The following is a 115343-nucleotide window of genomic DNA, read 5'->3' on the forward strand; positions in this document are numbered from 1 at the left end:
GAGATTTTTTACAGGGCGGCGCTTTTTGCGGCATGACGAAGGGGGCGAGCGTCGTGGCGTTGATGAATGCCGTAGGCTATGACGCTGTCGCTTTGGGAAACCACGAGTTCGACTATAAAATTCCGCGGCTTCTGGAAGTGGCGGGTTCTTTGAATGCCCCCGTGGTTTGCTCCAATTTTGAACGGGAAAATTTGCCGGTGTTTTCTCCCTCGGTTTTAAAACGGGTCGGCGATAAAACCGTTGCGTTTGTCGGAGTGCTCACTCCTCATACCGAGTTCGCGGAATCCTATGCTTTTCATGATACGCTGCTCCGCAAATTTTATCGGGTTCCCGCAAAAGGGTTGGCGCAAAAAGTGCAGTCGGCGGTGGATGCGGCAAGGCGGGACGGTGCTGACTATGTCCTTCTGCTTTCGCATTTGGGAATGGAACCGCCGACGACTTCTGTCGATTTGATTCGGAATACGACAGGCATCCATGCCGTTCTGGATGGGCATTCCCATTCCGTTATCCGGGAACGCTTTGTACAAAACAAGACGGACGACAGCGTTCTCCTTTCGCAGACGGGCTCGCATTTTAAAAATGTCGGGCTGCTGGATATTTCCCCGGAGGGGATTTTCCGTTCTCGCTTGTTGCCGCTGGACAGTGTGAAATCTGCCAGTGAAAAAGTGTCGGCGGTTTACGACAGCATTTTGGCGGACGCTTCGCGGCGATGGGAAGGAAAAATTGCTTACTCTGATTTTGCTTTGATGATTGAAGATTCGGGCGGCGATCGTGCCGTGCGGAATGCCGAAACGAATCTGGGCGATTTTGTTGCCGATGCCATGCGCTTTGCTACGGGGGCGCAGATCGCTCTTGTGAACGGCGGCGCTATCCGGAAGTCCATTCCGGCGGGAAGCGTTCGTTATCGAGATGTTTTGGATGCGATGCCGTTTGAAAACGAGATGCTTTTGATCCGGGCACGCGGCGGGGAAATCCTGGGCGCTATTCGGGAAGGGCTTTCAAAATGGCCTGCGGAATTTGGCGGCTTTTTGCAAGTGTCGGGCCTGCGAATTTTCCTTTCGGTGGGGGATTCGCTTCGTCTGGAAAGAGTGGAGGTGGAGCAGGACGGAGCTTTTGTTGCCTTGGATTCTGCGGCGTTCTATACGGTGGGGCTTTCTTCGTATGTCGCCTATGCCGGGGAGGAAATCGTCTCGTTTCGCCAAAGCGAAAGGATGCCTTGTCGGATTTTGACGGACACCGAAGCCATGGAACGTTTTATGGAAAATCTCGGAGGAAAAATACCGGACGTTTATCGCGCGCCACAAGGGCGGATTCTTTTTCAGAGGATGCGCTGAAAATTTTGCCTGCCGTCGAGAGGATTGGGATTTGATTCTCTTCTTTTTTCTAAATTAAAACACAAAATTCAAAAAGGAAATTTTATGCGTGATCAATTTGAAAGCCCGCTCATCAAGCGTTATTCCAGCAAGGAAATGAGTTATATCTTCAGCCCGCAGTACAAGTTCCAGACTTGGCGCAAACTGTGGATTTTTCTTGCCGAATCCGAAATGGAACTGGGACTTCCGATTACGCAGGAACAGGTGGACGAATTGAAAGCCCATGCGACGGACATCAACTTCGATGTGGCGGAAGCCGAAGAAAAACGCCGCCGCCACGATGTGATGAGCCACGTTTACGCTTACGGCGTGCAATGCCCGAAGGCTAAAGGAATCATTCATCTGGGGGCGACTTCCGCTTTTGTGGGCGACAATACCGATTTGATCCAGATGCAGCAGGCGATGATTCTGGTGCGGAAGCGGCTTTGCCGCGTGATGGACAAGCTCTCCAAATTCGCCATGGAATACAAGGACATGCCCCAACTCGGTGCAACGCATTTTCAGGCGGCGCAGCTCACGACCGTCGGCAAGCGCGCTTGCCTTTGGCTTCAGGACATGCTGATAGATTTGGAAGAATTGAATTTCCTCATCGAAGTGCTTCCGTTCCGCGGTGTCAAGGGAACGACGGGAACGCAGGCCAGCTTTATGGATCTCTTCAACGGCGACGAAGAAAAAATCATGGAACTGGATCGCCGTGTCACAGCCAAGGCGGGATTCAAGCGCGTTCTTACCATCACCGGGCAGACTTACACCCGCAAGTGGGACAATCGCGTGAATCAGACCCTCTGCTCCATCGCCCAGTCGCTGCACAAGTTCGCTACCGATATGCGCCTCATGCAGGGCAACAAAGAAGTGGAAGAACCCTTTGAAAAAACGCAGATCGGCTCGTCGGCTATGGCTTACAAGCGCAATCCCATGCGTTCCGAAAGAATCTGTTCCTTGGCCCGTTTTGTCATGGCGCAGGTGAACAGCACCGCATTCACCCAGGCGACGCAATGGTTCGAACGTACTCTGGACGACAGCGCCAACAAGCGTCTGGCCATTCCCGAAGCATTCCTTGCCATGGATGCCATGCTGATTATCGCGGAAAATGTCACGAATGGGCTTGTGGTTTATCCGAAGGTGATTGAAAAACGCATCATGGCGGAACTTCCCTTTATGGCTACAGAAAACATCATTATGGAAGGAGTTAAAAATGGCGGCGACCGTCAGGAACTCCATGAAGAAATCCGCGTGATGTCTATGGAAGCGGGCAAAGTGGTCAAGGAACAGGGCAAGGACAACGACCTTTTGGAACGCGTACTGAAAAATGAAAAATTCCAGAAGCTCGGCATTACGGAAGAAAAGCTGAAAGAAATTCTCGACTTGAAGAAGTTCGTGGGGCGCGCTCCCGGTCAGGTGAAGAAATTCGTTTCGGAAGAAGTCCGCCCGGCGATTGATGCCGTTCCGAATTGGGACAACTTGGATGCCGGTGAATTAAAAGTCTAGGCAACCTCTAAAAATTATTTTGGCAACCGTGCTTCGACTTGTTCGACAAGCAGGTGCTGAAGCTGTTGATGCTCACCAACCGGCACGATGCCACGAGCCGTTTTTTGCCCGGGATGATGAATGGCATGATGCCAAAACGGACTTTGGGAACATTCCAAAGCGCATAAACGGATTGAATTACAATTTATGATGGGGGCATATCTTCGTCATTCCGAAGCGGGTTCGTTGAAAGTTAGGAGAGGAAAGTTGGAAACATAGGAGAAACGGCTCTCTGAAAAAACTTTCTGTAAACAGGCGGATTTTCGTCGCTAACGCGACTTAGGTTTGTAGTTTAACTTGCGTATAAATATACTCTAAAGGGGTCATAAAGTCAAGCCTTTTTCGAGGCCTGTTGTTCAGTTTATCCTGTATCCAGCGAACTTTCCGGGGAGAGATTCCCTTGAACGACTCCTTCTTGGGAAGATATTGGCGTATTAGACCGTTCATGTTCTCGTTGGCACCGCGCTCCCAGGAGTGGTACGGGTTCGCAAAGTAGTAATCCGCCTTCATAGCTTTCGCTATTTCTGCGTGACAGGCGAACTCCTTCCCGTTGTCCGAAGTGATTGTGAGAATCTTGACTTCGAACGTTTTCTCAAAGTCCTTCAGCGCCCTCACAAGCGTTCTCTTCAGGTCTTTCGCGTTCTTCGTCGGAAGATACCTTATCAGGCTGTAATTCGTCATCCTGTCGTTGATCGTGAGCAGGTTCGCGTCATGGTCCGCGCTGTTTATCAGGTCTATCTCGATGTCGCCTACGCGTGATTTCTCGTCCACGATTGCCGGACGTTCCTCGATGGGCACGCGGCCTACAATCTGGCCTCTCTTGTCCTTCTTCTCCCCGCGCTTACGGTATGGTTTCTTGCCGTGCCGCAAGTGCTTCTTCAGGTCCTCGTCCTTGTTCACATGCCTGTATATCGTGGCGACGCTAGGGACACCCATCCCATCGAGTTTCGCGCGTCCGTTCACCTGTTCGGGAGAGTAGTCTTCCTTGATTTTCCCGTCCACGATTTTCCAGTCGTCCTCGTCGTAGTCGTAATGCAGGTGACTTGTCGCGGCAAGGAGGTCTGCCCGTTCCTGCGACTTGACCGGGTCGTAATGCTGGCGGCCGCCGCCCCTGTTTAGTTCCCTGTAGATTGTGGATTTGTGGACCTTCAGCTGCAAGGCTATGTTTTTCGGGGGGATCTTTGCCGCATTGAGCGCTCGTATTTCGTATCTTTGTGCTTGGTTGAGACTCACCGCCATGTCCTTTTTTGGTAGAATCGGCAAGGTAGAAAAGTTTCGGCCAGGTTCCCCAGGGGCTAGCCCTAGGGAACTTTTTTTCTTCCCGATTCAACCTATATCAGTCGCATTGACGGTGAAAATTCGCGACACTTTAAAACAAAACGGCTTTTTCCTACATTTGGCGGCACCTATGCCAAAGCTGCCTCATTATTCTCCAGAACTTTTTAAGCAACTCCGAAAGGGTTACACCAAGCAGAATTTTACCAAAGACCTGATGTCCGGCTTGATTGTCGGCATTTTGGCTTTGCCTTTGGCGATTGCGTTTGCGATTGCGTCAGGAGTGGGACCGGAAAAGGGACTTTACACGGCGATTATCGCTGGTTTTGCCATTTCGTTTTTTGGCGGAAGCCGTTTTCAGATAGGCGGGCCGACAGGGGCGTTCATCGTTATCGTCTATGGCATCGTGGCGCAGTATGGTTATGACGGTCTGGCGACAGCGACTTTGATGGCGGGAGTGTTCCTGGTGATTTTCGGGCTGGCGAAACTCGGGGGCATCATCAAGTTCATTCCTTTTCCGGTGACGGTCGGTTTTACGGCGGGAATCGCTATCATTATCGCTCTGGGCCAGGTGCCGAATTTTTTGGGGTTGCAGTTTTTGTCCGGCGTGAAGGAACCTGCGGACGCTCTCGGAAAAATCGTCCTTTATGCGAAGTCTTTGGAAACGACGAATTTGTATGCGGTGGTTGTCGGCCTGTTTTCCCTTGGAATCTGCATCTTTTTTCCCAAGCTGACGACAAAAGTTCCGGGGTCGCTTATTGCGATTATCGGCGCTACCGCTTTGGTGAAAATTTTGGGTTGGGATGCTGAAGAATACGGCGTTATGACAATCGGTTCCAAAAATTCCATCCCGACGGGTTTTCCGACGCCGCACTTGCCCAATATCAGTTTGGAAATGATGCGGCAGGTGTTCCAGCCGGCGCTCACCATCGCGATCCTCGGAGCGATCGAATCCCTGCTTTCTGCAGTTGTCGCCGACGGCATGACGGGCACCCGCCATCGTTCCAATACGGAGCTGGTCGGTCAGGGAATTGCCAATGTCCTTTCTCCGATTTTTGGAGGCATTCCGGCGACGGGGGCGATTGCCCGAACGGCGACCAATATCCGCAATGGTGCGATAAGCCCGATTTCGGGGCTTGTCCATGCGGTGATTCTCCTTTTGATTATGCTGATTTTTGGCAAATACGCCGAGATGATTCCGATGGCGGCTCTGGCGGCGGTGCTTTTTCAGGTGGCGTTCAATATGTGCGGCTACAAAAACTTTTTCAAATTGCTGAAAGGCGCGCCGAAAAGCGACGTGTCGGTGCTTCTCGTGACTTTCGTACTCACCGTGGTGATGGATTTGACGATTGCGATTGAAGTCGGCGTGTTGCTGGCGGCTATTCTCTTTATTCGCCGGATGTCCGATGTCGCGGAAGTGGCATGCGTTACGGAAGATTTGAGTCAGGACGACGAAGAGCTTGCCGACCCGAATAATATCGCAAGCCGTCATGTTCCGCATGGCGTTGCCGTTTTTGAAATCATGGGTTCGCTTTTCTTTGGCGCGGTGGAAAAATTCAAGACCGCTCTCGATATGACGAACAGCCATCCGGACATTTTGATTCTCCGGATGCGCCAGGTCCCCTCCATCGATGCTGCCGGTGAGCAGATGATCGAGGGCTTGCTCGCCAAGTGCCGAGAACAGGGAACGCGCCTGTTGCTTTCGGGTGTGCATTCCCAGCCGATTGTCGCCCTTTCCAAGTCGGGGCTTCTCAAGGAAATCGGGGAACAGAATGTGCTCGCCAATATCGATGCGGCACTCAACCGCGCCCGGGAACTTTTGGGCCTTCCGATTGTCGTTGCTGAACCGACCGTGCCTAGCGTCGAATGGGAACGTCATGTGCAGCAGCCCTGGATCCCCGAAAACGCCAACGCGAAAATTGCGGAAGAAACGACGGAAGTGATAGCCGAAACCGTGTCCGAAGTGAAAATTGCCGAAATTCCCAAGGCGGAGAGCGAAAAGAAGGATTCCTTCCGGATGATGATGCGCAAGATTTTCCCGTGGTATGGGAAAAAGTAGTCGAGAATTTTCGAGGCTTGAACTTCAAAAATTCGCTTTTGCCGACTTTCGCTGGGGAAATTATATACATCTTCTATCAAATACGCTCAATTATTTTTTTTAACGAGGTATTTTCTTTCACAGGGTGAACTCGGTTATCAGTTATTAGTTTTCAGTTGTCAGTTTCAACTCCCAACTCCCAACTTTTAACCGGTCCCTGAGCCTGTCGAAGGGCAAGCAAATCGGGTAGAATTTTATCTATAAGTCCCTTTTGAATGAACAACACGCAGATCATTCAAACAAATAAAAACCCCGAAAGTGAAATCCAGCTTTCGGGGTTTGTTTTTTTTACGAAGATACTAGCGGAATTTTTCGGCGGCTGCGGCAATCGAAAGCAATTCCGTTTCGGCATAAGGCTTGCCAATCCATTGGATGTTCACCGGCAAGTTTTCCGCTTGCCCGCAGGGAACGGAAATTCCGGGAAGCCCGGCAAGGTTCAAACTGACCGTGTAAATATCGGAAAGGTACATCGCCATCGGGTCGCTTTCGCCTTCGCCACGCTTGAGCGGAAGGCCGGGCATCACCGGGGAAGCGATGACGTCGCAATTTTCAAAGGCGCGCGTGAAGTCGTTGGAAATCAGGCGGCGGACTTTTTGCGCTTGTACATAATAGGCGTCGAAAAAGCCGGAACTCAAGACGTAGGAACCCAGCATGATGCGGCGTTGCACTTCTTTGCCGAACGCTTCGCTGCGGGACATGGCGTAAAGGTCGTAGAGATTTTTGGCTTCTTTGCTGCGGTAGGTGTAGCGCACACCGTCAAAGCGGGAAAGATTGCTCGACGCTTCGGCGGTGGCAATGATGTAGTAGCTGGCCACGGCGTAGCTGATGTTCGGCATGGAGATTTCTTTTAGGACGGCTCCTTCCGATTCCGCTTTTTTCAGAACGTTTTCGATGGCGGCTTTGCAGCCGGAGTCCAGGCCTTCGGCAAAGTATTCCTTGGGAACGCCGATGACTTTTCCCTTCAGGCTTTCCCCGATTTTTTGTCCGAAATTTTCGGCGGGGCGCGGGCTGGTCGTGTTGTCGTGCGCATCCTGTCCACAGATCGCGGAAAGAACGGTGGCGGCATCCTGCACGTTTGTGGAAAGCGGACCGATTTGATCGAGGCTCGAAGCGTAGGCGATAAGGCCGTAACGGGATACGCGACCGTAAGTCGGTTTTAGACCGACGATGCCGGTGCAGGCAGCAGGCTGGCGAATGGATCCGCCGGTATCGCTTCCGAGGGCGACAGGAACTGTTCCCGTCGCGACGGCGACAGCAGAACCGCCCGACGAGCCACCCGGAACGCGGGTTTTATCGACGGGGTTTTCCACGGCTCCAAAAAAGGAGGATTCGTTGGAGGAACCCATGGCAAATTCGTCCATGTTCGTTTTGCCGACGATGATGGCACCTTGGGATTCGAGCTTTTGAACGGCAGTCGCCGTGTAGGGCGAAACGAAGTTCTCCAAAATTTTGGAGGCTGCCGTGGTGCGCGTTCCTTCGAGGCAAAGATTGTCTTTGATGGCGACAGGGATGCCGTCGAGTTCTCCGAGAAGCTTTCCCTGTTTCCGGCGCTCGTCGCTTTCTTTGGCTTTGGCGAGGGCGCGCTCTGCCAAAACGGAAATGTAGGCGTTCAGCCCTTTGCTCTTTTCGATTTCGCCAAGGGATTCTTCGGCGAGTTTTTCCGCCGTGGTTTTTCCGCTTTCGAGTGCGGCTTTCAATTCTTGGATCGTTTTCATTAGCGTTCTCCGGACCATTTCATAATGTAAAGGCCAACCACGAGGCCGACCAGACTCATCACGTTCAATTTGAGAGCCAGACCAAAGGAAATCTTAATCATGTAAAGGTCTAGCACAAAGGGCTTCATCGTGTTTCCGTCCCCGGTATTGAACGCCCAGAAGGGCTTCACAAAGAAATTGTGTACGATATTGTTGTAGCCGCCGGCATTCATCAGTTCGCCGAGTTTTCCAAAAACGAACCCGAAGCATTCGCCCAGAACGCCGCCGATGATAAGGCCGAGAATTACAAAGAGAAGAAGTCTTCCAAAGCTAGAATTGCGAGTCATAGGATTCCTGAAGTTTATCGGAAATATAGTAAAAATCGCTTATAGGCTTTTTGTTTTCTATATTGGGGGCCGGGGTGCCCGCGTCCGCGGGCTGAGATTATACCCTTGGAACTTGGTTCGTCATGGAACAAAAGGATTTTATATGGCAGAAGCGTCTCCCTTTTTCAACCCGTTTCCTCAGTCTCAACGCATTTACGTTTCTGGAAAAATGTATCCCGACATCAAGGTGGGAATGCGGGAAATCCGCTTGGACGATCCGAAATGTCCTGTGCTTCCGGTTTACGATACGAGCGGTCCCTACGGCGACCCCGCTAAAAAAATCGATCTCGAAAAAGGCATTGAAAAATTGCGCGCTCCCTGGATTGCGGAACGCCTGCAAAAAGACGGTCGCCACAAGACGCAAATGGAATATGCGAAAGAGGGGATCATCACCCGGGAAATGGAGTATGTCGCCATCCGTGAAAATCAAAAGATGGATGAAATTTTCGGCGGAACGGGAACGGAAATTACTCCGGAATTTGTGCGCAGCGAAGTCGCTTCGGGCAGGGCTATCATCCCGAGCAACGTGAATCACCCGGAATGCGAACCGATGATTATCGGACGGCATTTTCTAACGAAAATCAATTCGAATATCGGCAATTCCGCTGTGGCGTCTTCCATTGAAAAGGAAGTGGAGAAGATGGTCTGGTCGGTGCATTGGGGCGCCGATACGGTGATGGACCTTTCGACGGGAAAGGACATCCACGCCACGCGCGAGTGGATTTTGCGGAACAGTCCGGTTCCTATTGGAACGGTTCCGATGTATCAGGCTCTGGAAAAAGTGAACGGCGTTGCAGACGACCTGACTTGGGAAGTTTTCCGCGATACCTTGATTGAACAGGCGGAACAGGGCGTCGATTATTTTACGATTCATGCGGGGCTTCTTTTGAAATTCGTGCCGCTGGCTTTGAAGCGGACGGCGGGCATTGTGAGCCGCGGCGGTTCCATTATCGCCCGCTGGTGCATGACGCACAATCAGGAAAGTTTCCTCTACACGCATTTTGAAGAAATCTGCGACATCTTGGCAAAATATGACGTGTGCGTTTCTTTGGGCGACGGCTTGCGCCCGGGTGCCATTGCCGATGCGAACGATGCCGCGCAGTTTGCGGAATTGGACACGCTGGGTGAATTGACGGAAATCGCCTGGAAAAAAGGCGTGCAGGTGATTATCGAAGGCCCGGGCCATGTTCCCATGCAGAAAATTCGCGAGAACATGGAACGCCAGGAGGAAAAATGTCATCAGGCTCCCTTCTATACGCTGGGGCCTCTTACGACGGACATCGCTCCGGGTTACGACCACATCACTTCGGCAATCGGGGCGGCGATGATCGGCTGGTTCGGAACGGCGATGCTCTGCTATGTGACACCCAAGGAACATTTGGGACTTCCGGACAGGGACGATGTGCGCGAAGGCGTGGTGACGTACAAATTGGCGGCTCATGCGGCGGATTTGGCGAAGGGGCATTTTGCCGCGCATTTCCGGGATGATGCTCTGTCTCGTGCACGCTTCGATTTTCGCTGGAAGGACCAGTTCGCTTTGTCTTTGGATCCGGAACGCGCCATGGAATTTCATGACGAAACCTTGCCGGGGAATGGGGCGAAAGAATCGCATTTCTGCTCGATGTGCGGACCGAAATTCTGCTCCATGCGTATTTCCAAAGACATCCTGCAATTTGTAAAAACAGGAAAATTAGATATGGAGAAGTAAAATGCAGTATATTCTCTTCACTAGTGCAGAGAGTTTTGTCGACGAAGTCGATTTAATTGAAAAAATCTTCGCTAATGATGTAGACTATCTGTATGTGCAGAAACCATATATGAACGACCGTCTGCTTGAACGGTTCCTTCTTTCGATTCCAGAAGAAATCCGAATGAAGACGTTTCTTTGCGGCTCACCGAGTATGGCTCAGGAATTCAGCCTCGCCGGATTCCATCAGCCGATGGAATGGTTCGTTCAGAATGGTGGAGCCGCGCTGAGAGCTTCGGGACTTTTAAGTGTCGAAGTGGAATATTTGCGGGATTTGGAAAAGCTTTCCCCGGAATTGCGTTCCAAAATTTTCCAGGTGGTAGTGAAGAATAAACCGGAAAGGGTTCCGGAAAATGTCTTTGTCGCTTGCGATGCCACAGAGCTATCGGATGATGAACCTAACAGGGCGATTGTCTCGGGAATCTGGGAATTCGCCGACTCGGTTTCCGCTTGGAGGCGCTTATGTCTAAAATGACCTATGCCATGACAATCGCAGGCTTCGATGGAAGTGGCGGCGCAGGGATCTTGGCCGATATCAAAACGATGCGGGATTTTGGAGTGTACGGCTGTTCTGTTTGTACCGCTTTGACGGTGCAAAACGAACTGTCTTTTGCGGCCCCGGGATTTCTCCCATGGGAACGCATCCGTGTGCAACTCGATAAGCTTCGGGAAGTGCGCGAATACAAGTTCATCAAAATCGGACTTGTGCAAGATGCGGAAATGCTCCAGAAAATTGTTGAATGGATACGCCAGAATAATTCCGATGCGTTTGTCATTTGGGATCCGATCATGGGAGCGACGACCGGTTTCCGCTTTTTCGCCGATGATGATGCGGACAGGTTCTTACCGGTATTTTCGCAGCTCGATTTGATTACGCCGAACCAGTATGAGTACGCCTATCTGGGCTTGGGTGTCGCTGACAGCCGCAAGGAACTTCTGGTTGGAAAAAAGACCTCCATTCTGCTGAAGGGAGGTCATGCGGAAGGGGAAGATTCCACCGATACGCTTTGGCACGAAGGAAAGATTTTCAAATTCACTTCGAAGCGTTTTGTCGGAGTCGATAAGCACGGCTCGGGCTGTACGCTTTCGTCGGCGATCCTCGCCAATGTGGCGCTTGGAAAGTCCTTGCCGGAATCTTGCCAGGCTGCCAAACTTTATATCGAAAAGTTTTTGGCAGGCGGGGAAGGCCGAGTCGGCTGGGTCGACTAAAGCCTAGTTGTTATCGTCTTCAAGTTGATCCTTGATCGAGTTGAAGATCGGATCCCAGAGAGATGGACCGCCTTGTTTCGGATACACATAGGTGAGTTCTTGGGTGTTCATCCAGGCTTTGAGCTTGGTCACCTTGATCACGCATGAAGATTCGTCTCCCGAAACGCTTACCCAGAATTTGATGTACTGGTTGTTTTCCATGTTGCGTTTCTGGTCATCGCGTTGGGTGTAACTTGCGACCGTGTACTTTTCGGTGACCATCTTTCCGTTTTCCGGATCATCTTTGGCAAGGGCAACCTTGTTGTCGGCGAAGGTCTTCTTGGTGGCTTCGTAGCAGGCAGCGGAAGAATATTCGAACGAACGGGTCATGTATTCGTCGTAGAGAGTCGGATCGTCGAGCATTTTCTTGGGCTGCATCATGGCACAACCGCTGAAGAAGGTTGCCGTCGCGAGAGCGAATCCGAGAAAGGCTTTCTTTTTCATTTTTGTCTCCGGGAATTGGGTGTTTTTTTTGAAAATGTACGAAAAAAAACGGCTTTGTCAACAAAAAACTTATGATAAGTGCCGCTTTTCGAAGAAAAACAAAAATCCCGTGGAATTTTCCACGGGAATCTTTTTTTTCCGTCGTTGCGGACGTTTTGCCCGCTGCGAGGATTTTTAGATTTTTTGAATTACAGGTCTACGACTTCAGTCCAGCCGAACGGATCCGGAGCTTCACCGAACTGGATTGCGGTGTACTTCGTAAAGAGTTCCGTGCAGACCGGACCCGGATTCACGCCGTCGCCGTAGGTAAACGTCTTGTTCGCAACGGGGTCCACGATTTTCTTGATCGGAGTGATGACCGCGGCGGTGCCGCATTCGGCGGTTTCGCTGAACTCGGCGAGCTCTTCAAAAGGAACCTGCCGGCGTTCCACCTTGTATCCAAGATGTTCGGCTAGCTGTTGCAGGCTCTTGTTGGTAATCGAAGGCAGAATCGACTCGGACTTTGGCGTGACATAAGTGTTGCCTTTAATGCCAAAGAAGTTTGCCGGTCCGCATTCGTCGATGTATTTCTTTTCCTTCGCGTCCAAATAGATGGTGCTGGAGTATCCCAGTTTTTTGGCTTCGGCAAGGGAGAGCAGGCTTGCCGCATAGTTGCCGCCGACTTTGACGGTGCCCGTTCCCTGGGGAGCGGCGCGGTCGTAGTTCCGGCTGATCATCATATCGACAGGCTTGAATCCATCCTTGAAGTAGGGACCTACCGGAGTCACGAACATCAGAAGCAGGTATTCGTCCGAGGGCTTCACGCCGACTTCCGGGCTCATGCCGATGAGCAAAGGACGAATGTAAAGAGTGGCACCAAATCCGTAGGGGGGAACAAAACGCTTGTTCGCTTTGACCACGGTATGCACCATTTCGCGGAACAGTTCAACGGGGGGCACGGCCATCAGAACCCGGTTTGCCGTATTCTGAATCCGCTTGGCATTTTCTTCTACCCGGAAAATGCGGACTTTGCCGTCTTTGCCTGTGTAAGCCTTCAGTCCTTCAAAACCTTCTTGGCCATAATGCAAGCAAGTTGCGGCCATGTGAATGCTGATGTCTTTGGAAGAGGAAACTTCGATTTTTCCCCACTGTCCGTTCCGGTAGTAGCAGCGGACATTGTAGTCGGTATCGTAGTAACCGAATGGGAGCGTCTTCCAATCAACTGTATTCAAATCGACTTGCATAATTTGCGACCTTTTGTTTTAGCGTCACCTTGACGCCGAAAGAAAAATACACATTTTATGGGAAATTGGCACGATGCAATATGAATTGCGGCGGGATGCGACAAGAATCATTTCTTTCGCTGTGGATTTTTTATCCATGCAAACTGGCTGCGGATGATGTCGCCGGACTTTGGAGGAGAATATCTTTTGGCAAAAGACGATTTTAGAAGTCGCCAAAAGAGGATTGGAAAATGAAATTGGATTTTTCGTCGGGATTTTTGTCCGCTGTATGCACCATTTTGGGGGCCGTTTCGTTTTTGACGGCTGCTCCGGACCCGAATTTTCATATCTATATCGCATACGGACAGTCCAATATGGCGGGTGCGGGGGAAATTCGGAAAGGCATCGACGATGTAGAGCATCCCCGCTATAAGATGTATGCGACAACGGCCTGCACCCAGCTTGGTCGTCCGAATGTCGGCGCGCTGTATCCGGCGATTCCCCCGATGTTCCATTGCGGCGAAGGGCTTTCCATCGCGGACTGGTTTGGCCGGTATATGGCGGACAGTCTTCCCGGGGTGACTGTTGCGGTAATTCCTGTGGCGGTGGGAGGCACAAAAATCGAGCTTTTTGACAAGGACAAATATGCGGAGTATCTGGCGGGAGAAGCGTCCTGGCTTGTCAACTGGGCAAAGGATTATGGTACCGATGGCAACGCCCATGCGCGAATTGTCGAAGTCGCTCAAGAAGCGATGAAAGAGGGGGTGATCAAGGGGTTTATTTTTCACCAGGGCGAATCGGGCGCGATGTCCGGAAATGACTGGCAAAGCGAGGTCAAGAAAACTCGCGACGATATTTTGAATGCGCTGAATTTAAGTGCCGACACGGTTCCGTTTCTTGCCGGTGAAATGGAAGATTCCGATGCGGGCGGTTGCTGTTATGGTTTTGCGCTGAACCAGGTGGGAAATTTGCCGAATATCATGGAGAATACCTATGTCGTCAAATCGACCGGATTAAAGGGAAACGGCAAGGATTCGTATCATTTCAGCAGCGAATCTTACCAGGAATTCGGATTGCGCTATGCGCAGAAAATGCTGGAGGTGATGCACAAAACGACGGTGGTCGTGCCGCAGGAACCTTTTGGCGGAAAAAGGGTGACGCTCCCCGGAAGAATCGAAGCGGAAAATTACGATTTGGGCGGGCAAAACAAGGCCTACTACGATTCGGATTTGAAAAATGAAGGCGGCAAATATCGCGATGACGGCGTGGATATTGATACGATTCCCGCAGGAGGGTATGCGGTCGGGTACACGAGAAAGGGCGAGTGGTTGAAGTATTCCGTCGAAGCTCCTTTGGCGGGCGATTTTGAAGTCTCAGTCCATGTGGCGACGGGCAGCACGGCTGCGGGCATTGCCGTCTTTGTCGATGAAAGGATTTTGGGCGATAGCGTTCCAGTGGAAAAAACGGGCGAGGACTGGTCTTCGTATCAAATGGTTTCCGTCGGAAAATTAACGCTACCGGCGGGAAATCACGAAATCAAATTGCTCGTCACCGGGGATTATGTGAACATCGACTACTTGGATTTTTCGCTCTGTGTGGATTCGACGACGGCCATTCGAAGCGGGCGTCAAATTCATGAACAGGCAAAGGATAAAAGGCTCCGCTTTGACGGGCAGAAAGTCTATCTTCAAAAGAACGGGAAGAAGTTCGACTTGCTGGGCATTCAAATCAAGTAGCTAGGAAATCTCCGAATGAAAAAAATCTTATGCTTCGTTGCCGTTTGTGCGGCTTCTGTTTTGGCGGCTACGGTTTCTAATCCGATTATCTGGTCGGATGTGCCGGATGTATCGACTGTGCGAGTCGGCGATTCCTATTATATGGTGAGCACGACCATGCATCTTTCTCCGGGAGTCCCCGTGATGAAGTCCTCGGATTTGGCCTCTTGGCGGACGGTTGGGTATGCCTACCAGACTCTTGCCGACAATGACAATCAGAATTTGAACAATGGCAAGAATGCTTATGGAAAGGGCTCTTGGGCCAGTTCCATTCGTTTTCATAACGGCTATTTTTATGTGCTGACTCCGTCCTATACGACGGGAAAAACGCATTTGTACAAAACGGCTGACGTGGAATCGGGAACGTGGAGCGAAGTGCAATTGCCCTTTTATCACGACCCGTCGCTTTTCTTTGACGACGATGGTTCCGTTTTTGTTTTTTACGGTTCCGGGGAAATCAGCTATGTGGAGCTGAACGCCGATGCGAGCGGCGTTAAAGTCGGCGGGCGGAGCGGCAAACTGCAAGGGACAAATGTTAATGCGGTCGTAGGAACGGATCAATTTATCGTCCGGCAGGAAGGAGCGCAGATTTTCAAGGTAAACGGGGAATATTTCCTGTTTACCATTTCTTGGCCCAGTGGAAATTGCCGTACGGAAATCGTTTATCGTTCCAAAAATCTTTTGGGCGAATACAGCGGCAGAATTTTTTTGCAGGACAACGGCGTTGCGCAAGGAGGAATTTTTGATACTCCCGAGGGAAATTGGTATGCGATGCTTTTTCGGGATTCGGGACCGGTGGGGCGCATTCCTTTTTTGGTGCCTATGAAATGGCAGGATGGTTGGCCTGTTGCCGAGAACGGGAAAGCCCCGGCGACGCTCACATTGCCTGCGGAGCCTTTGCCCGGTTATGGCATGGTCACTTCGGATGATTTTGAAAGCGAAACGCTGGCGCTGGAATGGCAATGGAATCACAATCCCAACAGTTCGCATTGGTCCCTAACGCAAAATCCGGGCAATCTGCGCTTGACTACGGGACGGCTGGATTCAAGTCTATATACGGCGAAAAATACTTTGACTATGCGCTCATTTGGGCCGAAGTGTTCCGGGCGAATCGCTTTGAATGGCGAGGGAATGGAAAACGGAGATGTGGCGGGGCTTGTCGCTTTGCAGGATTCGATGGGCTACGTGGGCATTCGGAAAAACGCGGGAACTTACAGCGTTGTTATGTATCGGGGAATGCGGGAAGTGCAGAGCGTTCCTCTGTCGGGGAACTCTGCCTATTTGCGCATCGATTTGGACTTGCCGCTGGGCAGCGGAACGGCAACTTTCTATTACAGTGAAAACGGCGAAGATTGGAAGCCCATCGGGGAAAAAATCAATTTGGCCTATACTCTTGGCATGTTTATGGGCTATCGATTTGGGCTTTTCCATTATGCGACGCAAAAAGCGGGCGGCCATTCGGATTTCGACTGGTTTAAAATAGGGAAAAATGAAATCGACGAAATTTATCTTCCGTCGTTGCGGGATATTCCGCGTGCGCCTTATGGCGGTTTGCCTGCGAGTATCCCGGGAAAAATCGAGGCTGAAAATTACGATGTCGGCAATGCGGGCGAAGCTTATTGGGACACGGACCATCGAAATGAAGGCGGCGCTTATCGTCAAGATGGCGTGGATATTGTGACGCTGGATTCCGGGTTTGCCGTCGGCTATACGCTGGCGGGGGAGTGGATGGAATGGACGGTGAATGTGTTGGAAAGTTCGGTTTATGATTTGCAGATCGTCGCTGCGGCTGGTGGAGAATCGGGCAGTGTGCAATTTTTCTTGGATGGTGCGCCTTTGACGGATACGATTCCCATTTTGCAGACGGCAGAAAATTCTTGGGACGTTTATAAAAAATTTTCAGCGGGTTCGGTTGAACTTCCGGCGGGCGAGCACATTCTCCGGCTTTGGATCACGGGCGCTTATGTAAACGTGGACTGGTTCCAGTTTGCCGTTGCCGAAGAGCCGGACGCGATTGCCCTGTCGCCGGCTTCGCTCCAAAATCGCGCCTTTCCGAAAAATGCGAAAGTCCGAGTTTTTAGCTTGACGGGCAAGTATCTTGGCGAAGTTCATCTGAATGGCGTCTCCGCTTCCGAAGCTCTGCGTTCGGCGGGCTTTGCTCCGGGGCATTACCTGCTGCGTTAGAGTTATCAGTTGTCAGTTGTTGGTGAGCCTGCCGAACCATGGTTAGTGAGCTTCGACAATCGGTCCCTGAGCCTCGGTTAGTGAGCTTGTCGAACTAGTCGAAGGGCACTCGCCGCTAGCCGTTGATCGCTAGTCGCTATCCACTGAATGCTAGTCACTAAAATCACCAAAGCAATTTTCAGAGGAGGCCTTTAATCCCCTCTAAAGAATGGGTGGGCATAGTGCTGGGGACATTTAAAATTCTATATTCTCCGTGAATTTTAAAAGGAATTGAAATGAAAGTCTCTTTGAATTGGCTCCGCCGTCATGTAGAACTTCCCGAAAGTGCCGAAGAAGTCGCTAAAGCTCTCACCGCAGTCGGTTTGGAAGTGGAAGGGATGGAAGAATCCGCCAAGCCTTATGAAAAACTGGTGGTGGCAAAGGTTCTGACCTGTGAACCGCATCCGGATAGCGATCATCTTCATATTACGACTGTGGACGATGGCAAGGAAACTCTGCAAGTTGTTTGCGGAGCGCCGAATGTGGCTGCCGGACAGACGGTGGTGCTGGCTCCTATCGGCGCGGAACTCCCGCTTCCCGATGGCAAGTCTCTCAAAATGAAAAAGTCGAAAATCCGGGGAGTGGAAAGTTTCGGGATGATTTGCGCTGAAGACGAAATCGGACTTTCTGACGACCACGGCGGCATTCTGGTTTTGGACGACTCCATTCCCGCGGGCACTCCGTTTGTTTCGCTCGGCCTGTATGATTCGACTTATGAATTGAATGTGACGCCGAACCGTCCGGATGCGCTTTCCCATCGTGGCGTTGCCCGGGAACTCGCCGCCAAATTCGGGCGCAAGCTTAAGCCGCTTTCTTTCCAACTGCAAGAAGATTCTTCCGAGGAAACTTCTTCCGTTATCCGCTTGACCGTGGAACCGGGTGCCGGCTGCTCTCGTTATGTCGGTCGCGTCATTGAAAACGTAAAGGTGGGGCCTTCGCCCAAGTGGCTTTCTCGCCTGTTGAAATCGGTGGGCATGGCCAGCGTGAACAATGTCGTCGATGTGACGAATTTTGTGCTGATGGATATCGGGCAACCGCTGCACAGTTTCGACATATCCAAGCTTTCCGGCGCAGAAGTCGTCGTGCGCAAGGCGAAAGCGGGCGAGCGGATCCAGACTCTCGACCACAAGGAGCACGAGCTCTCCACTTCGGATTTGGTCATTTGCGATGGCGACAAGCCGTCGTGCGTTGCCGGTGTGATGGGCGGCGTGGAAAGCGAGATTACGGAATCGACGACGAAGGTCTTTTTGGAAAGTGCCTGGTTCAACCCCGCCGTTGTCCGCAAACAGGCGCACCGCCTTTGCACAAGCACGGATTCCAGTTACCGTTTTGAGCGGGGAATCGACTATTCCATGCAGCGCGATGCCGACGATTACGCTTGCGCTCTGATTCAGGAAGTCGCTGGCGGCAAAGTTCTCAAGGGCGTCGTGGAATATACGGGTGCGGACCACCAGCAGAAACCGGGAGTGGTGCATCTTCGGGCGTCGCGTGTCGCCAAGGTATTGGGCATCGAGCTTTCGGAAGAGGAAATCGTCCGGTATCTGACGGGCATCGAACTGAAGCATCTGGGACAGATGGATTTTGAAATTCCGCCGTTCCGCCCGGATTTGGAACGGGAAGTGGACTTGATAGAAGATATCGCTCGCCTTGTCGGCTTTGACAACATCCCTTACGATGTTCCCGCTTTTAAAATCAAGCCGAACGATTTGCCGAAAGAAGAAGTCTTGGGTCGCCGGATTCGTTATGCGCTCTCGGCTTTGGGACTTCACGAATGTATTTCTTTGCGCTTTACCAGTGCCCTCAATACGGCAAAGGTCTTTGGCGAACCGAATGATGCGGATCTGCGCAGCAAACCGGCAAAGCTTTTGAATGCGCTCTCGGATGAACTCGGCTGCGTACCGACTTCGCTGATCCCGATTTTGCTGAAGTCCGTCGCTGAAAATGAAAAGAACCGTCCGGGTTCCATTCGCCTGTTTGAAAACGGCAAGGCGCAATTCCAGAATGCGGAACGCCAGAATGAACGGGATCCGGGCTTTACCGAAAAGCAGGTTCTTTGCGCCGTGATTGCCGGGCATTATAAAATGGAAGCTTTGGACGACAAGCCTCGGAAAGTGGAGTTCGCCGACATCAAGGGCATTGCCGTTTCCCTTTTCAAACGCTTGGGCATTGCCGCGGAAATCCGTCCGGCGGAAAAACCGGAACTGTTCTTGCATCCGGGAAAGCAGGCGGTTATTGCTTGCGGAAACGAAATTTTCGGCTCTATCGGCGTCGTGCATCCGGCGGTGCTTCAGGCTTTTGACATCAGTTACGAAACCGCCCTTTTTGAAGTGGATTTGGAAAAGGTCTTGAAGGCTGCCGAAAAGAAGACCGTGTTCAAGCCGTTCAGCCGCCAGACTTTTATGATTCGCGACGTGTCGCTGATGGTTCCGGAACGGATGACCAATGAATCGCTTCTGCAAAAGCTGAATGCGTTCAAGGTGAAAAACTTGGCAAAGATTGAATTGAAGAGCGTCTATCAGGGCGTCGGCGTGCAGCCGGGGCAAAAGAACATGGTTTATACGTTCATATACCAGTCGATGACCGAAACGCTGACGGACGAAACGGTGAACAAGGCGCACGACAAGCTGCGTGAAAAGTTGGCTCAGGACAGCGAAATCATTTTGCGTTAAAAAGGTTGGACTATGGCTTATATCGCAATGGCTCGTAAGTGGCGTCCGAAATCGTTCAACGATCTGGTCGGTCAGGAACACATCGCAAAAACGATTGAAAACGCCATCGTCGGCGGACGCCTGCATCACGCTTTTCTGTTTACGGGAACGCGCGGCGTCGGCAAGACGACATCGGCGCGAATTTTGGCGCGGACGCTGAACTGCACAGGCGGAAACCCGCTGGTGCCTTGCGGCAAATGCAAAAGCTGTCTGGATATTGAAAGCGGCCAACCGATGGATGTCATTGAAATCGATGCGGCGTCGAATACGGGCGTGGACAATATCCGCGACCTTTTGGAACAGACGCAATATACGCCGATGATTGGCAAATACAAAGTCTTTGTCATCGACGAAGTGCACATGCTTTCAAAGGGAGCTTTCAACGCCCTGTTGAAAACATTGGAAGAGCCGCCTCCGCACGTCATCTTTATTTTTGCGACGACAGAAGTGAATAAGGTCCCGCAGACCATCCTCTCTCGTGTGCAGCGGTTTGATTTCAAACGCCTGACCACCAAGCAGATTATGGGACGCCTGCATTATATCTGCGAGCAGGAAGGCATTACGACCGATTTGGAAGCTCTGGAGATGATCGCGGAAAAAGCGGACGGTTCCATGCGGGACGCTCTGACGTTTTTTGATCAGGCTTATGCGTTCACCGGGAACGACATGAACGCCGAAGCTGTGCGCTCCGTGTTGGGAATTCCCCCGAACGAATTGTACTTCTCGCTGTTGGAATCCATTGAAAAACATGACGTGAAGGGAACTTTTTCCGTGGTGGACAAGGCCTTGGAAACGGGAGTGGAATTTGCGCCGCTCCTGGAGGGCTTTGCCAAGTTTGTTCGCAACCGGTTGTATGTTCAGGTCGGCGGCATTACCGCGGAATCGCTGAATATCTCGGATGCGCTTTTTGAAAAACTGAAAAATTGCGCGCCTTCTCTGGGCAATGGCGATTTGCTGCGCATCGCAAGGATTCTCACGGATTTGCAGGGGAATATCCGGCGGAGCGCGAACCCGAGATTGCTGGTCGAGTCCGCTTTTGCCCGGATGGCTTATCTGGACAGGGTCGTGGATTTGAAACAGGCTTTGGCCGCCATAAACAACCCCGCTTTTCAGGGTTCAAAAAAAAAATGAATTGAACGTGCCGGAAACCGCTCCGGTCGCTTTTGATGCGCCGCTTCCCGAGCCAGTTCCTTTGGATTCGCCCTTTGCCATCGATTTCGGCGCTCCTGTTCTGGATTCGAGTCCTTCTTTGCCTTCGGCAAAACCGCAGGAATATTCTTCGCCGATGGAACCCGTTGATGTTCCTCCGCTTTCAACGGCGGGCATGGATGTCTTTGCGGATGATGACGGGGGATTCGAAATGGACGATTCCATGGATTTGGATCGCTTGGGAGGAACGGGCGGGGCGTCTCGGCAATTCACGCGTTACAACGTCTGCAATTTTTGGCAGGAACTCGTTCACGGCATCTCTTCGAATGGCAGCGGTTTTCTTGCCGTGTGTCTGAATGGGACGACGCTTGTGCACGGAGACTTTCAGGACAATCCTTTCCGTTTGACCGTACTTTTCCCGGCGGCGTTCAGTTGGGGCTACACCCAGATGATGACTTTGGAAGAATATCGCCAAAAGCTGGAAAATTTTCTGGAAGATCGCTTGCAGACAAAGGTCGTTGTTTCTTACGAATTGCAGGAACCGAAACCGGGGGAAGAAATTTCTACGGTGCCCTTGAGCCCTTGGGAATCCGACGTGAAACTGGAACCGGTTCTTGCTGAATTTGCGCAAAAATTTGTGGCGGAGCTGGTGACAACGCGAAGCCTGCCGCGAACGGTGGAAGAGCCCGTGGAATGCGGCGACTCTTGCGCGGCGGAACAGGAATAAATTTTTTTTTCAAAAAAAGGAAGGACACATTATGAATATGCAGAAAATGTTGAAGGACTTGCAGAAAATGCAGTCGAAAATGATTCGCGCACAAAGCGAACTCCAGACGCAGAGCTTTGAAGCGGAAGCGGGTGGCGGCATGGTGAAAGTGGTGATGAATGGGCAGGGAATCATGACGTCCATCAAAATCCACCCGGACGCTGTGGACAAAGACGACGTGGAAGCCCTTGAGGATTTGGTGATGGCGGCGGTCAATTCGGCGACCAAGAAAAAGGATGAAACGTCCAAAGCCAGCATGGATGAATTGACTTCGGGGCTTAAAATTCCGGGCTTGATGTAAGCCGGATGAATGAAAAACGCTATGCCAAATTTGGCATAGCGTCAAACCGAATTTTTGATGAAAGCGACTTCGCTAGTATGCGCCGTCGCTTTTAAAAATCGCCTTGAACGTTTTGGCGATCAGTTGGATGTCGGTGCCGAAGTTCCCGTGGCGCACATACTTGTTGTCCAGGCGCATCCATTCTTCAAAGCCGATGTCGCTGCGCCCGCTGACCTGCCAGAAGCACGTCAGGCCCGGCGTTACGGAAAGCCGCATCTTGTGCCAGGGAAGGTATTCCTTAACTTCGGAAGGAAGCGGCGGGCGGGGACCCACAACGGACATGTCGCCAGCCAAGATGTTGAAAAGCTGCGGCAGTTCGTCCAGGCTGAATTTGCGGAGAATGCGTCCCATCGGGTAAATCCGGGGGTCGTTTTTCATTTTGAACGTCGGGCCGCTGGACTCGTTGAATTTTTCCAGTTCTTTTTTGAAAAAGGAACTGTTTTTGTTTTCGCTCAAGAAGAAAGGTGCCTGTGAAAACGCATAGACGTTGTCAGTTTTTATGAAAAGCAACAAAATGTGAAGGTAATTAAAAAAACAGATTATATTTATGAGTGGATGAAAGTAGGAATGTTGCGTTTTATCTTGTTTTTGATGGCGAGTACGGTATGCATTGCTTGGTGCCGTATGGTTCCTGTCCAATTGTTGAGTGAAAGGCATCAAACGGAATGGAATTGGGTTGAATATCGTCTAACGTTAAGAAATATTTCGTCAAACGCTATATTTAACCCTGAAATTCGATATTATGCGGAAAATTCAAATATACAGTATTGTAAAAATAACTCGGAAAATGAAAATTGTACATCTGTAAATTGGGGAGAAATCCCTATGGATACGATGCTTTATGCAACAGTAGATTATTCAACATGGTTGTATCCTGTAACGGCAATGGTAAGCTCTATTGGAAGGCATACTTTGATTAAATTAAAGATCAATGCCATTTTGTATGCGAAAGGCTCAATCCATATAAATTTCCGTATTTATAAAAAAGATTGGGGGGCTTGGAACTCGGAAAATGATTGGAGTTTTCAAAAAAATGAGCACATTGTAGAACCTAATTATTTCTTTACGGTTTATGATGTTGGGCATAATCTGCTCTGGGGTAATGACCCTTTGACGGGGGAAAGCAATGCGGATGTAGAACTATGGAATGACCGAAACGGCAATTATGCGATAATGCCCTATGACGGAAATTCTTCCGAAATACAAAAGGCGGGGCGTTTCTGGATGATAAAAGATATGCCGCTGAACAAAAAAGAAGCCTTTTTATTAAGGCAAGCGGGAGTTGTTAAGCTTTTGGCCGCAGCAAAGGGCGAAAAATCCTTAATTCTTTTGAAGTCAAATTTCGATATAAGAAAAAAATTAATCGATTCGCTTGTATACGGCTTCTACAACTCATTCGGTGTGGATGATTCGACCGCCTTGAATATCCAATATAGATCATATGATTGGACGGAATGGCGTCAAGAATGTGATTCACTGGGGCAATGTCGCTGGGTTTCGGTTGAGCGGTCAACGGTATTTGCAAAAACCCATTGTTGGGATGACGTTGCTTTGGAAAATTGTCGGAATATTGTGGAATCTTGCGGAGGGGAAAATGCCGCTATTGATAATTATATCATCATTTCGGAAAATACAAAAAATTCTCTTGCTTGTTTGCAAGTGAACCGCGACGTTCAATCTATCGATATAGTTCATCGGGAATTTGTCGATAATAATATTGGGCGAAAATCCGTGAATATTGAATCTTTACAACAGAGTAATTGGAATGTGGATTTTTCAGGATTCAACGACAGCGTAACTTCTTTATGGCTGGCGAATAAAAAATATACGGGAGAAAATATTGTCGTAGGGGTTTATGATACGGGAATTTATTATGATCATGATGGATTAAATGAATGGATAAATGGTGTGAAAACACCTAGAAATGCTTTTCCGGAAGAAAAGCAGCTTGAAAATGGAAAATATGGAACGCAGGCTTATCATGCTACCCATGTGGCTGGCATTATTGGGGGGAATGGAAAAGGTTCTCCTGGGCATAAGTATAGAGGAATTGCTCCCAAAGTAAAATTTTATTCGCAAGGTATGACAACTTTTAACCAAAGAGGGCATGTTGTTAACCATTCTCATACCGGAACGTATAAGGAACAAGGAACGGAGAAAAATATTTTTAATAACTGGAAAGATGATTCGGTTGATTCTAGGCCAAAAACATTTGTGGCTAGTGCAGGTAATTTTGCAGAGGGCCACTACGATGAAGTGCATGCAAAAGTGGATTCGAACGGATATGGCTTGGGATTCCATTCGATTGGGTTTGATACAAAAAATGGAATTGTTGTTGGAAATTATGCAAGCCGTACCGGAATTCCCAATACGACGTCAAGTTTGGGTCCTACATGGGACGGACGTATAAAGCCAGATATAATGGCTCCTGGTAGTGGGTTGCAAGTATTCTATTCTCAGAATTCTCCTTTTGTCGCCTATCTCGACTATTTGAAAATAACTCATAAAAATGAATCGACTCCCTATATAAATCTTTACTTTGGCGAAAATGAAAATATTCTTAATACGCAGGCTGAATTTGCGACTACATCGATTGAATCGGTTCGTGATGAAAATGCAACGCATGGTCGTGCGTTAAAATGGATAAATGCGGGATTCATCCCCGCTTCCAATTACATCAATTGGCCTTACCAAACATTCGCCTCTACTCCATTCCATGTTCAACAGGGAGATACTTTTGAAGTGCGTATGCGATTGTCCGAGAAAACCAGGCAAATATATTCAAATGCAATCAAAGGGAAAATTTATCTTGCCAGTGCTGATGATTTTTACAGTCTTCCGATGTCGTATATTGCACAATCTTATGAAAAGGATATTTCGGGAGTTAATGATGAATACTTTGAAATTTCGTTTATATGGGATCATGAAAGTATTGTTTCCAAGTTTTTCCGATTAGATTTTGATTTGATGGATATAGGCATTGTGTCCAGTGTGCCTTGCGATGAAAAAAATGGGGGAACTTGTTATGATGAGTCTTCGGGAACGTCCATGTCGGCTCCCTATGTCAGCGGAATAGTTGCGTTGATGAATCAAGCTTATATGGATAAGACGGGTGATGAAACTTATTCCCATTCCTTGCGTAATTCCACTTCTAAGGCGATTCTTATCCACACGGCAGATGATATGGTTGATGAGATTGGCTTTGGTCGTTCGATTGCGCATGATGTTTTTGCTACAACTGGGCAGAAAATGCCTGTGGTTTATGGGAAGGGACCGGATTTTGTTACCGGTTGGGGTAAAGTTAATGCGGAAAAGGCTTTAAAAATGTTTGATTCTTATGATTCTTATAAAATGGAGTTTAGAAAATTTCAGGAATTTGAAATTGAGGATGCCATAGAAAAAAGATGGGTCTTAAATGTAAATAAGCATATAGAGCGTTTGAGGGTAACATTGACCTGGGACGATGCTCCTGGAACTCAAAAAAAATGTTTTGAAAAAAAACTACAAAATGATTTGGATTTGTATTTGATTTCTCCTGGCGGAAAATATTATTTTCCATGGAGATTAAAGCCGTTGTCAATCGAAACTATAGATGGAAAGCCTCTTGATGAAAATTGTTCAAATGGGCTTGAAAAAATTTCACTTTCCGAATTGTCGCAAACCGCTTTTAATGACTGCGGAGATGGCAAGAGTTTAAATCCGATATGTTTTGACCATTTGAATAACGTTGAAGTGATAGATGTTGATTTGCCTGAACGGGGAATGTGGATTGTTGCCGTTAGGGCAAAAGTCCAAGAAGGAAATAGCGAAGATGGATTTTCTCAAGTCGCGTCTATTGTTAGTGATTTGCCGCTAGAAAATGCGGAAGGACAGATTGGCTGCGAACTGCTGCATCCATATCGTCCGCAAAGTTCTTTAAGGTGCAGTTATACGCTTGGAAATAATTTGGCGAATTATGTCACTTTTTCCGAGCAAACCTATGTCGGATTGGGAGATTACATTTTATTGCAAGATGAAAATGAAAACATTATAGGAAAGTATCGATGGAACCAGTTGGCCGGAAAGAGATTGAAGATAAATTCTGCTAAATTATACGTTACATTGGAAAGCGATAATGACTCAAATGTGGGCTATGGATTTAGCATAAGTAAAATCGAGAAAATTCCTTATTCGATGTTGTTTGGAATTCACTAAAAGGAGGATTGAAATATGAAGAAGATGATATTCATCGTTGCTTTTCTGTGCGGAATCGTTTGCGCAGAAGAATCCTGTTACACTTCGACAGAAAGTGGACATCCCCAGATATGTGATATGCAGGGATATGTTTGCAAATTAGGGGTGGATATTGGCGCTCAATATAACGCTATGTTTTTTTATTTGGGGACGGATTCAAGTTGCTCTAATTTGTTTAAATCCTCCAAATTCACAACAACTATTATGCTGAATTATATTGATGAAAATGGGGTGGAACATACTGTTTCAAAGGAGAGTCCGGCTACAAAATTTTTCCTTGTGAATGACGATAATTTTGCTGGACCGCTTTCGATGACTGTTGCAGGTTCTTTTGCGTTATCCGCATATAATGGTTCAGGACGGGTGCACGTTATATACAGGAAAGTTGGCGATATTGAACATGGTGGCGTTCGAATCTTGAGCATTTCGTATATAAAGTGAGGAAGGCTTATGCGAAATTTTATTCCGTTATGTCAAAAATTCATGATGCTACTGGGCTTTGGTGTCCTATTGAATGCTTGCGGTAACGATGGCCCTTCCTACTACTCTTCTGATGAAACTTTTTCGTCTGAAACGGAAACAGGCTCATCATCCTCTGTCGGCATTTCCTCCAGTACACCAGTTGTCGTTTCCTGTTCGTCCAGCTCGTCGGAAGAACTCTATTCGAGCTCTATGGATATTGAAATATCGAGTTCGTCGGAGATATCGTCCTCGTCAAGTTATGTGCAGAAAAGCAAGGTGCTGAAAGACAGCAGCATCTACTATCCGGAAGAAAATCGCTTGCTTGACTTGCGAGACAGCCAAGAATACAGGACAGTTGTCATCGGGGCGCAGACATGGATGGCGGAAAATTTGAATTACGCCTACCTTGAGCCTGGCTATGATCAAGACTCTACCAGTTTTTGCTATAACAACGATTCTGAAAAATGTAAAAAATTTGGCAGATTGTATATGTTTAGCGCAGCGGTGGATGGTGTTGGAATTTTTGATGGCAAAATCAAAGGATGCTCTTACAGTAGTGATTCGTGTGAGTATCAAGAATCTCTTCGTGGAATTTGTCCTTTAGGCTTTCATTTGCCAAGTAAGCTGGAAGTTGAGGATTTAGTCGAATTTGTCGGAGGTCTTGAGCAAGCGGGCAAAGCCTTAAAATCAACATCAGGATGGCTTGATATTGGTTGTAATGATCCAGCCTCTAGCAGTATTCCCGAATCCTTTGATTGTTCGGATGATTATGGCTTTTGTGTAAAACCTTCAGGATATATATGTCGATTTTATGCAGTAGCCATTGGGCGCGCTTCTGGAAATGAGAGTGTTGCGAATTACTCCGCTTGCGAATATGGTTCGGCATACTTTTGGACATCGTCCGCACCATGTTCGTCCGCAACATGTTCGTCCGCAAGGTGCAAGAGTCATCCCTATTTATTTTTCTTTTATGCGGGGAATGATTACATGAGTCAAGAAATTGCGGGTCGCATTGGGGATGAAGCCTATTCCATTCGTTGCATCAAAGATTAGTCTTGCGGCTATTTTCAAAAATTGGCAGCAAGGCGCGACGCATCGTGCCGCGGATCTTTTAAGGTTGTCTTAGATTTTGGCAAAGCTTTGGCATTTAGGTTTTCGGAAGCGTGCGGAAAGACCGGGAGAAGTCGGTTGCCAGAATCTCGGTTGTAAAAGGATGATGTCCTTAAATTCTAGCCACTAGCTGCTGATCGCTTTCCACTGTTCCATCGAACTGGCGATGTTCGATATCGCTAGATTTTTTCTTACCGAAGTTTTTGCTTTGGTGCGGCTAGTATGCGCCGTCGCTTTTAAAAATCGCCTTGAACGTTTTGGCGATCAGTTGGATGTCGGTGCCGAAGTTTCCATGGCGCACATACTTGTTGTCCAGGCGCATCCATTCTTCAAAGCCGATGTCGCTGCGCCCGCTGACCTGCCAGAAGCACGTCAGGCCCGGCGTTACGGAAAGCCGCATCTTGTGCCAGGGAAGGTATTCCTTGACTTCGGACGGAAGCGGCGGGCGGGGGCCCACAACGGACATGTCGCCAGCCAAGATGTTGAAAAGCTGCGGCAGTTCGTCCAGGCTGAATTTGCGGAGAATGCGTCCCATCGGGTAAATCCGGGGGTCGTTTTTCATTTTGAACGTCGGGCCGCTGGACTCGTTGAATTTTTCCAGTTCTTTTTTGCGTTCCTCGGCATCGATATACATGCTGCGGAATTTATACATGGTGAACAGATTGCCGTTTTTGCCGACTCGGGTCTGTTTAAAAATCACCGGGCCTTTCGGGTCGCTGATTTTCACGATGGCGGCGCACGCCAGCAGGAGCGGGGAAAGGAGGACTATGGCGCAAAGGGACGAAAAAAAGTCGAAAGTCCGCTTGAGCGCAATCTTGACCCGTTCCATATTCCGATTGGTCTGGTTTAAAATATCGGAATAGAAAAGCCTCTTCAGCGAGAAGAATCCGTTGTTCCGCTTGTTGGTGAGCGCAATGGAATGGTCCAACTCCTGATCGAGCTTTTCGGGAAGCCCCGTGTAAATGCTGACTTGAAAAACGGGCTGCTTGAGCTTTTTGCGCAGGACGGAAATGAGTCCCGCTTTTTTGATGTTGATGAGCATTTTTCGGCGCAGGCGTTCCAGCGTGTGCAGGTTGGAGTCGATAAGGATGACGCCGAGTCCGTCCGGATTGTTCAGATAGCCGATGACGTCGGTGAATTTGGTTTCCGTAAGGACCGTCAAGACGGCGATTTTCCAGGCTTGGACAAATGAAGAGTCGAATTTGCTGAATCCGACCAAATCGAATTGCCGAGTGACGATTTTAAAATACAGAAAGGGATGCTGGTTCCGGTTCGTGCGCAAAAATTCTTCGCGCAGGCGAGCTTTGAAGAAGTGGGCGGGGAACACCACATTCCCGATATCTTTTGGAGAAAGCAGCTCCTCCGGCTTGGATTGTGTAAAATCGTAATTCACATAACAAATATAATTTATGATTTTCTAAATTTTAGGCGGAAAAATTTAAATGGAGATGCTTATGCGCATAGGACTCATTGGCACTGGAACTATTGGTGGCGGTGTCGTTGAAATTATCGAATCGAAAGCTTCGCAGTACCGCGAAAAATTGAACGTGAATTTGGAACTCGCTTGCATCTGTGCCAAGAGCGACGAGGAAGTGGCGCCATACAAGGCCAAGGGCTACACGACGACGACCGATGCGATGCAGATGATTGCCGACCCGTCTATCGATGTGATTATCGAACTCGCCGGCGGCTATGAAATGCCCCGCAAGTGGATTCTGGCGGCTTTGGAAAACAAGAAGCACGTGGTGACGGCGAATAAGGCGATGATTGCCAAATACGGCCATGAAATTTTCCCGCTCGCCGAGAAGAACGGCAGCCATGTCCTGTTTGAAGCGGCGGTCGGCGGCGGAATCCCGATTATTCGCAGCATTCAGGAAGGTTTTGTCGGCAGTGAAGTGGAGCACTTGAGCTGCATTATCAATGGAACGTGCAATTACATCCTTTCCCGCATGGGCGAAAGCGGACTTTCCTTTGAAAGCGCTTTGCAGGAAGCGCAGGAGAACGGTTTTGCCGAACGCAATCCGACATTTGACATCGAAGGAATTGATTCGGCGCACAAAACGGCGATTCTCGCAAGTCTTTGCAGCGGCAAATATGTGGATTTTGAAAAAATCCATGTGACGGGCGTTTCCAAGATAACGGCGGAAGACATTTTGAACGCCAAGGAACTCGGCTATAAAATCAAGTTGCTCGGTATTTATGGCCGGGGTGCGGACGGCTCTGTCGATGCTCGGGTGCATCCGTGCCTTGTACCGAACGACCATCTTTTGGCAAGCGTCGATGGCGTATTGAATGCTGTCTATTTGCAGTGCGACAATTTGGGGCAGACTTTGCAGACGGGGGCCGGCGCGGGTCGTTTGCCGACTGCCAGTGCGGTCGTTGCCGATTTGGTGTCGCTCGCTCGTTCGACGGATGTCGGTTCTCGCAAGCCGCTCCCGATGGGCTGGTTCACCAAGGAAAATCCGGCGACGCTCATCCCGGTGGATGAAACCTATTCCCGCTATTATTTGCGCTTTACGACCAAGGATTCCTGCGGCGTTTTGGCAAGCATCACGGGCATTTTCAGCCAGAACAACATCTCGATTGAATCCATCATCCAGAAAGACGTGAAAGATCCGGGCAAAGTGAGCATTGTCGTGGTTTCGGAACGCTGCAAGGAAAGCAAAATTCTGGCGGCGCTCGAGGCTATCGATTCGCTGTCTTCCATTGCGGAAAAAAGCCAGATGATTCGCTTTTTGAAATAAGGCCGCCATGCTTCGGGGAAATAAACTCGAATTCGTATTGCACCTTTTAGGTGACGCCCTGGCGGTTTACCTGTGCTTTGTCGCCGCCTTCTGGGTGCAGTTTCACAGCGGCTGGGTGGTCGATAAATTTGATCCGTCCAAAATGCTGTCGGAATATACCCGGGTGGGATTCGCATCCGCTTTCGGATGGCTTTCCCTGTTTGCGCTGACCGGGCTTTACCGCTCCTGGCTGTTGCTTTCCCGGACGTTGCAGGTCTTGTATGTCGCTCGGACAGCTTTTATTGGAACGGTGGCGATTCTTCTGGGGCTGTTCGGCTTTGAATTCATCGGTCGGCTGACGCGGGGCGCGCCCCTTTGGGGAAATTATACTTACGGCTCCCGCTTTTGGTGGATTCTGCTGTATGGCGTAGTGATTTTCTTCGGAGTGGCCTGCATCCGTATGGGAATCGCTTTGTTCTTGCGAATCCTTTTGCGGAAAGGCTTTGGCGCGAATCGCTTGCTGGTTTTGGGCGCAACGGAAGCCGGGAAAAAAATCGCCAAAGCGTTTGCCAAGTCTCCCGAACGCGGACAAAAAGTCCTGGGATTTTTGGATGAGCATTTTCAGGTGATGCCCCACGAATTTGCCGGATTTCCCGTTCTCGGCAAATATGCCGATTTGTCAAGCATTGTCAAAAAATGTAAAATCTCGGGCATCGTCATTTCGCACGACAGCTCGTCTTTGCAAGAGGTCACCCGGGTGCTCGCCTGGGTGCGGGATTTGCCTTTGCATATTTATGTGATTCCCGGACTTTACAACGTCATTAGCGGGCATTATAAGACGAATCTTGTGCACGGCTTTGAATTGCAGGAGCTTTTTGCCTTTACCATGCCTCCTTGGCAAGTGCAGATAAAACGTCTGATGGACATTGTCATCGCGGCGCTGCTTTTGCTTTTGACCCTGCCCATTATGCTTGTTGCCGCGATAGCCGTCAAACTGGATTCCAAGGGACCCGTCTTCTATTCGCAAGAGCGTGTCGGGCTTTACGGAAAGCGGTTCATGGTGCGCAAATTCCGGACGATGCGGACGGACGCCGAAAAGAACGGGGCGCAGTGGGCGACAAAAAATGACCCGCGCATCACCCGGGTCGGTCGGCTTTTGCGCAAGATGCGCATTGACGAATTGCCGCAGCTTTTGTGCGTGCTCAAAGGCGATATGAGCATGGTGGGACCTCGCCCGGAGCGGGCTGTTTTCATTGAAAAATTGCGGGAACAGATCCCGTTCTACATTGGACGCTTGAAAATGAAGCCGGGGCTTACGGGCTGGGCGCAGGTGCGCTATCATTACGACACGAGCATTGAAGATGTGCAAAAGAAGCTGGAATACGATATGTATTACTACGAAAATATGTCGCTGCTTCTCGACTTGCAAATCCTGTTCCGAACGATTTATGTTGTGCTCACCGGCAAAGGGGCGCAATAGCATGAGCGAAAAAAAATCCTTTTTAAAAGGAAAGGAACCTGTCACTTTCTTGGATTTGTTTGCGGGAGCAGGTGGAATTAGCGAAGGCTTTTTGCAATCCTATACGGATGAAAAATACTTTGATTTTGTTCTAGCGAGTGATATTAATTCTAATTGTGAATTGACTCATAAAGTTCGTTACAATGAAGTTCTCGGATTGAATACGGAATTCCTTTGCGAAGACATCATGTCGGATTCTTTTTTGAAAAATTTGAAAAAGAAAATTGGAGGTAAGCAGATAGATGTTATCACTGGTGGTCCCAGTTGCCAATCCTTTAGCCTTTCTGGAAGACGTCGAAAATACGACAAACGAGACAACTTGTTTGAGCACTATCTGAAAGTCATTCGTGAGATTCGTCCCAAATATTTCGTGATGGAGAACGTGAAGGGGATCCTTACCAAAGATAATGGTAAGTTTAAAGAAGAAATCATGCGACAAATCTTGTCGATAATTGATTCAAAGAAAATAAATTTGCTTTACGATTATCTTGATAAAATGCTTTGTCGTGCAGCATCTCCTTTCGAGAGAAAGTGTATTTTGGCGAAAATACATTTAGAAGTAGATGAAAGTCCGGACATTGAAAATTTAGCAGGAAATTTCTTTGTTCCCATAGAGGAGATGTTCAAACGACTGACACGGGGAATCGATTATCAAATCAGCAAATCCAGTCGAGACATTGCCACCATAAGGCATGGAATACAGTTTTTGAAACATATAAATGAACGTCAAAAATTAAAAGCATCTGTCATTCAAGAAAAAACCTTGTGCGATATGGACAACGACTGTTTTGTGGATTCCATGAATTCTTTTATCGCCGTCATTGAAGATGATTTTATCATAGATAAAATTATAGAAGCAATGAAAAAATTAAAAGAATTTGAAAAGCAGACATCAGAGGTTTCTTCGTTTATTTCGATGCTTTATTTGTATGCTATGAGCCTGGATGAATGTTTTGCCTTTATCCGTGATTACGCTTGTCAAGACAAATCGGAAAAGGAGTATGACGACATTTTAAATAAAGTGCGGCTTTATAGAATCCATAAGCCCATTGTCGTACAGGCTGCAAATTATGGAGTCCCGCAAAATCGGGAGCGAGTTCTTTTTATCGGATGCAGAAATGACCAACAACTGATAACCGAAATTCCACCTACTGTCTCCAAAGAGGAACGAGTCACCGTTTACGAGGCTTTGTGGGATTTGGATTTTATTGGAAATGGAGAAACCAAAACAGATTATCTGCCTGTTAAGAAAAATCCAAAATTAGATAAACTGCTTTTGGAAAGAACTGTCTCGGGATGCAAAAACGAAAAAGGCGAAAAAAAGCTTTATGCTGAATGGTCTAAAGAAGGGCGTTTAGGTCATCGTTTTGTTTTCGATAGAAAACCATTTTATGTAAAAAGTGAAGGGGATTTGGAAAATCCAAAATCTTTTCAGGAACAAGAATTGTTTAACCACCAAACCAGCTTGCAAAATGAAGAAGTCCAAAAGAGGCTAAAAATCATTGCAAAACATCAGGGTTATACAGATGCTTGCAAAGAAGAATTGAAGAAGAAAAATCTGGAAACCAATAAAAGAAATTACACGCTTTTGAATCCTGAATCTCAAAGCCCTACCGTCGTTACCATGTCCGATGACTTTGTGCATTATTCCAGACATCGTGCAATGACTGTTCGGGAAATGGCTCGACTCCAATCTTTTGATGACTCGTTTGTTTTTCAAGGGAAACGTCAAACAGGTGGCACAAAGCGTAAATCCGAAATTCCCCAATACACATTGGTGGGAAACGCAGTGCCACCGCTTATGGCTAAAGCAATTGGGAACAAAATTTTAGAAATGATTCAGTAAAGGAATGAAAATGATTCACATGCGTTCTTTTAATGAATTTGAAAAGAGAAATATTGAATATTTGGTGAATCTTAATGTTGATTTTACGCAGGTGCAAGTTACGGCAACAGGACTCCACAAATCCATCTTAGATGCAACTGCCCCTATGAGAACTTATTTGCGAGAACATCGTATTCATGATTATGGGTTGCAAAAAAAAGGACAGGATTTTAAGGTTTCTAAACCTACAGTGATCCATACTGGAATCAAAGCCATCGAAACAAGAACATCTTTTTATCGTCCAGAGACAAAAGAGGGAGACCCAAGACTGTGGATTTATAAATTAAAGGATTTTTCTGAGCCAAATGATATTTATGCTATAATTGCACAATCGCCAAATCAATTGCATGTTGTTGATTTAACGAAAATAGATATTCAAAAATTTTGCGAAACAAGTGAAGTAAATCCTTTACAAGAGCTGGTATTCGGTCTGTCGGAAATTAGGGATTCTATTTCCATTGAATTGTTGCATAAACTTTTTAAATTTAGAAATGAATGGATTGATACTGATTTGAGTGCGGATACGGCCATCGGTCGAAAAATTGAATCCTTACTCGGCATATCAATGAACGCGTCTCAATTGCCCGATTACAAAGGAATTGAATTAAAAAGTTTTCGCGACGCAAGGCCTAATATCAAAAAGAATCTTTTTTGTAAAGTTCCAGATTGGGATATCAGTAAACTAAAGAGTGCTGCTGAGATCGTTGAAAAATATGGCTATAATTCAAACGGAATAAAATCATATCGAAATACACTTTATAGTAAATATCCTAATTCACAAAATTTACGTTTAAATGTAAACTACTTGGACGCTCTTTTAGAAATTGAAGAAGATGAAATTCTAGGAAATGATTTTAAGAAAATTTCCGATGTAGCTGTCTGGCGACTTCAAACTCTTCATCAACAATTATTGACGAAACATCATGAAACTTTTTGGATAGAAGTGAATTCAAGAAAAATTGAAAATGGAAAAGAACAATTTATGCTCAACAAGATTGAACATACAAGAAATCCAATAGTTTCTCAATTTGATATTCTGTTAGAGCAAAGTTTGATTACCGTTGATCTTTTGCTTGGTAGGCCGAAAAAAGATTCTTTAGGCCTTATTAAAAAAGGAGGAGATTCCGTGATTTTCAAAATCAAGAAAAATGCCACCTCCTTATTATTTCCAGAAAGCAGAATCTACAATTTTTTAACCACAACTCTTAACTCGGAACAAAACTTATGTATGGTGACAATTCAAAACCGGTTTTCCCCACAGAAGATGCGCTCACGATGATTCGCTTGGCGCTTGCCGAAGACGTGCATTCGGGAGATGTGACAAGCCTCTGGACCATTCCTGCAGAGCAAAAGGAACACGCGCGCCTGATAGCCAAGGAAGACGGCGTGATTGCGGGACTTCCGGTTATCGAACTCGTTTTTAAAGAGCTGAAGGCCGATGTGCAGGTGACGTTCCACCATCAGGATGGGGACTTTGTCCAAAAAGGCGACTTGATTGCGGAACTCGACGGCGGTACGCGTGATTTGCTCACCGGCGAACGGACTTTGCTCAATTTTATCCAGCAGCTTTCCGGAGTGGCGACGGTTGCACACCGCTTTCAGGAAGTGCTCAAGGTCGGCAAGACGAAGGTCCTCGATACGCGTAAAACGATTCCGGGATTCCGCACGATGCAGAAGTATGCAGTTCGCGTCGGCGGAGGCAGCAATCATCGCATGGGGCTTTTCGACATGGTTCTGGTGAAGGACAACCACATTGCGGCGTGTGGCGGCGTGCTGGAAGCGTTGGAAGTGGTCAAAAAGAACAATGTGCAGAATCTGATGGTCGAAATGGAAGTCGAAAATCTCGAAGACCTGAAAAAACTTTTGCACAAGGGCGTCGATGTGATTATGCTCGACAATATGTCGAACGAAATGATGGCGGCAGCGCTTCGGATCATCCGGGAAAGCGGCGACAAGGTTTTGGTCGAAGGTTCGGGCAACATGACTCTAGAGCGCGCAAAAGAAATCGCGACTCTCGGGCTGGATTTTATTTCGGTCGGCGCTTTAACGCACAGCGTCAAGGCTCTGGATATTTCCATGCGGATTTAGGCTGGCGAAATTGATGAAAAAGCAGGCAGAAGTTTTCACCTTTGTCGTCGATGTGGGCAATACGCACACGGTTCTGGCGATTTACGCAGGCGAAAAAATTGTGGACCATTGGCGCCTTACCACCCGCAAAGAAACGACGAGCGACGAGGTGATGAATCGTGTCGGCGGGCTTATCCGATTTTCACAAATCAACACCGAAGAAATTTCCTATGTGGGGCTTTCGACGGTGGTTCCTGTGCTCGAACGCCCGTGGATCAAGGCTTTGCAAAAGCTCTTGAAAAAGCCCGTTCAGGTGGTGAGTTCCAAAAATTGTCTGGATTGCCCGATAGCTTATGCGAATCCGGCTTCTTTGGGGGCGGATCGCCTGTGCAATGTCATCGCTTTGAAAAATCGGGGCTTGCAAAATGCGATTGTGATCGACATGGGAACGGCGACGACATTCGATGTCCTGTATCAAGGAGGCTTCGCTGGCGGTCTCATTATCCCGGGAATTAGCGCGAGCATGGATGTGCTGACCGAGAAGGCGGCGCGTTTGACGCCGGTAAGCATTGAATGGCCGGCGCGCGTTGTGGCAAATAATACGGACGATGCGATTCGAGCTGGGCTTCTTTTTGGATTTATCGCCGAATTGGAAGCGCTGGTTTTTAAAATCAAATCGGAACTAGGCAAAGAGGATATGCCCGTTTTTGCAACGGGAGGCTGGGGGCGCATGATTCTGGGGCATACGAAGATTATCGACACTTACGATCCCTATCTGACGGTGGACGGCGTGCGTCTGGTGGCGATTTGGGGAAATCGGGCAGAAAAAATAGACCGGGACAGCGACGAAGTCTGACCGTCTCCTCTAAAAATTCATCTTGCGAAAAAATCTAAGGCTGCAAAGTTGCCGAGTTTCGTATTGCGGCTGGCGATGAAGGAAAGTGAGAGATCAGCGGTTAGCGGCGAGTGGTTTGTGAAAAGCGGCAAGGATGTCACGACCCGTTTTTTGCCTGGGACGGCAAATGGCACGATGCCAAAACGGGATTTGGGAACATTCCAAAGCGCATGAGTTCGTGATGATTCCACGAATCCGAGGGGAAAATGTTAAATTTGTTCCAGACGTAAAAGGAAAAATCATGCAGGTTCTTCTCACGGGCGGTGCGGGTTATATCGGAACTCATACGATTGTTGAATTGGACAAGGCGGGCCATTCCGTTGTCGTTGTCGATAATCTGGTAAATTCCTACGAAGAAGCGCTTCGCCGAGTGTCAAAAATCATAGGCAAAGAAATCGCATTTGAAAAGGTGGATGCGCGTGACGCTCTCGCCATGGAACGGGTCTGCCAGAAATACCGGTTTGACGCCTGTATTCATTTTGCGGGCCTTAAAGCTGTCGGGGAATCCGTCCAGAAGCCGTTGGAATATTATGAAAACAACATGAACTCCGTCTTTGTTCTGTTGAAAGCGCTCCGCGCTCATGGCTGTAAGAATTTCATTTTTTCGTCTTCTGCGACGGTTTACGGCAATCCGGCGCAAATTCCCATTTCAGAAGAATGTCCCAAGGGGATTTGTACGAATCCCTATGGGCATACCAAGTCCATGCTGGAACAGGTTCTGACGGATGTGCAAAAAGCCGACCCGGAATGGAACGTGGTCCTGCTCCGTTATTTCAATCCGATAGGGGCGCATCCGAGCGGTCTTATTGGCGAGGACCCGAATGGAATCCCGAACAATTTGATGCCCTACATCACGCAGACCGCTGTCGGCTTGCGCAAGGAACTGGGCGTTTTTGGAAACGATTACGATACTCCGGATGGCACGGGCGTGCGGGATTATATTCACGTGTGCGATTTGGCGGCGGGCCATGTCTGCGCTTTGCAGGCGATTGAACGCCGTTGCGGGCTCGCCGTTTACAATCTGGGCACGGGACGCGGCTATTCGGTTTTGGATGTGGTCCACGCGTTTGAAAAAGCGAATGGAGTCCGGGTTCCTTATTGCATAAAGCCGCGGCGCGCGGGCGATATTGCGACCTGTTTTTGCAATCCGGAAAAGGCTTTTCGGGAATTGGGCTGGAAAGCCGAATTCGGCTTGGAAGAAATGTGCCGCGATGCCTGGAACTGGCAGAAAAAAAATCCCAAAGGATATAGAGGATAAATATGGCAGAAAATGAAAATACGATGAACGCGCCGGTTTCGGCTGCACCCAAAGACGACGAGATTTCGATTCTCGAAGTTTGCGGAATTTTGTGGGGAAAAAAATTCTTTCTGCTGTTCTGCCTTATTTTGGGAGCGGTTGTCGGCGTGCTTGCCGCTTATTGGATTCGTCCGCAATACACGAGCGACGCCCTGTTGCAAATCGATGTTTCGGGCAGTGCTTCGGCAAAGGCCTTGGGCGATATGGGCGCTCTGCTGGAATCGTCGAGCCCTGCGGATGCGGAAATCGAACTGATAAAAAGCCGCATGGTGCTGAATGACGTCGTGGAGCAGGAAAAGCTCTGCTACTCGGCGACTCCGATTGGGAAAATGAACCGCCTGCTGCATCGCGAAGGCCGCATGGATTTGGACTCCCTTTACATTCCGGAGTTTGCTCGAACCGAAGAATGGAAAGCGGTCGTGCTTTCCCCGGATTCTTTCGCGGTTCTGGATCCCGAAGAAAAGCAAGTCCTCCGGGGTGAGGTGCGCAAGCTGCTCGTGGCTCCTTATGCGGGCGATACGTTGGCAATTCGTGTTAGTTTGTTGCGGGCCGAAGCTGGCGAAGAATTTGCGCTCGCCCAGAGTTCGCCGTTGAATGTGGCGCGGGCTTTGGCGACCGGATTGGAAATTGCCGAGAAGGGCAAAAAGACGGGCATTCTGACCATGAATTTCAGCCATCGCTATCCGGATCGGGCTGCGGCCATTTTGAATGCGGTGGCGAACGCCTACTTTCGGCAAAACGTAGAAATGCGAAGCGCCGAAGCCGAAAAAACGCTGGCGTTTTTGGAAGAGCAACTGCCGGCGGTCAAGGCGAAGCTTGACACTTCGGAAAAGGTTCTTGCGGATTACCGTTTTCAGGTCGGTTCCGTCGATATGACGGGGGAAACCCACGCCCTTTTGGAAAAAGAAACGAATTTGCAAAAACAGTTGCTGGAACTGGGTGCGGAACGCCAACGCCTTGTTCGGCTTTTTACTGAAGAGCATCCCAATGTGCAGACGATCGTTGCGCAGCAACAACGCATTCAAAACGAATTAAACCGCCTGAAAAAGAATGCCGAAAAAATGCCCAAGACCCAGCAGGAAATTTTGCGCTTGCAGGCGGACCTTTCGGTGAACAATACGGTCTATCTGGATATGTTGAATAAAATTCAGCAGTTCCGGGTCGTGCGCGCAGGGGCGATTGGCAATGTGCGTATTGTGGATTATGCGCAGGTGGAAACGAAACCGTCCAAGCCTAAAAAGACGATGATTGTGTTGGGTTCTGTGGCGGGAGGATTTGTTTTGGGCGTTCTGATCATTTTCTTTTTGCGGGCGCTCTCGCCGCGCGGCGTGCGCAGCTCTGTGGAACTGGAACGGGAAACGGGGGAAGTCGTCCTGGCTAAAATTCCCAGAACATTCAGCCGCGTTCTCACCAACCGTCGGCGTTCCGGCGAGGGAAATCCGATTCTTGTGCTGGAAGATCCGGACGACCCTGCAAGTGAAAATATCCGTTCGCTTTTGACGGCGGTGGAATTTGGAATGCTTTCCAAAACGAACAACGTGATTATGGTGACGGGCATTGACAAGGGCATCGGCAAAAGCTTTATCTCTTTGAATTTTGCTGCGGCTATGGCAAACGCCGGGAAAAAGGTCCTGCTTATCGATGCGGATATGCGCAGGGGAAAGCTCATTCGCAAGCGGCGGAAAGGCCTTGTCGAAGTCCTCTTGGGCAAGGAATCTCTGGACTCGATGGTCACTCTCTACGACAATGTGGAAAATCTTTATGTGTTGAGTACGGGCATTCTCAACGTCACGGCTAGCGAATTGCTCCGCGGACAGGCTTTTGCCAATCTGGTGGCGGAAGCCCGTGAAAAGTACGACGTGGTTCTCATTGACACGCCGCCGGTCGCTTTGGCGACGGATGCCGAACTGATGGCGAATCTGGCAAGTCTGGTTTTGTTCGTAATCAAGTACAACACGCACAGCATGGAAGAAATTCAGGAAATGCTGAAACGGTTAAAACGTTACTTGAACGGCCAGATCGCCCTTGTAATGAACTCTTGTATGAGAGAACGCGGTTATGGGTACGGGTATTACGGGGGATACGGGGGGGGGTATTCTCGTTACGAGAAATACTAAAGAATGGCCTTTGTGTGTAATTTCTGCGTGGAGTCGATATGCGTTGTTTAGTAACGGGCGGTGCCGGATTTTTGGGCAGTCACCTTTGTGAGCGTCTGTTGGATGATGGCCATGAAGTCATCTGTCTGGACAATTATTTTACAGGGCGTCTTGCCAATGTCAATCACCTGCGTGACAATCGCCGTTTTGAACTCATCCGTCACGATGTGACGGAACCGATTCTTTTGGAAGTGGATCGCATTTATAATTTGGCTTGTCCGGCAAGTCCTATCCATTACCAGTATAATCCGGTCAAAACCATCAAGACCAGCGTGATGGGCGCAATCAATATGCTCGGGCTTGCCAAGCGTGTTCATGCCCGGATTTTGCAGGCTTCAACCAGCGAGGTCTATGGCGATCCGGAAGTGCACCCGCAAACGGAAGATTACTGGGGCAACGTGAATCCCATCGGCATTCGCAGCTGCTATGATGAAGGCAAGCGCGTGGCGGAAACCCTTTTTATGGATTACCATCGGCAGAACCGTGTCGATATTCGCATTGTGCGCATCTTTAACACTTATGGCCCGAGAATGCTCCCGAATGACGGTCGGGTTGTCAGCAATTTCATTGTGCAGGCGTTAAAGGGCGAGGACATCACCATTTACGGTTCGGGCGAGCAGACGCGCAGTTTTTGTTATGTCAGCGATTTGATAGAAGCTTTTGTCCGGATGATGGATCAGGACGATTGCATCGGTCCGGTGAATGTCGGAAATCCGCACGAGTTCACCATGCTGGAACTCGCCCAAAAAATTATTGAACTGACGGGCAGCAAAAGCAAAATCGCGTATATGAGCCTGCCCGGGGACGATCCTAAAAAGCGCAAGCCGGATATTCGCCGTGCGCAAAAGGCCTTGAACGGTTGGGAACCCCGGGTTCAGCTGGAAGAAGGCCTGCGTAAAACGATTGAATATTTTGAATCGGAGTGTCAGTCCGGATTGGGAATCAAAAACCAGCAGAGCAGATAGGCGAGCACTCCCGTTCCCAAGGAAAGGAAAATTCCCGCTATCCATAAAATGCGGACGATGGTGGGGTCGATGTTGAAGTATTCGCCGATTCCTCCGCAGACGCCGGCGATTTTTTTGTTGTTTTCGGACAGGGTTAGCTTTTTCATCGATTGCCTTCAAGGTGTTAATAATTTTTTTCAAAAATAAAGTAGCAATTTTGCGCCCAAGAAACGTTATACCCTATGAGATCTCTCATTAAACCAAAGGAGGCTAAAAATGAGAGATAGTCGTTTACAAAAAATCCTGTTCACCCTTTCCCTGTTCGCTATTTGTATGGCGGGCTGCTCCCAGAGCGAAAAAACGGAAGGGCCGAATCCCCTCAAAACATCCGTGCATTTGGATGCGGTCTGTAAAAGTCTTCCGCTGACGGACAGTCTGGTTTTGGACTTGGTCGGCCCGGATACTTTTCATGTGGTTCTGGGCGATTTGGAAACCAGCGTGGATAAGCTGCTGAATCCGGGAAGCTGGAATTTCTATGCCAAGTATTACGCCAACGGCCTATTGGTGCAACAAGGCGAAGTCGCAGCGGAACTTTCGGCAGGGGAAGAAGTCAATATCTCCATATCCATGCGTGCGGTGGCGGGCTTTTTATTTGTGCGGATTCCTCTGGGGCTTACCAATCCGATGGACATCGCTTCGGGAGAGCTTTCGCTTCTCTCTGGCAAGGATTCTCAGTCGTACCCGCTTTCCTTTACAGCGGAAGCGGCGACGGTTTCTACGGGAATGCTTGTGATTGGGCAAACTTACGATGTGCACTTGGAATTGCTTTCGTCTTCGGGGGAACTCCTTTACCAGATGGATTCGCAAGTGCTGATCGACGGCGAAAATTTCGCTTTGAATTGGGAACTGAACTCCCTGCATGCCGATGTTTCGCTTTCAATAAAATCGGATTCGCTTTCCACTTTTTCGGCGACGGCCTTTTTGCCTTCGAAATTGCGTGCGCCCAAGGCGGGCGATTTGACTATCACGGAATTCATGACCGAAGGCAAGGATGAATTTGTGGAATACTACAACGCTTCTTTGGACACTTTGGATTTGCAGGGATGCTCCTTGTGGGCGACGAGCAGTTCTTCCTTTAAGTCCATGGTAGAAATTCCGGAGACGGTATTGCTTCCACCGGATGCATTCTTGATCTTTGGAAACGATTCGATGCCAGGCAGGGATATTCCGGTAAAGCTTTCTATGCCAGGCACAAAGGGTTCTATCGCTCTGCGCTGTGGTGAATTGACCATAGATTCTCTGTTCTATGTGAGCGAAAAAACGGTAACGGCAGATACGACGGGAGCTTATGCGGGAATTTCTCCTTTTGCGGTGGATTCCAAATGGAGCTTGCAGCTTCCGCTGGAGAATTATAAGAATCGCGAAAACGGCTTATCTTGGTGTAACGGGGAATTCTCGCTGCACCAGAAAGCGAATTGTGCGGATTAAAGCGGGCGAATCGGAAAAGCGTTTTTCCCTTTAAAATGGCAAGTGGCGGATACTTCGTATCGGCCACTTTTTTTCTGTATGGAGATCTTGGAAATTTCGCTAAATCAGCGGAAACGGAAACCGGCAAAAGGTCTTTTGAATCGGGGATCGTTTAGAACGTTTGCCCAAAGAAAACCTTTGCGGGCTTCTTGCCTGTTGAACGCAAACTTGGGAATCTCCTTCTGGCTGGTTGGAATTTTCGTTTCCAGAGCTTCGGAATTGTCGTTGAAATGGGCGATTTCGACGGGGGATTCTTCCGCATAGAGTTTCGCCGCATTTTGAAACGGATTGGGAACAGGAATTTCCTCGGCGGGTTTCGGTTCCGGAATGGGTTCCGGCTTTTTGACAACCTTTTGGGGCTGCGGAGCGATGTTGCCCGCTTGCTTTGCCTGTTCTTCTCGGAATTTGCGGATTAACTCTTGCAAAGGATCGGGAGGCGTCGGTGGCAAATCCTCTTCCGGCTCCATATCGTCTTCGTCGGGAAAATCGTCCTCGTCGTTTCCGTACTCGCTCTCGTCATCGTATTCCTGCTCGGGGGCGGCACGGGGCGGCTTTTTTGTTCGGCGCGCTTTTTAATCCACGTCGCACCGACTTGCAGAGCCACAATGACGAGAAAGAAAAGGAGTCCTTCCATGGGGAATCTTTACGGGTTGGGTTGATTCGGCTGGGAATTTTCGCCCGTGACGAGTTGCGTGCGCATTTGCGTATCGGCCTGGATGTTTTTCATATTGTAATAATCCATTACACCGAGACGACCGGAACGGAGAGCGTCCGACATGGCCATGGGAACTTGTGCTTCGCTTTCCACCAGCTTGGCGCGCATTTCCATCACTTTGGCTTTCATTTCCTGTTCGGCAGCGGTCGCCATGGCGCGGCGTTCTTCCGCTTTTGCCTGGGCGATTTTCTTGTCCGCTTCGGCTCGGTCTGTTTCCAGGCGCGCTCCGATATTTTGGCCGACATCGACGTCGGCGATGTCAATAGAAAGAATTTCAAAAGCGGTTCCCGCGTCAAGCCCCGAAGCGAGGACTTTTTGGGAAATCATGTTCGGATTTTCCAAGACGTCCTTGTGGCTTTTTGCTCCGCCGATAGAGGAAACGATTCCTTCGCCGACACGGGCGACGACGGTTTCTTCGCCGGCTCCGCCGACCAGTTTCTGGATGCTTGCGCGCACGGTAATTCGGGCGACGGCGTGCAGCTGAATGCCGTCGAGGGCGACTGCGCTGACCCGGGGAGTTTCAATCACTTTGGGATTGACGGACATCTGCACGGCTTCGAGAACGTTGCGACCGGCAAGGTCGATTGCTGCGGCTTGCTTGAAATCCAGTTTGATGTTCGCTTTGTTGGCGGCGATGAGAGCCTGGATGACGCGGAGAACATTTCCTCCCGACATGTAATGCGCTTCGAGCAGATTCGTATCGACCGGCATTCCGGCTTTGCAACTGAGAATGCGGGCATCGACGATGATTTTGGGGGGCACTTTGCGGAGTCGCATGCCAATCAGCTGGAACATGCTGACCCCGGCTTTGGAAAATAACGCCTGGAGCCAGAGATTAAAAAATTTGGCGACAAAAGCCAAGATGATGAGTCCGATGATGACGGCGATGATGATGCCCAGAATGGCGATGTTACCCATAAAGTCCTCTTTAAAAGTTTTCCTTAATATATATTTCTGTTTGCGAAAATGGTTTATGTCCGCTTTTAAAAATGGCTTTGGGGTTATTTAGTGGCTAGTATTCAGCGGACAGTGATCAGCTGCTAGCGGCTAGAGCCTTTCGACTAGTTCGACAAGCTCACTAACCGAAGCTCAGGGACCGTCTGTCGAACCATGGTTAGGGATTGGTTGAAAGTTGGAAGTAGGGAAATTCGGAAAAATGATTTCTTGCTGATTTGGTTTTGAAAAGCGGTAGGTCATCGCTTCCCCTGTCCCATTCAAAAATTCGTCTAGGGAATTTTATCGGTAGCTTTATTAAAAGGGAACGGATTAGCTATTTTTGGCGGCGAAATGAAAAGAGATCATCTTGGTGTCGCTTATGGCGCATTGGCTGCGATTTGTTATGGGACGAATCCGTTGGGAGCCCTCCATTTGTATGCCGCGGGGCTTTCGCCCGTTTCCGTACTTTTTTACCGGTTTGCTTTTGCCGTTTTGTTTGTGCTGCTGGCGTTGGGCGTTATGCGAAAATCTTTGCGCTTTCCGCGGGAAAATATCTTGCCGGCAGTATTCTTGGGATTTTTGTTTGCGGTATCCTCTTTTTCACTGTTTTCTTCTTTTTTGTATATGGATGCAGGGACCGCTTCGACGCTTTTGTTTGTATATCCGATTCTGGTCGCGATTTTGATGCACTTTTTCTTTCGTGAAAAATTGACGGCAAAAACCGGATTTGCTATTACGCTTTCCTTTGCAGGAGTCGTCTTCTTGACGCGCGGCGACGGCGGTTTTTTAAGTGTAAAAGGGATTCTTCTGGTTCTTTTGTCGTCGATTTCTTATGCCGTGTCGATTATCGTTGCCGCCCGGATGCCCAAGTCGACAGGTGCTTTGAAACTGAATTTGTACGTACTTTCCTGTTGCGCCGTATTTATCTTTCTTTTTTCGATGCTTTTGCCGGGAAATTCCTTGCAGCCGCTTCCCGATGGAATGGGCGTTTTTTGGGCGGCGGTTTTGGGATTCGTGCCGACTTTCCTGTCCCTGGTTTTGACGGTGAAGTCGCTTAAAATCATCGGTTCAACGCCGACGGCGATTCTGGGCGCTTTGGAACCCTTGACTGCCGTGTGCATCGGCGTGTTCGTTTTTGGGGAAAAGTTCTCGTGGCGACTTCTCGTGGGAATCGTTCTGATTCTTTCTTCCGTCGTTTTGGTTTCCCTCAAAAAGAAGCGGACTTAGTTTTACGTTATTTCCGTACAAAAAAAGACCCCGTTTGCACGGAGTCTCTTTCAAGAATTTAGCGTTGCTAATTACTTGGTGATCACGCGGGCCATTTCGCAAACCTTGTTGCTGTAGCCCCATTCGTTGTCGTACCAGGCGCAAACCTTCACGAAGGTCGGGTCGAGCTGGATGCCAGCCTTGACGTCGAAGATGGAAGTGTGAGCGTCGTTGCGGAAGTCGGTAGAGACGACAGCTTCGTCGGTGTAACCGAGGATGCCCTTGAGTTCGCCTTCGGAAGCCTTCTTCATCGCTTCGCAGATAGCTTCGTAAGTTGCCGGCTTTTCGAGTTCGGCGGTGAGGTCAACGAAGGAAACGTCAGAGGTAGGAACGCGGAGGGACATACCGGTGAGCTTGCCGTTGAGCATCGGGAGAACCTTGCCGACAGCCTTTGCAGCACCCGTGGAGGACGGGATGATGTTTTCGAGGATGCCACGGCCACCGCGCCAGTCCTTCTTGGACGGACCGTCAACGGTCTTCTGGGTAGCGGTTGCAGCATGGACGGTGGTCATCAGGCCGCGCTTGATGCCGAAGGTGTCGTTCAGAACCTTGGAAATCGGGGCGAGGCAGTTGGTGGTGCAAGAAGCGTTGGAGATGATCTTCTGGCCTGCGTAGGTCTGGTGGTTTACGCCATAGACGAACATCGGAGTCGCGTCCTTGGACGGAGCGGACATGATGACCTTCTTGGCACCAGCCTTGAGGTGAGCGGAAGCGAGTTCTTCGGTGAGGAAGAAGCCGGTGGATTCGACGACAACGTCAACGCCCAGAGCGCCCCAAGTGATGTTGGAGGGGTCTTTTTCGGCGAAAATCTGAATCTTGTTGCCATCGACGATCATGTAGTTGCCATCGACCTTGATGTCGTGCTTGAACTGGCCATGAACGGAATCGTACTTCAGCATGTAAGCGAGATAATCCGGGTCGAGAAGGTCGTTGATACCGACAACCTGAATGTCATTTGCGAAGTTTTCCACAGCAGCGCGGAACACCATACGGCCGATACGACCGAAACCATTGATACCGAGTTTAAGAGCCATTTTAGGATCCTTTGTTTATTGTTCATCTGCCATCTCTCAAAGCCGAGAGACTTTAGCTGGTGGAAATTTACTAAAATTTGCTTTTGTCGCGAGGTGGATAACTCGCTTTTTTATACCTTACAGGGCAGGATGATGCGTAATATCAAGCCGGCGTTGGCCGTTGTTCTCTTTTTTTGGGTTCTTTCCTTGTCTGCGTGCGCAAGCCGCCCGGACATCCCTGTTCAAAAAATTCCTCAAGAGGAAACTCCGGAGTCCGGAAAATCGGCTTTGGCCAAGCCCGTTTCGGAAAAGGGGAAAATTTCCCAGAGCGGCGCGACATTTGAAAAGACGGTCGAAAATCGCATCATGGATTTTGCAAGGCCGGACTTTTCCTTTCATCTGCCGTCCGAAGATTGGGAACTGGTGAGCGATCCGACGGACGCGTCGGTTCCTTTGGAATTTTTCAACGAAAAGGCGGGCCTTCGGGCAGAAATACAGCAGATCCTTTTAGGTGCGGGGGAAGCCCCGAATGTGATGGACAGGGCGCGTGCGGAAATGCAGGGGCGCAGCCTTTCGTATAAAAAGACGGATTATGCCGAAGTGCGTCCGCAGGAAGAGCTTTCGATGACAGGCGCTTTTTTTGAAACCGCGGGAAGGTCGTCCGAATCGGCTTTGGCTGCCGACGGGTTTGTGCTCGCCTCGGGAAACCGCGTGTTTTTCTTGGTGCTTTCTTCGGCGGACAGCGCTCTTGGCCGGGAAGGCCTGAAAAAGGAATGGCAAAATTTCTTTGCGGAATTTCGTATTGCCGAATCTTTAAAACGGGCGACGGCGGAACAGGAGATTTCAAAGGAAAGGGTGACGGATTACGAGTCGAAATCGCTCGGCTACCGCTTCCATGTGAACGATACGCTGTGGCACAACTGGTCGGGAGTGGCGGCCCAGAACGGCGATCCGGATTTGGTTCTTGCGAACCGGACGGAAGAAACCGCCTTCTTTGTGTATGGGACGGTCGTCTCTCCCGATGAAATCAGCGCGCAGGATCTGGAAAAAGTGCTGCTGATTCGCTTGGGGCTCGATCCGAACGACCCGAATCTGGAAAGGACTCGTGTCCGTGGCGGCAATGCGGAAAAGTTTACGCTGAATTTTACTTGCACGCGGGTCATCGACGGCTACGATTTTCAATATGTCGGCAGATATTTCTGGGATAACGGGCGGGGGATTTTGGTAGCGGGCTGGGCGCAGGGCGTGCTCTACAAGAAATATGCGGCGGCGCTCAACAGGGCGATAGATGGCATCGTTCTGGGCGAAAAACCGCAAGAGCTTTCGGACGAAAAAAGCCTGCAATTCCAGGCGGCGGTGGTCAATCAGGTGGGGCTCTTGCGCCTTGCCGAAAACCAGCCGCTGGTCGCGCTTTCGTATTTTGAAAAAGCGAACAAGATGGATCCGTCCGAACCGCTCTATCTGTTGAACTGCGGCTTTGTCTATCAGATGAAGGAACTGTATGCGCCCGGAGTCAATCATTTTTTGAGCGAAATGGAATTGGTCCGCCAAAATGGACGGCTGCTCTCCATTCTGGGCGAAATGTACGAAGCGATGATGGATTACGGGGAAGCCAGACGCTATGCGGAAATGGCGCTGCGCTACACGCCGAACAATCCGGAATACGTCATCAACCTTTCCGATGCCTTGTGGGGGCTTGGACAGCGTACGCAGTCGCTCTCGGTCGTGCAGAATCTTTACGACAAGCAGCCTTCTTCAAGACTGGGAGTCTATCTGGCAAAAACCTATATGGGCATGGATCTGTATGCCGAAGCGGTCGAAATCCTTTACACGACCAAGAAAAAATTTGGCATGAGCGTCGATTTGGGGCTGACGCTGATGGATGCGCTGGTTTTCTTGGGACGTTATTCCGAAGCGTTGGCGGTCAGCGAAGAAGTTCTTCCGTTGGGATCTTCGGATTACCGGGTGTGGGCGTTGCGCGGAAAGGTGCAGTTCTATTCCCGCAATTACGCGCAGGCCGAGAAATCGCTTTCCCATGCGCAGGTCATGCGCCCGGACGACGAAAGCGTCCGGAGTTTCCTCTCGGCGTCCAAGGCGTTTTTGGGGAAAGCTGACAACCGGATTTTGCAAAAGAAAATCGATCCGGTGGAAATGCGCCCGATGGCGTTGGCCGCACTGGTGAACAAGGACTACGCAGAAAAGGCAAAGGCGGACGGCTTCCCGGCGGTCGTGCACTATTCCCGCGAAGCGCTCCGGGCGGACAAGGACAAAGCTTGGGTGCGGACACGGCAGCAGCTGATTGAAATTTTGGATACGCGCGGGGTCGGCATTTATTCCGAACTCGCATTTGATTTCCTTCCCGGCTTTGACCGCATCTATGTGAACGCTCTGGAAATCTACGATTCCTCAATGAAATGGAAAGCGAAAATTCCGCTCTCCGGCGCTTACATTACTTATGCGACGGAATTGGGGCAGAGCAACGAAATGCAGACAGCGCACTTCCCGCTGGAAAAACTTTCGCCAGGCGATTTTATTTTTGTGCAGGTCTCGCGGACGAGCGTCGCCAATTACGGCGTGATTCCCTTTGTGAGCTTTGAAGCCAGCGAAGAGGTTCCCGTTCAAAAAACGTCCTTTAAAATTTATGCGGACACGGCTCGCTTTGTGACCGAAGAATACGGCCCGCTTTCTACCCGTTACGATGCGGATGGTGAAGAATGGACTATCGACGATCCTGTGGTGAAGCGGCATGAACCTTATATGCCCGTGTATCGGGATTACGGCGCGGGATTTGAATTGACGGGAAAGCGCACTTGGCAAGATGTCGGGCGGGAATATGAAAACCTGATCCGGCACCAGTTCAAAAATTCGATTCCCGTGCGGGAAAAGGCTTTTGAAGTGAAAGGAAGTCGGCTGGGCGAAGAGGCGATACTTGCAGAAGTCCGTTATGTCCGTGAAAATATCCGCTACCGGGACGTGCGCTTTGGTGGGCATTCCCTGATTCCCCAACTGGCGGAAACGACCTTGCGGGAACGGCGCGGCGATTGCAAAGACCAGAGCCTGCTTTTGAAAGAAATGCTTGCGGCGATAGGAGTGCCGAGCAAACTCGTGGCGATTCATCTCTCGGAAGCAGGGTTTGAAACGCTGCCTTCGATTCAGCAATTCAATCACATGATGCTGTATATTCCCAAAGGGGACAAGCATCCGGAAATGTGGGTGGATCCTTCGGACAAAGGAGGCAACGATCGCCCGATACCGCTGGACATGGAAGGAAAAGTGGCACTGGTCATCGATGCCGAATCCAGTTATGTCGCCGTGACGCCGGTTCTGGAAAACGAGAAGGAACACCAGGTGTTTTTGGGGCATCGCTTGCACATTTCCGCGGACGGAACGGCAGAATTTCGGGACTCCCTTTGCATGACGGGAAAATTCGCCAGCGTGCTCCGCAATCAGCTTTACGGGAAGGACGCCAAAGAGATGGAAGTCCTGATTCAGGATTTGATTGCCCAGCGGATTCCCGACGTTTCGATTTCACGAGTGCGAGCGGAAAACGTGGCGGATTTCAACAAGCCGTTGAAACTCGTCATCACCTTTGCTTCGAAAAATTATTTTGGAAAAAGTTCGGACGGCGTTCGTGGGCGTTACCCGAATGTCTGGGAGCGTTCTATTATGCACCTGCCGAAGGTTCGCACCCGCTATCTGCCGATTCGGATGCCGCATGAAACGGAATTTGAAAGCACTTTGGATGTTTCTGCCGACGGCTCTCTGGAAGTTTCGGAAGCTCCGCGCTTTTCCCGGGAAACGGAGTATGTGAATTTTGAAAAAACGGATGGTGGCTACAAGTGGATGACTTTTGCGATTTATGCGGATCCTTCGGAATACGAGCGGATTCGCGAAGAGTGGAATTATCTTTTGGACGCGACATCGCCGGAAATTGTCGTGAAGTAGGCTGAAAATTCGATGCTGGAAGTGGGGAAGTGGACAGAGGTCCGTTGATTGTTGGGAGAAGCGGCGGCCTTTGTCGGATAAAATATGGATTTCTGAAGATATTTTTTATTCTGGTTTCTGGCTATTGAAATCCGCTATCCCCGCATTTTCTTTTTCAGTTGCTCCAATCCCTTTTTCCCAAGAAACGTTTGGAGCGCCTTTTTTACCCCACGCTTGACAAAGCGTTTTGTTCGTTGCTTCAAAGAGCTTTTCCCGAAACGGCGGAAAAGAAAATCGATGGAGGAATTTTCAAAATCTTCATAGAACTTGTTGCGCAACGGACTTCGCTTTTTGCAAGTGAAATAGGAGGGATTGTATTTCACCGCTTCCCGCATATTGACGGGAGCGGATAAGAAAGAATCTTTGCAGGAATCGAAAAACTTCGCGCCCTTTTCCGTTTGCACGATGACCAGCGAAGTTCCCTTGTCGTCGTCCATTTCGGGAAGGATGTTCCCGATTCCCCAGAAATCGGCGAGGGTAATGTCTGCAACATGGTTGTCTCCGCGAAATTTGCACTGGTAACAGCCTTCACGCAAACCGTGATCTTTTAAAAAGAGCTGCATATATTTGTCTTTGTCCAAGGTTTGCCTGTATTCACTTTCGTTTGCGTACGCAAATGAAAGCGAATACAGCTTCCAGCCGTCATCCTTCCGTCTGAAAGCTGTTTTCACGGGGCGGCCCTGCGCCCCGTGAGAATGTTCCTGAACGTATTTTTCGAATAGGGCAGGGGAGGGAACTCCGTGACAAACCACATCTACGGTGAATAGATTTTCGAAATCCTTTTTTAGAAAAGCTTTTAAGCCGCCCACTTGGCATGGTGTTCCCGAAAAAAGAACTTTTTTGCCTTCCTTTAAAAAGCGACGAACATCCTGGTAGGAATTCCCGATTTCGCTTTGCAAATACTTGGAACCGCGAAGGGCTTCCAGACTCTCGGAGGTCTCGACTGAGCGGTGTGAAAGTTTTAAATCGCTGTCGAATGCCGCGCCAAAAATAACACCGCCTTCGGCAATGATTTTTTCTGCCAAGCACGTGAAGATGCCTCCCGAGGAACTTTTCAGGCGGATGTTTTCGTCGATGGCTTGAACAGCAAAGGAAGCGCGGACGGTAAAATTTTCTTCGGCGGATTGGATGGATTCGTCGCCGGATTTTGCGTGCAGCACAGGACACGTCTTGTCGCAAAGCCCGCACTGGATGCAAATATCCGAATGGATTTTCGGGTAAAGAAAACCTTCGGAGTTCGGAACAATTGAAATGGCGGATTTCGGGCAGGCATTGGCGCATGCGGCGCAGCCGGAACAGGATTTAAGACTTTCTATTTGTATGGAGTTTTCCCTTGTTTTTATTGCTCTTCCCGGATAATCCACTGGCCCACGGTGCGTTTTTCTGCATCGAAGCTGGCCCCGATTTTGTATAGCTTCTTCGGGTTGCCATCTGTGGCAAGGGTTGCCGTATAAGGGATCAGGTAGCCTTTGGAATCGATTTGCGCGAGGGCGTCTTCTGCGGTTCCGTTACCGTCCAATTTGAATTCGAAGACATAAACGCTGTCGTCGGTTTCCACCACGGCGTCGGCGCGTCCCGCGGCGCTGCATTCCTCTGCCTTCGTGACGAACGGCGTGCAAAGCTTGAAAATCAGGAAGAATAGGGCGCGATAGTAATTCTCGTTCTGTTTCGTCGTGTTGTAAGGAATGCTGCTGATGAAGGCTTTTATCTGGCCCATGGCATCGTCAATTTTTCCTTCTTCCAGGGTGTCGGCAAGTTTCATCAGGAACGTGTCGTTTTGCACCACGTCGTCCTTGGCGTAGTAAGGCATCAGCGCTTTCAGAAATCCCAGCCGCACTTCGTCATTGGGGAATCCGAGGACATAACGCTCGCCCCGCTTGAACGTCTTGATGGTCAGGTATCCGCTCTGGTAGAGCATGGGGATGGGGTTGGTGGCCGTCTCGGTGGGCGCGTCGAACATATCCAGGGTGGCGTCGAAGCCGTCGTCGAAGGGCTGCGGGTCCACCCTGTAGCGGCTCATGAGTTTGGTGAGTATGGTTGGCGTGCCGGTAGCGAACCAGTAGTTGGCAAGTTCCTGCTTGCTTAATGCATTGATGAGGCTGAACGGGTTGAAAACGTCCGGGGAATTCTTGCTGAAATGGTAGCCGTCGTATTTCCGTTTCAACGCTTCGCAGGCCTCGCCGTGAGTCATGCCGTTCTTGTCGGCGAGGGCACGGATTTCCGGTTGCATCTGCGAGAAGACCTCTTCCTTGGTGATGCCGCAGATGGCCGCGAATTCGTCATCCATGGTGATGACGTTCAGGTTGTTGAGCTCGCTAAAAATCGACAGCTGGCTGAACTTGCTGATGCCCGTAAGGAAGACGAAGCGGAGAATGCCGCCCAGGTCCTTGAGGGGGCTGAAGAGTTTCCGCATCTCGTTCTTGAGCGTGAGCTGGAGTTCCGGATTTTCCATGGAGTCCAGGAGCGGCGCGTCGTATTCGTCCACTAGGACCACGGGCTGCATGCCGGTGGATTCATAGGCCGCCTTGAGAATTTCTCCAAGTCGCGGCCCCCATTCGAACTCGTTTCTGTTCTGGACTCCGTAGGTTCTCTCGAATTCGGCGAGCATGGAGTTCAGCGTAAACTGCAGGGCTTTGAGGCTCGTGAACTTGTTCCCGGCGAAACTCAGCTTGAAAACCGGGTGCTTTTTCCATTCGGTTTCCAGACGCTCCATGGCGAGTCCTGCAAAAAGTTCCTTGCGGCCTTCGAAATAGCATTGCAATGTGCTTATTAGAAGGGACTTGCCGAACCGGCGCGGACGGGAGAGAAAATAATATTGACTTGTATGGGTTAACTTATAGACAAGATCCGTCTTGTCCACATAGAAGTAGCTGTTTTCGCATATTTGTGCGAAGTCCTGCACACCGATGGGGAATCTTTTCAAAGCCATAATTGTAATGTAATTAATCACTTTTACTGTGACAACAGAGTGGACTGATCGAACCACCCAGTCCTAGCTGTTTTTTCAACAAAAGACCAAATTTCCACCGCCCGAAATTCCTCGACCATTATTCTTTATCCCGATACACCATCTTCAGCTGTTCATAATACGCTTCGGCATTATAACGGGCCTGCGCAGCTTCGGCAATGGCTGCATAATCGAATTTTGCGGCGAACATCTGCTCTATTTTAGTCTTCAAGTCTTCGACATCGCCCGAGACAAACGTCATACCATTCGCGACGCAGTCCTTATCCGCATTTTGTGCCGCGCCGTTCTTACTGGCGGCATCTTCCGCACAGCCCGATTCACATATCAGTTCCGGAATGCCGCCGATTCTCGCTCCAAGCACTGGCGTTCCTAAGGACTGTGACTCAATGACAGTTAGAGGGTTATTCTCGCTCCATTCGGCAGGGAGAACCATAAACCGCGCGCCTTCCAAAATCGGGCGGAACTCGTCCCAGTTCTTCTGGCCAACAAACTCGATATTCGCGCAGTCCTTATATTGCGCCTGCAATTCGGGCAACAGTTCGCCACCACCAATCACAATCAACTTGTACGGCAACTGCGAAGCCGCCTTGCACAAGGTCGGCACACCCTTCACAGAATTCACGCGGCCAAGGAACACGTAGTAATCATCTTTTTTCAGGGACGGATTCTGCACCTTGCTTACATCAATAAAATTGCAGAGCACTTGCATCTTTTCGGCGGAGTAGCCGCCCTTCACCATCGTATCGGCTAGGAACTGCGACGGCGGCAGGAACTTGTCGGTACAGGCCTGCAGGCGGTCCTTGTTCCACTTCTTGATTTCGCGCCAGCCGATAATGGCCCCGGGAATATTGCCCGGCATGCACTTGTGCCTGATAACCGCAGTCTTGTCGCTGAAGCACTCCTCGCACCACTTTCCGTTGCGGGTGCAGGTATAGCAGGGGCACACCAGCTTGGTATCGTGCAAAGTCCATACCACCCTGATACCACGACTGTGGGCAATCTCCGCGATAACCGGGGAGAGCTGGGTGTGGATATTGTTCAGGTGGAGCACATCGGGCTTGAAGTCATCTAGCAGTGCGGTAAACTTCTTCTTCACCTCACCATCGCCGAAGGGACGCGTGAACGCAGCCACCTTGGACATGTTCCTTGGCCAGTACTTGCTCCAGGGACTCTCCAGGTTCTCGGAATAGTCCATGGAGAAAATAGCTACCTCGTGGCCGTGCTGTTTAAGCAACTGCTCCAGATTGAGCATATAGATGCAGTCGCCACCGCGACGATAATAGAACTTGTTGGAGAGAAGAATTTTCATGACGTAAAGATAAACAAAATATCGGGCGGCCCGGCACTCCCATGCCGGCGCGCTCTATGTTATGGGACCTAAAGGCCCTCATAACACGCAGCCACTACGTGTCTGCGCCCCAAGGGGGGTCACAATCGCTACCGCGATGCTAAATTTTATTCCACCGCAATAAATGGCTGAAATGAGATGAAAGGGTCGGGTTTTCTGAAATGATGACATATTTAAAACCGAGAAATTCGGAATTGATGGATAACATTTCTTTAATTTCATCTGTCCCGCCCAAGTTGAACTTGGAAAATTTTAACAAAGCTAATAAGGGATTCCGTCAGGTCGGTTGGTTAGCCCAATAGTCCTCACGTTCTCTTGTCGCATTATACAATTTTGTTCTTCGTTCTGCAAGTCGTTCCTCCATCTTTCCTGCGAAAACCTCGTCAGGAGTCAGGAATCCGATTGCGGAATGTAGCCGTTCCGAGTTGTAGTAATTGATCCAGTCCGACATTTTCCTCTTTGCATCGGAATAGTCCTGGTAAGCGTCACGACGGACTTCCTCCGCCTTGAGGGTCTTGTGAAAACGTTCCACTTTCCCGTTGCTTTGCGGATGGAAGGGAGATGTAGAGGTCTCCCTGAGTTCAAGTTTCGAAACCAGATCGAGGAAATCCTTCGAGGCGAACTGCTTCCCGTTATCGTGGATTATGCGGGCATGCGCATCGGGATGGAGTTCCTTCGCCCTGGTCACGAGAATTTCAACGTTCAAGCCTTCCATCGTGGAGAAAAGGTCCCAGACGAGAACCTTGCGGCTGAACCCGTCCAGGACGCAGGCGAAGTAGAAGAACACTCCGCAAACTCTGACGTAGGAATAATCCGTATGCCACTGTTCATTCGGACGTGTCGGCTGGTCGAACCCCTTTTTCCGCGCTTCCGCAGGAAAAGCCCATTTGCCGAAAAGGTTGTTCCTCTTCAGTATGTTGTAAACCGTCGATGGACGGGCGTATGCGATATCCCTGTCTACCATAAGCCAGGCCAGGTAGCGGTATCCATGCAGATGGTCCTTGTACTGTTTGCAGAAGTCGACGATGGCGCGAGTCTCTTCCGGGGTCATCCAGTTGGACTTCGGCGTATCGTGGTTATGCCGCGTTTCCGCCTTCCTCCGCGAAACCCAGTTGTTCCATGTACTTTGCGGGATTCCCAAAAAGGATACCAGCCTGGACGGGGCGATTCCCGTCCTTGCGTAAATGGCGTCGATTTCCGCAATGATGGCGGTCCGTTCGGAGAGGCTCATTTTCTTCTTTCCTAGGGACGGCCAGTTAATTTTTTTTTGAGGGCCAGGTTCTCCTGAGCGATGTCGGCGATGACGGCATCCTTGTCGGCCAGGGTTTTCTCGAGAGCGTCTATTTTACGCTGTTGCGCCTTTTCGGTTATGTCGGGGCGTTTCTGCTCGAAAATCCCCGTAGCGGATTCGAAAAGTACCTTCCTCCATTCGAGAATTTTGTTCGGATGTATCTTGTACTCGTCCGCAAGTTCAGATAAGCCCCTGCCCTTGAGGAGAATTTCGCTCAGGATTTTGACTTTGTCCTCCGCACTCAGGCGGCGACGTTTCTGTTTTTCAGGTTTATTTTCTTCTGCCATAAGGTGGCTCCTTGGTTGGAAATATACACCTTATTAGCTTCCTCAATTTTTTCCAAGTTGCGGTTAAGCGCTACACATCTATGTTGTCTTGTTTTTCAAGAAACTGATTTACGGCTTCTTGAAAATTATTCATCTTTCTAATGAATTCATCCCAAAAACGTTTTTCTCTCAGTTTACGTAATTTACATCTTCCATTAAAAATTCTTGACAATAATTCAATGGTCTTGGAAATAGCTGTTGTTTGACATTGTGGGAAAAAAGAAGCTTTTCCCCGAGCAAAATCAATTCCTTGAACAATTTCTATTTCAAGATTAGACATTGATGGGTTGCAAATTTGATCAAAACTATTGGATTTCTTTCTATTACAATACCCACAAGCGACGAATAGATTATCCCATTCATTGATTAAACTTTCGTCCCCTTTTTGTGATGTTAAATGCTCTACTTCGTAGTCTGTACCTAATTTACGTTCGCAGAGATAACACTTCCCACTTTGATCATTAATTATTGCTTCGCTGACAGAATCGTCACTGTAGCCGTGTGTTGACAACCTTTTGGGTGCCACTGTAGATTTTTTCACTCGAATCACCAGACGCCTCAGTGCAAAAAAGAACGCTTCAGTTCCATAAATCGTCCCTTTATTAAGGGACTTGCGATTTCGCTCATCTTGTCGAAATTTTTTATGAGACGATCTAATTCGCAACTCTCACTGCTACTGAGATTTGTTCTTTTTATGAGTTCTTCTAATCTTTCTAATCGAGTTGCAAGAATTCCTGATTCCAAGGACACTCCGAAATAACCTTCTGCAAGGGAATCATAGGAATATTCAGTTAAATCCTCTACAGTTTCTTTGTTTTCGAGGTCAAATGCAATTGCATTTTCTATAGAACTTAGTACAAAAGGGGAATGCGTCGCTACGATAAATTGAACGTGGGGAAAAAGCTTTGTCAAAATTGGCATGATTTGACGTTGCAACGATAAATGAAGATGTGTTTCTGGTTCATCAATAATAACAATACCCGGTTTTTCGTAAGCTCTAGTTAATGAACCTTTTTTTTGCATTTTCAACATCAAATCGCTGACTATATCTAAAGCTGCTGCATAACCTGCGGATAGTTCGGTAAATTTGAAAACTTTACCTAAAGATTGGATAGAAAAAGAATACTTATGGTAATCAAAAATTAAATCAAGATTTGAATCGTCAAATATAGATCGTAAACAATCTTTGAATTCATCAAACCATTTTTTGATATGGTCGTCATCATCAAAATTTCCTTCATTTCGAGCTAATGCTGCTTGGATTTTGTAATCCACAAGGAACTTAAGAAATTGATTAGTACTGCTTTCCTGAATGTTTGTGCTTATGGACAGTTTTGGTTTTTCTAAAACTTTTACTTCTTCGAAAGATGGAACACGAAGTGCTTTGTAATACGCTACAATGAAGTCTCCATTGTTAAAATCTTTAATGGTCTGAAAAATATCCGTAAAGTCAATTCTTACTTTGCCAAAAAAAGATTCTTTTTGTTTTTCATAACGAATTTTGTCACTCTTGGCGTTTTCTATTTCAATTGGATCAGCTGAGTTTTGTCCCGCCCAAGTTGAACTTGGAAAATTTTAACAAAGCTAATAAGGGATTCCGTCAGGTCGGTTGGTTAGCCCAATAGTCCTCACGTTCTCTTGTCGCATTATACAATTTTGTTCTTCGTTCTGCAAGTCGTTCCTCCATCTTTCCTGCGAAAACCTCGTCAGGAGTCAGGAATCCGATTGCGGAATGTAGCCGTTCCGAGTTGTAGTAATTGATCCAGTCCGACATTTTCCTCTTTGCATCGGAATAGTCCTGGTAAGCGTCACGACGGACTTCCTCCGCCTTGAGGGTCTTGTGAAAACGTTCCACTTTCCCGTTGCTTTGCGGATGGAAGGGAGATGTAGAGGTCTCCCTGAGTTCAAGTTTCGAAACCAGATCGAGGAAATCCTTCGAGGCGAACTGCTTCCCGTTATCGTGGATTATGCGGGCATGCGCATCGGGATGGAGTTCCTTCGCCCTGGTCACGAGAATTTCAACGTTCAAGCCTTCCATCGTGGAGAAAAGGTCCCAGACGAGAACCTTGCGGCTGAACCCGTCCAGGACGCAGGCGAAGTAGAAGAACACTCCGCAAACTCTGACGTAGGAATAATCCGTATGCCACTGTTCATTCGGACGTGTCGGCTGGTCGAACCCCTTTTTCCGCGCTTCCGCAGGAAAAGCCCATTTGCCGAAAAGGTTGTTCCTCTTCAGTATGTTGTAAACCGTCGATGGACGGGCGTATGCGATATCCCTGTCTACCATAAGCCAGGCCAGGTAGCGGTATCCATGCAGATGGTCCTTGTACTGTTTGCAGAAGTCGACGATGGCGCGAGTCTCTTCCGGGGTCATCCAGTTGGACTTCGGCGTATCGTGGTTATGCCGCGTTTCCGCCTTCCTCCGCGAAACCCAGTTGTTCCATGTACTTTGCGGGATTCCCAAAAAGGATACCAGCCTGGACGGGGCGATTCCCGTCCTTGCGTAAATGGCGTCGATTTCCGCAATGATGGCGGTCCGTTCGGAGAGGCTCATTTTCTTCTTTCCTAGGGACGGCCAGTTAATTTTTTTTTGAGGGCCAGGTTCTCCTGAGCGATGTCGGCGATGACGGCATCCTTGTCGGCCAGGGTTTTCTCGAGAGCGTCTATTTTACGCTGTTGCGCCTTTTCGGTTATGTCGGGGCGTTTCTGCTCGAAAATCCCCGTAGCGGATTCGAAAAGTACCTTCCTCCATTCGAGAATTTTGTTCGGATGTATCTTGTACTCGTCCGCAAGTTCAGATAAGCCCCTGCCCTTGAGGAGAATTTCGCTCAGGATTTTGACTTTGTCCTCCGCACTCAGGCGGCGACGTTTCTGTTTTTCAGGTTTATTTTCTTCTGCCATAAGGTGGCTCCTTGGTTGGAAATATACACCTTATTAGCTTCCTCAATTTTTTCCAAGTTGCGGTTAAGCGCTACAGTTTACTTCTCTGTTAGTGAAATGTATGATGAAATTATCGAATTTTTTGTGTGAAAGAGATTTGTCGTTCATTATTTTTTGTAGATGATCGACAATTGCATTCAACAAACTTGTTTTGCCAGATCCGTTTTTTCCTGTGATGAAAACATGTTGTTTGGAACCTAGTTGAATATCAAATTGTGCTAAGTGAAATACTTTGTTGATGTGGATGTTAGTAAAATAGTTCTCCATGTTTATTTCCTCCTTCTTTGTTGATTTATTCGAAAAAATGCTTTATTAGTTTATTCTATCCCGTTAAAAGCTTCATTCAGGAACTCATCGGTTCTTTTCTTCAATTGCACGAATTTTTGGAATACAGAATCGTAGTCAATAGGTGCGACTAACAGTTTTTCCAAGTCACAGTTGTTTTTGAATCTTCTGTCTTGTAAGCCCAAATTTCCACAAAGGGTATCAATTCTTGAATTCTTCGAGTGTTTGCTTCCTTCTTTGTATCGATTAAATGTTACAAAGTTTTTTTGGTGAATGATTGAAAATACAGACCCATGGAATGAATCGGTACACACATATTTTGCACCACGCAACAAATTCAAGAAACGTGCTGGGTCTACATCATAAGGAGCATAGTCGCCAAAAGATTCGTCACTTGGAACATACTGATCCAGGTGTCTTAATGCAACTATTTTACATCCAAGTTTTTGAGCAGCAAGCTTAACGGCTGTCCGATAGGATTCTTCAGCACCGAGGAAGTATGCAAAAATATATGGTTCGTAGAGTTCCTTCTTTTCAGGAATAAGTCTTGCCCAATCATCCTTACTTAACAAAAAAACAGGATCCAAAATGGTAGGAACCTTGCGTGAAGTAAGTTCTTCAACAATTTCACTTCCCCTGTTTTCACGCATGCTAACGAATTCAATTCTATTGAGAAACTCTGCAGTACGTTTTTTTTGATACCAAGGAATCTGCTTTACCCCAAAAGAAGACGCAACAGAAATCTTTCGAATACTATCAGGTACAAACATCAAATTGTAGTAATTCGTAGGCAACCCAGCAGGAGACCATAATTGATCGCTGCCAGAAACCACGGCAGAGTATCTATTCGCGCCATCACACAAAGCCTTGTATCCCTTGAACACTGGAGACAACTCCGTGAAATAACGATCTTTAAAATCAGCAAAAGATTTCAATCGAATAGCATCGTTCTTCAAAAATTCAGGGTGTTTCTTTGCACCCATCTTCTTTAGGAAAGCTTCTTTCTTATCGTTTATAAGAATTCCATTTAGGAGCCTTGGAAGCTGCTTAATCTTCTCTAATTTTGAATAACATTTCTCATACTGCACTAACTCGTATTTTAAGCCCATTCGTTTAAAATACGTTACAGTAGCAAGAGCTTGCAGCATTCCGCCATAATTTTCGTGGAAATATTTGATGCAAAGTCCAATCATTTGAATTCCTTGGGCAATCTTTTCTCTATGTTACTTTCGCCCTTTATTAGACAAATCAATAAGGAACCATAGTGATTTATGACGACCAACAAAAGCTTGCATTTTCGCCACAACAACTGTTATATAGTCTTTCAAACGAGGCTTTTCATCCAAGACAACATCGTATTCAGGAACCTTATGTCCAAAAAATCTGTCCCAGTTCATTTGTGCACGAACGCGACGTTTTTTGGGATATAACATTTCCTTTTGTGACTCATTCAATACATGCGGTTCTAACGGATCCATTTTAATATAGCCTTCGTCAGAAGCCTTTTTAAAGAGTTCTTCAAAAACAGGATTACGAACAATCCAGGAACTTATACCAACTTTATCATTGGAATAAGGATGAATATGTAAGTCACCAAAAGAAACATCAGCAAGCATGCCATAATGATCTACGCAAAGGGAGCAACGGTGAGGTTTGAAGAATGAACGCAAACGACCATAATAATTAATAAAGGGCACAGAAATATTCTTCTCACCAGTATTGATAACCATATTGCCAAGGCAACCGTTATCACGATACGCAAAGTATGAAATGCCGGTCTTCATCACACCATACTTTTTAAATAAAAAATCTTGTGCATTAAAATTTCTATTCGAGGAACAATAGACGGAAAACAAGCCAAAAAGATGTTCTTTGAACTTTTTATCTATCGCAGAACGCTTCCTAAAGCCCTGAATGTGGCACGGGATTCCGACGATAACGTACTTCCCTTCAGAATTTGCAATTTCATTTCCAATCTTATTCAAGGAAACTGGACAGTACTTAGTACTCTTTGCGTTTAAAACATCCTCTTTACAACGAGCGATGTAAGAAACTGGTGTTATGTTATCATCTTTAGAAAAACCCGTTACAACTGCACCATCAATAATTTTTTGCTCAAGCAAATATATAAGGAACTGAGAAATCACTCCACCAGAAGCGGAATGTAAACGAATTTCATCATCCCGACTATATCCAGAATAAATTGATGTGTAGGGACCTATTAGTTTGTCGTGTTTTACGGAATCAATCTCAAACAGTTGTTTTCTGGAGTTTTCAAGATTACCTCCAATTCCTGGACAAACTTTCAAACATCTCCCACAATTTACGCAGGTGGATTCGTCTACAATCGGAATATTTACGCCATTACTCCTGTTTATAGATATAGCATTCTTTGCACACATATCTTCACAAATGCCACATCCTGTGCAAAGAGCATTCTGAGTTGTATATCTAACAGACTTCATTATTCCTCATTACGATTTAATACAAATCATCCGGTTTTTTGACAAAAAGGAAACTAAAAAGTTTGCCAACTAATTTATTCATTCGTAAACAATCTACGATTCTTTGCTTAAAGTTCTTCTTTACCCAACTCCCTGCGCAGCAATGTACTGCATAAGAGTCTTTTGCAACTTGATTATAATTTGCAAATACCTTTGCAGGGAAAAGAACAACGTTTTTATCTAAATTTTGCTTTTTATTCAGATAAACAAAGCCTAGTTTTTCTGCGATATGGCTGATGACAATTGGTGCAGTATATTTCTTCGCCAAAACTTCCTGCAATGAACAGTTATGATAAAAATCCATACAATCACGATTCAATTCATGATGAGGAATCGCGGCAAGAATAGCTGCCTGCACTCCTATTCCCGGAACTCTAATTTCATCTGTCGTTCGCTTGCCATTTTTATCTATTCTTTGTTTAATTACAGGAATTTGCTCCTTTCCTGGATGATACTCCACTGCGGAAACAAAATCTCCTGTCATTAAAGAATTTAAATTCTTTAGGACCAAGACGTCAGAATCCATATATAGTCCGCCATAATTATATAATGCATAATGGCGAACATAATCTGTCAAATAAGCCCACTTTCGCTGTTCTAAAGCTTCTTTAGTAAACGCAACCGATTCGACATCAAAATCTTTTAACGTCCACTTTCGAATCTGATAATCCGGCAGGTACTTCTTCCAACTATCAATGCAACGCTGAGCCTCTTTAGGTAGAGGATCATTACTAAACCAACAATAGTGTATAATCTTTGGAATCATTTTTTACTTAATTAGGAAATCGTGATACTCAGGTTTACGGAATTGGGTTGCATAACGTACAAAATAGAAATACCAACGAATACCCAAAATCTTCTTCAGGAGTTTTGCTATAGGTATAAGGAACCTCTTCTCCATTTTTCCTGCGGTTTCCTTCGTTCCTTTGGATGCTCTAATATTTGCGGAGAACACTTTTGTCAAACAGCCTTTCTTTTTAAGGAGTTTATAGAAAGAGTCGTTGATATCAAAGGGATCTACAAAAGGCCTTTGTGTTGCAACATATTTTCTAAAAAGACGACGTTGCATCACAATGATATTTTCTCCATTTGAGAATGTGGAGAATGAATATGGCATAACAGAATACTTATCGTAGCCATTTTCGTAAATACTTTGTCGATACTCCTCGATAATCGGTTTAAAGGAGGGATATGTATCAACATTATATTGGGGGTGTCTTCTATTAATAACCTTTGTTTCAAACGGATCAAATCCAGAGAAATGGAAAAGAATCAAAGGAAATTTCTCACCATCAAAACGCTTGATGACATACTTGTTATTTTCAATGAGCAGCTCACGTTCGTGAAGATTCCAAATTGCCACATTAATGCCTGCATGGTGAGTGATTTCAACATCATCAGGGAAAAATACCGGGGCATAGTTCATCCATTTCTGATCAACAAACATTCCTTCAGAAGATTCTACATAACACTGATTCTGAAGTTTTGCCATCCACCAGGAAATCAATTTCCGGCCATTTGCAGTTGCCCTATACGCACCAAAACCAAGATTAAAAACACCCTGTCCAAGAATTGCAGCATCGCCAACAGCCCCATTGAAATTCTCATTCACAGAGAAATAATGCGGAGTTAGCATTATGGATTTTCTATCCAAAACATCCCAAATGTACTGGAAAGAGTCCTTGACGTATGTGTCAGGATCAAGATATGCAACCTTTTCGTATCCCTGATCAAATAGCTGGTTAATACAGAAAGGTTTAATTGCTGTATTAAATTCTACCACATCATATTTAAAAGCCATTTCCTTCCATGCAGGAATCCACGAAACGTCTAAATCACGAACATCACTCTCTTCAATCGCATCATCTCGAATATCAGCAAGATAAATAAAAAAGTCGCAATCAGGATTATATTCCTTAAACGATTTCTTCAAAGTTAATGCTTGTGCCAGGTAATTTTTAGCACAAATGGTAAAGGCTACATGTTTCATAAAAATAATTCCTAATTGGGAAATTTCTTAATTATTTGCGCAGGCACACCTGCAACTAGTGAATATGGGGGGACATCATGCGTTACTACTGCATTTGCGGCAACGACGGAACCTTTTCCAACATGAACGCCTGATAGGATACATGCATGTTCTCCAATCCAAACATTGTCATCAATAATGACAGGTCCTTTTATCACTAGAGGACGTTCAATTGGCGGTATGTCTAATTGATCTCTTAAAAAAGTTCCATGGTTGTTGTCGGATATGTACACTCGACGGCCGGTTAAAACGTTATTGCCTATTTTTACAAGTTTACATGCCGAAATCTGGTTATACTCACCTATTCTAACATTCGTTCCAATCTCTATGGCTGGATTGAATTTTTGTCCACCATACTGTTCCCATGCAGTTAATATCACCCCATTTCCAACAACAGTTCCCAAACCAACTGAAATGAAACGAGCGCCTTCAATTTGGTGCGGAAACTTAATTAGTCCTTTCATACTACGAAAAGAGCCTTTTATTGCTAGGTTTCTAATTTTTGCACAAATTCTAATTAACTTTTTGTTCACTCGATGAATTATGTTCAAGACTTCCTTAAGCAAACCAACTCCTTTTTCTTTCTCTAACAAGTTTAATCACTTTATACAAAATAATACATATAATCAAATTTCGAAATCCGGCATAATCTCTTTTTGAAAAGAGCATTGGAGCATACCCCGCCATTTCTAGATAATACCAAAAAATAGGAAACATTTCTATTGATATTGTTTGACTTTTTCTTATAAAAATACGTAATATCGCAGCATAAACAAACATGAATAGAAAACTCAAAACAAGCCCAAACTCAACATAGAAATCACCCCAAATTGTTTTATAATTTAAAATTGGAACTCCGCTGTATCGCTCCCAAAAAAAATGTTGTTCTCCAAGTGAAAGTTGATCAGCAATATTACTTGGAAATAGAAAACCGTACATTCTCACTCCCATAGCATGATTTCGAACTTTTTCATAATAAAGATGATCTAGATTTGGGAAGGGCTCTCCCAAATATCTAGCGACACTTGTCATTGGAGTCTCAACTCGACTACTTTCAACACGCGACTCAGTCATTGCTAGGGTGTAGGACAAGAAAACCCCTAGTAAACAAAAAGAAAGTATCAAAAAAATGGATCTTATTCGTTTTGGATAAACGCTGAGAAAGGGTAAAAAGAGGAATGCGCAGGAAATTGTTATGAAGAATAGATAGCCTCTGGCTCCGTTTACAAAATTATTCAAAAAAATGATACTCAAAACATACAACAATGCCAAAAGGTGGAACCCAATACTTCCTTTATAGTTTTTCATTTGTGTGAAAGAAATGCACACAAAAAAAAGAATAAAGGATTGTGTTACTTGAAACAATGTTCCAAAGATCCATAAAATTTTGGTTTCAAGATTAGAGTATTGATAAAGTCTTACTCCTTCCGAATGCACTGCTTCATAAATTTCTGCGCCCCCATAGGCAGCTAAATGAACAGCCGCATTCAAAAGGACAAGAAAAAAAGGCAAATAAAGACCCATCAAAATTTTTATTAGCTTTTTGTATTTTTTATTGTCGAAATTTGGCACTCCTAGAAAAAAAACCTTTTTTTTTGCGAATTGGCGGAAAGGCCACATGAAAATCAAGAATGCAACAAATGCGAAAAAATAAGGTTCAAAAGAAAATGAGTTTACACTTCCAAAAACCCTCTCGTAATATCCGATTCCGTACGCAAACACACCAACAAAGGCTATAATAGCAAACCAGCAGGCGATTAAATTGTGAATCGTAAACAAAGTTCTTGAACGTATACTAAAAAAAACAGTATACATTAAATACATTGTAAAGTTTGCGACCAAAATTAACATTTGCTATTTTCTATTATCACTTCGTAGCACAATGTCAGACAGTCATAGATTGTTTCTTCATTGTGTCTATCTCTTGACTTTTCGAAAGCATTCCTGGAAAGATACTGTTGAAGATTTACATTTTCCCAAAGCATTTTAATCTTTGCTGCCATATAATATGGATCGTTAGCAGGGACTAAAATTCCATCAACTCCATTTTCAACTAGTGAGGGTATCCCTCCTACATTCGTGCTTATAACGGGCATTCCAAGTAATTGCGCCTCACATATTGAATTTGGACTGTTTTCTATGTAAGCTGTGTGAACATAAATATTTGACTTGAGCAGATGTTCTTTTAGATCAGATGCGTTCAGAAATCCCAAAAAATGAACATTGACATCATCGAATTTTATTTTTTCATGAGTTTCCACATCTTTTTTTACATTTATTTTCCCTGCTACCGTCCATTCAAAATCAACGCCCATATTTTTAAGAACTTGTGCGGTTTTCAAAAGCATATCCGGTCCCTTCCAAAAGGTAGAACAACCGGTAGAAAACAAGGACAATTTTTTCTTATTTATCGGCTTCCATTTTCCAACAGAATCATAAAATTCTTTTCTCAAAGCCTCTCCACAATAGAAATAGTTAGCTTTGGGATTGAAGACAGAAATTAAGGATCGATCCCAATCTGTTCGTCCCATAAAATTCGATACAATCTTCAATGTTTCCTCTTCCTGATTTTTCCAGGAAAGGTACTTTTTCTTCTGTAACCAGTAACCTAATCGTTTCTTTGGATTGAATCTGATTTTATTTGTTACACATTCATCGCTATATGAAGGAGGGAACCGGGCATTATAATAAGGAGGAATTGACCCCTGAATATGAACAACAACAGGAACTTTCACATACTTAGCGACTTGTCCCCAACACCATTCACTACCGAAAACCTGAATTACATCTGGTTTGAAATCTTCCACTACTTTAACAGCTTGTTTTAGGAGCTTTTCTTTACTAACATCCCATGTATATTTGTTCTTTAATTTCTCAACGAAATTTAATTTTAACTTTATTGGGAAGTACTTGATGCCATCAATGACTTTTATTCCATGAGAATTTCGGCTCTGAAAAGCAATTCCTAATTCTATTTCACCATATTTATGAACGATAGCTTCCAAAGAATCCTGCCATCCAGCAATAGGAAGCTTGTCCTGACAGTATCGAGCAGGCTCAGAAACTTCAAACCATAGAACTCTCATAATCTACATACCTTTACTAATTTCTTTGAGCAACCATTCTTTTGATTTTTTCGCATACTCTTCTAAAAGATACTCAACTTTTTCATACTCTATTTTTGTTTCATCAAAATTTAACTCGTCAAACGATGTAATAAAGCGGTTCTTTATTTGTACAATGTTCAAAAAGTCACTGATTCGGGAAGAATTCCCATAATTTTTCAGGGGGAAAGTGATGAATTTTTTTTTGAAGATAACACTAAATGCGGTAGCGTGAAAAGATGAGGAAACTACATAGTTAGCGTTTTTTATCAACGCTACAAATTCTATTGGTCCCGCATTGTTTATATTTACATCTGCAAAAGGGATTTCCCCATAATCATTCACAGAATAGATCTTCAAATCATATTTCTTTGCCAAAAACAATGCACAACGTCGTAAATTGTCATCGTTGTTTAAAAAATCATATACCAACAAATATTTTTCGTGGTGTTTGTTGTAACATAGATTGTCCCAATACTTTCGGGGTTGCAAAAAAACAGGATCTGCAACAAGAGTTGCTTTAAAGCCCAGAGTACCTGCTAAATCAACACCGGTTTTTTCTCGTACAGAAATGGACCTAAAGTTATTCAAATGACTCTTTACGAAATTTATATGACTATCAGCAATCGATGTTGTTGCAAAACTTGCTGCATAGGATATGTTTTTAATTGGATCTTTTGAAAACGAACAATAAAAGTTTTCATCCAATCCGTTCGGACAATTTGTATTCCAAATTTGGTCGCTTCCAGCAATAAATAAATTTGCAGAGATAGGGCTGTTTTTGAAATCTTCAGTTGTTCTGTATGTACGCGAAGTTAACTTGAGAAATCGCTTTGTGAAATTATCAAATTTTCTTTTTCGTCCCCAAAATTTCAAATCCTTTCTGTTTTGTAAAACAGCCCACAATGGTTTAAGAAAAGGGATTTTACGGTAGAGATTATAAATTGTTCCACTTGGTACTAATCTAAATAGATTATATCGCTTTGATAAATAGTCAGGGCGATAGTCAATAATTTCAACATTATGCCCATTTTGCTCTAAAAACTTCATCAAAGCATATGCCTGTAATGATGCTCCATAATTGTATACATTGTGGCAAGTAATGGTTTTTATAAGCATACTCTACAGCCTTTTTAAAAAATTTGTTAGAGTTCTTCGTGGATGTTTTAAACGATTTATTATTTTTTTTACAAACTCTCGTCTTTTAATTACATCATATATATTTGAGATTGTCGCATTCGAGTCAGATAATACCCGTTGAACCTTGTGATAATCAGGAGTTCTATAAGCATTGTTCCTCATTTGACCTTCTGTAACAACATCCAAAGACAAAACTTCTAAATTGAGGTTACTCTTTTTTATCCAGGTTTCACCTTTTTCAGAAAGTGTTAAAACAGAACATACTCCTTCGTCATTATTCTTGTAGTGATTTCCCCAAGCATCACCGATTCGAATGTCTGCACTTGAGTTAGTATACTTAAACTTACAGCTATCATAGCAAGCACAACCTAGACAACGATCACCAAGAAAGAACTTGTAGAATACATCATCTTTTTGTAGAGATGATGTGTATACGTGTTTTTTTTCAGCTTGATTGCATTCTATTCTAAGGGAATATGAATTTTTCCAACCGCTTTCTTTATTACGCCACAGAGCTCGTGATATCTTCCCGTGTTTTTTTTCAATATCCAAACAATATTTTTTCCACAGCCACATGGATGGGACGCCATGGCAAAAGAAGTCAAGCAACAAAAAATTGTCTTCGACTTTAAACTTTCTTATGTATCTTCGAAAAGAGTCAATTTGGCACGGAGTCCCCGTAACAAAATATTTTTCCTTGCGATTAATACTTTTAAATCCGTCAACAGTGTAGCTTTGGATATACTTTGAACCAATGCTTTCTTGTAGTTCTTCGTGATTTTCAGCTATATAGTGTTCAGCAATTCCTTTTTCTGCATTATATCTAACAGCACAAACTTTGTATCCTTCGTCTATAGCCTTTTTACCAATTTCATAGCTTACTCCTCCTGATGTACATTTTCTCCTAGCTAGAGTATCCCGGCTCCAAGCTCCGTAAGATTCTATTTTTTCATTTGATGATGCTAGGCCGTCATTTAAAAATGAGCAACATTCGGTACACAATCCACAATTAACACATTTGTCTAAATCTGAGATTATGGGCTCATAAAAACCGGCTTCGTTCAGCTCTATTCTAATAAGATTTCTTGCACAAACTGTTGCACAAACTCCGCATCCAAAACAATTTTTCACATTAAAAATGTTACCCATTGTGACCTCGATGTAAAATTGTTTTTGTTTTTGCAATCACAAAATGTTTTTCATCTGGATCTACACCCAAAAACCAACTTGCAAGTATTGCGGATAGTACAGAAATAAAAGCTACAACAATAGAAAAAGTAAGGGTTCCGGGAACGCTCACTTTTACAACAACGGGGGCAATAAAGGATACAACAGAGACCAACACAACCCTAGCAGTTACTTTTTTTAAGTATTGAACCAAAGGGAGTTGTATTGTAAAATGCAAAAGAATAGCTCGTGCTATATGACATACGAAAGCCATAATCAAACAAATCACTAATGCAGAATATGGAGAAAAACCTGACTTAAGGAATAGATATACCATAGGTAATGTTAATAAAGATATTCCACCGACAACGATTTGGTATATTTTCACGTTCCCTGACGCATGCATAGAGGCAACCAATGTCCCTGAAAGGGAGTCAATCATAGCTGTAACCAAAACCAATCTTAAAAATAAAACTGTATATTCCGGCACCTTTACAAGCCATAAATTTAATATGGTTTCGGCTTCCATCAAGATTGGTGATGTTAAAATTAGTAGCATTAAGAACGACAACCGGCTTCCTTTAAATACAATTCTAAACATACCTTCATAGTCTTTTGATGCATAGCTTTTCACAATTTGTGGATTCATTGCTAATTGAAAATTAGTTGCAAAACCATTAAGAGCGTTAAGAACTTGATATGCAACACCTCGTGCCGCGTTTACGGCTGTGCCAAAAAATAAATTCAGAACAACGTTGACACCCTGATCTTTTGCTACCGCTGAGCAAGACCCTATCAAGTTCCAACCTACAAAGGAAAATATTTTCTTTGTTTCTGTCGTATTGAAATTTAGGGAAAAACGACATTTTTCAAAATTCCTTCGGCAATATACACTATACATTACACGAATTGATACTGCAGTCAGCATTAAAAAGAGAGCATATAAAACCAATTTGTCTGAGGATGATTTTATAATTAAAAACACTATAATCAGCTTTAGTGATGCCTCAACAATGCTGACAAATGCAAATGCTTTCATCTTTTCGTAAGCAATAATAGATGCTGTGTATGGTACGCTAACTACATTAATTAAGAACGTTATCAAAGATAGTTGGAATACATAATATGCGGCGTCCATACGATCTTCTGGAATTCTCATTTGATTATTCAAGAAGTACAAACCTATGGTTTCGGCTAAAACGAAAATTACGACCGCCAGAATAAAATGAACCACAAGTGTTGTTGAAAAAATTCGTTGAACATTCCCATTGGGGCCTAATCCGATTTCAAAGGAAATGAATCGCTGTGTGGCTGTTGTCATAACTCCACTTAGCACGGCAAATGTTGATACAAAGCCGCCAACTACGTTATAGATGCCATAATCAACAACGCCTAACGTATCCAGAACAATTCTTGACGTATAGAGACTTATTCCAAGAATCAGCAGCATACGAAAATAAAGCAGCAAAGTATTCTTTGCTATCCGCTTGTTGTTTTGCTGTTCTGTGGCCTTGTCCATATATCAAAAAATGCAGTAGCACAATGGTGCCACTGCACGCTCCTAAAAAGAGTTATTTGTCGTCACCCAATCTCAAGTCGCCCTGACGGGGATCCTGGCCCACGTTGAATGTGGGGAACTTGGTGCAGTCCACTTCCATGCCGAACATGCTCTTGAGCTTGGCCTTCAGCACCCATGGTGCCACCTGGGCAATATACTTTTTCATCACCGGGGCAGCGGTTCCGACCATCCAGCAATTCTTGGGGCAGGTACGCACCTTTTCGCGCACCTTCTGAGCCTGTTCGCTGAACCAGATTTCTTCGAAGTTTTTGGCGTTGTGGATATTGCCCATGCTCTCTTGCCAGTAGCGCGGTTCCAGACCATTACAGGGGTAAACTTCGCCCCACGGGTCCGTAAAGAAGTTCACCGACCCCGCTTCGCACGGCAGCATTCGCTTGCCACCCTGAATATACTTGATGAGGCCCAGGTTAAAGAACGCGCGGAACCACGATTTCGGGTGATTTTCCTTGAGCAGGCGGTTGACAAGTTTGCTGATGTTGTCGCAGAGTTCTTCCTTGTTGCTAATCTGGTTGTCTTCCTTGTGGAAGTAGTAGCTATTGTGGAAGGCCGCCGTTGCAAACTCGAAGTTCATCGAGAGCGCCAGTTCGTAAAGCGGAATCAGGTCGTTGCTGTTCCAGTTGCTGAGCGTCTGACCGAAGCCGATATCCTTCACGCCCATCTCGTGCAGGGTCTTAAGCGTCTTCATGCCGCGTTCAAAACCATCATCGCGACCACGCAAGAAGTTGTTTGTGCCTTCGAGACCTTCGATACTCACACGAATGCCGATATTCGGGAAGCGCTCCGCAAGTTTGATGACGCGGTCCACCCACCAGCCGCTCGTGCTAATCACGATACGCGGAGCCTTGGTGTAAAGCACTTCGACGATATCTTCCAAATCCTGGCGGATAAACGGTTCACCGCCTGTCACGTTCGCAAACTTGAGCTGCGGGAGGATTTCCAAGTCCTTCGCCTGGACTTCTTCGCTCTTCTTGGTCGGGTTCTTCCAGATGTTGCACATCTTGCAGCGCATCTGGCAACGATACGTGGTAATCACCGACACGTCGGTCGGCATCTGAATCTTGGAATTGCACTTTTTGCACGATTCACAGGTCATAAAATCCTCTATTTGGCAAGTTCCCTGTAGACAACGGCGGTCTGCTCCGCAATTTTGTCCCAGTCGTAATACTCATGAATAATGGACGAATAGTCGTTGGGTTTATCGCTCGCTAGGTGCGTAGCAATAGTTTCCGCCAGGTCCTCGACGTCGCCCTTCTTGGCGAAGCAATCCCTGGGCAGGGGTACTTCGGTGTTGGCGGGAATGTCGCTGGCCACAACGTCCAAGTTGTAACTCAGTGCCTCAAGCAAGGCAATGGGCAGCCCCTCATGATAACTCGGAATGCAGAAAAGCCTTGCATTACGCTGCACAGCACAGAGCGTATCGCCACTGATGAACCCGGTAAGCACGACATTCGCTTTTTCCGCCTGTTCCACCAGTTTTTGCGAGTAGGCGCTCTTGTGGTCGGGGCGACCGGCAATCGCCAACTTATACTGTTGCTGTAGTTCGGCGGGGAGTTTCGCGTATGCGGCTATCAGATCGTGGAAGCCCTTCTCCTCGACAAAGCGCCCGCAGGCCAGGATGTATTTTTGCGGCTCCAGGCCAAAGTGCGCAAGGGTAATCAACTCGTCTTTCGGGGCATCGGTACGGATTTCGACCCCGTTGCGGATAAGCACCGTACGGTTAGTCCTGTACATCTTTTTCAGGAGGTCCTGGATGTAGGTGCTGATGACGATTATCCGGTGCGAAAACTTTGTACCAAGCCGCTCACCCGCCTTCAGGGTGAACTTCGCGAACTTGCCCCATTTGGCGCGCATGTAGTCTTGCCCGTGGTGCGTGTAGATGACCTTCGCGCCCGTCATACGGAAAAGCGGGGCGAACATCGCCGGGCCAATCGCGTGAATATGAACGATATCGGGGGGGATTTGCGAATTTTTCCGTAGCAACGGAATACGTGAGTAACCGCCTCAAAGCAGGCTTTGTGACTGCACTTCAATGGGACAATGTGCACGCCTTCGAAATCATATGGGTCGTCGGTTTTCACATAACCACGACGGGCGTATAGCGTGATGTCGAATCCCATCCCTGCCAGCCGCGGGAAAAGATGCTGACAATGCGTCTCTATCCCCCTTGAACATCAGGAATGCCGCGAGTTCCAAGAACGGCTACTCGAATAGGTCTCTGCGCGACATCTACGGTCATTAAGGTTTACTCTCCCCGCCCCCGCAGTTCGCGCCGAACTGCGGTCGTCTGGATTTGCCCTAGCTTGTTTTTCGCACATGAAATCATAAGATAAGTTTTTGAAGTGACAAAAAAGATAAAAATAAATGAGGCATCATCAACATGTGTGGTAGCATTTAGGCAGCCTTGCTAGATGATTCTCTCGATACCGATTCCCATTCGTAGGCTATCTTTACATCTACATAGGAACAGCTCAACATTATCAGCGACAGCATGTTGTTCATGTTCCTGAAGCCATAGGCAGTCCGTATCAGTAGCTTTATCTTGTTGTTCGTCGCCTCGATCCTTGCGTTTGACACGCCCAGCCTGATTGTGTTGAGGATTCCGTCGTAGTTGCGCTTGATCTTTGCGTACAGATCCTTTACTGAGCCGATGCGTGAGTGGCTTGCACGCCACAGCCACCTGTCCAGATTTTCCCTGGCATCGTCATAGCCCATCTTCAGGATGATGCGCAGTTCCTCCTTGAGCTGGTATGCCCTGTAGAGACGCGGATAGCGGCTTGCTATGAGTTCTATTTTTCTCTGCTGGCTTTCGTTAAGGTTCTCTGGAGCCTTGCCCAGAGCGTACCTGGAGTTCTTTATCCCCTCCGCGGTGCGGTCCTTCGGGACGCTATCCTTCGTGGGCCTGCCTCGGCCCCGTTTCTGATTGCGGTTTTCCTTGCGGGCCTCCTTCCAGGCTTCCACACGGACCTTGTCCAGGGCTTCTGTCGCCCACTGTACGACATGGAAGCTGTCCACGCACCGTTCGGCATTGGGCAGGAACTCCTCGATGCTTGACCTTATCCACTTGGCTCCGTCACAAGTCACAAGCTCCACGCCCTTGCGCTGCTCTTCGCTGAGTTCCCTCATGAAGAGGTCCAGCACCTCCTTCCCGTAGCCCTCGTGGACCCAGATCACGCAGCGCCTGTCGTGATCCACTACCACCGTTATGTACTTGTGCCCTTTCTTGTAGCTGGTCTCGTCGATGCCTATGCGCCTGAAGATGCAGCCTGCCTTGATCGGCCTTGTGTCCAGGCGATCCCATACGCGGTCGGCAATTTCCCCCACGGTATTCCAGGCGATGCGTAGCTGCTTTGCGACAGCCTTTTTCGACATGCTGCATACGGCCCATGCGACCTGCTGCTCGAAGGCGTCGGTGAAGCCTGACCTGTGGCTTGCCCACGGCACCTTCACCGTTTTTACGCCGCATTTCTTGCACTTCACCCTGTAGGTGTCCATCCTGATGAAGCCCATCTTCGTGCCGAGATCGAGCGTCCGCCATACCCTCTGTTCCCGGCCGTTGTCGTAGAGCTTCCCTTTTCGCCCACAACAGCCGCACCTGCTGGCGTTGCCCTTGGTGAGTCTTACCGTGATGGTGACCGTGGTGTCGGTTTGCTCCTGCTTGACGACTGAACAGCCGTTGACATTGAAGATGGATTTGTATAATTTTGACATGGGCTTTTTCTTCTGTTTTTTTTGGCGATTAAATTTTAGAAAATAGCCCATTTTTTTTGTTTGATTTAGGCGAAAGTCAACAAAAAAAGGGGGGCGAAGCCACCCACACATGTTGATGAAGAGCCAAATAAATGCAAGAGTGTCAAGAATTTTTGCCAGCAAAATAGATGAAATGAACGTTTTTTTGGCCAAAAATAGAGTCGATGTTGATTTTTTGGGGAGGCTTTTGATTCGGGAATTTCTGAATCGGATCGTGCTGGGAAATCAGGAGAGCTTTTGTGCAACCCGCCGACTCGCATACGCAGTCTGTTCGAACCATCGTCCTAAAATTTTAGGGCCCTAAAGTCGCTTTCGGCGCTCATAACGGTAAATCAAGGATGCCGGAGCTTCTGGCGAGAAAGAATGGACGCTGCATGATTGGCAGTTCCGCATACTTGGGAACAAAAAAGAGGAGCGCGGCGGCACTCCTCTGGAATGAATCCGTCGCCCGTCGAAAGGTTTGACTCCATTCTTTCGGGCTTCCTCCATACGAGGATTCAATCCGCCATTTAAAATATCTCCCGGAATTTTCAAAAGGAACGGAAGATTGCAAGAAAAATTTACGGTAGGAAACGGATTTTCGGAAAAATAAAATTTACGGGGCGATGGAAACGAATTTATCCGTTACTTTGAAGAGCGTGATATTGAGGATGCTGACGGCTCGTAATCCGAGACCTGAGGCCGTTGTGCTTGCTTATGCTTCTTTATGATTCCTTATGTTTGCCTTGTTGCGAAAAACGATGGAACAATTTTTATCGGCAAACCTGTCTTGTTTCGCAATGTTCAGGGCGACAATCGCTGCGATTTTAAAGGGATTCGTTCCAAGCGTTTAATGCGAATTAAAAGTCCCCCTTTTTGAAATCTCGGAAAAACGGCATCTTTCCGTTTTGTCTCTTAGCTCTGGAAAGGGAACCGGGAGAGCGCGCCAACCATGATTCGACCGGCGGTTGCTGAGTTCGTCGAAGCACACCAACCATAGTTCGACAACCGGTCCCTGAGTTTATCGAAGGACGCCAGAAATGAAAAGAGACCAATCATTCCAAGCGTAGCGGAGCAATTTTTATTGCAGAAAAAAATTGCCGCATGGCCGTTTTGCCCCCTCCTCGAAATAACGGGATGAAAAACTGACAACTAGCAATTCTAAGGCAAGCGATTTTTTGAAAATGAATTTTTAGAGGTTGCTAGAAGTCTGCGTAAGGAAACTCTCTGTCTATTCGTGAGGGGGTTCGGCTCCACTAATGAGATGTGTTGCAAAAAAAGCCCCGCATAAAGCGAGGCTTAAGTCTTAAAAATATGAGTTACAAATTTCGGATTTCTTCTTCGGAAAGGCCTGAAACATTCGCGATGAGGTCTAGAGATGCTCCATTGTTTTTAAGAGCCTTCGCCATTTCTCTCCGTTCTGCATACCTGCCTTTTTCAACACCGATTTCGATGCCCTCTTCCCGTCCCCTTTCCATGCCGATTCCGACGCCTTCCTCGTATTTTGCAGCGAGGGCCTTCTCTTCGGCTTCGGCGATGGTCTCGTAGCCGTAGGCTTCGGATGTCTTGATGAAGTCCATTTTGAGTTCCTCCTTTTCCTTCGAGGGGATCAATGCCTTCAAATATATAAATGTTTCCGTGATGAAGCTTTCCGCTTCTGCGCGAGGGAGTTCCTTGAGCGTTCGGATGGCCGTTTGCAAGTGCGCGTGCATCGCCTCGCTGTGGAACACGTATTTCATCGCGACGAGGGCGAGCGCGATTTTCGGGGACAATTTGTCCATTTCTTCGGTTGTGAATGTATTCCCGATATCGACGAGTTCAAGCCTGAACGGCAATCCGATGTTCTGGTAGTATTTCGGATAGTTCGGGAACATCGTTTTATTTTCCAGATTCCAGCTTTCCCTGCCGTTGTAGAAGACGATGGCGACGGTCGGGATGTTCCTCTGGTTTTTCGCCATAATGTGGTACCAGTACTTGACGAGCTGCGCAGTGATGTTCGGGTCTCTGGAGGACTTGTGCTCCTCGAGGATGCCGACAAGGAGGTCGGCATCGCGCGCCTTGTTGTGGTCGGAAACTTCGCTGTCTGTGATCTTGACGGTGAACGCCAGGTCCGCGTAGCCGAAGCTTTCCGTGTCGCTGAAGGATTCGGAGATTTCCGTGAGGGTCGAGAGGTCCACGGTCTTCAGGAACTCGGCGAGGCTTTCGTTGTGCCTGGCGGCGAGCCTCAGGAGTTCCGCGGCGCGTTCCGGAGCCTTGAAGACGGAGCGGAAATAGGAATCGTGCCCGGTGCGGGCGTTTGCGTTGTTTTCTTTCATAGGTTTCCTCGTTGGAATGCGGACTTCCCCAAATGAAAGCCCATGATGTACAACGCGCGAACGGGCGATTTTAGGAAAATTTTTTCCATGAAATACACGGGGACAATTGCTATTTAGGTGTTCGCGTTACAATTTTAGGTCCCGTTAAAATTGGCAACAATGTTACGATCGGGGGCGGGAGCGTGGTGGTGAAGGATATTCCGGACAATTGCGTTGTCGCCGGGAATCCCGCTAAGATTATTAAATATAAGAACCAAATAAACGATGACCAACCAGCGTAAACTTGGCGCACTTCTTTCCTATGTGACGATTGCCCTGCAAAATGCTGTGGGGCTTGTCTATACGCCGTTCCTTATTCGGATGCTCGGCAAGTCCGATTACGGCCTGTATTCGCTGGTTACTTCGATTATTTCGTATTTGACGCTTCTGGATTTCGGTTTTGCGGACGCCGTTGTTCGTTTCACGGCGAAATATCGGGCGGAGGGAAAAACTCGTGAACAGTATTCCCTGTTTGGATTATTTTCCGTCGTCTATGGCGTAATCGCATTTCTCGCTTTGATTCTGGGACTTGTTTTCGCTTTTCATTTGGACGCCTTTTTTGTGGATTCCATGACCGCCGAGGAAATTCACCGCGCCAAAATAATGCTCCTTTGCCTGGTGGTGAATTTGGCTTTGACCTTTATTTTCAGCGTATACAAGGCGATTCTCGACGCTTATGAACAATTTGTCTTTATACGTGTTCTGAATATTTTGCGAATCGTTCTCAATACGGGAATTATGGTCTTGCTTTTGAATCTGGGGTTCAAGGCCGTGGCGTTGGTGGTTTTGATTACGATTCTGAATATCCTGATTTTGATTTCCAACTTCCTTTATTGTTTTGCCAAGTTGAAAATCAAGGTGTTCTTCAAAAATATCAATTGGAGCAAGCTGAAGGAAATGGGGTCTTACTCAATATTCATTTTTTTGAACGGTTGCATTTCTCAAATCTATTGGTTCTCTGGGCAATTTATTCTGGGCATTTATCACGGTGCGAAAGTGATTGCCGTCTATGCGATAGCCATTCAACTGAAAAGCATGTTCTCTCATTTTACCGCAGCAGTCAACTCCGTTTTTTTCCCGAAAATTACGGCGTTGACGACCATGCCCGATTCCGCTCCTGAAATCTCCAACATCTTTTTGAAAATCGGTCGCTTGCAATATCTGGTGATTTCGTTGATTCTTTCCGGGTTTATTCTGTTCGGCCGGGAATTCATTCTTTTGTGGGCGGGGGACGGCTATCAGGAAGCTTTCGCCATCACGCTGATCTTTTTTGTCGCTTTGACTCCGGCGCAAACCCAGCAAATCGGCTGGCACGTCTGCAAAGCGCGCAACCACCTTAAATTTAGAACCTACACCTATTTCGTCATCGCGCTTCTTTGTCTCGCAGGGCAAATTTTCGGTTCCAAATATTACGGCATGGCGGGCAACGCCGTTTCCATTGCCGCCGCCCTTCTTTTGATGGAAGGCCTGATTCTGAACGTCTATTACCAGAAAAAGGAACAAATCGACATCATCTCCTTCTGGAAAAATTTTGCCCGGCTTTCCATTGTTCCTTGCGTTTGCGTGGCGGGATGCCTTCTGGTCAAGACGCAGGTCTTTTTTGATTCGTGGTTCAAATTGCTTTCGGGAATCGCCGCCTATAGCTTTGTCTTTTTTGTCTTGTCGTATTTGTTCAGTTTGAACGAATACGAAAAGGGTTTGTTGCGTCCGCTAACGAAAAGGTTGGGACGGCTGGGATTCAGATAAATTTAGAGGAAAAATGGAAAGAAGAGAAATACATTTGGATGCCATTTGCGGTATCATGATTCTTTTTATGATTTTGAGGCATGTTTCGGATTATTTCACGGAAAGCGCTGCTTACCTTACGCTCTATCGGATTCTTTTCTTTTTCATACCCTGGTTTTGCTTTAAGGTGGGAATGTTTGAAAAGACGATGCCCGATAAAGTCTGTTTTGAAAAGAATTTCAAACGCCTGATGATTCCCTAATTTGTTTTTACAGGAATCGGGTGCATGATTCACCCCATAAGTCTTTACTTCGCTCATGATCCGGAAATTTTAAAACACGCCATACTGTCTCTCGTCAAAGGGCTTCTTGTCGAAGGCGGAACCACCGCAAATGCTCCCGTGTGGTTTTTATTCAGCCTCTTCGTGGCGAAAATGCTTTACAACAAATTCCACTCCCGATATTTCGCCATTATGGTTTTGCTGAGCTTGACGATTCCTACAGCTATGTTCTATCTGGGTCGCTCTATATGACATGTACAAGGAAGAAGTTTATGGATACTGAAGACCGGGCTTTTTGGCTCTCTTGGTGCATCGAAGAATACGCCAAGAGCAAAGGCGGATTGGCCCCCGACATCGCCAAGCTTTTTGAAAGTACTGGCACTCTCCGATACCTCTCAGAAAACGCTGAGGTCCTTCACACTCAGGGAAAAAGTTACATCCTTGACTGCATCGAAAAATTCATGCAGAACAGCAACGGCTAATTCCACAACCACTTTTCGCGGAACCATTTGCAGAAAAATTCGCAGGGTGTCCGTCCATTCGCTTTGCCGTACTTGGCAGACATGGGCGTATATTTCATGCGGCGAGCGTCGGCGATTCGGGCGTTACGGATAGAGGTCTTATCTACGGCAGCGCGTTTCCGATGGCCTGCATCTGGAGCGGGTAGATTTCCCGGCAGGCTTTTTCTCCGAGCGCGATGAGCGCATCGAGAGTTTGTCGGTCGAAGTCGGCGTGTTCTCCCGTTCCCTGGATTTCGATGAAGGTCTTGGCGTCCCGCATGACGATGTTCATGTCCACGTCGGCGGCGGAGTCTTCCTCATAGCACAAGTCCAAAAGCGGATCGCCATGGACGACGCCCACGGAAATGGCGGTGACGGCGTGTTTTAAAATTTGCGCATCGATTCCCAAACGCGGCTTGATTTTTTGGAGAGCCAAAGCCAGCGCGACGAATCCTCCGATAACGCTTGCCGTTCGCGTGCCTCCGTCGGCCTGGATGACGTCGCAATCGACGACGATGGCGTTTTCGCCGAGAAGGTTCAGGTCGGCGGACCCGCGGAGGGATCTTCCGATAAGGCGCTGGATCTCCTGCGTTCTGCCGGACGCCCCTTTGCGTTCGCGTTCGACGCGTTTTCCCGTACTTTGCGGCAAGAGGGAATATTCGGCGGTGATCCAGCCGCGGCCTTTTCCGGCGAGCCAGGCGGGAACTTCGGGAAGGAGCGTGGCGTTGCAGATGACTCGGGTGTTGCCCATTTCGATGAGGACGGAGCCGTCCGCCGAAGAAATGAATCCCGTGGTGATTTTGACGGTTCTTGTCTCGTCCGCTTTGCGGTTGTCTGTGCGCATGGTTAATCCTTTTATCCTTCGTATTTGAGTCGCTCGGTTTTGCCGCAGGCAAAGGAGCCCAGATGGTAGGTGAAATTGGTGTATTGGTTCAGTTCGTCAAAAGCGTCGATGAGCTTTTCGGATTTTGGATTGCCGATAAGGGAAACGTAAAAGATGTAGCCCCAGGGCTTGTCCGGATGCGGGCGGCTTTCGATTCTGGTCAGGTTGATTTCCCGCTTGGCAAAAGCGCCGATGGCGTGATAAAGGGACGCAGGCTTGTCGTCGTTGGCGAGTTCGAATAGGATGACCGTTTTGATGTTTTCCGATTCGGCGATTCTTTGGGGCACTTTTTGGATGGCGTAAAAACGGGTGAAGTTCACGCCTTTGATGTTTTCCAGATTGGTGCGGAGAACGTCGAGTCCATAGAGCTTTGCGGCGTATGTGCTGGCGATTCCTCCGTCGGTCTTGTTGCCGCGCTTGGCGACTTCTTCGGCGGAACCGGCCGTGTCAAAGAAAATGTTTTTTTCGATTTGGGGGAATTCTTCAAAAAAATGGCTGCATTGCGCAAGTGCCTGCGGGTGGCTCATGACCCGTTTCAGAGTCTGGATGGTCGCCCCCTTATTGGCGCAAAGGCAGTGCTCGATTTGCAGCTTGACTTCTCCCACGATGGGATGACGCCATTTGGCGAGCAGGTCGTAGTTTTCGTAGATGGAACCCGCTGTGGAATTTTCGATGGGAATGGCTCCGCCGTCGGCCTTTCCGGTTTCAATGGCCTGATAGATTTCTTCGAAGGTGTTCATGGGCAACACGTCGATGTCTTCTCCAAAAAGATAGCGTGCTGCGGATTCGCTGTAGGCTCCCCGGCGTCCTTGGAATGCGATTTTTTTTGTCATTGGATTCTGCGTGCTCCTTTGTAGCGTGGCTGCCAATAGGGGTCGGAAAGCGGGCTTATCATGACGCCCTTGGAAGTGCTGGCGTGGGTGAAGTTGCCGTCGGAAAGGTAGAGTCCCACATGATCGACTCCGGAGCCGCCGCCGAAAAATACCAGGTCGCCCGCCTTGAGTTCGTCCTTGTCGATTTTTTTCCCCATGCCGTACATGGCGGTGGAGCTGTGGGGGAGCGAGACTCCCGTTTTTTCCTTGTAGATGTTCATGACGTAGCCGGAACAGTCCGTTCCGCTTTTAGAGGCTTGGCCGTATTTGTATTTAGTACCGATCCAAGGTTTGATTATCGGCATCCATTCCGAAGCTTCGCCCGATGTGTTTTGCATCACCTTGTTGGTGTTTTCCTCTCCCTTAGAAAGTCGGTATTCCCCGGCGCTTCTGTCGTAGCTGGGGCGCAGCGGCATGGTGCAGGAGGTCAAAAAGCAGGCCGCGGAAAATAAAAGCAGATAGAAAACTTTCATCGGGTCTAATTTAATAAAGCTTCGGAGCGGGAAAAGGAATAGCGGGAAAAAAACTTTGATTTTAACAATCAACCGCTTGTCAATCTTTTGAATTTTTTGCGTTTGAAGATTTCTGCGAAAAGAAAAAGGAGCGCGCGTTGGCGACTCCTGTCGTTTTGTGAGAATGGGTTTAGTGGCGTCAGAATTTCAAAGAACGCGTCTTGGAAAATTTTCCGACGGAAACGTTCAGGAAATAGACGCCTGATTGCTTGGGCGCATTCAAGACGGTTTGGTTTTCGCCGAGAGAACCGCTAAATTTTTTCAAGTCCGTTTCGATTCCCAGCGCATCGATGAGACGGATGTGGACTTCTTGATTTTGAAGCGATTCCGGCAATGAGAAGCGGATTTGCAAGTTGTCGCCGAGAACTTGAAAACGCAATCCCTCAATGCCTTGGGAAATAACGGTTTCAGAGGGCTTGAATACGTTTATCTGAGCCGACTTGGCCGAAGTCGCAAAATACAGGGGGATTTTCGTCTTGGCCTCGAGGGGGTAAATTTGCCCATCGGCGGTAAGAGTCGCCTTATAGCCGGCATTTTGCAAATCCTGAATGCCTTCGACAGAAAAATAGGCTTCTTGCGCTTTGGACGATTTCAGTAGCAAGTCCCATTTGAAATCGCTTTCCTTTTTCAGAATGCTTTTAGAAGCGGCACCTTTACGGCTTTGGATTTCAAGGAAAACGCTTTGGTCTAATCCGGCGGGCGGCTTGGGAAGCGTGATGTCTTGAGTGCCGCATCCGATGACATTCCACGTGTCGTTACCGAATTTTTCGCTTTCCAGTTTTAAACGAAGCGCCCACCCGCTTGGGGATTTCTTTTCTTTGGCGAGAACCGATTTAACTTCGGAAGAAGGGAAGACCGGTTTTGAAGAAAGCTGGTATTCGGCGTTTTCTTTGGCATAGATCCAGGCTCCGGAATAGGCTTTCAGCGTATCGACGGGCTGGTATTCCGACGTCTTGGCGTCCCAAGCGAATAAAGGGAATTCGTCGTTTTCTGCATCCAAGAATGCGGACTCGGAGCCGGCGTAGAGATTCCATGCGTAAGGATTCGCAATCAGATTCCAGCCGCTGTAATAATGCTTCAGTGGCCAGGAAACGGTATCCGATTGGGCTTTTTGTGGCTGGTTCGTCAAAGGCAAGGAAACGGAATCTTCCGAGAAGAACCAGTAACCTTTTTGCGGAGAAGTCTGTTTCAAATCCGTCAAGCGGCGGTATTGCCAATAATCTCCGATCGGATTTTCTTCATCCCAGAAATAGACGGTCGTATTTTCCCGAAGAAGATCAAAAGTGTCGGCTAAAGCGGCAAAAGAGAGGATCTGCCACGATTGCGGAGAAACTTCGCTATTTAAAACGGATGCGACCGTCCATTCGTGCTCCTTTTCGGCCAGGACTTCTTTTTTACTCGAAAGTTGGACGCTGGCTTTATATTCTCCGGGAGGGAGAGGGTAGAAGTCGTATGTGGTGTTGGATAGGGATTCGCCCGAGAAAGTGGTATCCACAAGAAGTTCCGAAGCGTTATAGATGCGGAGCTGTAAATTCAAACCTGTGGTATCGTTGGATTCGGCTTGCATCACGAAACGGACAGCACTGCCGGCGAATTGGACATTGGAAGAAAGATTGGCAACGGTCGGCAGCAAAGGCTTTGTGAATGTTTTGACTTGGAGCAAAGCGTCTTTGGAAATGTAAACGGTTTCGGAATCGGTGATTGGAGAATGATCCAGTAAAATCGAATCCAACAGGACGGAGGTGTCTGTTACGGCGACCCGGATTTCAATCGGCAAATTTTCCATGGCGGGGAGATAGACTTGATTGTTTTCGTAGGAAAGGGGTTCGCCAAAATGCGAGAGGTTTACCGTTACGAGGGAATCGAGTTCGAGCGAAATGACGTTGGTGTCCACTTGGCAATTTTCTTTTTCTTGCAAAGAAAAGACGACGTCGCCCTGGTAATCGTTGATATACCATATTTGATCCAGTACAAAGATGGCATCGTTGTCGCCGACCAGTGTGTAACAGGCAGACAGGCTTTTCAGCTCGGGAAATTCGATTTCTTTCTGCTTATAAATGTAGCTCTCTGGCAATTCGAACGCGTGGAAAACAATGTCGGAAGTTGCCGAAAAATCATAGGCGATGGAATACGTCATTTTCGGAAGGATTTGCACCTGCGTAATGCCTTCGTTTAAAGGAATGGTGTCGTTCAATGCGACGGCTAAAGCCAGGGTGTCATTGATGATGACGATTATGGAATCCTGCGGATAATTCTCCGGTATTTCTGCGGAAGATACGAGCAAATAGGAGGGCTTGGGAAGAAGCAGCGACTGGGAAAAAGTCGTGTCGTATAAGAGTTCATCAAAGAAAGTGTAATGGACGGAAACGTTTTGCAGGCTATCCGCCGTAATCAGGGTCGAAAAATAATCTTCGATTTCCTCATCGTTTTTGACGAGAACAAGTTCGTTGGAAGAAAAGTTGATGATGGCTTCTAAAAGACATTCCGTCGTTTGGCATCTGGCGATTTCTTCGCTTTTTTCGGAGATAATCCACGAGTTCGTGTACATAAACTCGTCTGTGCCGTCTAGGTCTTGTTTTTGGTAGATGATTTTTGGGAGCGAATCATTGCTGAAAAGGGAGAAGGATGCGCCGTTCCACCAATAAGGAACGGTAGCGTCTTCAAGATATGTATAGTATTCATCGCCCTCGGTCTCGATTTGGTAAGCGAAGGAAATTTTTGGAATGCTGGCGGTTTCTAAATAATAGACTGTATTTTTTGAAAGGATTAGCGAAGAATCTTTTTTCCAAATTTCAGCTCCGTCTTCACCATAGGAGATGTAGTAAGATAGCGTTGTGGAATCGGCGTTCGGCGTGTATGCAGGGGGCAAATCGTCGGCTTTGAAGGCGGCTCCGAGGGAATCGTATGCCAAATGTCCGTCGGTTCCGCTATAGGCCTTATATAAAACTTTTGCAATTTGGTCTTCGGTTGTTTGTAAAAAAGAAACTTCAAAAGTGGGGGAATAGCCGGTTTGGGCGGGCGTGTTCAGTAGCTGGGGAAGTCCGTTGTCCGCTTTGGAATAATACCACGACGGATTGGTGCCGTTGTTCAAATTGGATGCGGCTTTGGGAAGGCCCGCTTCTTTTAGAGAATGGTATAAGTAAACGGCAAAAGTGTCGAGAGAGGCATCTTCTCCCGTATAAAATAACTGCGTTATATTGGAAAGCGTGTCCAGAGTATAGTGGCTTTCGATTTGGAAAGTCGGAACATCCATGGGGGAAGCGTTAAAGAGGGCGCTGTTTTTTATGCCTACGTCATTTTGAATTGTTCCCCCAAAATAGGTGTTTGAAAGCGATACGTTTGAATTGATTTCGCCGAGGAAACCGCCGATGGAAACCGAAGAAAGTGGGGTTACGTTGGCGGTTGCGTTCAGTACAAGTTGCCCGCGGACAAAACTTTGTTCGATGATAGCGGAGTCGGCCATGCCTGCGTAGCCGATCAAGCCGCCTAAAACAATCGGAGAAGATTGTTCTGGCAAGGTGCTTTCAAAAGTTGCGGAAACAAGCTTTTCCGGGGAAGCTGCATAGGAATTTCTTAGCACGTAGGAAGAATTCGCGATTCCGGCAAAACCGCCGGCAAAGACTGTCGCTTGCTCGTTTAGATTATTGGCGGTGAGAGTTCCGTTGAAAGAAGAGGATTGGACGGCAAGCAGCCCGATAATCGACCCGGAAAAGCCGCCCATGGCGAGAATTGGCGATTTCTCGTTTTGCGATCCCGAACCGTAAAGCAGGGAGGCGTTTACCGAAACGTTTTGCAGTTGCAGGGAGTTCGTCGAATAGCCCAGCACGCCGCCGATACTGAGCGTGTCGGAGCTCCAGGTTTGCGCGGGGTTCCAGTTTTGTTCAAGAGAAATCGTATCGTTTTTTAAAAAAACAGGAGCGTTTGCCGAACCGATCAGGCCGCCGATTTGGATTTTGCTTTCGACTTCGATGACTTCCGGGGGAACCTGTGGCGAGGATTCGATTTGAATTTCTGCAAAAGATTCTTTTATCCGGGTGTCGTAAAATCCGGCATACCCGATAAAACCGCCGACGTACAACGCGTCATTGGATTGGATGGAAATTTTTTCCGCATGAACGGCGGTGATTTCTGTTGACGATTGGGCGTTGTCGTAACCGATGAGCAAACCGGTTGCGTTCGCCGCATTTTCCGCAGCCATGGAAGTCTGCGCGGCTTTTATAGCGATATTGCTTAGATGGAGTCGCTCCAATTTGACGGGTAGGGTCTTCTCGGCGAGAAGGAGGGAGATCGGCGCGTTGGAAAGCCCTTCGACATAAGCGCTTTCAATGGTCAAATCGGAGATGATTAAAGTGTCTTCCAATTCAAAATGGGAATAGTTGTTTTGGAAAATTCCCAAAGGCGCTCCGCCTTCCGAAATCTCACTCTCGGATTCCACTTTCAAGCAGATGCCAGACATTTTTTTGCCGTTCCCGTCGAATGTGCCGGAGAAAGTTCTGATCGGAGTCAAATTGGAAGAGCATGAGCTGTCGGGCGCTTCGGACGAAAAATTCAGATCCGCTTCCAGGCGGATGACCGTAGAAAATATTTCTACAGTGTCTCCGCATGCTTGGTAGCAGAATTCGTTTTCGGTTAGATAATTATTCAAATTGTTAAATTCTTCGACGGAAGAAATGCCTATCTGGCAGTAGAAACGTTCCGATTCTTTTGGGCAAGAATACGAAAGAGCGTGAATATTTGTCGTTAAAACGATGGATAAAAAGGTGAATAGGAAAAATCGTTTCATGGGAAAGTTCCTTTTAAAATTCGTAGTGGAGGGATGCGGATCCTAGAAAGTCCTTGTATTCGTTGGAACGATTATCCGGGCGGTAATAATAAGCGGCTCCCAAAGTCCAATCGGAATAAAGAGCTTTTGAATGGTGGATTCGAAGGGTAATTTGCCCTTCGGCATCGATTTCGAGTTCTCGCAAAGCGTCATTCTCTTCGCTGCGACGGAAAATTTCTTCCCTAAACGAACCTTCTAAAAATAATGTGGTGAAGTTTTTGGAGAGTTCGATTTCTAGGCAATCCGAAAAATTCCATTCGTATTCCCGCATTGAGAACGCTTTGTAAAATTTGAATCGCGGCATAAAATTCAAATGGTTGCGGAACGAAGAAATTTTGGAGGTCAAAGAAAGGGGAATGCTCGTTTCCGCATAGTCGTTCCCATGAAAGTAATAGCCTAAAATGCCGAAAGACTTGTCGGATAAATCCAGCTTCTCGATGAGCGAATCTTTTTCAAAATGGGACAAATCGTAGCGGTAGGCAAATGTTCCGCCGATTCGCAAATCGTTGTGAGGCAATTTGAGAAAGATCTCCGCAGAAATTTTTTGTTTCAGTAAACGTTCTTCAAAACGCGTTGCTAGGTAAGGTTCTTTGGAAAGCGAATAGTAATAGGCAAAGCGGTCCGCGTCGATTTTTAACGTGTCGTCTTCGGTGATGACGTCAATGATGTTGTCTTTCTTGCTCGGTTGAAACCAGGGGTCACTGTAAATTCCCGAAGATGCCGAATAGTTGGCGTAAAGTCTGGTCGGACGATTTCTTGTGCGGTAATCGGCGGCATAGCGGATGTCAAACGCTATGCGGGATGTCAAATCAAAACGGTTCGCTAAAGAAGCGGTGTGAATATAATGGGTTCTGTTTTCATCGCTTTCGTGTTCGTCGAACCAAGAAGCGTTTTTGTCGGGAAAGAGCCCCCAGTTTGTTCCTTCGCCAAAACCAAAAATGTTGTTCTTGTTTCCGTTCGTCGCATTTTCGATTTGGAGGTCGTATTGAATATCGAGTTTCCAAAAGTCCAGAATTTTTTGCCCCAAGGAAATGCCGAATTCCCGCTTGTTGTTGATTTGAGTCGGGGAACCCGCGCTGTAAAAATCGTCGCCGAGAAATTTGACATATCCTTCGAATGCGGTATTTCCTTTTTCGTATTTCAAAGAAAGGCCGAACGCCAAATTCTGCCCTTCAAAATCGCCAAGATTTGTTTCCGGCGGATCTTCCTTTTCAAATTCTTTTTGGATTTTCTTTGCTTCGGTTATTAAACGGCTCAATTCCGTGCGCATTTCATCGGGAGATAGGGCAACATTGTCGTTGAAGAGGGAAAGCAATTCCTGTCTGCTTAACGTTTTGATTTTTTTCGGATTATTCATCAATTCACGCAATTTGACAAAGTCGGAAACGGAAATTCCCGCTTCATAAAAAACCTGATTGATGGCGCGTTGCATCGCTGCGTCGGCGGTGTCGGCTACCCCAAGAGCTGTCTGTAAGCGCAGTTCCAAAGCGTCTGCCAAGAATTTCCAAGAAACGTCGGCGTAAAAAGTTTTGGAATCAATGGAGGGGTTTACCGTGTTTATGCGGGAAGACATCCCGTCGCGAATAAACGGATCTTCTTTGTAATCCTTGCTGCCGATAAATCCGAGTTCAAAATTCAAAGGGTGAATGGGAGTCAAGTGGACGCTTCCGCCCAAAATCATGCTTTGCGGTTCGGCTTCGCCTTCTTCGATGTAATCTTTGTAAGATGCGTAATTTTTTTTGCCAAGGTATTTCGGGGCTTTGGTTTCGCCTCCGAAAATTTCAAAAGCGAGCATGGATTCGCCGAGTGGATTTTCAAAAAGATTCAATGCGTAAGATGCGCCCAGAACATTGACTCCGGAGAGGTAGAGTTCTCCGCCGGTCGGGTAAAAATCGCCCAGGACGATTTCCTGAAATTTATCGGTATAAACGGTTTTTACCGAGTGGGCGCGGAACTTGTCCCAGGAATCGCTGGAAAGATCCGCAGAAAATTCGATCGTTTTTCCGTCGGCGGTTTCCGCCAAAATTTCGGCGTACCAATTGCCGAATTTTCCGGGAATTTGGAAGTAATTTTCATAGCGGTCTCCTTTTTTTACGGTGTCCTTGCCGGAAATAAAATCTTCATGGGTTCGATTCTTTCGCATAAAAACAAGATGGTATCCGATTTCGGCGGCAAGCGTTCCCGAAAGCTTCCAGGCGCGCTGCTGTTCCGCATTTGCTGGCTTCTTTTCGAGATTGGGAACGAGGGTGGATGCCGTCGTCAAATCGGAAGAAAAATCCGTTTGGTTTTCGGATGTCGAATTTTGAAGCGAGGACGACAATTCCTGGAGGGATAAAACGCCGACTCGGTTGCTTTTAATTTCGGTTTGGCTCGGCGAAATTTCAGAATCGTCCATAACGAATAGCGCAATTTCATTTTCCGAAAAATGAGCCCGATGGATTCGAATCGTTGTGTTCTGCATGGATTGCAAACCGATTTTATTTTCTTTCACGGTCAAATCGGTAAACCCGGCGTTGGAGTTTTCTGCAAGCAGTAGCGCTGTCCGGTTTTTGATGAACTCCGCTTGGCGAATGTGCAAAAGGGAATTTGTCGCGATAATCGCAGCTGTCTTGGAATTTTCCAATTTCGCATTTTCCAATTCAAGTACTCCGTTTTCCATCGAAATGGCGACTTGGGCGTTTTGGAATTGTACTCCGCGTAAAATGACCGGCGTATTTTCGGCGATGGAAATTCCCTTCCAAGACGCAGAGGAATCTTGGGATTCCAAAATCACGGGATTTGCCGAAGTGCCCGCAATAGCGAAAGAACCTCCCCGGATTTCAATTCCTGCATTGGCGGCAAAGCGCAAAACCGTTCCAGCCGGTAAAACCAGACTGTCGCCTTCTTGGACGACTATCGATTCCGAAATGAAATGCGGCGATGTGCCGTTGCTTAAAACTCGGGAGAGGTCGCTGGAAAGAGCTGTACTCGCGAAGGTCAAAGAAACGGCGAAGAATAGGATTGCCGTTCGTTTTTGAAATGCCATTATCGAACCTCGTAAATTTTACTGGCGGTTTCCGAAGAACCGTTTTTGTGAAGGACTTTGATTTCAAAAACGTTCTTGCCGTTTCTCTGCAAAGTGACAGGAATCTGGTAATCCAGACTTTGTATTTGGGAGTTTGTTTCCCGTAGAATCGTTCGCCCGTTTTGGGTTACGGAAACAAGGGTGAGATATTCGGGATCATTTTCGACCAGGCGGATTTTGAAATGGAGAGTCTTGCTGATTTCGTCCGTCGAACCGTATGGCGGCGGGGGGATTCTCAGTTTTTCCGTTTTATTTCCGAATAGGGAAATGCTGAATTTCTGGGCGGGGAAGCAGCCGAGTCTTTTGGTTGTTCGGGTTTTATTGCCTGTCGAATTTTGGATTTCGACGCTGTATTCATGAATGCCGCTTTTTAACGGAACGCGAATTTTTGCGCTCTTGGAGATGGATTCTTTAAAATAGGAAGCTCCGTCTAAAAGGACTTCAAGCGATACGGAATCATTTTGGGCTTTGGAAACGAAAAAATCGGCGTTACAGCGCAGCGAATCGTAGGAATTGAAATGGACTGTGGATGCGCTCCGTTTTTTCTGGGCGCAGACCTTTTGAACGTCTATATCCAGCTCTTCCCTTTGGATTCGTTCCATGGAGGCGAAATTTACGGACAATTTGGAAAAATTGCAAAATTCCTGTTTGTTGGCTACGGGCACCTGGTAGGAAAACGCGTGCTCTTTCCCGTCGGCTTCGGAAATCAAATTGCCCGAAGAGATTTGGCCGTTGATGTTCATGCGCAAAATGGCGAGGGAATCTCGAGTTTTATAAGTCCCTTCCAGAAGAATCCCGTCTTTGCTGGCAATGACCGGCGAAAGCGTTTTCAGTTGGAAACCCGCAGAGGAATCCAGTTCTGTCGTAATTTTACGCATAGTGAAATACGTTTTGAATTCGCCGCAAGGCACTAGGTATTCGTTTACATTGCAATGAAGATGAAAAATTTTCGGTCCAAATCCGGTTGAATCCAATTCCACGGTTTGGTTAAACATGCCATCTTGGGAAAAGGCCAACGGCGCACCGTGAAGCGTTCCGTTTTGGGCGGAGCACTTTCCCTTCAGCTTGATGGTTGGATTGAAAACCGTATCGGGGAGTATCTCCAAGGTGCAGGAAACTTGCGATTGTAGGCGTTGCAGGTTTTCTTGGTAGATCGAATCCGCATTGAGGATTTGTTCCAGCTTTTCGGGATAAGAGATTGTCGAGTCCTTGATGATTTCTTCAATGCTTTTGATGAACTCTATATTTCCAGAAGATGCCAACTGCAGGACGCGGTGCTCGGCAGAGTCCAAGAGGAGCGTTTCTCCGCCGTTTAAGAAGAGATCGCTGTTTATCTGCAATTTTCCGGAAGCAAGGCTAAAAATAGATTGATTGCGAAATATGGCTACGACTCCGCTCGTTCCACGGATGGCAGCCACGGCGTGTTTTGTTTTAAATGAAAAGGAGGATTTCTGATGGACTTGTTTTTGGGCGGAAAAGCTGATGTTTCCCGAAAGGATTTCGACTTGTGTCTGTGGGGTGCTTTCTTTCGTATTCAGTTCGGCTAGGGAGACTTCCGATTCCTCTTCCACAACGACAATGCTGCCATCCGGCAAAGCCATTACGATTTCGGACTCTTTCCCGGTTTTCAGTCTATTCTTTTCAAAAATTTTATTGCCGATTCGTACGGCGGACCATTCCGCCGATTCCTTTTTCTGTCGCAAAGCTTCGCCTAATGCGGAACGTACTTTGGCATGTACTTCTGCGGCTCCGGCTTGGGCGGTGAGAACTAAAAAAAGAAGAGCTGTCGTAGCTCCGGTGGGCAAAAAGCGTTGCATAAAACCTCATCCAAAAAAAGCGTAAAAAAAGTAGTATCTTTTTGAAAATTTGTAAACTTTTTGAAATATCAATGAAATTTTGTTGCTGGCACTGGCCTTTTGACGGGCAAGATGGCGAGGCTCTCTTGAAAGTTACGCAAAGGAAATTGATGGAAAGGAATTTTTCACTTTGTTATATTAACGGCATGGATCACGAAATCATCGATTTCCTTTTGAAATACAATACGAACGCGCCTCGCTATACGAGTTACCCCCCGGCCAATCTTTTTCATGCTGCCAAGGACCTGTCGCAGATTGAACGGCTCTGGCGGGAATCGAATGTGCTCAAACCGCAGAATGTGAGCTTTTATTTTCACATTCCCTATTGCCTGAAGCATTGCCTTTTTTGCGGCTGCACGTCGGAACTTTTGCCCGCGGACGGTTCGGGCTCTGAACGCTATTTCGCCGCTCTTTTGGCGGAAATGGACCAAAAGCTCCCTTGGATTGATTCTTCTCGTCCGGTGACGCAGGTGCATTTTGGCGGCGGCACGCCGACGAGCGTTCCTTTTTTCTATCTGGAACGGATTTTGAACAAGTTAAGGGAACGTTTTGTTTTTGCTCCTCATGCGGAAATCGCGATAGAATGCAACCCGGCGTCCATAGATGAAAAACGGCTGCGGGAATTGGCGAAAATCGGATTTAACCGAGTGAGCTACGGGATTCAGGATTTTGATCCGCAGGTTTTGAAAAATATCGGGCGCGATCCGTCCCTTTTGCCTATTCGGGATTTGCTCGCCCTTTCGCGCGAACTGCATTTTTCGGGAATCAATCTGGATTTGATTTACGGCTTGCCGTCGCAAACGGAGTCCGGCTTTTACAGAAGCGTGGAAACGGCGGCGGATGTCCACCCCGATCGGATTGCGCTCTACAGCTATGCGCACGTGCCTTGGTTGAAAGAAGCGCAAAAAACGCTGGAGCGTTTTGCCATGCCTACGCCGCACGAAAAGCTGTCTTTCTTTTTGGGAGCGCGGGAAATTTTCAAAAAGGCCGGCTTTATGGATGTGGGCATGGACCATTTTGTGGATCCGGCGGATTCCTTGGCGATTGCTCTGTCGCAGGGGCTTCTGCATCGGAATTTTCAGGGCTATTGCACCCGGGCGACGACGGGAGAGGTGTATGCGTTCGGTTCCAGCGGCATTTCCCAGCTGGACAACGCGTATTTGCAGAATGTGCATGAAAGCCGGAAGTATGTAGAACTTGTCGAAGCGAACGCCATGACGGAAATCCGTTGCGAAGAACTTTCCTATGAGGAACGCGTCATTCGCGATGTCATTGAACGCCTGATGTGCAATCGGCGACTGGCGGTGTCAGACGAAGAAAAGCGGGTTGTCGGTGCGGGCTGGGACAGGCTTCTGGATTTGGAAAAGGACAAGCTGATTGTCAAAAAATCCGAAAACGAAATGGAAGCGACGGAGCTTGGAACCCTTGTCATCCGCTATTTGGCGATGCAACTGGATCCTCTGATGCGGAACGCGCAGCGGGAAGGCGTTTTTTCCAAGACGATTTAAGGCCGCGACTAAAGTCAGTTATCAGTGGTTAGTAATTAGCGGTTAGCGACAAGTGCCCTTCGATAAATCAAAGCCTTTTTTAGAAGCAGGCTAAAAACTTTCCTTGAAAAAAACTATCTTTGCGCCATCAAAAACAGATTGAGGAATTTTGTTATGAAGAAAATTTTGCTCCCCCTTGCCGCAGCCGCTGTTGTATTTTCCTTCGTCGGTTGCCAGAAAACAGGAACGATTTCCGGTCAGGTCGTGGATGCGTTTACAGGAAAGCCTGTTGAAATGCCGACCGTCTGGATGGATTCCACTATCTATGGAACGCACGCCCAGAAATATGCCTACAAGGATATGCTGAAAGAAGGCAAGTTCAAGTTTGAAAAAGTTCCTACGGGCAAGTATCTCATCAAGGCGCGCCGCAACAAATACATTTTGGGGCAGCAGACCTTTACGACCACCGACAAGGAACCGAACAAGGAAATCACATTGTATGAATATCCGGACACGGTCTCTCCGGGCCTTTATGTTCCGGGTGAAAATTCAACCAAGATTGCCAACGAATGGGCGATTTTCTCGACGACCTGCAAGGAATCTCTCGCCGGTCTCCGCATCAGCTTTGAACAGGATATGAAGGCTTCCGCCCCGAACCAGAAAAAGGAAAAGAAGAAATCCAAAAAAGACATCAAGCTGAACAAGCTTCCCGATGCGAAGGTCGTCGATGCGGCTGTCGATTTCCTCTATTGCAATCCGGGTTCCGTGACGACCGCTGTGGAAGTGGCTTCTTATCCGGCTGCAACGGCTGCGGTTTCTGCGCATGCGGACTGCCAGGGATTCGATCAAGACAAGCAGGGCATTTTCCCGGATGTTTCCAAAAAGACGGATCTTGCTGTGGAATACCGTGCAGAAGGTCTTTTTGCGGTCAAGGGAACTCTCCCGAAAGGAAAGCAGCTGGTTGTCGTGTCGTCGAACGGCAAGACTCTTCAGTCCTATTATCTCGAAGTCAAGTAACGATTTCACTTTGGCTTTTGAAACCGGTGCTGTAAAAGTGCCGGTTTTTTGCTTTTAAATTTTGGCTGCATCCGAGGGAAAAACAGAAGAATCCCCAATATGGGATGAAAATGTAGCCGCTTCCAATGCAAAAGCCGATAAACGGGAGGATGAAACCGATTTTCAACAGAAGTAAAATCAAGGGGGGGAGTTTCCCCGATAATCATTAGAATGGCCTTGATACTCATCGTTGCGTCTGTCAGAAAAGCGATTGGATCAATAAAACATGAACGCTTTGAAAGATGAAATATGTCAAAGCTGAAAACGTTTTCCGCCGCCGAAGAATGCATGTGGACAATGTTCATTGATGGCATTTGGGGATTGGGCGGGCATTTTCGAATTTGGGAACGCATTGCACAAGTAGGATTCCTTCATTCCGCTAATGCTCCGGTCGAAATGACACGCAGGATGCGCAATCGCTCGGCAAATATTTTTATCTTTGGCGTATGAAAAAAGAAGCGAATTCATTTCCGATAACCGTCAAGGAAGGGCGAGCTATTTTTTTAACGTTGCTGGTCCTTCTCGGTGCATTTTTGATTTTTAATCATCTCTCCGTTTCCTTTGCCCGTGCTTGGGATATTCAATGGGGATATTATGCAACTCTTGCCACCTTTGTGGCATTGATTGTGGGCGTTGTGGCAAATGCGAAAGAACTGGTCTCTCGAGTACGTTCGCATTGTCCTTCCAGGAAAAGTCTGGCGGTTTTATTCGGCCTGCTGATTTTTTTCACGATTTTTTCTGTAAACCATATTGAAAATTCGCACCGGGTTTTATCCGATGAAACCAGTTGGGAATCGATGGGGTTGCAGATGTATTTTGAACAGAGCGGCGGCATCTGCAATGAGGGCATTTGGAAAGATGGCGTTTTGGATTGCCGAGTCGAAGTGAATAATTTTAAAGGCAAGGCTCTGGGCTTTGTCTATTCGCTGGTGTTTCTTTTTGCCGATCCGAACCGGGATACGGCTCTTCTGGTGAATCTGCCGTTTTATTTGATGAGTCTGGTCGCCTTTTTCTTGGCGCTCACGATTTGGCTGAAAAGCGATTGGCGTGCTTTGGCGGCGACGGCTTTTTTAGGGGGAATGCCGATTCTTTTGATGCAGTCGCGTTCCGCTTCGACAGAAGTCCTGTATATATTCCTTTTGGCATTTTTGATGGCGTGGTATGCGCTTGTCCCCCCGAAAGAAGTTAAGTGGAAACATTTTCTTTTGACGGTTCCGTTGCTGGGCCTGTTTTCGGGAACCCGGCAGGAAACCGTGTTTGCGTTTGCTCCCTTTGCCATTTACTATTTCCGCTATTTTCGGGCGGAATTTTATCGCTTGCCGCTTTTCGTTCTTTCTGTTGTCGCCGTTTGTTGGCCTGCGGTCAATACGATGGCCGCTTATCGTGGCTATGATTTTCAGGGTGGCACTCATGCGGCGCATTCGCTTTCCAATTTTTGGTTCAATTTAAAGACCGATACGGTGCGAATGTTGAACTTGGGCAGCGATTCGGCTCGGGGCGACATTTTGGAAAATCCGTTTTATACGACATTTACCGTGATTCTTCTTTTGGCGACGCTCTGGCTTTTGTATCGGATGATTTTTCAAAAACGTTATCGCCGCGGATTTGTGCTGGGATTTCTTTTTTGCATTCAGATTTTTGTCATCCTTTTGAATGTGTCCGGCACTTTTGAAATCGATATCAACCAGCGTTATGTTCTGGTGGCGTTGCCTTTGTTTGCTTTGATTATGGCTTTGGGCGTCAGCGATTTTTTGGAAGTCCGTTTGCAAAATTTCAAGCGTTCTTCTCAAGTGGCTGCGTTAATTGCCGTTGCGCTTTCTACGGGGCTGGCGCTTTGGCATACGTCCAGTTTTGAAGCGAATATGCTTTATTACAAAAACAAATTGCTCGGCGAAGAAAACTATTTGAACTCCTATCTGAAAAAGTTCCCGGAAAATTCCATTTTTATTTATGCGCGTCCGTGGCAAATGCTGGCTTCGGGTCATTCCAGTTTTAGCGAAAGGACGTTTATGGGCTGGGGCACAGACGAGTTTGCCAAATACCAGGCGGAAAGCGGCGGCAATATCTATCTTGTGCGCGGGCAGGATGGTTATGGGCAGGTGAATCGCCAGTCGCGAGTTGTCGGTTTTAAAACGACGGATCAAATCAATTCCATTCTGGAAGGATACAAAGTCGAAAAAGTTCTCGTGGAGAACCGTTTGTTTGGCTATCCGCTGACGGTGCATCGTGTGGTCGCGAAACACGGACTTTCCCTTTATGCGCAAGGAATTTCTGTTGGGGAAATGCAGCTTGAAGATGGGCGAGGCGTGTTTGCTTTGTCCAAAAATTTCCCGGAGTCGGTGGCTTATCACGTCTGGCGGGGGAATGATCTTTTGACGGAAGGCGTTTTGGATTCTTCGCCGGATTCCTTGACGATTTCGGATTTGCCCGCAGGGCTTTCCCGGTATTCTTTCGCGTTCTATGTGCCAGACGATACGGTGCGCATCATTCGCGATGCTTTTGTGGATGCGGACGACGTGGCGCTCCTTTCGACTTTGCCGATGGTGGAATTTGAACAGGATTGGGGAGAACCCCAGATGGACGAGAGCGTGGAACACCACACATTGCGCATAAATGGAGAGTCGTTCCGTTTTGGCATTGGCTCCCACGCGAATTCCCGTCTGCTCTTTTCTTTGCCGAAAGATTTTGAAATGCTTCACGCCGTTGTCGGGCTGGATGACGAAAGCGCTTGTGGCGACGGTGCGGAATTTGCCGTTTGGACGGATGGAAAGCCGGTCTGGCGTTCGAGGCGCATTTATTCAGGCGAATCTCTGCCGATTCAAGTGAAGATCCGCGGTGTGCGTTCTTTGGAATTGCGCCTGGATCGTGGAGGGGACAAGAACTGCGATCATGGCGACTGGGCGAATGCTTGGCTGTCGGGCGGAAAATGATGAAGGTCCTTGTTGCGCCTTTGGATTGGGGGCTAGGGCATGCGACACGCTCCATTCCCATCATCCGGGATTTTTTGCGGCAAAATGCGACGGTGGAATTGGCCGTTTCGGGGAGCATTGCCGCACTCTATAAAACGGAGTTTCCGGATTTGAAGCAAATTCCCATCTCGAGTTATGCGATTCGCTATCCGAAGCACGGGTTTGAATTCCCGCTATGGCTTTTAACCCATTTGCATCGGATTCAAAAAGTCGTCGCCGAGGAACATCAGACTGCAGAGCGGCTGGTTCGGGAACGCCAATACGATGTGATTTTTTCGGACAACCGTTTTGGCTTTTATGCGAAGGGTGTTCGGAACATTTACATGACGCACCAGCTGCGCATCGCTTTTCCCGGCGTCTTTCGCCTATTTGAAAAAATCGGCATTCTTTGGCATTGCCGTCAAATGCAAAACTTCGATGAAATATGGATTCCCGACGAGGAACGTTTTCCGGGACTCGCGGGAAGGCTTTCGCACGTTGCTTATGCCGACGAAAATTTGAATCAAAAAATTCGCTATGTAGGTCCACAATCCCGATTTGCCGAAATGGAAAATAAAGCTACGGAAAATGCTTTTCAAGAATTTCGCTTTTTGGCTCTGCTTTCGGGTCCGGAACCCATGCGGACGGCTTTTGAAAAAAAATTGCTGCGGGCTTTTTCTGAAATTCCGGGGTGCCATGCTCTTGTTCGAGGGCTTCCCGGTAGTTCGGATTTGCCCGCCGTGCCGCCCAACGTTTCGGTTTTCAATCATCTAGAAACCCCTCTTTTGGCCGAGACGATTCGCCATGCGGAAACGGTTGTTTCTCGTTCCGGTTACAGTACGGTTATGGATATGCGAATTTTGGGTGCTTCCTGTATTTTTGTGCCGACTCCGGGGCAGACAGAACAGCTTTATTTGGGCAAGACTCTTTTGGCGTCGGGAATCGCGGGGCTGCTTTTTCAAAATCAGATTTCCAAAGATTCTTTGCTTGAAGCCGCCGCCGTTTTGAAATCACATCCTAAAAATGGAATCGTTTTATGAAACCTTTTACCATTGCTTTTCCCTTGTATTCTTCTTTGGACGAGGCTCCTCGGATTTTAATGGAGAAGATGCACTTGGATCTTTCTAAAAAACAGGTGATTATTCCCGGCTCGCCGATGTTTTATTCGCCGATTTTGCAGGGACCGGCTGCCGCTTTGGAAGCTCTTTTTGCCGAGCACGCGCCGCTTTCCGAAGAAGAATCTAAGGCGATTTCTGCTCACCGGTCGCTTCTCTTTTTGCAATTTGTCGCGAAGTCTCCCGAGGAATTTCTGTCGTTTTTGCCTGTCGCCAAAAAGCTTTTGGAAAATTTGGCGTCTGGCATTTATGTGGAAAATTCGGGATGCGCCTGGAGTGCGAAAGTTTTTCTGGAACTCGTTTCGGGCGATGTTCCGCTGGAAGCCTTTGTCAATTTTATAGAAACTTCGGATTCTCTATTCACTTTGGGATTGGAACCGTTCGGGCTTCCGGATTTTTGCGTGGCGAAGGAAAATGTTGTGGATGGCGGTCGGGAAGTTTTGATTTCGGCTGCGGATTCCGTTCTTTTGGATGCGCAGGATTTTTCGTCGGGTTCCAAATGGAAAGATGATGACGGCAATGTTTTTGAATTTCGGAACGAGGCGACCGTTCCATTTGCTAAAAAATCCCCCGAGTGGAATGCTCAGGGGTATCGTCGGTTGATTCTTCGCAAATCCTGAACGATTACTTTTTGCGCATCAAGTAATTCGCCAAGGCTTCGTAGGCGGGGATGGAAATCGGGTCGATGAATTTGTTGGAGGATTGGGGATTGGATGCAAAGCGGACAATCACCATTTTTGCCGCGGGATCCACGTAGATGGCTTGTCCGTGTACGCCGCGGGCCATAAATGCGCCGTTGGCGTTGTTGGTAATCCACCACATATTGTGATAGCTCCAACCGCTTAGCAGCGGATATTCGCCACCCTTGCTGAACTTTTCGGGGCTGCCTCCGCGGGAAATTTCTTGAACCGCTTCCTTGGGCAAGATTCTTTTTTTATCTAGAATGCCGCCGTTCCGAAGGAGTTCGCCAAAGAGTGCCATGTCCCGCAAGTTCAGGTTGAAGCCCCCGCCCGCAAAGGCGATGCCGTCCGTGCCCAGCTGGTAATAGCCGTCGTAAACCGCTCCCATGGGCTTCCAGATTTTTTCTGAAACCAAATCGGCGAGACTTTTTCCGGTAATGCGGGAGACAATCCAGCCAATCAGTTCCGTATTGATGGTCTTGTAACCGAACTCTTCGCCGTGTTCCTTGCCGGGAATCTTTTTGACGGTTTTCAGATATTCGTAATAGTTCTGGGGGCCTTTGTAGGAATCCGGGCGGAAGAGGTTGCCCGATTCGGAAAACTTCCAGATTTCTGCGTTGGGATCGTTGTAATTCTCGCTGTATTGGATGGCGGTGGTCATGTCCAGAACATTTTCGACGGTGGCCCCTTCAAAGCCGGAGCCTTTTAATTCGGGAATGTAGTCGGTCACCAGTTTCTTGGGATCCAGCCGATTTTCCGCAATGAGAATGGCGGCGATGGTGCCTGCGAAAGATTTGCTGACGGACATGGCGGCGTGTGTGCCTTCTGCGGTAAGGCCTGCGGGGTAAGCTTCGTAAACGATTTTACCCTTGTGCAGCACGATGATGCCGTCGGTATAATTTCTGTCCAGGGATTCTTTCCAGGTGATGGGTGATGTTTCTCCCCAGGGCACGAATTGAATCTGGTCGATTTTTTTATCCAGCTTTATTTTGAACGGATGATCGTCTTCTTCGGATGCCGGGACGACTTTTGTCGGGTAAAATTCCCGGATATGGTTTACGCTGTAGCGCAGCCCCGGGAAGGTGAAAAAGGAACCGTCCTTGGCGTAAAGGAGCTTGCCCTTTTCGGGTGGAAATCCTTGCATCCAGCCCATGGCGTTGGGGTTGGATTCTGAGGCGGTTAATGCGTTTTGGGAAAAGGCGCTCCCGGCGAGCAAGAGCAGGGTGGGAAGAATGAACGTTGCTTTTTTCATCATGAACCCTCTTGAATGTGGTGTTTTTAAAATACAAAAAGATGCTAGAAAACGATTTGGCTCGAAATAAAAAATGATTCACCCTCTTCTGCGAAGGCATTCAACATTTGAAAAAAAAACGTTTTGAACGGGCAGCCGCATTTGGGCGAGACATTTTCGTTTTGAAGGAAAGTTCACCCTTTGAAGGGAATGTTTTTTCCTCGAAGAAAAAGTCTTTGATTAAAGAAATATTCTTTTTGGGGGAAATTATATATGATTTTCCACCAAATACTCTCGCGGATTATCATCGCTAAGTAAATCCAATCTTGGCTGAAAACAAAAAAATCCCTAGAAAATGAATTCCAGGGATGGCCAGGTTTCTAGCTTGTGTTTTCGACCAAGAAAAGGACAAGCGATGAGACTTAACCGCGATAAAAGATACCAAATCAAGGCCCTGCTGGAAGCAGGAATACTCCAAAAGGATATCGCTAGAATGCTGAAAATATCGCCGGGAGGCATTTCAAAGGAAATTTCCCGTAATGGCGGAGCAAAAAGATACAATCCGGAGAAGGCCGAAAAGCGGGCGACAAAGCAGGCGAAGAAGTTTGGACTGCACTCGACGCGATGATTCTTGAATCTGGAAGGAAAGGTGACGCCAGACTTCCCGTCAATTTATCGCCACATCGGGGGAAATTCCGAGTTTGAAAAACACCTCAGACACGGCAACAAGAAGTATCGCCAGCGGTCTCCAGCCAAGGACGGATGCGGTTCCATAAAGGACCAGCGGATGGTCGACGACAGGATGTCGAACTTCTGCATTCTGGAACCGCTGCAGACAAGGGATGCCGATGATTTGGCGGAAACGATGGTCGCCGCATTTGAGCCTTACAAGGAACTTCTGCACACGGTTACGTCGGACAACGGCAAGGAATTCGCGGAACACGCAAGGATGGCCGAAAAGCTCGAAGTCGACTACTTCTTTGCACACCCGTACCACTCGTGGGAGCGGGGAGCGAACGAGAACATGAACGGACTGATCCGTCAATATCTGCCCAAGGGAACTTTATTCGAGAGTTTGACAAGGGCTGAAGTCAAATGGATTGAGTGGAAATTGAACAACAGGTCTAGAAAACGGCTTGGATATTTAACTCCGTTAGAGTATATTTCTAGGCGAGTTAAACAAATTTACTTGGCGACTTAAATCCGCCCTGCAAAAACATTGCCCTTTTGGATAAAATTTAATGTATCTTTGTGCTGTTAGCTTGTGCAGTGCTTGTTGCCGTTGAATTGGCGGTCCTGACGAGGAAATCAGGAAGGGACGACTTTGGGCGTGGTAGAGCGATGTCAGGATTACAAAACATTCATCAAAGGAGGCGTTATGCCGAATTTTAACAATTCCAAATCTTCGACGGATGGACAGGGCACTTTTGCTTGGAATTTCGGGAAGCCAGAATCCCCGAAGGATGAACAAGACTCCTTTGCTTGGAATTTCGGAAAGCCTGAATCCCCGAAGGATGAACAAGACTCCTTTGCTTGGAATTTCGGAAAGCCTGAATCCTCGAAGGATGAACACGATACTCTTGTCAGGAATTTTGGTAGGGAACTCGATATCGCCGAAGACAGGCTGGCAAAAAAACGTTGTTTCGTATCTGAATCAATGAACGAAACCGCTCGCCAGTGGGCGCAGGAGAACAATCTGTTCTCTATATATGAAGACAGGGAATGTGTCAGCTACATTTTCGAAACCTCGAATGGATTGTTTCGCACATTTCGAAATCCTGTTATTGGTAATGTAGATGGGTTTCTTCTCTCTGATTTAGAAGCAAGAAGGAAAGAAGAGGGCCTGGAAGATCTAAAAATTGTTGGCATCATTCATTCTCACGGGGCCGAGAATCCTCAATACAATAGTGAAGAATTTTCAACTCGCCTCAGAGATGAAAATGGAAATGTTAGCGGAGATCTTTTCTTGTCGGAAGAGGTGGGGCTGCCCCTCTTTTTGATTACTCCAAGAGATACTTTACGAAAGTACACGCCCAAGGTATATAAGCATGAAAAATGGTATGTGGGGGAATAGATGAAGAACGCAATCCTTTTTGTTTGTTTGGCGGTCGCGTCGGTTCTGGCTACGGAGATGAAGGGCTATTCTTCAATGACGCACCTTGAATATTTATATTCGCAAAAAGTGTCAATTCGAGATGAGAGCGATTTGAAATTTGTCGTGGAAAGAACAGACCGAGTGGTGGTGCTGCAGGTTCCCTTTCTCGACACCATTGGTGTGAGGGCGTATATTCCAAAGGAAAAAATGGACAAAGTGAAAGAACTGCTTTTGAGCTTTAAAAAAACGGGAAGCAAAAAACCTTCCATATCTCCCGAGGAGGATGTAAAGTTTGTGAACGATTTCGTTTGTTCCATGCAGTTTTTCGATAGAAAGGGGCTTGTCATTGGGGTGTTGGGATATTACTATCCCAACCAGCTCATCACGGAAGACAGGACCATTTGGAGCTCGCCTAGGTATAAGGAACTGGATGCAATCCTGAAGGATCTGTGGCTTTTTGTTCCGCCCGTAGTAGGCTTTGACTAGACAAAAATTCAAGGGTTCCATATTGCGAAATGGAATTTCAGGCTTTTTCACAGGCCACGGGTCCCATTGCGAGCGACCTGCCTGTTGGCGACAGGATGCTCTTACGAAACTTGGCAATTATTGCTCTGGTTGAGGGATCCTCAATGTGGACGGCAATTCTTGGATTGCTCACCCGTCATTCTATATTAAACTCAAAACAGCAGGGTGGGTGGATAAAGACAGTTGCCCGTCATTGCGAGCTGCATAGCAGCAAGGCTATCTTAATGCAAACAAAGATTGCTTCGGCTTTGCACAATTCGTCTAAGGGAACAAGTTCCCAAGACTCATGGGGCTTTGCATCCCTGAAACTTGGAATCTTTGATTCCATAGTTGAAGTATCCCTGGAAGGGACAATTCGTCTAAGGGAACAAGTTCCCAAGACTCATGGGTCGCTCTGCTCCTCGCCATGACGGATTCATCGTTCGCGCTTCGCAATGATGAAACTATCAAGGCTTTGGGGTAATTTTCTAGGCAGAACTTCGTCCATGATTCCCATTTTTTTTGGGGGGGGCGCAAAAAAACCGCTGGAGTTCATATCGCCAGCGGTTCATTCGGATTTTTTCTAAAAATTATAGCAGCTCGCCGATTTGGACCGCGTTCAACGCAGCGCCTTTCCGGATTTGGTCGCCGGTAAGCCAAAGGGTATTGCTGTTGTCGTCCGCCAGATCCTTGCGAATACGACCGACGTAAACATTGTCGTGGCCGGCGCTTTCGAGAGGCATCGGATAGACGTAGTTTTGCGGATCGTCCTTGAGAGTGACTCCCGGAGCGTTTTTCAATGCTTGGCGAATTTCTTCGACAGAAAGCGGACGTTCCGTTTCAAACCAGACGGATTCGGAGTGCGAACGCAGGGAACTGACCCGCACGCAGGTCGCGCTCGTGCGAACGTCGCTGTGCATGATTTTACGGGTTTCGTTGTACATTTTCATCTCTTCTTTCGTGTAGTCGTTTTCCGTCATCTTGTCGATTTGCGGAATCACATTGTAGGCGAGCTGGTGCGGGAACTTGACTATATGGCTGGTGGAACCCGTTTCCAGAATGTCGCGGTATTGCTGTTGCAACTCTTCCATGGCGACGGCACCGGCTCCGCTTGCGCTCTGGTAAGAAGAAATGTGGATTTTTTTGATGTGCGAAAGCTTTTCAATCGGGTTGAGAACGACGACCATCATGATGGTTGTGCAGTTCGGATTCGCAATGATTCCCTTGCCGCCAAATTCGGCTTTGTGCAATTTGATGTCTTCCGGATTGACTTCGGGAACGACCAGGGGAACCGCAGGATCCATGCGATAAAAACTGGTGTTGTCGATGCAGACTGCTCCCGCTTTGACTGCAGACGGGAGGAATTCCTGGGAAATGGCTGCGCCTGCGGAGGAGAATACGATATCCACGCCTTTGAAGGAATCGTGGGTGAGTTCTTCAATCGTCAATTCTTCGCCGCGGAATTGGACTTTGCGCCCGGCACTGCGTTTGGAGGCGAGAAGTTTTAGGGAATCCAATTGAAAATGGCGCTGTTCCAAAATGGAAATCAGTTCTTGCCCTACTGCGCCGGTGGCGCCGACGATTGCAACATTGCGACTCATAGTTGGCCTCTGTTGTTGTTTGTGTATAAAATCATTTTTGTTGGAGCTTGTCGAGTTCGGACTTGAATCCGGCAAGCGTTTTTTGTGCGGTTGCGGACTGGTGCATGCTTTGTTCAAATTGCTCTTGCTTGTCCGCGGAATTTTCCATTGTCGTATAGGCGTGCAGCGCATAACCCGCTAGGCGTAGGCCTTCCGTTGCCCGAACCAGATTCTGGTGTTGCAGGCTGACGCTCTTGGGGTGAAAAAGGGAAGTCGCCTTGTCGCTGAGCTGAGCCGTTTTGTTCCGGATGGCGAGCGCTTTGGATTCCGCCTTTTCCCGCGTTGCTTCGTCGATGTCGTTGGCGAGTGGCTTTGTCGCAAGAATCCGGCTTGCCAAGGCGTTTGCCTCATCGGCGATTTTTACCGCCGAAGCGACATAGCGTTCCAAGGAATGGATGGCGTTTGTCGCGCTGCTCGCTCCCGAAGGTCTATCCTCTGACGAGAGTTTTTTTCCATCCGACGTCCCGCTTTCCGCATTGCCAATGGCAAGATTTGTCGCCAGAATGGACGTGGGGGAAAGCTCGGGAGAAACGAACGAGCCGTAGCCCTCGATTTTCAGATAACTGAAAACGCAGGCAATCAAAAAAATCACGACGGTAATGATTCCAGAAAGCGATGCGCGAAAGGCGCTCCGGGAGTTGATTGTCTGGATTAGAGCCAGCAGTCCGATACTCCACAGTATCGCCAAACCGATAAGATCAAAAGCCAGCATGGCTACGCCTGTTTGCCTGGGTTAAAAGGGCAGATCATCGTCCTGCTGTTCCATTTCCATCGGCGGGAGTGAAGGCTGCGGATTGATTGTCGGCGAACGCCCGTAGCTAGGTGTCGAAGGCTGCTGTGGAGGATGGTTGTAAGAGTTGCTGTTTTGGTAAGACCCGTTGCTTTGGTAAGCGTTATTGTTCTGGTAAGAATTGCCCTGGTTGCGCGGAGTCAAAAGCTGGAAGGTTTCCATATTGACGTCTGTCGCATAGCGCTTCTGGCCGTTCTGGTCATCCCAGGAACGATAGGTCAAAGTGCCTTCCACATAGAGGGTCATGCCTTTGTGGACTCCGAGTTGCTCGATGATGTCGGCGGTTTTTCCCCAACCGACGACGTTGTGCCAATCCGTCTGTTCGCGGGTTTCTCCGCTGGCATCGCGGTAGCGGCGAGAGGTGGCGAGTGAAAAGGATACGCGCTTGCGGCCACTTGGAGTGACTTTTGTTTCGGGATCCTTGCCGATGTTTCCAATGAGCATCACTTTGTTCAGATAAGGCATTTGTGATTTCCTGATGGGATTTACGTTTTTGTTTGATATAACTACTTATATTTTAGTTTACACCTCAAAATATAGCAAATAATGACAGTCAGATTAGCTTATTCCTCTTTTGAAGATTCGTATCCGCAAAAATGGCGCGGAAAGCGTCTGGGGGCCCTCCTGCACCCGGCGTCCATCGATTCCTCTTTACACCACTCCTTGGAAATTCTCCGCCGTTTTGACGGCAACCTTTTCAAATTGTCCGCGCTTTTCGGTCCGCAGCACGGCATTCTGGGGCATACCCAGGACAACATGATTGAATGGGAAGGCTCTGTGGATCCGGAACTGGGAATTCCGGTTTACAGCCTTTACGGAAAAACGCGGGAACCTTCCCCTGAAATGCTTTCCCACCTCGATGTGCTTTTTGTGGATATGCAAGATGTCGGCGCCCGTTACTACACGTTTATCTGGACTCTTTTTCTTTGCATGAAAGCCTGTGAAAAGGCGAATATCCCCGTCATCGTTTTGAACCGTCCAAATCCCTTGGGAAATACGGTGGAAGGTCCTGTTCTGGATTTGGATTATACGAGCTTTGTCGGTCTTTGGAAATTGCCCATCCGGCATGGCAGGACGATTGGCGAGCTTGCCCGCCAGTTTCAAGAAGAATGCTTTCCGCATGTCGAACTGCATGTGATGGAAATGGACGGCTACGATTCGCGGATGTGGTTTGATGAAACGGGGCTTCCGTGGGTGATGCCCTCGCCGAATATGCCGACTCTGGATACGGCAATCGTGTATCCGGGGATGTGCCTTTTTGAAGCGACGAATGTCAGCGAAGGCCGCGGCACGACTCGACCGTTTGAACTTTTCGGCGCGCCTTTTATCGATGCGAAAAAACTTTGCCGCTACTTGAACGGTTTAAAATTGCCCGGCGTCTATTTTCGGGAAAATTATTTTCAGCCGACTTTTCACAAAGGCGCGGGGCAAATTTGCGGCGGTGCGCAAATCCATGTCCTGGACAGGGAAAAATTCCGGTCTTTTGAAATGGCGGTTCGCATTTTGCGTTATTTGCTGCATGAATATCCGAATGATTTCGCTTGGAAGAATCCTCCTTATGAATACGAATATGAAAAGCTTCCCATCGATATTTTGTTGGGCTCGGGAACGTTTCGGAAGGATTTTATTGAAAACGGAGAACTGTAAGTGCGCATACTGATTCTTGCTGCGGGGCTTGGCACCCGGTTGCGCCCGCTGACTTTGCAAATGCCAAAACCGCTGGTCCGGGTTGTCGATAAAACGATTCTGGAACATCAGATGGATTTGGCGCACACCGTTCCCGAGGCGCATATCCACATCAATGCGCATTATATGGCGGAATCGCTTTTGCAGGCGGCGACGGCTTTCGGCGTGGAAAAGGTGTGGGTGGAAACCCCGGAGATTTTGGGAACGGGCGGACCGCTTTTCCGGATGAATGCGGAAGATCCCTGCGATGAACTTCTGGTGATGAATTCCGATTGCTATTGCCGTTTCGATTTGAAATCCTTTTTGAAACTTTCCCGTTCGTCGGGTGCGCCCTGTGCCTTGCTCGCCGTGGATAATCCGGCGGTGAATACGATTTCCTTGAAATCCGGCTATATGGCGGGAATCCAGAATCGCTTCGGATTGCGTACAAAAGAACGAGCGACTTTTTCGGGGATTTCCTGGTATTCCAAGCGGGCATTGCAGATGATTCGTTCTTCGGAAAAAGATATTCGCGATTTTTGGAAACGCCTTTGCGAGCAGGGAACGCCGCCGTTTGTAGATGTGAGCCAACGGGGGGCTTTGTGGATTGACATGGGTTCTCCCGAAGGATTGATGCGCGCCTGTGATTTTCGCCGAAAGGAACTCGGTGTGGGGAATTTTGGCGTTCCTGCTGAACTTCTTCCCTTTGCCAAGGCTGCGGTACTCATGCCCGGCGTGGAGCTTGCCGCCCAGGTGAAATTGGATCACGTCATCTTTTTTGACGGAGCCAAAACGGAATCGTGTGAATTTGTACGGAACGAAATCCGCGGGAAGGATTTTGCGTGGAAAATTTAATTTTTGATCGAGGTCGCCAGTGCTTACTTTTCGAATTGTCCTTGTAGAACCCGAGCATCCGCACAATGTGGGCTTTGTCGCTCGAGCCATGCACTGCAATGCGATTTCGGAATTGTATATCGTTTATCCGAAACGGGATGCGGTGAATCCGGAATCTTACAGGACGGCGCACAATTCTTCGGAAATTCTCGATGGCGCCAAGGTCGTGCATTCCTTGGACGAAGCGCTTTCGACTGCGCATTATGCGTTCGCTTTTTCCCGTCGCCGATTTGATACGATTATTCCGCACACCTCCCTTCCGCACATTACCGAGTTCTTGCCGAAAGACGGCACTATCGCTTTGGTCTTTGGACGGGAATCGTGCGGACTTTCCTTGGAAGAAATCGAACGCTGCGCGATGATTTGTGAAATCCCCGTTCCCGGGCAGATGAGCCTGAATCTTGCCCAAGCGGTAACGGCGGCGTGTTATGAACTCTGCCGTTCGGGACTTTTGAATAATCCGGGTTTGCGCACGGACCGGGTTCCGTTAAAACGGGGTCGCATTGAAAAAGCGAATATCGGGCAGATTGAAAATTTTTTGTCATATTTGCACGGGCATTTGACGGACCGCTACCAGAACAATACTTGGACGGAATCCGCTGTTCGGGAATTTTTGCAGCGTTTGGAGCCGACCCGTTTTGAAATGAGTGCCTTGCTCGGTCTTGTTAAGAGTCTGGTGATGCGGGGAAAGGAAGAAGCCCGTCATGTGGAAAAAGGCGGACAGTGAATGGGGTTGAAAGGGGGAAACCTTTCTTTTCGCGGCAAGATTCAAAACGGTTTTTGCGTTAGCGACCGACGCCCGAATGGGTTCGGACACGCCGAAGGCTGGCTGAACGGACGCCGAAGGCGATAACGCTAGGGAGCGACCCGCCGCAGGCGGGAAACGCCCCATCCAAATTCACGAAAATGCTTTTCTTTGGATGGGCGGTTTCGCACATTTGGGTTTGGTTGTGTGTAATTCTTTATTGGATGAGAACGTGAATTTCGATGCCACCGTGCAGTGTGCGGATTTTTCGTTGGAACGGAATTGCTAGCGCTTTTTCGGCTTCGGCGTTGGGGGCGATGACGGCAAAATGTGAAAGTGCAAAATCGGAGCGGATTTTTTTACCGATTTCCTTGTAGAGTTTGGGAACATCGGCGTGAATCCTTTTCCCGTATGGCGGGTTCAGCACCAGCAGGCAAGAGCTTTTGGGTTTGGGCAAAAGGAAAAAGTCGCTGTGGGAAATTTCCAATGCGTCGGGAGGAAGGGGTTTCAAAAAGGGAGCCGCTCCTTGGATTTTCAGATTGTATTCCAGCGTTTCAAAGGCTTTTGTGGAAATGTCCCCGGTAAAAATTTTCAGGTCGTCGGCGAGCTTTAATCCCGGCGTGTTGTTCGTGATGAAGTTCCAGGCCGCAGGTCTAAAGGATGGGGCGGATTGCAAGGCGAAGTTCCTGGTTTTCCAAAGATTCGCTCCCGCCAAAAGAAGGGCCGCTTCGCTTGAAAATGTACCGCTGCCGGCCATGGGGTCAAAGAGCTTCTGGGTTTGCAAAAGCCCCGACTCCAAAAGGATGGATGCGGCAAGGGTGTCGCGAATAGGCGCTTCTTCCACATGGCGTTCAAAGCCGCGTTTGTAAAGAGGAGTGCCTGCGAGATCCACGCTGCATTGGCAGAGGTCGTTTTCAAAATGGACGAACAGATTTTGCGCAAACGGCATTGCGCTTTCCTCTCCCGATTTTTCGAGGGCGTTCTCGACAAAGGGGCGCAAACGTTCGGCGATGGCATCCGAATGGTATAGTCGCGATTTTTTGCAGGTGACGCGGATTGTGGGAAGGGAATTTTGAGGAAAGTAGAGTTCCCAGGGAATGCTTTGCGATTTTTTTTCCAAGCGTCCAAAATTTTCGGCGGAAAATTTGGCGATGCGCATCAGGATTCGCGTACAAGTGCGGGAAAATGCGGAAAGCATCCAGGCGTCTTCGAGCTTTGCGGTAAAGTCCAGTGCCCCGAAGGAAATTTGGATGGGGGCAGAAAAGCCCAAATTTCGAAATTCCGCTTCGCACGTTTTTTCGAATCCGGGGTGGCAAATCGCCCGAAATTCGTGGGGTATCGCTGTAATATGCCGTTTGATGCGCTTCGAAAGATCCATTTGGAAAATTTAGCAAGATATTTCCTTTTGCCGGAAATGCTTGAAAGCGGCGGCGAGGTTCGTTATTGTGGCCATTCTCGTCCCAGCCGCTCTTCGATTAGTTCTACAAACGGCTGCTGCTCTTCGATAAACTCAGGGACCGCCGGTTAGTAAGCTTGTCGAACTAGTCGAAGCATTATCAAAGCTATTTTTAGAGGCGACCTATTGAAAGAAATGGAAAAGGAGGTTTTCATGAAAAATTTTCTAGTCGCTTTTTTGGCCATTTGTGCGATGGCATTTGCTGAACCCCGCGTGCACGATGGTTTCTTTCTGAATTTTAAAACGGGACTCGGATTTTTGAACGTGGAATCGGACGAGTCGGAGAGATTCTCGGTGGACTTGTCGTACATATTGGCTGAACATTTTACGATCAAAATCGGTGGCGCAATCAATCCGCACTTGGTGATTGCTGGCGTGTTTTCCGTTTCGGGAGCTTCGGGAGAAGTTACCTCAGACTATTATAATGAATTTTATGAGAGGAAAAGCGACGCGGTTGTCCTGAATTTCCTGCTGGGACCGGGCGTTGTTTTCTATCCGGCGCAGGGCGGCATTTGGGACAACTTTTTTGTCGGAGGGGCGTTTGGATTGGGCTCTTGCGGAGTTTTTTTGCTGGAGGATGAATTTTACAGGAACGATGGCTTTTACGGGGAGGCCGTTGCTGCGGGTTTTGGCCTGCAATTGGAAGTGGGCAAGGAATGGTGGGTGAGCGGCAACTGGTCTCTCGGATTTGATATCGCTTACACCTATGTTTTTGGCGAAGACGTCGATTTTAGCGATTTCAACTGGCACTCGCATGCATTTCAACTGCGGTTTAGCATTTCGCGGAGCTAGTACGCTTTTTAAGGGAAGAGTGTAGATTTCTGGATATGGAATTCAATTTGTTTTACAGGCTCGCTTGTGCGATAGCGATAGGTCTTATTATCGGGCTCCAGCGGGAAAATACTTATCAAAATGAAGCTTTTCATTCCGCCGGAATCCGTACGTTTGCCATTGCGGGAATCCTCGGGGCTTTGGGAGCGTTGATGTCCCAGCAAATGAATTCGGTCGTTCCCTTTGTCGCTTTGCTTCTAGTGCTCGGAATTCTTTTGGGCGCTATGCATATCGCCCTTTCTAAAGTGCTCACGGGGATTACGACCAGTGTCGCGCTTCTCGCAGTGTTTATGCTGGGGGGGCTTTGTTTTTACGGGCGCATTCTGGAAAGCGTCGCTGTCGCCGTTTGCGTGCTCGGGCTTTTGACGTTCAAAGATCCGCTGCATTCTTTTGCGCACCGGGTTTCCAAAGAAGATATTATCGCCACGCTCAAGTTCGCCTTGATTTCTGCGGTGATTCTTCCGATTCTTCCAGAAAAGAATTACGGTCCTGTTGGACTCGAAGTCATTTCCCCATATAAAGTGTGGCTGTTTGTCTGCTTTATTTCGGGCATTTCTTTTGTCGGCTATGTGCTTATCAAGTGGATTGGTCCTGGAAAGGGAATTGGACTGACGGGGCTTTTTGGCGGGCTTGCGTCGAGTACCGCTTTGACCTTGGGACTTGCTGGGCGAAGCAAGGAAAATGCCGAGTATTCTGCGTCGTTGTCGATGGGAATCATTATTTCTTGGTCGGTCATGTATTTGCGGGTTTATTTGATTTGCATCATCCTTGTGCCGCAACTGGCTTCGTCGTTGGCTTTGCCGCTTTTGATTCCGCCGATTCCCGGACTGATTTGCGCATACATTTTGCATCGTAAAAATAAAGCGAGTCATGCGGCGCAACATGAAAATTTTACAAACCCTTTTAATCTGCTGCCTTCCATTAAATTCGGATTTATTTTTGCCGTCGTGCTTTTTATTGCCAATGCGACTCAAAAATATTTTGGAAACGAAGCGCTTTTTCTTTCGAGTTTTGTGACGGGGCTTGCCGAAATGGATGCGATAACCCTTTCCATTTTGGATATGGCGAAGTCGGGATCGGTTTTGATAGCGACTGCGGGGAAGGCGATTGCGATTGCGGCTTTGGCGAATACTCTTTGCAAGGGGATTCTTGCCTGTGTGATTGGCGGGCGTTTGATGCGGCGCTTTATTTTGCCCGCGACATCGGTAATTGTGGCGGTGTCGCTTGTAGTCATTTTGCTCTAATTTGTTGTAAAACATTACAACGTTTTTTATGCCCGGCGATGGCGTTCGTCTGCGATTTCTTCTAAATTAGGGATAGGATGAAATTTTCCTAGACCACACACTCACTAAAAACAGCCTCTTCCGAATGGGAGAGGCTGTTTTCGTATTTCTTTTGCGGGATGGGAGACCGCTTCTGGCGCGTTGTTGCAAAAAAAGCTTCCCAAACGGGAAGCCTTTCGGAAAATCGAGAAAACCCTTAAGCTTTCTTTTGGTTGTCGAGCATATTGATGGAAACATGCAGGTCGTTCAGCTGGGCGACATCGACTTCGCTCGGGCACTGATCCATGGGGCTGGATGCGCTCGTGTTTTTGGGGAAGGCGATAAAGTCGCGAATGGATTCCTGCCCTTCCATGGTGGCGACGACGCGGTCAAGGCCAAAAGCCAAACCGCCGTGCGGAGGCGCGCCGAACTTGAACGCATCGACGAAGAATCCGAACTTGTCGCGGACTTGTTCTTCGGAAAGCCCCAAGAGGCGGAACACTTTTTCTTGCACTTTGGGATCGTGAATACGGATGGAGCCGCCGCCGATTTCGACGCCGTTCAGAACCAGGTCGTAGGCTTCGGCATTGCAGTCTTTCAGATTTCCGTCGAGCATCATTTGCAGATGTTCGGGCAGCGGGTTGGTGAAAGGATGGTGCATAGCCATGTAGCGGCCTTCGGTTTCGCTGTATTCAAACATGGGAAATTCCGTAATCCAGACGAACTCGCGCTTTTTCGGATCGCGGAGACCCTTGATGCGGGCGACTTCCAGTCGGAGCTGGCCCATAGCGGTTGCTGCGACTTTTTCGGGACCGGCGATGAAGAACATCATATCGCCTTCCTTGGCTTCAATCGCATCGCGCAAGGCGTTCAGCTGTTCCGTAGTGAAGAATTTTCCCACCTGGGTTTCTACCGTGTCGTTTTCCTTGACGCGCATCCACACGAGACCCTTGGCACCGTATTTGGCGACGTAGGCGGTCAAATCGTCGATTTGCTTGCGGGTGAAATCCACGCAGCCCTTTGCGGCGAGTCCACGAACCTTGCCCCCTGCAGCGACGGCATTTTTGAATACGCCGAAGTTCGACTGGATGGCGATTTCGGATACGTCGTGAATTTCCAAGTCAAAACGCAGGTCCGGTTTGTCGGAGCCGTATTTGAGCATCGCTTCGTGCCACTTCATGCGGCGAATGTGGCGGGGCGGTTCAAAATTCCAGACTTTGCCCAAAACGTCCGTGACGAATTGGTCGAACATGTCCATGACTTCGTCCTGATTGACAAAGGACATTTCCACGTCGATCTGCGTAAATTCCGGCTGGCGGTCGGCCCGGAGGTCTTCGTCCCGGAAGCACTTGGCAATCTGGAAATAGCGGTCAAAACCGGCGATCATCAAGAGCTGCTTGTATTGCTGCGGGCTTTGCGGAAGCGCGTAGAATTTTCCCGGGTTCACGCGGGACGGCACTAGGTAATCGCGGGCGCCTTCGGGAGTGGATTTGCAGAGGACTGGCGTTTCGATGTTTTCAAAGCCGTTGGCGTAAAAGAAGTCGTAAACCGCTTTGAGGAATCGGCTTTTGAGAAGCAGGTTCTTCTGGATCCAGGGACGTCTCAAATCCAAGTAGCGGTATTGCAGTCTAAAGTCGTCGTTTTCTTTGCTCTCTTCTTTGGCGTTGTTGATTTCGATGGGCGAGGTTTGCGCTTCGTTCAGGATTTCGAGCTTGTCCACTTTGACATCGACAGCGCCGGTCGCCAGTTTATCGTTTTCCATGCCTTCGGGACGGGCCTGGACTTCGCCGGTAATATAAATGACATATTCGTTCCGGATTTTGTCCGCAATCTTGTGAACTTCGGCGTTTCGTTCCGGGTTGAAAACAACCTGGGTCTTTCCGAATTTATCGCGGAGATCCACGAAAATGACGCCGCCGAGGTCGCGACGACGATCTACCCAGCCGGCAAGGGATACGGTTTTGCCGATGTCTTCTTTGCGGAGTTCGCCGCAGTTGTGAGTACGTTTCATAAGAGAACTTCCTTGATGGGAATATGAATCAGCGACTTCTAAACAAAGAAATTTTTAGAAGTTGCCTAGCGCGACAAATATAGTAATAGACGGACGGCGACAAGTTCGGATTTGGGGAGAAGGGGCGAAAATAGGAAGAAAGAAAATTGTAGATTTAGGGCGGATGCGGAATGCGGTCTTCGAATTTTCGGATAGCCGTGCTTTTGCTTCGAGCGAAATCGGTGAAAAACAAACGTTCATTGGCAATTCTTTTCATCGCGCTGGTGTTGAGCGGCGTAGGCCTTTTGATGTGGGATCTGCTTGCCTTTCCCGATTATTTTCACGCAAAATCCAACGTCCCCTTTCGTCATGAACAGCACGGGGAAAATATCGGCGTTGAATGCGGCAAATGCCACTTGGGAGCGCAAGGCGGCATTCGGGCGGGAATGCCTACGAAAGCGGATTGTATGGATTGCCATCATTTGCCGCTGACGGATTCCCCCGAAAATACGCGATTGGAAAAAGCGCTTGCCGAATCGCCGGATTGCCCGTTTGTTTTTGAAAGCCTCTTGCCGGCAAACGTCGTGTTTCCGCACGGGCTTCACGCCAAGGCGGGGGTGAGTTGCGAAACTTGCCATGGTTCGCTTCGCGAAATCGATGCGGGCAGGCGTCCCCGAATTCAAATGGGAGAGTGTCTGGCTTGTCATCGTGGCGAGCGCGGATTTCCCGAGTCTTCTACGGATTGCGCAAGGTGTCATCGATGAAAGTTTCCCGTGCCGTTTTTTTGAAAATGCTTTCGCTGGCTTTTGCTTTCGTATCGCTGGCGGGGTGCCGTCGAACGGCCAAAAATTTACCTTCAAATTTTCACCCAAAACAGAATAAGCCCTCTTTAAAACAGATGGAAAAGGAGATTGAAGCGGTTCGGAAAAAATTTCCGAAATCCGAAGAATGGGTGGAAATTTCGCGCCCGGGGAAGCACCCCCGGTTTCCGA

The 115343-nt window shown here is 47.6% G+C and carries 95 protein-coding genes and 2 pseudogenes (2 of these 97 only partly in view); 49 read left to right on the forward strand and 48 right to left on the reverse strand.

Features of this window, described 5'->3' with window-relative positions:
* The 3 genes from BGX14_RS13995 to BGX14_RS16325 all read left to right on the forward strand — a co-directional run.
* A protein-coding gene (locus tag BGX14_RS13995) for a bifunctional UDP-sugar hydrolase/5'-nucleotidase (protein ID WP_095880211.1) crosses the window boundary here: on the forward strand, window positions 1-1334 show its 3' portion. The gene continues 205 nt to the left of window position 1, outside the view; 1334 of the gene's 1539 nt are visible here — the last part of the coding sequence; its start codon lies beyond the left edge, outside the window; its stop codon occupies window positions 1332-1334.
* Between the two features lie 84 nt (window positions 1335-1418).
* Window positions 1419-2861: an adenylosuccinate lyase gene (gene purB / locus BGX14_RS14000; RefSeq protein ID WP_073306233.1), complete on the forward strand. Its 1443-nt coding sequence runs from the start codon at window positions 1419-1421 to the stop codon at window positions 2859-2861.
* 38 nt (window positions 2862-2899) lie between these two features.
* Entirely contained in the window at window positions 2900-3028 is a 129-nt protein-coding gene (locus BGX14_RS16325; protein WP_255404529.1) for a hypothetical protein, read from the forward strand.
* Between the two features lie 151 nt (window positions 3029-3179).
* On the opposite strand, the gene BGX14_RS14005 is transcribed toward BGX14_RS16325, so the two are convergent.
* Entirely contained in the window at window positions 3180-4139 is a 960-nt protein-coding gene (locus BGX14_RS14005; RefSeq protein ID WP_095878741.1) for an IS30 family transposase, read from the reverse strand.
* 169 nt (window positions 4140-4308) lie between these two features.
* Between BGX14_RS14005 and BGX14_RS14010 the strand changes: the two genes are divergently transcribed.
* Window positions 4309-6234 carry a SulP family inorganic anion transporter gene (locus BGX14_RS14010; protein WP_095880379.1) on the forward strand — a complete coding sequence of 642 codons (1926 nt, stop codon included), beginning with the start codon at window positions 4309-4311 and terminating at the stop codon, window positions 6232-6234.
* 338 nt (window positions 6235-6572) lie between these two features.
* On the opposite strand, the gene gatA is transcribed toward BGX14_RS14010, so the two are convergent.
* Both gatA and BGX14_RS14020 read right to left on the reverse strand, forming a co-directional pair.
* A complete protein-coding gene (gene gatA, locus BGX14_RS14015) occupies window positions 6573-7988 on the reverse strand; it encodes an Asp-tRNA(Asn)/Glu-tRNA(Gln) amidotransferase subunit GatA (protein ID WP_078777085.1) in 1416 nt (471 codons plus the stop codon).
* Entirely contained in the window at window positions 7988-8314 is a 327-nt protein-coding gene (locus BGX14_RS14020) for a DUF4321 domain-containing protein (RefSeq protein ID WP_073306224.1), read from the reverse strand. The genes gatA and BGX14_RS14020 overlap by 1 nt, the downstream gene beginning before the upstream one ends.
* 142 nt (window positions 8315-8456) lie before the next feature.
* Here BGX14_RS14020 and thiC point away from each other — a divergent pair, with 142 nt between their 5' ends.
* Genes thiC through BGX14_RS14035 form a run of 3 tightly spaced genes read left to right on the forward strand, consistent with a single transcriptional unit; the run spans window position 8457 to window position 11309 of the window.
* Window positions 8457-10061: a phosphomethylpyrimidine synthase ThiC gene (thiC, locus tag BGX14_RS14025; RefSeq protein WP_095880212.1), complete on the forward strand. Its 1605-nt coding sequence runs from the start codon at window positions 8457-8459 to the stop codon at window positions 10059-10061.
* Window position 10062: 1 nt separating this feature from the next.
* Entirely contained in the window at window positions 10063-10575 is a 513-nt protein-coding gene (locus BGX14_RS14030) for a hypothetical protein (protein ID WP_095880213.1), read from the forward strand.
* Window positions 10563-11309 carry a hydroxymethylpyrimidine/phosphomethylpyrimidine kinase gene (locus BGX14_RS14035; protein ID WP_233126561.1) on the forward strand — a complete coding sequence of 249 codons (747 nt, stop codon included), beginning with the start codon at window positions 10563-10565 and terminating at the stop codon, window positions 11307-11309. Before BGX14_RS14030 ends, BGX14_RS14035 begins: the two co-directional genes overlap by 13 nt.
* Window positions 11310-11312: 3 nt before the next feature.
* Here BGX14_RS14035 and BGX14_RS14040 read toward each other — a convergent pair whose 3' ends face one another.
* Complete coding sequence (locus BGX14_RS14040; RefSeq protein WP_143394271.1) at window positions 11313-11792, reverse strand: hypothetical protein; 480 nt, start codon at window positions 11790-11792, stop codon at window positions 11313-11315.
* A gap of 188 nt (window positions 11793-11980) precedes the next feature.
* Window positions 11981-13003 (reverse strand): branched-chain amino acid aminotransferase, encoded by a 1023-nt coding sequence (locus BGX14_RS14050; RefSeq protein WP_095880380.1) that lies wholly within the window; start codon window positions 13001-13003, stop codon window positions 11981-11983.
* A gap of 242 nt (window positions 13004-13245) precedes the next feature.
* Here BGX14_RS14050 and BGX14_RS14055 point away from each other — a divergent pair, with 242 nt between their 5' ends.
* The 6 genes from BGX14_RS14055 to BGX14_RS14080 all read left to right on the forward strand — a co-directional run bounded on the left by BGX14_RS14055 (window position 13246) and on the right by BGX14_RS14080 (window position 21916).
* Window positions 13246-14730 (forward strand): sialate O-acetylesterase, encoded by a 1485-nt coding sequence (locus BGX14_RS14055; RefSeq protein WP_095880217.1) that lies wholly within the window; start codon window positions 13246-13248, stop codon window positions 14728-14730.
* Window positions 14731-14745: 15 nt separating this feature from the next.
* The gene (locus BGX14_RS14060) at window positions 14746-16953 is read left to right on the forward strand and encodes a family 43 glycosylhydrolase (protein WP_095880218.1); all 2208 of its coding nucleotides are present in this window, start codon (window positions 14746-14748) and stop codon (window positions 16951-16953) included.
* Window positions 16954-17228: 275 nt separating this feature from the next.
* Window positions 17229-19661 (forward strand): phenylalanine--tRNA ligase subunit beta, encoded by a 2433-nt coding sequence (gene pheT / locus BGX14_RS14065; protein WP_095880219.1) that lies wholly within the window; start codon window positions 17229-17231, stop codon window positions 19659-19661.
* Between the two features lie 12 nt (window positions 19662-19673).
* Window positions 19674-20831, forward strand: a complete 1158-nt coding sequence (gene dnaX / locus BGX14_RS14070; protein ID WP_083545841.1) for a DNA polymerase III subunit gamma/tau — start codon at window positions 19674-19676, stop codon at window positions 20829-20831.
* 1 nt (window position 20832) lies between these two features.
* A complete protein-coding gene (locus BGX14_RS14075) occupies window positions 20833-21576 on the forward strand; it encodes a hypothetical protein (protein ID WP_095880220.1) in 744 nt (247 codons plus the stop codon).
* Window positions 21577-21607: 31 nt separating this feature from the next.
* The gene (locus BGX14_RS14080) at window positions 21608-21916 is read left to right on the forward strand and encodes a YbaB/EbfC family nucleoid-associated protein (RefSeq protein WP_073304901.1); all 309 of its coding nucleotides are present in this window, start codon (window positions 21608-21610) and stop codon (window positions 21914-21916) included.
* A 72-nt stretch (window positions 21917-21988) separates the two neighbouring features.
* Here BGX14_RS14080 and BGX14_RS14085 read toward each other — a convergent pair whose 3' ends face one another.
* The gene (locus tag BGX14_RS14085) at window positions 21989-22411 is read right to left on the reverse strand and encodes a sugar transferase (RefSeq protein ID WP_233126563.1); all 423 of its coding nucleotides are present in this window, start codon (window positions 22409-22411) and stop codon (window positions 21989-21991) included.
* Window positions 22412-22471: 60 nt separating this feature from the next.
* Between BGX14_RS14085 and BGX14_RS14090 the strand changes: the two genes are divergently transcribed.
* Genes BGX14_RS14090 through BGX14_RS14100 form a run of 3 tightly spaced genes read left to right on the forward strand, consistent with a single transcriptional unit; the run spans window position 22472 to window position 27703 of the window.
* Window positions 22472-26149 (forward strand): S8 family serine peptidase, encoded by a 3678-nt coding sequence (locus BGX14_RS14090; protein WP_095880222.1) that lies wholly within the window; start codon window positions 22472-22474, stop codon window positions 26147-26149.
* Between the two features lie 15 nt (window positions 26150-26164).
* Window positions 26165-26629 (forward strand): hypothetical protein, encoded by a 465-nt coding sequence (locus BGX14_RS14095; RefSeq protein WP_073304909.1) that lies wholly within the window; start codon window positions 26165-26167, stop codon window positions 26627-26629.
* A 9-nt stretch (window positions 26630-26638) separates the two neighbouring features.
* Window positions 26639-27703, forward strand: coding sequence for an FISUMP domain-containing protein (locus tag BGX14_RS14100; RefSeq protein WP_095880223.1), 1065 nt, complete (start codon window positions 26639-26641; stop codon window positions 27701-27703).
* A gap of 274 nt (window positions 27704-27977) precedes the next feature.
* Here BGX14_RS14100 and BGX14_RS14105 read toward each other — a convergent pair whose 3' ends face one another.
* Window positions 27978-29153 carry a sugar transferase gene (locus tag BGX14_RS14105; RefSeq protein WP_073304913.1) on the reverse strand — a complete coding sequence of 392 codons (1176 nt, stop codon included), beginning with the start codon at window positions 29151-29153 and terminating at the stop codon, window positions 27978-27980.
* 61 nt (window positions 29154-29214) lie between these two features.
* On the opposite strand from BGX14_RS14105, the gene BGX14_RS14110 reads away from it, so the two are divergent.
* From BGX14_RS14110 to BGX14_RS14150, 9 genes are all read left to right on the forward strand, one after another.
* Complete coding sequence (locus tag BGX14_RS14110) at window positions 29215-30504, forward strand: homoserine dehydrogenase (RefSeq protein ID WP_233126564.1); 1290 nt, start codon at window positions 29215-29217, stop codon at window positions 30502-30504.
* A 7-nt stretch (window positions 30505-30511) separates the two neighbouring features.
* On the forward strand, window positions 30512-31963 hold the full coding sequence (locus BGX14_RS14115; RefSeq protein ID WP_095880224.1) for a sugar transferase: 1452 nt from the start codon (window positions 30512-30514) through the stop codon (window positions 31961-31963).
* 1 nt (window position 31964) lies between these two features.
* Complete coding sequence (locus BGX14_RS14120; protein WP_158223342.1) at window positions 31965-33848, forward strand: DNA cytosine methyltransferase; 1884 nt, start codon at window positions 31965-31967, stop codon at window positions 33846-33848.
* A gap of 10 nt (window positions 33849-33858) precedes the next feature.
* A complete protein-coding gene (locus BGX14_RS14125) occupies window positions 33859-35166 on the forward strand; it encodes an MvaI/BcnI family restriction endonuclease (RefSeq protein ID WP_158223343.1) in 1308 nt (435 codons plus the stop codon).
* Window positions 35112-35975 carry a carboxylating nicotinate-nucleotide diphosphorylase gene (nadC, locus tag BGX14_RS14130; RefSeq protein ID WP_095880227.1) on the forward strand — a complete coding sequence of 288 codons (864 nt, stop codon included), beginning with the start codon at window positions 35112-35114 and terminating at the stop codon, window positions 35973-35975. Before BGX14_RS14125 ends, nadC begins: the two co-directional genes overlap by 55 nt.
* A 13-nt stretch (window positions 35976-35988) precedes the next feature.
* Window positions 35989-36810 (forward strand): type III pantothenate kinase, encoded by an 822-nt coding sequence (locus BGX14_RS14135; RefSeq protein ID WP_073304920.1) that lies wholly within the window; start codon window positions 35989-35991, stop codon window positions 36808-36810.
* A gap of 280 nt (window positions 36811-37090) precedes the next feature.
* The gene (galE, locus tag BGX14_RS14140; RefSeq protein WP_095880382.1) at window positions 37091-38107 is read left to right on the forward strand and encodes a UDP-glucose 4-epimerase GalE; all 1017 of its coding nucleotides are present in this window, start codon (window positions 37091-37093) and stop codon (window positions 38105-38107) included.
* Window positions 38108-38109: 2 nt separating this feature from the next.
* Window positions 38110-40263 carry a polysaccharide biosynthesis tyrosine autokinase gene (locus tag BGX14_RS14145; protein WP_095880228.1) on the forward strand — a complete coding sequence of 718 codons (2154 nt, stop codon included), beginning with the start codon at window positions 38110-38112 and terminating at the stop codon, window positions 40261-40263.
* 38 nt (window positions 40264-40301) lie between these two features.
* Window positions 40302-41267, forward strand: a complete 966-nt coding sequence (locus BGX14_RS14150; RefSeq protein WP_073304922.1) for a UDP-glucuronic acid decarboxylase family protein — start codon at window positions 40302-40304, stop codon at window positions 41265-41267.
* Here the strand turns inward: BGX14_RS14150 and BGX14_RS14155 are convergent.
* Window positions 41228-41413, reverse strand: a complete 186-nt coding sequence (locus tag BGX14_RS14155; RefSeq protein WP_073304924.1) for a PspC domain-containing protein — start codon at window positions 41411-41413, stop codon at window positions 41228-41230. The two genes, BGX14_RS14150 and BGX14_RS14155, sit on opposite strands and share 40 nt — an antisense overlap.
* 109 nt (window positions 41414-41522) lie before the next feature.
* On the opposite strand from BGX14_RS14155, the gene BGX14_RS14160 reads away from it, so the two are divergent.
* Window positions 41523-42734 carry a lamin tail domain-containing protein gene (locus BGX14_RS14160; protein ID WP_143394274.1) on the forward strand — a complete coding sequence of 404 codons (1212 nt, stop codon included), beginning with the start codon at window positions 41523-41525 and terminating at the stop codon, window positions 42732-42734.
* Between the two features lie 104 nt (window positions 42735-42838).
* Here BGX14_RS14160 and BGX14_RS14165 read toward each other — a convergent pair whose 3' ends face one another.
* The gene (locus BGX14_RS14165) at window positions 42839-43240 is read right to left on the reverse strand and encodes a hypothetical protein (RefSeq protein WP_095880230.1); all 402 of its coding nucleotides are present in this window, start codon (window positions 43238-43240) and stop codon (window positions 42839-42841) included.
* A 176-nt stretch (window positions 43241-43416) separates the two neighbouring features.
* Window positions 43417-44406 (reverse strand): flotillin-like protein FloA, encoded by a 990-nt coding sequence (floA, locus tag BGX14_RS14170; protein WP_073304929.1) that lies wholly within the window; start codon window positions 44404-44406, stop codon window positions 43417-43419.
* 369 nt (window positions 44407-44775) lie between these two features.
* Between floA and BGX14_RS14175 the strand changes: the two genes are divergently transcribed.
* The gene (locus BGX14_RS14175; protein ID WP_073304931.1) at window positions 44776-45651 is read left to right on the forward strand and encodes a DMT family transporter; all 876 of its coding nucleotides are present in this window, start codon (window positions 44776-44778) and stop codon (window positions 45649-45651) included.
* A gap of 71 nt (window positions 45652-45722) precedes the next feature.
* Here BGX14_RS14175 and gap read toward each other — a convergent pair whose 3' ends face one another.
* Complete coding sequence (gene gap / locus BGX14_RS14180) at window positions 45723-46724, reverse strand: type I glyceraldehyde-3-phosphate dehydrogenase (protein WP_073304933.1); 1002 nt, start codon at window positions 46722-46724, stop codon at window positions 45723-45725.
* Between the two features lie 129 nt (window positions 46725-46853).
* Here gap and BGX14_RS14185 point away from each other — a divergent pair, with 129 nt between their 5' ends.
* Window positions 46854-50648 (forward strand): transglutaminase domain-containing protein, encoded by a 3795-nt coding sequence (locus BGX14_RS14185; RefSeq protein ID WP_073304935.1) that lies wholly within the window; start codon window positions 46854-46856, stop codon window positions 50646-50648.
* Window positions 50649-50782: 134 nt separating this feature from the next.
* Here the strand turns inward: BGX14_RS14185 and BGX14_RS14190 are convergent, their stop codons facing one another.
* The 25 genes and pseudogenes from BGX14_RS14190 to BGX14_RS14310 form a co-directional block, all read right to left on the reverse strand.
* The gene (locus BGX14_RS14190; RefSeq protein ID WP_233126566.1) at window positions 50783-51847 is read right to left on the reverse strand and encodes a Coenzyme F420 hydrogenase/dehydrogenase, beta subunit C-terminal domain; all 1065 of its coding nucleotides are present in this window, start codon (window positions 51845-51847) and stop codon (window positions 50783-50785) included.
* A gap of 9 nt (window positions 51848-51856) precedes the next feature.
* A pseudogene (locus BGX14_RS16535) lies at window positions 51857-52051 on the reverse strand (4Fe-4S dicluster domain-containing protein); the annotation flags it as partial.
* Window positions 52027-53616, reverse strand: coding sequence for an ATP-binding protein (locus BGX14_RS14195; RefSeq protein WP_095880232.1), 1590 nt, complete (start codon window positions 53614-53616; stop codon window positions 52027-52029). The pseudogene BGX14_RS16535 and the gene BGX14_RS14195, both read right to left, overlap by 25 nt.
* A 118-nt stretch (window positions 53617-53734) precedes the next feature.
* Window positions 53735-54964 carry a glycosyltransferase gene (locus BGX14_RS14200; protein WP_095880233.1) on the reverse strand — a complete coding sequence of 410 codons (1230 nt, stop codon included), beginning with the start codon at window positions 54962-54964 and terminating at the stop codon, window positions 53735-53737.
* Window positions 54965-55280: 316 nt separating this feature from the next.
* Window positions 55281-56234, reverse strand: a complete 954-nt coding sequence (locus BGX14_RS14205) for a DDE-type integrase/transposase/recombinase (RefSeq protein ID WP_095878958.1) — start codon at window positions 56232-56234, stop codon at window positions 55281-55283.
* 11 nt (window positions 56235-56245) lie between these two features.
* Window positions 56246-56581 (reverse strand): transposase, encoded by a 336-nt coding sequence (locus BGX14_RS14210; RefSeq protein ID WP_095878959.1) that lies wholly within the window; start codon window positions 56579-56581, stop codon window positions 56246-56248.
* A gap of 70 nt (window positions 56582-56651) precedes the next feature.
* Window positions 56652-57170, reverse strand: coding sequence for an HNH endonuclease (locus BGX14_RS15400; protein WP_158223344.1), 519 nt, complete (start codon window positions 57168-57170; stop codon window positions 56652-56654).
* An 8-nt stretch (window positions 57171-57178) separates the two neighbouring features.
* Entirely contained in the window at window positions 57179-58150 is a 972-nt protein-coding gene (locus tag BGX14_RS14220; protein WP_095880235.1) for an AAA family ATPase, read from the reverse strand.
* Window positions 58151-58220: 70 nt separating this feature from the next.
* On the reverse strand, window positions 58221-59174 hold the full coding sequence (locus BGX14_RS14225) for a DDE-type integrase/transposase/recombinase (protein ID WP_095878958.1): 954 nt from the start codon (window positions 59172-59174) through the stop codon (window positions 58221-58223).
* Window positions 59175-59185: 11 nt separating this feature from the next.
* Entirely contained in the window at window positions 59186-59521 is a 336-nt protein-coding gene (locus tag BGX14_RS14230) for a transposase (RefSeq protein WP_095878959.1), read from the reverse strand.
* 63 nt (window positions 59522-59584) lie between these two features.
* Window positions 59585-59827 (reverse strand): AAA family ATPase, encoded by a 243-nt coding sequence (locus BGX14_RS16540; RefSeq protein ID WP_095880236.1) that lies wholly within the window; start codon window positions 59825-59827, stop codon window positions 59585-59587.
* 50 nt (window positions 59828-59877) lie between these two features.
* Window positions 59878-61038, reverse strand: a complete 1161-nt coding sequence (locus BGX14_RS14240) for a polysaccharide pyruvyl transferase family protein (RefSeq protein ID WP_198951216.1) — start codon at window positions 61036-61038, stop codon at window positions 59878-59880.
* 30 nt (window positions 61039-61068) lie between these two features.
* Window positions 61069-62310, reverse strand: coding sequence for a Coenzyme F420 hydrogenase/dehydrogenase, beta subunit C-terminal domain (locus BGX14_RS14245; RefSeq protein ID WP_095880238.1), 1242 nt, complete (start codon window positions 62308-62310; stop codon window positions 61069-61071).
* Window positions 62311-62326: 16 nt separating this feature from the next.
* Complete coding sequence (locus BGX14_RS14250) at window positions 62327-63115, reverse strand: glycosyltransferase family 32 protein (RefSeq protein ID WP_095880239.1); 789 nt, start codon at window positions 63113-63115, stop codon at window positions 62327-62329.
* A 3-nt stretch (window positions 63116-63118) separates the two neighbouring features.
* On the reverse strand, window positions 63119-64339 hold the full coding sequence (locus BGX14_RS14255) for a hypothetical protein (RefSeq protein ID WP_095880240.1): 1221 nt from the start codon (window positions 64337-64339) through the stop codon (window positions 63119-63121).
* A gap of 11 nt (window positions 64340-64350) precedes the next feature.
* The gene (locus BGX14_RS14260; protein WP_198951217.1) at window positions 64351-64971 is read right to left on the reverse strand and encodes a DapH/DapD/GlmU-related protein; all 621 of its coding nucleotides are present in this window, start codon (window positions 64969-64971) and stop codon (window positions 64351-64353) included.
* A complete protein-coding gene (locus BGX14_RS14265) occupies window positions 64937-66202 on the reverse strand; it encodes an O-antigen polymerase (protein ID WP_158223345.1) in 1266 nt (421 codons plus the stop codon). The genes BGX14_RS14260 and BGX14_RS14265 overlap by 35 nt, the downstream gene beginning before the upstream one ends.
* 20 nt (window positions 66203-66222) lie before the next feature.
* Entirely contained in the window at window positions 66223-67464 is a 1242-nt protein-coding gene (locus tag BGX14_RS14270; RefSeq protein WP_095880242.1) for a glycosyltransferase family 4 protein, read from the reverse strand.
* 3 nt (window positions 67465-67467) lie between these two features.
* Window positions 67468-68601 carry a polysaccharide pyruvyl transferase family protein gene (locus BGX14_RS14275; protein WP_095880243.1) on the reverse strand — a complete coding sequence of 378 codons (1134 nt, stop codon included), beginning with the start codon at window positions 68599-68601 and terminating at the stop codon, window positions 67468-67470.
* A gap of 3 nt (window positions 68602-68604) precedes the next feature.
* The gene (locus tag BGX14_RS14280) at window positions 68605-69771 is read right to left on the reverse strand and encodes a Coenzyme F420 hydrogenase/dehydrogenase, beta subunit C-terminal domain (protein WP_095880244.1); all 1167 of its coding nucleotides are present in this window, start codon (window positions 69769-69771) and stop codon (window positions 68605-68607) included.
* On the reverse strand, window positions 69764-71308 hold the full coding sequence (locus BGX14_RS14285) for a hypothetical protein (protein ID WP_095880245.1): 1545 nt from the start codon (window positions 71306-71308) through the stop codon (window positions 69764-69766). Before BGX14_RS14285 ends, BGX14_RS14280 begins: the two co-directional genes overlap by 8 nt.
* A 52-nt stretch (window positions 71309-71360) precedes the next feature.
* On the reverse strand, window positions 71361-72461 hold the full coding sequence (locus tag BGX14_RS14290) for a radical SAM protein (RefSeq protein WP_198951218.1): 1101 nt from the start codon (window positions 72459-72461) through the stop codon (window positions 71361-71363).
* Between the two features lie 8 nt (window positions 72462-72469).
* Window positions 72470-73348, reverse strand: a complete 879-nt coding sequence (locus BGX14_RS14295; RefSeq protein WP_095880246.1) for a glycosyltransferase family 4 protein — start codon at window positions 73346-73348, stop codon at window positions 72470-72472.
* 411 nt (window positions 73349-73759) lie between these two features.
* Window positions 73760-75076 (reverse strand): ISL3 family transposase, encoded by a 1317-nt coding sequence (locus tag BGX14_RS14300; RefSeq protein WP_158223236.1) that lies wholly within the window; start codon window positions 75074-75076, stop codon window positions 73760-73762.
* A gap of 1337 nt (window positions 75077-76413) precedes the next feature.
* Complete coding sequence (locus BGX14_RS14310) at window positions 76414-77409, reverse strand: Rpn family recombination-promoting nuclease/putative transposase (RefSeq protein WP_095880248.1); 996 nt, start codon at window positions 77407-77409, stop codon at window positions 76414-76416.
* Window positions 77410-77501: 92 nt separating this feature from the next.
* Between BGX14_RS14310 and BGX14_RS16545 the strand changes: the two are divergent.
* The 5 genes and pseudogenes from BGX14_RS16545 to BGX14_RS14335 all read left to right on the forward strand — a co-directional run.
* Window positions 77502-77690: pseudogene (locus BGX14_RS16545) on the forward strand (DapH/DapD/GlmU-related protein); the annotation flags it as partial.
* Window positions 77674-79194, forward strand: a complete 1521-nt coding sequence (locus BGX14_RS14320) for a lipopolysaccharide biosynthesis protein (RefSeq protein ID WP_095880250.1) — start codon at window positions 77674-77676, stop codon at window positions 79192-79194. The pseudogene BGX14_RS16545 and the gene BGX14_RS14320, both read left to right, overlap by 17 nt.
* A 13-nt stretch (window positions 79195-79207) precedes the next feature.
* Window positions 79208-79435 (forward strand): hypothetical protein, encoded by a 228-nt coding sequence (locus tag BGX14_RS14325; protein ID WP_095880251.1) that lies wholly within the window; start codon window positions 79208-79210, stop codon window positions 79433-79435.
* A 24-nt stretch (window positions 79436-79459) separates the two neighbouring features.
* On the forward strand, window positions 79460-79705 hold the full coding sequence (locus BGX14_RS14330) for a hypothetical protein (protein WP_095880252.1): 246 nt from the start codon (window positions 79460-79462) through the stop codon (window positions 79703-79705).
* A gap of 20 nt (window positions 79706-79725) precedes the next feature.
* Window positions 79726-79935, forward strand: a complete 210-nt coding sequence (locus BGX14_RS14335) for a DUF3791 domain-containing protein (protein WP_158223346.1) — start codon at window positions 79726-79728, stop codon at window positions 79933-79935.
* A 142-nt stretch (window positions 79936-80077) separates the two neighbouring features.
* On the opposite strand, the gene rph is transcribed toward BGX14_RS14335, so the two are convergent.
* From rph to BGX14_RS14365, 6 genes are all read right to left on the reverse strand, one after another.
* Window positions 80078-80797, reverse strand: a complete 720-nt coding sequence (rph, locus tag BGX14_RS14340; protein ID WP_095880254.1) for a ribonuclease PH — start codon at window positions 80795-80797, stop codon at window positions 80078-80080.
* 11 nt (window positions 80798-80808) lie between these two features.
* Window positions 80809-81669 carry a prephenate dehydratase gene (locus tag BGX14_RS14345; RefSeq protein WP_095880255.1) on the reverse strand — a complete coding sequence of 287 codons (861 nt, stop codon included), beginning with the start codon at window positions 81667-81669 and terminating at the stop codon, window positions 80809-80811.
* Complete coding sequence (locus tag BGX14_RS14350) at window positions 81666-82181, reverse strand: C40 family peptidase (protein WP_143159381.1); 516 nt, start codon at window positions 82179-82181, stop codon at window positions 81666-81668. The genes BGX14_RS14345 and BGX14_RS14350 overlap by 4 nt, the downstream gene beginning before the upstream one ends.
* 178 nt (window positions 82182-82359) lie before the next feature.
* Window positions 82360-87003, reverse strand: coding sequence for a hypothetical protein (locus tag BGX14_RS14355; protein ID WP_095880257.1), 4644 nt, complete (start codon window positions 87001-87003; stop codon window positions 82360-82362).
* Window positions 87004-87016: 13 nt separating this feature from the next.
* On the reverse strand, window positions 87017-90067 hold the full coding sequence (locus tag BGX14_RS14360) for a right-handed parallel beta-helix repeat-containing protein (protein WP_095880258.1): 3051 nt from the start codon (window positions 90065-90067) through the stop codon (window positions 87017-87019).
* Entirely contained in the window at window positions 90067-91923 is a 1857-nt protein-coding gene (locus tag BGX14_RS14365; RefSeq protein ID WP_095880259.1) for a FecR domain-containing protein, read from the reverse strand. The genes BGX14_RS14360 and BGX14_RS14365 overlap by 1 nt, the downstream gene beginning before the upstream one ends.
* 185 nt (window positions 91924-92108) lie before the next feature.
* Between BGX14_RS14365 and hemN the strand changes: the two genes are divergently transcribed.
* The 5 genes from hemN (at window position 92109) to BGX14_RS14395 (ending at window position 99188) form a co-directional block, all read left to right on the forward strand.
* A complete protein-coding gene (hemN, locus tag BGX14_RS14370) occupies window positions 92109-93470 on the forward strand; it encodes an oxygen-independent coproporphyrinogen III oxidase (RefSeq protein WP_158223347.1) in 1362 nt (453 codons plus the stop codon).
* A gap of 153 nt (window positions 93471-93623) precedes the next feature.
* On the forward strand, window positions 93624-94466 hold the full coding sequence (locus BGX14_RS14375; RefSeq protein WP_073304275.1) for a hypothetical protein: 843 nt from the start codon (window positions 93624-93626) through the stop codon (window positions 94464-94466).
* A 485-nt stretch (window positions 94467-94951) separates the two neighbouring features.
* Entirely contained in the window at window positions 94952-97435 is a 2484-nt protein-coding gene (locus BGX14_RS14385) for an NPCBM/NEW2 domain-containing protein (protein ID WP_095880262.1), read from the forward strand.
* On the forward strand, window positions 97432-98493 hold the full coding sequence (locus tag BGX14_RS14390) for a glycosyltransferase (RefSeq protein WP_073304265.1): 1062 nt from the start codon (window positions 97432-97434) through the stop codon (window positions 98491-98493). The genes BGX14_RS14385 and BGX14_RS14390 overlap by 4 nt, the downstream gene beginning before the upstream one ends.
* Window positions 98490-99188, forward strand: coding sequence for a hypothetical protein (locus tag BGX14_RS14395; protein ID WP_095880263.1), 699 nt, complete (start codon window positions 98490-98492; stop codon window positions 99186-99188). The genes BGX14_RS14390 and BGX14_RS14395 overlap by 4 nt, the downstream gene beginning before the upstream one ends.
* 4 nt (window positions 99189-99192) lie before the next feature.
* Here BGX14_RS14395 and BGX14_RS14400 read toward each other — a convergent pair whose 3' ends face one another.
* On the reverse strand, window positions 99193-100503 hold the full coding sequence (locus BGX14_RS14400) for a serine hydrolase (protein WP_198951219.1): 1311 nt from the start codon (window positions 100501-100503) through the stop codon (window positions 99193-99195).
* A gap of 391 nt (window positions 100504-100894) precedes the next feature.
* On the opposite strand from BGX14_RS14400, the gene BGX14_RS14410 reads away from it, so the two are divergent.
* From BGX14_RS14410 to BGX14_RS14425, 4 genes are all read left to right on the forward strand, one after another.
* A complete protein-coding gene (locus BGX14_RS14410; RefSeq protein ID WP_073304259.1) occupies window positions 100895-101107 on the forward strand; it encodes a helix-turn-helix domain-containing protein in 213 nt (70 codons plus the stop codon).
* A 21-nt stretch (window positions 101108-101128) separates the two neighbouring features.
* Window positions 101129-101680 (forward strand): IS30 family transposase, encoded by a 552-nt coding sequence (locus tag BGX14_RS14415; RefSeq protein WP_143394277.1) that lies wholly within the window; start codon window positions 101129-101131, stop codon window positions 101678-101680.
* Between the two features lie 177 nt (window positions 101681-101857).
* Entirely contained in the window at window positions 101858-102553 is a 696-nt protein-coding gene (locus tag BGX14_RS14420) for a DUF4329 domain-containing protein (protein ID WP_073304255.1), read from the forward strand.
* On the forward strand, window positions 102554-103060 hold the full coding sequence (locus tag BGX14_RS14425; RefSeq protein ID WP_095880265.1) for a hypothetical protein: 507 nt from the start codon (window positions 102554-102556) through the stop codon (window positions 103058-103060). It abuts the gene before it with no gap.
* 608 nt (window positions 103061-103668) lie between these two features.
* Here BGX14_RS14425 and BGX14_RS14435 read toward each other — a convergent pair.
* The 3 genes from BGX14_RS14435 to BGX14_RS14445 are packed head-to-tail and all read right to left on the reverse strand — an operon-like array spanning window position 103669 to window position 105973.
* Complete coding sequence (locus tag BGX14_RS14435; RefSeq protein ID WP_073304247.1) at window positions 103669-104679, reverse strand: aspartate-semialdehyde dehydrogenase; 1011 nt, start codon at window positions 104677-104679, stop codon at window positions 103669-103671.
* 31 nt (window positions 104680-104710) lie between these two features.
* Window positions 104711-105430, reverse strand: coding sequence for a hypothetical protein (locus BGX14_RS14440; RefSeq protein ID WP_095880267.1), 720 nt, complete (start codon window positions 105428-105430; stop codon window positions 104711-104713).
* A 21-nt stretch (window positions 105431-105451) separates the two neighbouring features.
* Window positions 105452-105973 (reverse strand): single-stranded DNA-binding protein, encoded by a 522-nt coding sequence (locus BGX14_RS14445; protein ID WP_073304243.1) that lies wholly within the window; start codon window positions 105971-105973, stop codon window positions 105452-105454.
* An 81-nt stretch (window positions 105974-106054) separates the two neighbouring features.
* On the opposite strand from BGX14_RS14445, the gene BGX14_RS14450 reads away from it, so the two are divergent.
* Genes BGX14_RS14450 through BGX14_RS14460 form a run of 3 tightly spaced genes read left to right on the forward strand, consistent with a single transcriptional unit; the run spans window position 106055 to window position 108794 of the window.
* On the forward strand, window positions 106055-107155 hold the full coding sequence (locus BGX14_RS14450) for an exo-beta-N-acetylmuramidase NamZ domain-containing protein (protein ID WP_095880268.1): 1101 nt from the start codon (window positions 106055-106057) through the stop codon (window positions 107153-107155).
* Window positions 107156-108028 (forward strand): sugar phosphate nucleotidyltransferase, encoded by an 873-nt coding sequence (locus tag BGX14_RS14455; RefSeq protein WP_073304239.1) that lies wholly within the window; start codon window positions 107156-107158, stop codon window positions 108026-108028.
* Between the two features lie 19 nt (window positions 108029-108047).
* Entirely contained in the window at window positions 108048-108794 is a 747-nt protein-coding gene (locus BGX14_RS14460) for an RNA methyltransferase (protein WP_073304238.1), read from the forward strand.
* 235 nt (window positions 108795-109029) lie between these two features.
* Here the strand turns inward: BGX14_RS14460 and BGX14_RS14465 are convergent, their stop codons facing one another.
* Window positions 109030-110190, reverse strand: coding sequence for a class I SAM-dependent RNA methyltransferase (locus BGX14_RS14465; protein ID WP_095880269.1), 1161 nt, complete (start codon window positions 110188-110190; stop codon window positions 109030-109032).
* Window positions 110191-110421: 231 nt separating this feature from the next.
* Between BGX14_RS14465 and BGX14_RS14470 the strand changes: the two genes are divergently transcribed.
* Both BGX14_RS14470 and BGX14_RS14475 read left to right on the forward strand, forming a co-directional pair.
* Window positions 110422-111060: an outer membrane beta-barrel protein gene (locus BGX14_RS14470; RefSeq protein WP_158223348.1), complete on the forward strand. Its 639-nt coding sequence runs from the start codon at window positions 110422-110424 to the stop codon at window positions 111058-111060.
* 35 nt (window positions 111061-111095) lie between these two features.
* On the forward strand, window positions 111096-112343 hold the full coding sequence (locus tag BGX14_RS14475; protein ID WP_095880271.1) for an MgtC/SapB family protein: 1248 nt from the start codon (window positions 111096-111098) through the stop codon (window positions 112341-112343).
* Between the two features lie 235 nt (window positions 112344-112578).
* Here the strand turns inward: BGX14_RS14475 and aspS are convergent, their stop codons facing one another.
* Window positions 112579-114372 carry an aspartate--tRNA ligase gene (aspS, locus tag BGX14_RS14480; RefSeq protein WP_073304230.1) on the reverse strand — a complete coding sequence of 598 codons (1794 nt, stop codon included), beginning with the start codon at window positions 114370-114372 and terminating at the stop codon, window positions 112579-112581.
* Window positions 114373-114593: 221 nt separating this feature from the next.
* Here aspS and BGX14_RS14485 point away from each other — a divergent pair, with 221 nt between their 5' ends.
* A complete protein-coding gene (locus BGX14_RS14485; RefSeq protein WP_158223349.1) occupies window positions 114594-115115 on the forward strand; it encodes a cytochrome c3 family protein in 522 nt (173 codons plus the stop codon).
* Window positions 115116-115249: 134 nt separating this feature from the next.
* A protein-coding gene (locus tag BGX14_RS14490) for a 4Fe-4S dicluster domain-containing protein (RefSeq protein ID WP_158223350.1) crosses the window boundary here: on the forward strand, window positions 115250-115343 show its start. The gene runs 650 nt beyond the window's last position; the window shows 94 of its 744 coding nt (coding positions 1-94); it begins with the start codon at window positions 115250-115252; its stop codon lies beyond the right edge, outside the window.

This window comes from Fibrobacter sp. UWS1, from assembly GCF_002300445.1.
Classification (GTDB): Bacteria; Fibrobacterota; Fibrobacteria; order Fibrobacterales; family Fibrobacteraceae; genus Hallerella; species Hallerella intestinalis.

Excerpts from the sequence above, each read along its gene's own strand:
- purB (WP_073306233.1), top strand. The coding sequence starts at position 1,419 with ATGCGTGATCAATTTGAAAGCCCGCTCATCAAGCGTTATTCCAGCAAG.
- BGX14_RS14005 (WP_095878741.1), bottom strand. The coding sequence starts at position 4,139 with ATGGCGGTGAGTCTCAACCAAGCACAAAGATACGAAATACGAGCGCTC.
- BGX14_RS14010 (WP_095880379.1), top strand. The coding sequence starts at position 4,309 with ATGCCAAAGCTGCCTCATTATTCTCCAGAACTTTTTAAGCAACTCCGA.
- gatA (WP_078777085.1), bottom strand. The coding sequence starts at position 7,988 with ATGAAAACGATCCAAGAATTGAAAGCCGCACTCGAAAGCGGAAAAACC.
- BGX14_RS14020 (WP_073306224.1), bottom strand. The coding sequence starts at position 8,314 with ATGACTCGCAATTCTAGCTTTGGAAGACTTCTTCTCTTTGTAATTCTC.
- thiC (WP_095880212.1), top strand. The coding sequence starts at position 8,457 with ATGGCAGAAGCGTCTCCCTTTTTCAACCCGTTTCCTCAGTCTCAACGC.
- BGX14_RS14030 (WP_095880213.1), top strand. The coding sequence starts at position 10,063 with ATGCAGTATATTCTCTTCACTAGTGCAGAGAGTTTTGTCGACGAAGTC.
- BGX14_RS14035 (WP_233126561.1), top strand. The coding sequence starts at position 10,563 with ATGTCTAAAATGACCTATGCCATGACAATCGCAGGCTTCGATGGAAGT.
- BGX14_RS14040 (WP_143394271.1), bottom strand. The coding sequence starts at position 11,792 with ATGAAAAAGAAAGCCTTTCTCGGATTCGCTCTCGCGACGGCAACCTTC.
- BGX14_RS14055 (WP_095880217.1), top strand. The coding sequence starts at position 13,246 with ATGAAATTGGATTTTTCGTCGGGATTTTTGTCCGCTGTATGCACCATT.
- BGX14_RS14060 (WP_095880218.1), top strand. The coding sequence starts at position 14,746 with ATGAAAAAAATCTTATGCTTCGTTGCCGTTTGTGCGGCTTCTGTTTTG.
- pheT (WP_095880219.1), top strand. The coding sequence starts at position 17,229 with ATGAAAGTCTCTTTGAATTGGCTCCGCCGTCATGTAGAACTTCCCGAA.
- dnaX (WP_083545841.1), top strand. The coding sequence starts at position 19,674 with ATGGCTTATATCGCAATGGCTCGTAAGTGGCGTCCGAAATCGTTCAAC.
- BGX14_RS14080 (WP_073304901.1), top strand. The coding sequence starts at position 21,608 with ATGAATATGCAGAAAATGTTGAAGGACTTGCAGAAAATGCAGTCGAAA.
- BGX14_RS14095 (WP_073304909.1), top strand. The coding sequence starts at position 26,165 with ATGAAGAAGATGATATTCATCGTTGCTTTTCTGTGCGGAATCGTTTGC.
- BGX14_RS14100 (WP_095880223.1), top strand. The coding sequence starts at position 26,639 with ATGCGAAATTTTATTCCGTTATGTCAAAAATTCATGATGCTACTGGGC.
- BGX14_RS14110 (WP_233126564.1), top strand. The coding sequence starts at position 29,215 with ATGCGCATAGGACTCATTGGCACTGGAACTATTGGTGGCGGTGTCGTT.
- BGX14_RS14115 (WP_095880224.1), top strand. The coding sequence starts at position 30,512 with ATGCTTCGGGGAAATAAACTCGAATTCGTATTGCACCTTTTAGGTGAC.
- BGX14_RS14120 (WP_158223342.1), top strand. The coding sequence starts at position 31,965 with ATGAGCGAAAAAAAATCCTTTTTAAAAGGAAAGGAACCTGTCACTTTC.
- BGX14_RS14125 (WP_158223343.1), top strand. The coding sequence starts at position 33,859 with ATGATTCACATGCGTTCTTTTAATGAATTTGAAAAGAGAAATATTGAA.
- nadC (WP_095880227.1), top strand. The coding sequence starts at position 35,112 with ATGTATGGTGACAATTCAAAACCGGTTTTCCCCACAGAAGATGCGCTC.
- BGX14_RS14135 (WP_073304920.1), top strand. The coding sequence starts at position 35,989 with ATGAAAAAGCAGGCAGAAGTTTTCACCTTTGTCGTCGATGTGGGCAAT.
- galE (WP_095880382.1), top strand. The coding sequence starts at position 37,091 with ATGCAGGTTCTTCTCACGGGCGGTGCGGGTTATATCGGAACTCATACG.
- BGX14_RS14145 (WP_095880228.1), top strand. The coding sequence starts at position 38,110 with ATGGCAGAAAATGAAAATACGATGAACGCGCCGGTTTCGGCTGCACCC.
- BGX14_RS14150 (WP_073304922.1), top strand. The coding sequence starts at position 40,302 with ATGCGTTGTTTAGTAACGGGCGGTGCCGGATTTTTGGGCAGTCACCTT.
- BGX14_RS14155 (WP_073304924.1), bottom strand. The coding sequence starts at position 41,413 with ATGAAAAAGCTAACCCTGTCCGAAAACAACAAAAAAATCGCCGGCGTC.
- BGX14_RS14160 (WP_143394274.1), top strand. The coding sequence starts at position 41,523 with ATGAGAGATAGTCGTTTACAAAAAATCCTGTTCACCCTTTCCCTGTTC.
- BGX14_RS14165 (WP_095880230.1), bottom strand. The coding sequence starts at position 43,240 with ATGGAGCCGGAAGAGGATTTGCCACCGACGCCTCCCGATCCTTTGCAA.
- floA (WP_073304929.1), bottom strand. The coding sequence starts at position 44,406 with ATGGGTAACATCGCCATTCTGGGCATCATCATCGCCGTCATCATCGGA.
- BGX14_RS14175 (WP_073304931.1), top strand. The coding sequence starts at position 44,776 with ATGAAAAGAGATCATCTTGGTGTCGCTTATGGCGCATTGGCTGCGATT.
- gap (WP_073304933.1), bottom strand. The coding sequence starts at position 46,724 with ATGGCTCTTAAACTCGGTATCAATGGTTTCGGTCGTATCGGCCGTATG.
- BGX14_RS14185 (WP_073304935.1), top strand. The coding sequence starts at position 46,854 with ATGATGCGTAATATCAAGCCGGCGTTGGCCGTTGTTCTCTTTTTTTGG.
- BGX14_RS14195 (WP_095880232.1), bottom strand. The coding sequence starts at position 53,616 with ATGGCTTTGAAAAGATTCCCCATCGGTGTGCAGGACTTCGCACAAATA.
- BGX14_RS14200 (WP_095880233.1), bottom strand. The coding sequence starts at position 54,964 with ATGAAAATTCTTCTCTCCAACAAGTTCTATTATCGTCGCGGTGGCGAC.
- BGX14_RS14205 (WP_095878958.1), bottom strand. The coding sequence starts at position 56,234 with ATGAGCCTCTCCGAACGGACCGCCATCATTGCGGAAATCGACGCCATT.
- BGX14_RS14210 (WP_095878959.1), bottom strand. The coding sequence starts at position 56,581 with ATGGCAGAAGAAAATAAACCTGAAAAACAGAAACGTCGCCGCCTGAGT.
- BGX14_RS14225 (WP_095878958.1), bottom strand. The coding sequence starts at position 59,174 with ATGAGCCTCTCCGAACGGACCGCCATCATTGCGGAAATCGACGCCATT.
- BGX14_RS14230 (WP_095878959.1), bottom strand. The coding sequence starts at position 59,521 with ATGGCAGAAGAAAATAAACCTGAAAAACAGAAACGTCGCCGCCTGAGT.
- BGX14_RS16540 (WP_095880236.1), bottom strand. The coding sequence starts at position 59,827 with ATGGAGAACTATTTTACTAACATCCACATCAACAAAGTATTTCACTTA.
- BGX14_RS14240 (WP_198951216.1), bottom strand. The coding sequence starts at position 61,038 with ATGATTGGACTTTGCATCAAATATTTCCACGAAAATTATGGCGGAATG.
- BGX14_RS14245 (WP_095880238.1), bottom strand. The coding sequence starts at position 62,310 with ATGAAGTCTGTTAGATATACAACTCAGAATGCTCTTTGCACAGGATGT.
- BGX14_RS14250 (WP_095880239.1), bottom strand. The coding sequence starts at position 63,115 with ATGATTCCAAAGATTATACACTATTGTTGGTTTAGTAATGATCCTCTA.
- BGX14_RS14255 (WP_095880240.1), bottom strand. The coding sequence starts at position 64,339 with ATGAAACATGTAGCCTTTACCATTTGTGCTAAAAATTACCTGGCACAA.
- BGX14_RS14265 (WP_158223345.1), bottom strand. The coding sequence starts at position 66,202 with ATGTATTTAATGTATACTGTTTTTTTTAGTATACGTTCAAGAACTTTG.
- BGX14_RS14270 (WP_095880242.1), bottom strand. The coding sequence starts at position 67,464 with ATGAGAGTTCTATGGTTTGAAGTTTCTGAGCCTGCTCGATACTGTCAG.
- BGX14_RS14275 (WP_095880243.1), bottom strand. The coding sequence starts at position 68,601 with ATGCTTATAAAAACCATTACTTGCCACAATGTATACAATTATGGAGCA.
- BGX14_RS14280 (WP_095880244.1), bottom strand. The coding sequence starts at position 69,771 with ATGGGTAACATTTTTAATGTGAAAAATTGTTTTGGATGCGGAGTTTGT.
- BGX14_RS14285 (WP_095880245.1), bottom strand. The coding sequence starts at position 71,308 with ATGGACAAGGCCACAGAACAGCAAAACAACAAGCGGATAGCAAAGAAT.
- BGX14_RS14290 (WP_198951218.1), bottom strand. The coding sequence starts at position 72,461 with ATGACCTGTGAATCGTGCAAAAAGTGCAATTCCAAGATTCAGATGCCG.
- BGX14_RS14300 (WP_158223236.1), bottom strand. The coding sequence starts at position 75,076 with ATGTCAAAATTATACAAATCCATCTTCAATGTCAACGGCTGTTCAGTC.
- BGX14_RS14310 (WP_095880248.1), bottom strand. The coding sequence starts at position 77,409 with ATGAAAGAAAACAACGCAAACGCCCGCACCGGGCACGATTCCTATTTC.
- BGX14_RS14320 (WP_095880250.1), top strand. The coding sequence starts at position 77,674 with ATGACCAACCAGCGTAAACTTGGCGCACTTCTTTCCTATGTGACGATT.
- BGX14_RS14325 (WP_095880251.1), top strand. The coding sequence starts at position 79,208 with ATGGAAAGAAGAGAAATACATTTGGATGCCATTTGCGGTATCATGATT.
- BGX14_RS14330 (WP_095880252.1), top strand. The coding sequence starts at position 79,460 with ATGATTCACCCCATAAGTCTTTACTTCGCTCATGATCCGGAAATTTTA.
- BGX14_RS14335 (WP_158223346.1), top strand. The coding sequence starts at position 79,726 with ATGGATACTGAAGACCGGGCTTTTTGGCTCTCTTGGTGCATCGAAGAA.
- rph (WP_095880254.1), bottom strand. The coding sequence starts at position 80,797 with ATGCGCACAGACAACCGCAAAGCGGACGAGACAAGAACCGTCAAAATC.
- BGX14_RS14345 (WP_095880255.1), bottom strand. The coding sequence starts at position 81,669 with ATGACAAAAAAAATCGCATTCCAAGGACGCCGGGGAGCCTACAGCGAA.
- BGX14_RS14350 (WP_143159381.1), bottom strand. The coding sequence starts at position 82,181 with ATGAAAGTTTTCTATCTGCTTTTATTTTCCGCGGCCTGCTTTTTGACC.
- BGX14_RS14355 (WP_095880257.1), bottom strand. The coding sequence starts at position 87,003 with ATGAAACGATTTTTCCTATTCACCTTTTTATCCATCGTTTTAACGACA.
- BGX14_RS14360 (WP_095880258.1), bottom strand. The coding sequence starts at position 90,067 with ATGGCATTTCAAAAACGAACGGCAATCCTATTCTTCGCCGTTTCTTTG.
- BGX14_RS14365 (WP_095880259.1), bottom strand. The coding sequence starts at position 91,923 with ATGCAACGCTTTTTGCCCACCGGAGCTACGACAGCTCTTCTTTTTTTA.
- hemN (WP_158223347.1), top strand. The coding sequence starts at position 92,109 with ATGGATCACGAAATCATCGATTTCCTTTTGAAATACAATACGAACGCG.
- BGX14_RS14375 (WP_073304275.1), top strand. The coding sequence starts at position 93,624 with ATGAAGAAAATTTTGCTCCCCCTTGCCGCAGCCGCTGTTGTATTTTCC.
- BGX14_RS14385 (WP_095880262.1), top strand. The coding sequence starts at position 94,952 with ATGAAAAAAGAAGCGAATTCATTTCCGATAACCGTCAAGGAAGGGCGA.
- BGX14_RS14390 (WP_073304265.1), top strand. The coding sequence starts at position 97,432 with ATGATGAAGGTCCTTGTTGCGCCTTTGGATTGGGGGCTAGGGCATGCG.
- BGX14_RS14395 (WP_095880263.1), top strand. The coding sequence starts at position 98,490 with ATGAAACCTTTTACCATTGCTTTTCCCTTGTATTCTTCTTTGGACGAG.
- BGX14_RS14400 (WP_198951219.1), bottom strand. The coding sequence starts at position 100,503 with ATGATGAAAAAAGCAACGTTCATTCTTCCCACCCTGCTCTTGCTCGCC.
- BGX14_RS14410 (WP_073304259.1), top strand. The coding sequence starts at position 100,895 with ATGAGACTTAACCGCGATAAAAGATACCAAATCAAGGCCCTGCTGGAA.
- BGX14_RS14420 (WP_073304255.1), top strand. The coding sequence starts at position 101,858 with ATGCCGAATTTTAACAATTCCAAATCTTCGACGGATGGACAGGGCACT.
- BGX14_RS14425 (WP_095880265.1), top strand. The coding sequence starts at position 102,554 with ATGAAGAACGCAATCCTTTTTGTTTGTTTGGCGGTCGCGTCGGTTCTG.
- BGX14_RS14435 (WP_073304247.1), bottom strand. The coding sequence starts at position 104,679 with ATGAGTCGCAATGTTGCAATCGTCGGCGCCACCGGCGCAGTAGGGCAA.
- BGX14_RS14440 (WP_095880267.1), bottom strand. The coding sequence starts at position 105,430 with ATGCTGGCTTTTGATCTTATCGGTTTGGCGATACTGTGGAGTATCGGA.
- BGX14_RS14445 (WP_073304243.1), bottom strand. The coding sequence starts at position 105,973 with ATGCCTTATCTGAACAAAGTGATGCTCATTGGAAACATCGGCAAGGAT.
- BGX14_RS14450 (WP_095880268.1), top strand. The coding sequence starts at position 106,055 with ATGACAGTCAGATTAGCTTATTCCTCTTTTGAAGATTCGTATCCGCAA.
- BGX14_RS14465 (WP_095880269.1), bottom strand. The coding sequence starts at position 110,190 with ATGGATCTTTCGAAGCGCATCAAACGGCATATTACAGCGATACCCCAC.
- BGX14_RS14470 (WP_158223348.1), top strand. The coding sequence starts at position 110,422 with ATGAAAAATTTTCTAGTCGCTTTTTTGGCCATTTGTGCGATGGCATTT.
- BGX14_RS14475 (WP_095880271.1), top strand. The coding sequence starts at position 111,096 with ATGGAATTCAATTTGTTTTACAGGCTCGCTTGTGCGATAGCGATAGGT.
- aspS (WP_073304230.1), bottom strand. The coding sequence starts at position 114,372 with ATGAAACGTACTCACAACTGCGGCGAACTCCGCAAAGAAGACATCGGC.